Source organism: Pseudomonas sp. MF6396 (assembly GCF_002018915.1).
Classification (GTDB): Bacteria; Pseudomonadota; Gammaproteobacteria; order Pseudomonadales; family Pseudomonadaceae; genus Aquipseudomonas; species Aquipseudomonas palmensis.
In genome coordinates this window covers 1-113,563 of the sequence record NZ_MVOK01000013.1, presented here as the reverse complement: position 1 = coordinate 113,563, position 113,563 = coordinate 1, and the positions used below count along the sequence as shown (strand labels likewise).

General features: G+C 64.2%; 103 protein-coding genes and 1 tRNA gene (1 of these 104 cut by a window edge). 72 read left to right on the top strand and 32 right to left on the bottom strand.

Translation table 11 applies throughout. The features are described 5' to 3' along the window. Nucleotides 1-424, top strand: partial view of a hypothetical protein gene (locus tag MF6396_RS29045; protein WP_238596440.1) — the 3' portion only. Its footprint begins 41 nt before the window's first position; only the last 424 of its 465 coding nucleotides appear in the window; its start codon lies beyond the left edge, outside the window; it ends in the stop codon at nt 422-424. A 90-nt stretch (nt 425-514) separates the two neighbouring features. Here the strand turns inward: MF6396_RS29045 and MF6396_RS15250 are convergent, their stop codons facing one another. Next, a complete protein-coding gene (locus tag MF6396_RS15250; RefSeq protein ID WP_054916126.1) occupies nt 515-697 on the bottom strand; it encodes a hypothetical protein in 183 nt (60 codons plus the stop codon). A 335-nt stretch (nt 698-1,032) separates the two neighbouring features. Between MF6396_RS15250 and MF6396_RS15245 the strand changes: the two genes are divergently transcribed. The 3 genes from MF6396_RS15245 (at nt 1,033) to MF6396_RS15235 (ending at nt 3,671) form a co-directional block, all read left to right on the top strand. After that, nucleotides 1,033-2,016 carry a DUF1852 domain-containing protein gene (locus tag MF6396_RS15245; protein WP_043861041.1) on the top strand — a complete coding sequence of 328 codons (984 nt, stop codon included), beginning with the start codon at nt 1,033-1,035 and terminating at the stop codon, nt 2,014-2,016. Nucleotides 2,017-2,044: 28 nt separating this feature from the next. Next, nucleotides 2,045-3,076, top strand: coding sequence for a methionine synthase (locus tag MF6396_RS15240; protein WP_043861040.1), 1,032 nt, complete (start codon nt 2,045-2,047; stop codon nt 3,074-3,076). An 85-nt stretch (nt 3,077-3,161) separates the two neighbouring features. Then, nucleotides 3,162-3,671, top strand: a complete 510-nt coding sequence (locus tag MF6396_RS15235) for a flavin reductase family protein (protein ID WP_078480783.1) — start codon at nt 3,162-3,164, stop codon at nt 3,669-3,671. 21 nt (nt 3,672-3,692) lie between these two features. Here MF6396_RS15235 and MF6396_RS15230 read toward each other — a convergent pair whose 3' ends face one another. Genes MF6396_RS15230 through MF6396_RS15220 form a run of 3 tightly spaced genes read right to left on the bottom strand, consistent with a single transcriptional unit; the run spans nt 3,693 to nt 7,165 of the window. Then, a complete protein-coding gene (locus MF6396_RS15230) occupies nt 3,693-5,012 on the bottom strand; it encodes an aspartate aminotransferase family protein (RefSeq protein WP_078480781.1) in 1,320 nt (439 codons plus the stop codon). Continuing rightward, nucleotides 5,009-6,076, bottom strand: coding sequence for a phosphotransferase (locus MF6396_RS15225; protein WP_078480780.1), 1,068 nt, complete (start codon nt 6,074-6,076; stop codon nt 5,009-5,011). The genes MF6396_RS15230 and MF6396_RS15225 overlap by 4 nt, the downstream gene beginning before the upstream one ends. 57 nt (nt 6,077-6,133) lie before the next feature. After that, nucleotides 6,134-7,165, bottom strand: a complete 1,032-nt coding sequence (locus MF6396_RS15220) for an ABC transporter substrate-binding protein (RefSeq protein ID WP_078480774.1) — start codon at nt 7,163-7,165, stop codon at nt 6,134-6,136. A 185-nt stretch (nt 7,166-7,350) separates the two neighbouring features. On the opposite strand from MF6396_RS15220, the gene MF6396_RS15215 reads away from it, so the two are divergent. The 4 genes from MF6396_RS15215 (at nt 7,351) to MF6396_RS15195 (ending at nt 9,907) form a co-directional block, all read left to right on the top strand. Continuing rightward, nucleotides 7,351-8,085 (top strand): SDR family NAD(P)-dependent oxidoreductase, encoded by a 735-nt coding sequence (locus tag MF6396_RS15215; protein ID WP_078480772.1) that lies wholly within the window; start codon nt 7,351-7,353, stop codon nt 8,083-8,085. Between the two features lie 67 nt (nt 8,086-8,152). Continuing rightward, entirely contained in the window at nt 8,153-8,821 is a 669-nt protein-coding gene (locus tag MF6396_RS15210; RefSeq protein WP_043861034.1) for a GntR family transcriptional regulator, read from the top strand. 207 nt (nt 8,822-9,028) lie between these two features. Next, complete coding sequence (locus MF6396_RS15205) at nt 9,029-9,307, top strand: hypothetical protein (RefSeq protein WP_153046092.1); 279 nt, start codon at nt 9,029-9,031, stop codon at nt 9,305-9,307. Between the two features lie 300 nt (nt 9,308-9,607). After that, nucleotides 9,608-9,907, top strand: a complete 300-nt coding sequence (locus MF6396_RS15195) for a hypothetical protein (protein WP_043861032.1) — start codon at nt 9,608-9,610, stop codon at nt 9,905-9,907. Between the two features lie 616 nt (nt 9,908-10,523). Here MF6396_RS15195 and MF6396_RS15190 read toward each other — a convergent pair. Beyond that, nucleotides 10,524-10,611: transfer RNA gene (locus MF6396_RS15190), tRNA-Ser, on the bottom strand. A 121-nt stretch (nt 10,612-10,732) separates the two neighbouring features. Between MF6396_RS15190 and MF6396_RS15185 the strand changes: the two genes are divergently transcribed. From MF6396_RS15185 to MF6396_RS15150, 8 genes are all read left to right on the top strand, one after another. Continuing rightward, complete coding sequence (locus tag MF6396_RS15185) at nt 10,733-11,404, top strand: Bax inhibitor-1/YccA family protein (RefSeq protein ID WP_043860836.1); 672 nt, start codon at nt 10,733-10,735, stop codon at nt 11,402-11,404. Between the two features lie 217 nt (nt 11,405-11,621). Continuing rightward, a complete protein-coding gene (locus MF6396_RS15180) occupies nt 11,622-12,992 on the top strand; it encodes a nucleobase:cation symporter-2 family protein (RefSeq protein WP_043860837.1) in 1,371 nt (456 codons plus the stop codon). 93 nt (nt 12,993-13,085) lie between these two features. Then, nucleotides 13,086-13,478, top strand: a complete 393-nt coding sequence (gene tusD, locus MF6396_RS15175; RefSeq protein ID WP_043860838.1) for a sulfurtransferase complex subunit TusD — start codon at nt 13,086-13,088, stop codon at nt 13,476-13,478. Then, nucleotides 13,479-13,838: a sulfurtransferase complex subunit TusC gene (tusC, locus tag MF6396_RS15170; protein WP_078480771.1), complete on the top strand. Its 360-nt coding sequence runs from the start codon at nt 13,479-13,481 to the stop codon at nt 13,836-13,838. Continuing rightward, nucleotides 13,838-14,134, top strand: a complete 297-nt coding sequence (gene tusB / locus MF6396_RS15165) for a sulfurtransferase complex subunit TusB (protein ID WP_058541209.1) — start codon at nt 13,838-13,840, stop codon at nt 14,132-14,134. The genes tusC and tusB overlap by 1 nt, the downstream gene beginning before the upstream one ends. After that, on the top strand, nt 14,131-14,466 hold the full coding sequence (locus MF6396_RS15160) for a TusE/DsrC/DsvC family sulfur relay protein (protein WP_043860841.1): 336 nt from the start codon (nt 14,131-14,133) through the stop codon (nt 14,464-14,466). Before tusB ends, MF6396_RS15160 begins: the two co-directional genes overlap by 4 nt. Beyond that, nucleotides 14,463-15,458: a glycosyl transferase family protein gene (locus MF6396_RS15155; RefSeq protein ID WP_078480769.1), complete on the top strand. Its 996-nt coding sequence runs from the start codon at nt 14,463-14,465 to the stop codon at nt 15,456-15,458. The genes MF6396_RS15160 and MF6396_RS15155 overlap by 4 nt, the downstream gene beginning before the upstream one ends. A gap of 108 nt (nt 15,459-15,566) precedes the next feature. Continuing rightward, nucleotides 15,567-16,535 carry a glutathione S-transferase family protein gene (locus tag MF6396_RS15150; RefSeq protein WP_078480768.1) on the top strand — a complete coding sequence of 323 codons (969 nt, stop codon included), beginning with the start codon at nt 15,567-15,569 and terminating at the stop codon, nt 16,533-16,535. 92 nt (nt 16,536-16,627) lie between these two features. On the opposite strand, the gene cysG is transcribed toward MF6396_RS15150, so the two are convergent. The 6 genes from cysG to ftsK all read right to left on the bottom strand — a co-directional run bounded on the left by cysG (nt 16,628) and on the right by ftsK (nt 24,122). After that, a complete protein-coding gene (cysG, locus tag MF6396_RS15145; protein ID WP_043860844.1) occupies nt 16,628-18,013 on the bottom strand; it encodes a siroheme synthase CysG in 1,386 nt (461 codons plus the stop codon). Next, nucleotides 18,014-19,294: a serine--tRNA ligase gene (gene serS, locus MF6396_RS15140; RefSeq protein WP_043860845.1), complete on the bottom strand. Its 1,281-nt coding sequence runs from the start codon at nt 19,292-19,294 to the stop codon at nt 18,014-18,016. A 17-nt stretch (nt 19,295-19,311) separates the two neighbouring features. After that, nucleotides 19,312-19,686, bottom strand: coding sequence for a fluoride efflux transporter CrcB (crcB, locus tag MF6396_RS15135; protein ID WP_043860846.1), 375 nt, complete (start codon nt 19,684-19,686; stop codon nt 19,312-19,314). Continuing rightward, nucleotides 19,683-21,008: a replication-associated recombination protein A gene (locus tag MF6396_RS15130; RefSeq protein WP_043860847.1), complete on the bottom strand. Its 1,326-nt coding sequence runs from the start codon at nt 21,006-21,008 to the stop codon at nt 19,683-19,685. Before MF6396_RS15130 ends, crcB begins: the two co-directional genes overlap by 4 nt. 19 nt (nt 21,009-21,027) lie before the next feature. Further along, nucleotides 21,028-21,651: an outer membrane lipoprotein chaperone LolA gene (gene lolA / locus MF6396_RS15125; RefSeq protein ID WP_043860848.1), complete on the bottom strand. Its 624-nt coding sequence runs from the start codon at nt 21,649-21,651 to the stop codon at nt 21,028-21,030. 65 nt (nt 21,652-21,716) lie between these two features. Beyond that, complete coding sequence (gene ftsK, locus MF6396_RS15120) at nt 21,717-24,122, bottom strand: DNA translocase FtsK (RefSeq protein ID WP_078480766.1); 2,406 nt, start codon at nt 24,120-24,122, stop codon at nt 21,717-21,719. Nucleotides 24,123-24,463: 341 nt separating this feature from the next. Here ftsK and aat point away from each other — a divergent pair, with 341 nt between their 5' ends. From aat to infA, 3 genes are all read left to right on the top strand, one after another. After that, on the top strand, nt 24,464-25,141 hold the full coding sequence (gene aat / locus MF6396_RS15115) for a leucyl/phenylalanyl-tRNA--protein transferase (RefSeq protein ID WP_043860850.1): 678 nt from the start codon (nt 24,464-24,466) through the stop codon (nt 25,139-25,141). A gap of 75 nt (nt 25,142-25,216) precedes the next feature. Further along, a complete protein-coding gene (locus MF6396_RS15110) occupies nt 25,217-25,924 on the top strand; it encodes an arginyltransferase (protein ID WP_043860851.1) in 708 nt (235 codons plus the stop codon). A 101-nt stretch (nt 25,925-26,025) separates the two neighbouring features. Next, nucleotides 26,026-26,244, top strand: coding sequence for a translation initiation factor IF-1 (gene infA / locus MF6396_RS15105; protein ID WP_002553999.1), 219 nt, complete (start codon nt 26,026-26,028; stop codon nt 26,242-26,244). A gap of 130 nt (nt 26,245-26,374) precedes the next feature. Here infA and clpA read toward each other — a convergent pair whose 3' ends face one another. Both clpA and clpS read right to left on the bottom strand, forming a co-directional pair. Continuing rightward, the gene (clpA, locus tag MF6396_RS15100; RefSeq protein ID WP_043860852.1) at nt 26,375-28,645 is read right to left on the bottom strand and encodes an ATP-dependent Clp protease ATP-binding subunit ClpA; all 2,271 of its coding nucleotides are present in this window, start codon (nt 28,643-28,645) and stop codon (nt 26,375-26,377) included. Nucleotides 28,646-28,675: 30 nt separating this feature from the next. Continuing rightward, nucleotides 28,676-29,038, bottom strand: coding sequence for an ATP-dependent Clp protease adapter ClpS (gene clpS, locus MF6396_RS15095; protein ID WP_043860853.1), 363 nt, complete (start codon nt 29,036-29,038; stop codon nt 28,676-28,678). Between the two features lie 228 nt (nt 29,039-29,266). Here clpS and cspD point away from each other — a divergent pair, with 228 nt between their 5' ends. After that, a complete protein-coding gene (gene cspD, locus MF6396_RS15090) occupies nt 29,267-29,521 on the top strand; it encodes a cold shock domain-containing protein CspD (RefSeq protein WP_058541364.1) in 255 nt (84 codons plus the stop codon). A gap of 61 nt (nt 29,522-29,582) precedes the next feature. Here the strand turns inward: cspD and icd are convergent, their stop codons facing one another. Further along, nucleotides 29,583-30,839: an NADP-dependent isocitrate dehydrogenase gene (gene icd / locus MF6396_RS15085; protein ID WP_043860855.1), complete on the bottom strand. Its 1,257-nt coding sequence runs from the start codon at nt 30,837-30,839 to the stop codon at nt 29,583-29,585. 418 nt (nt 30,840-31,257) lie between these two features. Here icd and MF6396_RS15080 point away from each other — a divergent pair, with 418 nt between their 5' ends. From MF6396_RS15080 to MF6396_RS14965, 23 genes are all read left to right on the top strand, one after another. Then, nucleotides 31,258-33,483: an NADP-dependent isocitrate dehydrogenase gene (locus MF6396_RS15080; protein WP_078480765.1), complete on the top strand. Its 2,226-nt coding sequence runs from the start codon at nt 31,258-31,260 to the stop codon at nt 33,481-33,483. 162 nt (nt 33,484-33,645) lie between these two features. After that, nucleotides 33,646-34,086 carry an NUDIX hydrolase gene (locus tag MF6396_RS15075; RefSeq protein WP_078480764.1) on the top strand — a complete coding sequence of 147 codons (441 nt, stop codon included), beginning with the start codon at nt 33,646-33,648 and terminating at the stop codon, nt 34,084-34,086. A gap of 73 nt (nt 34,087-34,159) precedes the next feature. Continuing rightward, nucleotides 34,160-35,281, top strand: a complete 1,122-nt coding sequence (mnmA, locus tag MF6396_RS15070; protein WP_058541215.1) for a tRNA 2-thiouridine(34) synthase MnmA — start codon at nt 34,160-34,162, stop codon at nt 35,279-35,281. Then, the gene (hflD, locus tag MF6396_RS15065) at nt 35,281-35,901 is read left to right on the top strand and encodes a high frequency lysogenization protein HflD (protein WP_043860859.1); all 621 of its coding nucleotides are present in this window, start codon (nt 35,281-35,283) and stop codon (nt 35,899-35,901) included. Before mnmA ends, hflD begins: the two co-directional genes overlap by 1 nt. Before the next feature lie 135 nt (nt 35,902-36,036). After that, the gene (gene purB, locus MF6396_RS15060; protein WP_043860860.1) at nt 36,037-37,407 is read left to right on the top strand and encodes an adenylosuccinate lyase; all 1,371 of its coding nucleotides are present in this window, start codon (nt 36,037-36,039) and stop codon (nt 37,405-37,407) included. Nucleotides 37,408-37,487: 80 nt separating this feature from the next. Continuing rightward, the gene (locus tag MF6396_RS15055; protein ID WP_078480763.1) at nt 37,488-38,654 is read left to right on the top strand and encodes a ribosomal protein uL16 3-hydroxylase; all 1,167 of its coding nucleotides are present in this window, start codon (nt 37,488-37,490) and stop codon (nt 38,652-38,654) included. After that, the gene (locus MF6396_RS15050; protein ID WP_043860862.1) at nt 38,647-39,072 is read left to right on the top strand and encodes a GNAT family N-acetyltransferase; all 426 of its coding nucleotides are present in this window, start codon (nt 38,647-38,649) and stop codon (nt 39,070-39,072) included. The genes MF6396_RS15055 and MF6396_RS15050 overlap by 8 nt, the downstream gene beginning before the upstream one ends. A 125-nt stretch (nt 39,073-39,197) precedes the next feature. Beyond that, a complete protein-coding gene (locus MF6396_RS15045; RefSeq protein WP_231390883.1) occupies nt 39,198-39,932 on the top strand; it encodes a secretin N-terminal domain-containing protein in 735 nt (244 codons plus the stop codon). A 522-nt stretch (nt 39,933-40,454) separates the two neighbouring features. Beyond that, on the top strand, nt 40,455-41,780 hold the full coding sequence (gene aceA / locus MF6396_RS15040; protein WP_043860864.1) for an isocitrate lyase: 1,326 nt from the start codon (nt 40,455-40,457) through the stop codon (nt 41,778-41,780). A gap of 627 nt (nt 41,781-42,407) precedes the next feature. Next, entirely contained in the window at nt 42,408-42,821 is a 414-nt protein-coding gene (locus MF6396_RS15035) for an NADH-quinone oxidoreductase subunit A (RefSeq protein ID WP_010220397.1), read from the top strand. Between the two features lie 10 nt (nt 42,822-42,831). Next, complete coding sequence (locus tag MF6396_RS15030; RefSeq protein ID WP_043860865.1) at nt 42,832-43,509, top strand: NADH-quinone oxidoreductase subunit B; 678 nt, start codon at nt 42,832-42,834, stop codon at nt 43,507-43,509. Between the two features lie 77 nt (nt 43,510-43,586). Then, the gene (gene nuoC, locus MF6396_RS15025; protein WP_043860866.1) at nt 43,587-45,368 is read left to right on the top strand and encodes an NADH-quinone oxidoreductase subunit C/D; all 1,782 of its coding nucleotides are present in this window, start codon (nt 43,587-43,589) and stop codon (nt 45,366-45,368) included. A gap of 2 nt (nt 45,369-45,370) precedes the next feature. Then, on the top strand, nt 45,371-45,868 hold the full coding sequence (gene nuoE, locus MF6396_RS15020) for an NADH-quinone oxidoreductase subunit NuoE (protein ID WP_043860867.1): 498 nt from the start codon (nt 45,371-45,373) through the stop codon (nt 45,866-45,868). Then, a complete protein-coding gene (gene nuoF, locus MF6396_RS15015; protein WP_043860868.1) occupies nt 45,865-47,220 on the top strand; it encodes an NADH-quinone oxidoreductase subunit NuoF in 1,356 nt (451 codons plus the stop codon). The genes nuoE and nuoF overlap by 4 nt, the downstream gene beginning before the upstream one ends. A gap of 128 nt (nt 47,221-47,348) precedes the next feature. Beyond that, nucleotides 47,349-50,063 (top strand): NADH-quinone oxidoreductase subunit NuoG, encoded by a 2,715-nt coding sequence (gene nuoG, locus MF6396_RS15010; RefSeq protein ID WP_078480761.1) that lies wholly within the window; start codon nt 47,349-47,351, stop codon nt 50,061-50,063. After that, on the top strand, nt 50,060-51,067 hold the full coding sequence (gene nuoH / locus MF6396_RS15005) for an NADH-quinone oxidoreductase subunit NuoH (protein ID WP_054915105.1): 1,008 nt from the start codon (nt 50,060-50,062) through the stop codon (nt 51,065-51,067). Before nuoG ends, nuoH begins: the two co-directional genes overlap by 4 nt. An 11-nt stretch (nt 51,068-51,078) precedes the next feature. Beyond that, a complete protein-coding gene (gene nuoI / locus MF6396_RS15000) occupies nt 51,079-51,627 on the top strand; it encodes an NADH-quinone oxidoreductase subunit NuoI (protein WP_009400993.1) in 549 nt (182 codons plus the stop codon). Between the two features lie 9 nt (nt 51,628-51,636). Next, nucleotides 51,637-52,137, top strand: coding sequence for an NADH-quinone oxidoreductase subunit J (gene nuoJ / locus MF6396_RS14995; protein WP_043860871.1), 501 nt, complete (start codon nt 51,637-51,639; stop codon nt 52,135-52,137). 3 nt (nt 52,138-52,140) lie between these two features. Next, nucleotides 52,141-52,449, top strand: coding sequence for an NADH-quinone oxidoreductase subunit NuoK (gene nuoK / locus MF6396_RS14990; RefSeq protein ID WP_010220409.1), 309 nt, complete (start codon nt 52,141-52,143; stop codon nt 52,447-52,449). Next, the gene (gene nuoL, locus MF6396_RS14985; protein WP_043860872.1) at nt 52,446-54,299 is read left to right on the top strand and encodes an NADH-quinone oxidoreductase subunit L; all 1,854 of its coding nucleotides are present in this window, start codon (nt 52,446-52,448) and stop codon (nt 54,297-54,299) included. The genes nuoK and nuoL overlap by 4 nt, the downstream gene beginning before the upstream one ends. Before the next feature lie 39 nt (nt 54,300-54,338). Beyond that, nucleotides 54,339-55,871 carry an NADH-quinone oxidoreductase subunit M gene (gene nuoM, locus MF6396_RS14980; RefSeq protein WP_043860873.1) on the top strand — a complete coding sequence of 511 codons (1,533 nt, stop codon included), beginning with the start codon at nt 54,339-54,341 and terminating at the stop codon, nt 55,869-55,871. A gap of 7 nt (nt 55,872-55,878) precedes the next feature. Continuing rightward, nucleotides 55,879-57,348 (top strand): NADH-quinone oxidoreductase subunit NuoN, encoded by a 1,470-nt coding sequence (gene nuoN, locus MF6396_RS14975; RefSeq protein ID WP_043860874.1) that lies wholly within the window; start codon nt 55,879-55,881, stop codon nt 57,346-57,348. Nucleotides 57,349-57,948: 600 nt separating this feature from the next. Further along, entirely contained in the window at nt 57,949-60,042 is a 2,094-nt protein-coding gene (locus MF6396_RS14965) for a TonB-dependent receptor family protein (RefSeq protein ID WP_078480758.1), read from the top strand. A 17-nt stretch (nt 60,043-60,059) separates the two neighbouring features. Here MF6396_RS14965 and MF6396_RS14960 read toward each other — a convergent pair whose 3' ends face one another. Then, nucleotides 60,060-61,121, bottom strand: a complete 1,062-nt coding sequence (locus MF6396_RS14960) for an AI-2E family transporter (protein ID WP_043860876.1) — start codon at nt 61,119-61,121, stop codon at nt 60,060-60,062. A 120-nt stretch (nt 61,122-61,241) separates the two neighbouring features. Here MF6396_RS14960 and trhP point away from each other — a divergent pair, with 120 nt between their 5' ends. Further along, the gene (gene trhP / locus MF6396_RS14955; RefSeq protein WP_043860877.1) at nt 61,242-62,561 is read left to right on the top strand and encodes a prephenate-dependent tRNA uridine(34) hydroxylase TrhP; all 1,320 of its coding nucleotides are present in this window, start codon (nt 61,242-61,244) and stop codon (nt 62,559-62,561) included. 84 nt (nt 62,562-62,645) lie between these two features. Here the strand turns inward: trhP and pvdQ are convergent, their stop codons facing one another. Next, nucleotides 62,646-64,967: a bifunctional acylase PvdQ gene (pvdQ, locus tag MF6396_RS14950; protein ID WP_338013427.1), complete on the bottom strand. Its 2,322-nt coding sequence runs from the start codon at nt 64,965-64,967 to the stop codon at nt 62,646-62,648. Between the two features lie 208 nt (nt 64,968-65,175). Between pvdQ and MF6396_RS14945 the strand changes: the two genes are divergently transcribed. Then, nucleotides 65,176-65,562, top strand: coding sequence for a fe2+ zn2+ uptake regulation protein (locus MF6396_RS14945; protein WP_088515161.1), 387 nt, complete (start codon nt 65,176-65,178; stop codon nt 65,560-65,562). Between the two features lie 40 nt (nt 65,563-65,602). Here MF6396_RS14945 and MF6396_RS14940 read toward each other — a convergent pair whose 3' ends face one another. Next, the gene (locus tag MF6396_RS14940) at nt 65,603-65,791 is read right to left on the bottom strand and encodes a hypothetical protein (protein ID WP_043860879.1); all 189 of its coding nucleotides are present in this window, start codon (nt 65,789-65,791) and stop codon (nt 65,603-65,605) included. A 455-nt stretch (nt 65,792-66,246) separates the two neighbouring features. Between MF6396_RS14940 and MF6396_RS14935 the strand changes: the two genes are divergently transcribed. Further along, the gene (locus MF6396_RS14935; protein ID WP_043860880.1) at nt 66,247-66,627 is read left to right on the top strand and encodes a Mor transcription activator family protein; all 381 of its coding nucleotides are present in this window, start codon (nt 66,247-66,249) and stop codon (nt 66,625-66,627) included. A gap of 79 nt (nt 66,628-66,706) precedes the next feature. Here the strand turns inward: MF6396_RS14935 and MF6396_RS14930 are convergent, their stop codons facing one another. The 3 genes from MF6396_RS14930 to MF6396_RS14920 form a co-directional block, all read right to left on the bottom strand. Further along, a complete protein-coding gene (locus MF6396_RS14930; RefSeq protein ID WP_443217207.1) occupies nt 66,707-70,390 on the bottom strand; it encodes a translocation/assembly module TamB domain-containing protein in 3,684 nt (1,227 codons plus the stop codon). Further along, a complete protein-coding gene (locus MF6396_RS14925; RefSeq protein WP_078480755.1) occupies nt 70,387-72,126 on the bottom strand; it encodes an autotransporter assembly complex protein TamA in 1,740 nt (579 codons plus the stop codon). The genes MF6396_RS14930 and MF6396_RS14925 overlap by 4 nt, the downstream gene beginning before the upstream one ends. 66 nt (nt 72,127-72,192) lie before the next feature. Further along, nucleotides 72,193-72,843, bottom strand: a complete 651-nt coding sequence (locus MF6396_RS14920) for a GNAT family N-acetyltransferase (protein WP_043860883.1) — start codon at nt 72,841-72,843, stop codon at nt 72,193-72,195. 148 nt (nt 72,844-72,991) lie between these two features. Between MF6396_RS14920 and xthA the strand changes: the two genes are divergently transcribed. The 3 genes from xthA to MF6396_RS14905 all read left to right on the top strand — a co-directional run bounded on the left by xthA (nt 72,992) and on the right by MF6396_RS14905 (nt 76,359). Further along, nucleotides 72,992-73,804 (top strand): exodeoxyribonuclease III, encoded by an 813-nt coding sequence (gene xthA, locus MF6396_RS14915; protein ID WP_043860884.1) that lies wholly within the window; start codon nt 72,992-72,994, stop codon nt 73,802-73,804. Nucleotides 73,805-73,889: 85 nt separating this feature from the next. After that, nucleotides 73,890-75,200 (top strand): substrate-binding domain-containing protein, encoded by a 1,311-nt coding sequence (locus MF6396_RS14910; protein WP_078480754.1) that lies wholly within the window; start codon nt 73,890-73,892, stop codon nt 75,198-75,200. Nucleotides 75,201-75,360: 160 nt separating this feature from the next. Next, nucleotides 75,361-76,359: a TerC family protein gene (locus MF6396_RS14905; RefSeq protein ID WP_078480753.1), complete on the top strand. Its 999-nt coding sequence runs from the start codon at nt 75,361-75,363 to the stop codon at nt 76,357-76,359. An 84-nt stretch (nt 76,360-76,443) separates the two neighbouring features. On the opposite strand, the gene MF6396_RS14900 is transcribed toward MF6396_RS14905, so the two are convergent. After that, nucleotides 76,444-77,673 carry an acyl-CoA dehydrogenase gene (locus tag MF6396_RS14900; protein WP_043860887.1) on the bottom strand — a complete coding sequence of 410 codons (1,230 nt, stop codon included), beginning with the start codon at nt 77,671-77,673 and terminating at the stop codon, nt 76,444-76,446. 150 nt (nt 77,674-77,823) lie between these two features. Here MF6396_RS14900 and MF6396_RS14895 point away from each other — a divergent pair, with 150 nt between their 5' ends. The 3 genes from MF6396_RS14895 (at nt 77,824) to MF6396_RS14885 (ending at nt 80,238) form a co-directional block, all read left to right on the top strand. After that, nucleotides 77,824-78,750 carry a LysR family transcriptional regulator gene (locus tag MF6396_RS14895; protein WP_058541227.1) on the top strand — a complete coding sequence of 309 codons (927 nt, stop codon included), beginning with the start codon at nt 77,824-77,826 and terminating at the stop codon, nt 78,748-78,750. Nucleotides 78,751-78,916: 166 nt separating this feature from the next. Next, nucleotides 78,917-79,318: a MerR family transcriptional regulator gene (locus MF6396_RS14890; RefSeq protein WP_043860889.1), complete on the top strand. Its 402-nt coding sequence runs from the start codon at nt 78,917-78,919 to the stop codon at nt 79,316-79,318. A 20-nt stretch (nt 79,319-79,338) separates the two neighbouring features. Further along, nucleotides 79,339-80,238, top strand: a complete 900-nt coding sequence (locus MF6396_RS14885) for a hydroxymethylglutaryl-CoA lyase (protein ID WP_043860890.1) — start codon at nt 79,339-79,341, stop codon at nt 80,236-80,238. Nucleotides 80,239-80,789: 551 nt separating this feature from the next. Here the strand turns inward: MF6396_RS14885 and MF6396_RS14875 are convergent. Continuing rightward, on the bottom strand, nt 80,790-81,308 hold the full coding sequence (locus tag MF6396_RS14875) for an MgtC/SapB family protein (protein WP_043860891.1): 519 nt from the start codon (nt 81,306-81,308) through the stop codon (nt 80,790-80,792). A gap of 140 nt (nt 81,309-81,448) precedes the next feature. Here MF6396_RS14875 and MF6396_RS14870 point away from each other — a divergent pair, with 140 nt between their 5' ends. The 4 genes from MF6396_RS14870 (at nt 81,449) to MF6396_RS14855 (ending at nt 85,671) form a co-directional block, all read left to right on the top strand. Further along, nucleotides 81,449-81,688 (top strand): DUF3203 family protein, encoded by a 240-nt coding sequence (locus MF6396_RS14870; RefSeq protein WP_078480752.1) that lies wholly within the window; start codon nt 81,449-81,451, stop codon nt 81,686-81,688. A 121-nt stretch (nt 81,689-81,809) separates the two neighbouring features. Next, entirely contained in the window at nt 81,810-83,222 is a 1,413-nt protein-coding gene (gene ccoG, locus MF6396_RS14865) for a cytochrome c oxidase accessory protein CcoG (RefSeq protein ID WP_043860893.1), read from the top strand. Nucleotides 83,223-83,261: 39 nt separating this feature from the next. After that, nucleotides 83,262-84,671, top strand: a complete 1,410-nt coding sequence (gene mapR / locus MF6396_RS14860; protein WP_043860894.1) for a GntR family transcriptional regulator MpaR — start codon at nt 83,262-83,264, stop codon at nt 84,669-84,671. Between the two features lie 169 nt (nt 84,672-84,840). Beyond that, nucleotides 84,841-85,671 (top strand): hypothetical protein, encoded by an 831-nt coding sequence (locus MF6396_RS14855; RefSeq protein WP_078480751.1) that lies wholly within the window; start codon nt 84,841-84,843, stop codon nt 85,669-85,671. Between the two features lie 13 nt (nt 85,672-85,684). On the opposite strand, the gene MF6396_RS14850 is transcribed toward MF6396_RS14855, so the two are convergent. The 4 genes from MF6396_RS14850 to MF6396_RS14835 form a co-directional block, all read right to left on the bottom strand. Next, nucleotides 85,685-86,305, bottom strand: a complete 621-nt coding sequence (locus MF6396_RS14850) for a cell wall hydrolase (protein WP_058541232.1) — start codon at nt 86,303-86,305, stop codon at nt 85,685-85,687. A gap of 64 nt (nt 86,306-86,369) precedes the next feature. Continuing rightward, on the bottom strand, nt 86,370-87,674 hold the full coding sequence (locus MF6396_RS14845) for an NAD(P)/FAD-dependent oxidoreductase (RefSeq protein WP_078480749.1): 1,305 nt from the start codon (nt 87,672-87,674) through the stop codon (nt 86,370-86,372). Continuing rightward, entirely contained in the window at nt 87,671-88,759 is a 1,089-nt protein-coding gene (locus tag MF6396_RS14840) for a polyamine ABC transporter substrate-binding protein (RefSeq protein WP_078480748.1), read from the bottom strand. Before MF6396_RS14840 ends, MF6396_RS14845 begins: the two co-directional genes overlap by 4 nt. A gap of 48 nt (nt 88,760-88,807) precedes the next feature. After that, complete coding sequence (locus tag MF6396_RS14835; RefSeq protein ID WP_043860899.1) at nt 88,808-90,166, bottom strand: glutamine synthetase family protein; 1,359 nt, start codon at nt 90,164-90,166, stop codon at nt 88,808-88,810. A gap of 173 nt (nt 90,167-90,339) precedes the next feature. Here MF6396_RS14835 and MF6396_RS14830 point away from each other — a divergent pair, with 173 nt between their 5' ends. The 6 genes from MF6396_RS14830 to MF6396_RS14805 all read left to right on the top strand — a co-directional run bounded on the left by MF6396_RS14830 (nt 90,340) and on the right by MF6396_RS14805 (nt 96,133). Beyond that, a complete protein-coding gene (locus tag MF6396_RS14830) occupies nt 90,340-91,254 on the top strand; it encodes a helix-turn-helix domain-containing protein (protein WP_078480746.1) in 915 nt (304 codons plus the stop codon). Continuing rightward, nucleotides 91,244-91,453 (top strand): DUF6434 domain-containing protein, encoded by a 210-nt coding sequence (locus MF6396_RS14825; RefSeq protein WP_043860901.1) that lies wholly within the window; start codon nt 91,244-91,246, stop codon nt 91,451-91,453. The genes MF6396_RS14830 and MF6396_RS14825 overlap by 11 nt, the downstream gene beginning before the upstream one ends. 91 nt (nt 91,454-91,544) lie before the next feature. Next, the gene (locus MF6396_RS14820; protein WP_054915124.1) at nt 91,545-91,982 is read left to right on the top strand and encodes a hypothetical protein; all 438 of its coding nucleotides are present in this window, start codon (nt 91,545-91,547) and stop codon (nt 91,980-91,982) included. Nucleotides 91,983-92,129: 147 nt separating this feature from the next. Beyond that, nucleotides 92,130-92,633, top strand: a complete 504-nt coding sequence (locus MF6396_RS14815) for a sigma-70 family RNA polymerase sigma factor (RefSeq protein WP_043860903.1) — start codon at nt 92,130-92,132, stop codon at nt 92,631-92,633. Continuing rightward, nucleotides 92,630-93,601, top strand: coding sequence for a FecR domain-containing protein (locus MF6396_RS14810; RefSeq protein ID WP_054915125.1), 972 nt, complete (start codon nt 92,630-92,632; stop codon nt 93,599-93,601). The genes MF6396_RS14815 and MF6396_RS14810 overlap by 4 nt, the downstream gene beginning before the upstream one ends. Nucleotides 93,602-93,709: 108 nt before the next feature. Next, on the top strand, nt 93,710-96,133 hold the full coding sequence (locus MF6396_RS14805) for a TonB-dependent siderophore receptor (RefSeq protein ID WP_078480745.1): 2,424 nt from the start codon (nt 93,710-93,712) through the stop codon (nt 96,131-96,133). Between the two features lie 79 nt (nt 96,134-96,212). On the opposite strand, the gene MF6396_RS14800 is transcribed toward MF6396_RS14805, so the two are convergent. After that, nucleotides 96,213-96,671: a GNAT family N-acetyltransferase gene (locus tag MF6396_RS14800; RefSeq protein ID WP_078480822.1), complete on the bottom strand. Its 459-nt coding sequence runs from the start codon at nt 96,669-96,671 to the stop codon at nt 96,213-96,215. 78 nt (nt 96,672-96,749) lie between these two features. On the opposite strand from MF6396_RS14800, the gene MF6396_RS14795 reads away from it, so the two are divergent. Both MF6396_RS14795 and fauA read left to right on the top strand, forming a co-directional pair. Continuing rightward, the gene (locus MF6396_RS14795; RefSeq protein ID WP_078480743.1) at nt 96,750-97,688 is read left to right on the top strand and encodes a helix-turn-helix transcriptional regulator; all 939 of its coding nucleotides are present in this window, start codon (nt 96,750-96,752) and stop codon (nt 97,686-97,688) included. Between the two features lie 124 nt (nt 97,689-97,812). Then, nucleotides 97,813-100,005 (top strand): TonB-dependent alcaligin siderophore receptor FauA, encoded by a 2,193-nt coding sequence (gene fauA / locus MF6396_RS14790; RefSeq protein WP_078480741.1) that lies wholly within the window; start codon nt 97,813-97,815, stop codon nt 100,003-100,005. A gap of 113 nt (nt 100,006-100,118) precedes the next feature. Here the strand turns inward: fauA and MF6396_RS14785 are convergent, their stop codons facing one another. Next, complete coding sequence (locus tag MF6396_RS14785; RefSeq protein ID WP_078480739.1) at nt 100,119-100,682, bottom strand: GNAT family N-acetyltransferase; 564 nt, start codon at nt 100,680-100,682, stop codon at nt 100,119-100,121. A 159-nt stretch (nt 100,683-100,841) separates the two neighbouring features. On the opposite strand from MF6396_RS14785, the gene MF6396_RS14780 reads away from it, so the two are divergent. Further along, nucleotides 100,842-103,256, top strand: coding sequence for a membrane-bound PQQ-dependent dehydrogenase, glucose/quinate/shikimate family (locus tag MF6396_RS14780; protein ID WP_078480738.1), 2,415 nt, complete (start codon nt 100,842-100,844; stop codon nt 103,254-103,256). 5 nt (nt 103,257-103,261) lie between these two features. After that, entirely contained in the window at nt 103,262-103,897 is a 636-nt protein-coding gene (locus tag MF6396_RS29040; protein WP_043860909.1) for a TetR/AcrR family transcriptional regulator, read from the top strand. An 87-nt stretch (nt 103,898-103,984) separates the two neighbouring features. Here MF6396_RS29040 and ppnN read toward each other — a convergent pair whose 3' ends face one another. Continuing rightward, the gene (ppnN, locus tag MF6396_RS14770; protein ID WP_043860910.1) at nt 103,985-105,358 is read right to left on the bottom strand and encodes a nucleotide 5'-monophosphate nucleosidase PpnN; all 1,374 of its coding nucleotides are present in this window, start codon (nt 105,356-105,358) and stop codon (nt 103,985-103,987) included. Between the two features lie 149 nt (nt 105,359-105,507). Next, nucleotides 105,508-106,350 carry an SDR family NAD(P)-dependent oxidoreductase gene (locus MF6396_RS14765; RefSeq protein ID WP_078480736.1) on the bottom strand — a complete coding sequence of 281 codons (843 nt, stop codon included), beginning with the start codon at nt 106,348-106,350 and terminating at the stop codon, nt 105,508-105,510. A 113-nt stretch (nt 106,351-106,463) separates the two neighbouring features. Here MF6396_RS14765 and MF6396_RS14760 point away from each other — a divergent pair, with 113 nt between their 5' ends. After that, nucleotides 106,464-107,402, top strand: coding sequence for a LysR substrate-binding domain-containing protein (locus tag MF6396_RS14760; protein WP_043860912.1), 939 nt, complete (start codon nt 106,464-106,466; stop codon nt 107,400-107,402). On the opposite strand, the gene MF6396_RS14755 is transcribed toward MF6396_RS14760, so the two are convergent. Further along, nucleotides 107,341-108,093 (bottom strand): anti-sigma factor family protein, encoded by a 753-nt coding sequence (locus tag MF6396_RS14755; protein ID WP_054915133.1) that lies wholly within the window; start codon nt 108,091-108,093, stop codon nt 107,341-107,343. The two genes, MF6396_RS14760 and MF6396_RS14755, sit on opposite strands and share 62 nt — an antisense overlap. Beyond that, the gene (locus MF6396_RS14750) at nt 108,090-108,599 is read right to left on the bottom strand and encodes a sigma-70 family RNA polymerase sigma factor (protein WP_078480735.1); all 510 of its coding nucleotides are present in this window, start codon (nt 108,597-108,599) and stop codon (nt 108,090-108,092) included. The genes MF6396_RS14755 and MF6396_RS14750 overlap by 4 nt, the downstream gene beginning before the upstream one ends. A gap of 131 nt (nt 108,600-108,730) precedes the next feature. Between MF6396_RS14750 and MF6396_RS14745 the strand changes: the two genes are divergently transcribed. The 5 genes from MF6396_RS14745 (at nt 108,731) to MF6396_RS14725 (ending at nt 113,400) form a co-directional block, all read left to right on the top strand. Then, a complete protein-coding gene (locus MF6396_RS14745; protein ID WP_054915135.1) occupies nt 108,731-109,774 on the top strand; it encodes a catalase family peroxidase in 1,044 nt (347 codons plus the stop codon). Next, nucleotides 109,771-110,298 carry a cytochrome b gene (locus tag MF6396_RS14740; RefSeq protein WP_078480733.1) on the top strand — a complete coding sequence of 176 codons (528 nt, stop codon included), beginning with the start codon at nt 109,771-109,773 and terminating at the stop codon, nt 110,296-110,298. The genes MF6396_RS14745 and MF6396_RS14740 overlap by 4 nt, the downstream gene beginning before the upstream one ends. 172 nt (nt 110,299-110,470) lie before the next feature. Continuing rightward, on the top strand, nt 110,471-111,727 hold the full coding sequence (locus tag MF6396_RS14735) for an OprD family porin (protein ID WP_078480732.1): 1,257 nt from the start codon (nt 110,471-110,473) through the stop codon (nt 111,725-111,727). A 195-nt stretch (nt 111,728-111,922) separates the two neighbouring features. Next, the gene (locus MF6396_RS14730) at nt 111,923-112,453 is read left to right on the top strand and encodes a sigma-70 family RNA polymerase sigma factor (RefSeq protein WP_054915138.1); all 531 of its coding nucleotides are present in this window, start codon (nt 111,923-111,925) and stop codon (nt 112,451-112,453) included. Then, on the top strand, nt 112,450-113,400 hold the full coding sequence (locus MF6396_RS14725; RefSeq protein ID WP_078480730.1) for a FecR domain-containing protein: 951 nt from the start codon (nt 112,450-112,452) through the stop codon (nt 113,398-113,400). Before MF6396_RS14730 ends, MF6396_RS14725 begins: the two co-directional genes overlap by 4 nt. The last annotated feature ends 163 nt before the right edge of the window (nt 113,401-113,563 follow it).

Genomic DNA, 113,563 nt, shown 5'->3' with positions numbered 1-113,563 from the left:
CCAGGGCTTCTACTCGACATTCGCCATCGATGGCGTGCCGCTGGAAGTCTGGCTGCCAATACGAGACCCCGCTGCACAGCTTCATCTGGTGGCAGCGCATGCCGGCCTCTACGGCGAAGACGATAATGAACTGGTGTGGGACCGCAGCTACTCCACTGCCCCTGGGTGGACCACCCTGGTGCCGCTGCTGGTGTGCTCCGATGACCTGGACCTGAGCTGCACGGTCATCGTCGTGGAGCAACACGCCCATGAGGATCACATCCACTGGCGGCGCTTCGGCCTGCTGCACGAGGTGATCACCCTGGAGCAGCCCCGCGTCAGCTGGTTCGAGGCCGCTTGCACCGCCACCTTCGAACGCGCCGAATTCCACCGCACACTGGATGAATTTCGCCGGCTGGAAGGCGTGGTGATGGCCTGGGACTAGGGTCTGTATGAAAAGTCTTGAGACGAAGGTCAGGCTGTTTTCAACGCAGCATCACCGAGTATCAAGGCTTTTCGTACAGAGCCTAGGCCGTTATCGAAGCCTGGACTGTTCGCATGCAGCCTTGAGGCGCTGCATGGCATCGGGCGCCATGGGCGCAGTCATCATGGCGTGATAGTTCATGCATTCCCGGGTTTGCTGCTCAGCCGTGGGAGCGCCGCTGGAGGTACAGCCGGCGAGGATGAACAGCGCAAGGGCCGTGATCAGTGGTTTCATTTATATATCCGCAACAAGTGACGCCATGGCCTCCAGCGCCTTGAGGCCTCAATGGTCACCATGGCCTGCGCGCATCTTGAAAAAGCGAACCTGCCGCTTATTGGCCAAGGCGGAAAATAATAATCAAAAGCCCTGCAGATGAGCATCATGAGGGTGGCTAACGTTCCCATGAAATCAATTCAATTTAACTCGTTCGATGCCCGGACATAAAATACGCCCCAATTAAGGAACACTTCAAGACGACCGAGCAAAAAAACCTACAACGAATCAAACTTGCCGAAGAGGGCAAATGTAGATTCGGTTTTTATCTCGGACCATCAGGGCACCCGATTAAAATGAGCACAGCATTTACATTCTCGATCAAGCGTATTCGTTTCGACGAACATTATCGCCCCGCTGAAAACACCCGCACGACCACCAACTTCGCAAACCTGGCGAGGGGGCAGCGTCGCCAGGAGAACCTGCGCAACACCCTGACGATGATCGACAATCGTTTCAACGCCCTGGCGCACTGGGACAACCCGAAAGGCGACCGCTACAACGTCGAACTTGAAATCATTTCCGTGGAAATGAACATGGATGCCGAGCACAGGGACACCGCCCTGCCGCTGATTGAAATATTGCAGACCACCATTGTGGATCGCAAAACAAGCGAACGCATCGAGGGTATCGTAGGCAACAACTTCTCCTCGTACGTGCGCGATTATGACTTCAGCGTGCTGTTGCTGGGGCACAACAAGAACCAGCAGGGGTTCAGCACGCCGGAGGATTTCGGCGAGCTGCACGGCAAGCTGTTCAAGCATTTCGTGAACTCGAGCACTTATAAAGAACACTTCAAAAAACCACCGGTCATCTGCCTGAGTGTTTCCAGCAGCAAGACTTATCAGCGCACCGAAAACCAGCACCCGGTATTGGGCACCGAATACCAGCAGGACGAATATTCCCTGACCGATGAGTACTTCCGGAAGATGGGCCTGAAGGTTCGCTACTTCATGCCTGCCAACAGCGTGGCACCGCTGGCGTTCTACTTTGCTGGGGACCTGCTTGGGGATTACACCAACCTTGAACTGATCAGCACCATCAGCACGATGGATACTTTCCAGAAGATCTATCGCCCTGAAATCTACAACGCGAATTCAGCAGCAGGTCGATCCTATCAGCCGAGCTTGAATCACCAGGATTACTCGTTGACCCGCATTGTCTACGATCGAGAAGAGCGCAGTCAGTTGGCCATCGAACAGGGCAGGTTTGTCGAAGAGCACTTCATCAAGCCCTACCAGACCGTGCTTGAGCAGTGGTCCGCCCAATACGCGCTTTGATCATTCAGAACATACAAGGTCATCTATCGTGAAAAAACTGCTACCCACCTCCACTGCTGGCAGCCTGCCCAAACCGTCCTGGCTTGCACAACCCGAGACGCTCTGGTCGCCCTGGAAGCTGCACGGCGAGGAGCTGCTCGAAGGCAAGCAGGACGCCTTGCGCCTGGCCCTGCAGGAACAGCAACACGCAGGCATTGATATCGTCAGCGACGGCGAACAGACCCGCCAGCATTTCGTTACCACCTTTATCGAGCACCTGAGCGGAGTGGATTTCGAAAAGCGCGAAACCGTCAGAATTCGTGACCGCTATGACGCAAGCGTGCCGACCGTTGTGGGTGCTGTTGCCAGGCAAAAACCGGTGTTTGTCGAAGATGCCAGGTTTCTGCGCCAGCAGACCAGCCAGCCCATCAAATGGGCCCTGCCCGGCCCCATGACCATGATCGATACGCTGTATGACAGCCACTACAAAAGCCGGGAAAAGCTGGCTTGGGAATTTGCCAAGATCCTCAATCAGGAAGCCCGAGAGCTGGAGGCGGCGGGCGTGGACATCATCCAGTTCGACGAGCCTGCCTTCAACGTGTTCTTCGACGAGGTGAATGACTGGGGCGTGGCCACTCTGGAACGGGCGATCGAAGGGCTCAAATGTGAAACGGCCGTGCATATTTGCTACGGCTACGGCATCAAGGCCAATACCGACTGGAAAAAGACGCTGGGCTCGGAGTGGCGCCAATATGAGGAAGCCTTCCCCAAGCTGCAGAAATCCGGCATCGATATCATCTCGCTGGAGTGCCACAACTCCCATGTCCCGATGGACCTGATCGAGCTGATTCGCGGCAAGAAAGTGATGGTGGGGGCCATCGATGTGGCGAACCACGCCATCGAAACCCCCGAGGAAGTGGCCAACACCCTGCGCAAAGCGCTGCAGTTCGTGGACGCCGACAAGCTCTACCCGTGCACCAACTGCGGCATGGCCCCTCTGCCCCGCGAGGTGGCGCGCGGCAAGCTGAACGCCTTGAGCGCCGGCGCGGACATCGTGCGCAGAGAGCTCTTGAACCGATAAGGGTGCAGGAGGGGTTGCAGCGCTGATCGAGCGGCATGACCCCTCCCCGCCGCCTTTGGATCCGCCCCTTCAGCCAGGACCTACCATGTCACGTTACAGTACTGCCATCGAGCCATTGCGCTTTCGCGAAGCGCTCGGGCACTACGCATCGGGTATCACCGTGATCACGTCGCAGATCGAGGAGGAGCCGGTCGGCTTTACCTGCCAGTCGTTCTATAGCGTGTCGATGAGCCCGCCGCTGGTGTCGTTCAGCGTGATGGCCGGTTCGGCCAGCTACCCCAGGATCCGCCAGGCAGGCCGCTTCGCAGTCAACATCCTGTCCGGTGAACAGGTCGGGATCTCCAACCAGTTCGCCCGACGAGGTACCGACAAGTGGCAGGGCGTGCAATGGCAGGCATCGCCACTGGGCAACCCGATCATTGCCGGCAGCCTGCACTGGCTCGATTGCGAGATCCACGCCGAACACGTCGCCGGTGATCACCTGATCGTGATTGGCGAAGTGAAGGCGCTGAACCTGCAGCAAACTGCCGCCACACAGCCCTTGCTGTACTTCAAGGGGCAATACTGCAACCTCGCCGCCCACGGCGCAGGCTGAGGAACCAGGGGCCTGGCCTTCTCAACAAGCCCCTTGCATCGCGGTATCGACCGCTTCCACAAGCATCTGCGCATGCTCTTGGGTAAACGCCAGCAGCGGACGGATTTTGAGCACGTTCTGGTGCGGACCGGCGGCGCTGATCAGCACGCCCTGCTCGCGCATCGCGTTGACCACCTGGCGGGCCTGCCTGGCTGCGGGTGCCCTGGTTGCGCGGTCGGTGACCAGCTCAACCCCAAGGAACATGCCGGCCCCCCTGACGTCGCCGATCATTTGATGGCGCTGGGCAAGCCGTGTCAGGCCGTCCAGCAGGTAGCTGCCAATGTGATGGGCCCTCTGCTGCAGGTGTTCTTCGCGGATGACGTCCAGCACCGCCTGACCTGCCGCGCACGAGACCGGGTTGCCGCCAAAGGTATTGAAGTAGCGCATGCTCCTGCCGAAGTGATCGACCACCTGGGAGCGCCCGACGATGCCGGCAATGGGCTGGCCATTGCCCATGGGCTTGCCGAGGGTGACGAGGTCCGGGCGCACGTTGTGCCTGGTAAACCCCCACATGTTAAGGCCGGTACGCGCAAAACCCGGCTGTACCTCATCGGCGATGTACAGCAGGCCTTCGGCCTGGGCCAGCGCCACACCCTCGGCGATACAGCCCGCCGGCCCGGGCAGCACGCCGTCGCTGGAGAAGATGCCATCCAGCAGGATTGCCGCCGGGCGGATGCCGTGCGCCTTGAGGTCATCGATTGCGGCGCGCACGTCTGCGGCGAACATCGACGCCACGTTTTCGGCCCCCAGACGGTAAGCGTCAGGTGCGCGAACGGTGCGCACATGCGCCGGGAGCACCATGGCGCTGCCAAGCGATGGTGAAAGCTCGGCGATGTCTGCGGTGACGCCGTGGTAGGCGAACCGGGTGATGATGACGCCGGTGCCACCGGTGCAGTGCTTGGCGATGCGCAGCGCCAGATCATTCGCCTCGCTCCCGGAGCAGGTGAACATGACGCGATCCAGGTCATCGGTGAAGGTACCGAGCAACTGCTCGGCATAGTCGAGAATGCCCTCCTGCAGGTAACGGGTGTGCGTGTTCAGCACCTGCGACTGCCGATGCATCGCCTCGACCACCCGGGGATGGCAGTGACCGATGGAGGCAACGTTGTTGTAGGCGTCCAGGTAGCGACGGCCCTGCTCGTCGAAGAGCCATACGCCCTCCCCTCGAACAGTGTGCAGCGGTCGCTCGTAGAACAGACGGTATGCCGGGCCCAGTAGCCGCTCGCGGCGCTCGATCAGGCGTCGCTGCGATGCCGAAAGCCGGGTGGCGTCGGCTGACGTGAAGCCGTTGATCATGCTCATGCTCGATTTGCTCGCAGGCAGGCCGAAGCAATTCGGTCTTCTGTTTCAGCGCGAGACAGCGCCGACAGTGCCTTCAGGTTTGCCCAGGCACGCTGAGTGTTTCGAAGGATGTACTGGCGATTGTCCGGATGCAGTTCGGCGCGCCAGGAGTTGATGCACAGGGCCAACGCCAGGCGCGTGGCCAGCAGCTCGGGCAGCAGCGCCAGCTCCTGCTGGTTCAGGGGGTTGCACTGGTGGTAGCCGACAATCACATCCAGGGCCGGCTCCAGTACATCGCCTACCTGCCCAAGGTGGTAGGAAGCGGCAACCGCGACCTCGTTGACCAGGGGCGCATGCACCATGTCACCGAAATCGAGGATGCTGCGCAGCACATCGGGGTTGTGGGCATCCACGATGATGTTGTGCGGGTTGGTGTCGTTGTGAATGACCTGCTTGCGCAACCCGGGGATGCTTGGCACCACCACCGACGCATACTGCTCGAGGCTGCGCTGCACCAGGCTTCGTCCGGGGCCGGGTTCGATGTGCACCAGCAGCGGTCGAAGGTGCGCGGCGTGCTGCATGTCCCACAGCAGCGCATGCCCGGCGGCGGGGTGGGCAAACCCTTGCAGCGCCACGTCAAGCCGGGCGATGGACTGCCCGATGACCCGGCGAAACGTCGGTGTGGGGTGACTCACGCAGTGAAGGGGCATGCCGTCTTCGAAGGACAGCAGCCGCGCCAGCATGCGCTGCCCGTCGATCTCGACGAAGGTGGCGTACTGGCCCTCAAGCGAGGGGTGCACGCGCTGAACCGCAAGCCCGGGATCGCGAAGCTCGATTCTTCGCATCGCCTGATTGTGGAAGTCGACCACATCGGGGTTTTCAAGCGGGTGGGAGAGCTTGAACAACCGGGATGAGCCGTCTTGAAGCATCACGCGGAAATTGAGGTCGCGCTCGCCGCCCAGTTTTTCGAGCGTGCCGCTCAAACCGAATTGCTGGCGCAGCACTGCACACGCCTGCGCATCGGTGACCCGTGCCGGAGCAGCTTCGAGCAGGCTGTCATCGACAGCCAGATTTTCAAGGGGCATGACTCGCATCCTTATACGGCCTTTGAATGGCGCCCCCGGTTTCAGGGGCGCCATGCATCACTTGTTGACCCAGGCGTTGAAGCGTTCCTCCAGGTCCTCACCGTGGTCGATCCAGAACTCGGCGTCGGTGGCACGGGCGTTTTTCAGGTTTTGCGGGGCGGTGGGCAGTTTTTCGCCCACGCGCTTGTCCAGCAGGTCCATCGCGCCGGTGTTGCTGGGCCCGTAGGGGATGGCCTCGACGAAGTTCTTCTGTTGCATGGGCTCGCTGGCGAACGCGATGAAGCGCTCGGCCAACTCCTTTTTCGGCGCCCCTTTCACGATGGCCCAGTGATCGAGATCGTAGAGGCTGCCATTCCATTGCATCGCAAACGACTGGCCTTCCTCCTGGGCAGAGGTGACACGGCCGTTGTAGGCGGAGGTCATGACCACGTCACCGGCGATCAGCCATTGCAGCGGCTGCGCGCCGGAGTCCCACCACTGGATGCTGGACTTGATTTCATCGAGCTTCTTGAACGCACGTTTGACACCCTCTTCAGTACCCAGCAGCGTGTAGAGGTCCTTGTTGTCTACCCCATCGGCCAGCAGCGCGAACTCCAGCGTGAACTTCGCGCCGCGGCGCAGGCCGCGCTTGCCGGGGTACTTCTTCAGGTCCCAGAAGTCGGCCCAGCCTTGCGGGCTGGAGGCGAGCTTCTTGGGGTCGTAGGTCAGCACGGTGGACCAGATGAAGATGCCGACACCACAGTCGCTGACGGCCGCAGGAATGAAGTCTTCCCTGTTGCCTATCCGGCTCCAGTCCAGCGGTTCGAACACCCCTTCGCTGCAACCACGGATGAGCTCGGGCGATTCGACCTCCACCACATCCCAGCTGGTTTTGCCGGTGTCGGCCATCACCTTGATCTTGGCCATTTCGCCGTTGTAGTCGTCGGCGGTGATGGCCACGCCGGTCTGGGCGGTGAAGGGTTTGTAGAACGCCTTCTCCTGCGCCTGGCGGTTGTTGCCGCCGAAGGACACCACGGTCAGCTTTTCAGCGGCATACAGCGGGCTTGCGATGGTTGCGAGCAAAAGTACAGCTGCGATTTTCTTATTCATGCGTCTCTCCAGGTCAGCTACGGGTCGTGGGCAGCTTTAAAGGGATGGCAGTTTTCTTGTAGTGGCAGCAATCGATCGAACGTGACGCTTCCCCGGTGGGGACGGGACGCATTAAAACACATAATAAATATGATGCATCATATTTTACGCTACACTTGCCCTCACCAATGAACAGGGAACCCGCCATGACCGATCAACGTACGCTGCTTCTCACCGGTGCCAGCCGGGGCATCGGCCACGCCACCGTGAAACATTTCAGTGCTGCGGGTTGGCGCGTGTTTACCGCCTCGAGGCAGGACCTGGGCGAAGGCTGCCCCTGGGCCGAAGGCATCGCCAACCACATTCACCTCGACCTGGGGAGCGTGGAGGACATACAGCGCAGGCTTCCGGAAATCCGGGAAAAACTCGGGGGGCGGCTGGATGCGTTGGTCAACAACGCCGGCGTTTCACCCAAAGGCCCGGATGGTGGGCGACTGGGGGTGCTGGAGTCCGACTACTCGACCTGGCTGAATGTGTTCAACGTGAACATCTTCTCGACGGCCCTGCTGGCGCGGGGGTTGTTCGAGGAGCTCAAGGCGGCAAAGGGCTCGGTGATCAACGTCACCTCCATTGCCGGTTCGCGGGTGCACCCGTTCGCAGGGGTGGCGTATGCCTGCTCCAAAGCGGCGCTGTCGGCGCTGACTCGCGAGATGGCGCATGACTTCGGGCCCTATGGGGTTCGTGTGAACGCGATCGCCCCGGGGGAGATCGACACCTCCATTCTGTCCGCTGGCACCGAGCTGATCGTGGAGCGATCGATCCCGATGAAACGCATGGGCAAGCCCGAGGAAGTCGCGGCGTTGGTGCATTTTCTCTGCACGCAGGGCGCTTCGTACGTCAATGGCGCAGAAATCCATGTAAACGGTGGGCAACATGTTTGAGTTACTCGATAATCGCTGCCGGTAGCCTCCCCTCTCCCGCCGGGCCTGTGCCGCACACGAGTACGCGATGAATTATCCGATTGAGCACCTGAAACACTCCTACCTTGGCAGCGGTATCTATGGCCTGCTGCGCGAAGCCCTAATTACAGGGCGCTTCCAGCCTAACGACCGGCTGCGCATACGCGACCTTGCCGAACAGCTGGGTACGAGTGTCACGCCTGTGCGGGACGCGATTCTTCAACTGGCAAAGGAGCAGGCGCTGGTTCTAAAGACACCGCGGGACATTCGTGTGCCGGTACTGACTTCCAAGCAGTACCTGGAGATCAGGAGCATCCGGCTCTCGCTCGAGGGGTTGGCGGCCGAAACAGCTGCATCGCTGGCGACCGAGGAGCAAGTGGCGCGGCTGCAAACCTGCATTCAGAACAACCTGGTGGCGATCAAGGACAATGACTTGAGGTCCGCGCTGACCTTCAACCACGAGTTTCACTTCAGGTTGGCGGAAATCGCCGATATGCCGGTGCTGGTCAGCCTGCTGGATGGGTTGTGGATGCGTACCGGGCCGCTGATTGCCCGGGCCTACGGCGGGTTCAACGAGCGCATGGCGATTGATCATCACTGGGATGTGCTGGAGGCGTTGAAGCAGCGCGATGGTGCGGCGGCTCGCCTGGCGATCTGCAGTGACATTCTGGATGGGAGCCAGAAGATGCTGGAGTATGTTCAGATGGAGCATGACTGAAGGGGCGTGGTGCTGGCGATAACTCGGCATGCGACAGGCCGCATGCTGCAAGTGGCGCCGCTGGCGTTCTGAAACCGATTCTCACCCCTGTTCCGGCGTCCTGCCGACCGAAAAAACCCCCCTCCCCGTGCAATTCGTCGCCTCGGCTCGCCGTGCTCACCCGACTGGATTACTGTATATGCAAACAGTATCCATATGGTGGCGGAAATGACCCAAGACATTGAAGACTTTGACGGCTTCGGAGCGCCCACTGAGCTGGAGATGTGGAAGCACCAGGTGGTGCTCATTACGAATGAGGCCGAATACCTGACCCGAGAGCTGGGCAAGGCGCGCAGGAACATTGCCAAGCTTGTGGCGATGAACCAGGGGCTGACGAAGGACCTGCACGACCTGCAACTGAAATCGACAGGGCGGGTGTTCCCCACGAGCTGCGCACTCAGTGGCAGCCCGGCACAGGAAATCGCGGAACTTCATAAAAACTCATAAGGCGTGTCGTCACCGTAAAACTTAGTGGGAAAGGCAGGAAACTTACACGGTGCACGACCCCATTAAAGTGAGAGCGAAACTTTTTTTGAACAAGAAATAAATTGTAACAATGACCTGTTGAAATATTTTAAATACCAGGAACCCAACCTTTATTGACCAAAAAATGTGAAGCCGTGCGTTTTTATAGCTGGATGGAAACCCAGTTCAATAAAACCTCACCCGATGGTAACGTATGCTTTCGCATTGCTCAGAATAATAAAAAACACGAGCAAACTTGTTGGTTGAATAAAGGATTAACGAATGACTATCGAGCGAGAGATTTTCTCGGCCCTTATCGCGCAGAACGCATTCCAAGGTGAAAAGCCGAGCGTACAAAGCTACGCCCAGCTAGCCGTAGACAAGGGGTTCAGAGCGCTTACGTCAAGGCAGCAGGCGGTGGTGAGCCCCTTCCTGAAGAAACAATGCGAGGGGATGAGAAAACCAAACGAAAAACACAACAACTGCCAAAACACGATAGCCGGTCGTGATCTGGTTGCAGCGCTTGAAAAAGCCGAAAGTTACAAGGGATGGCGCTGCGAAAGCTGCCGGAGTGCATCTTAAAAACCAGAAAGCACCGCAAAAAGAGTAGCCCTCCAGAAAAGCTGTAAAGTAAAAAACACTATTGCACTCGCTACTCCTGACTGTTACTGCAGCAGGCCGCCATGGCCTGCTCGCAAGTTTTTCTTTTTAGGCCCTGATCAGCCCACCCTCCAATCGTCATTCACTCGTCACGCACCTGAGCGCCTTGAAAAAATAGTGCACGAAACAGCCCGATTCTTTTGCGCGGCTAACTTTTCCAGAGAGAAAAATAGTGCCTATCTACCAGGTTGCACTACTGGTTGTTTGGTTTCGCCACACTTTGGTTGGGCTACGGCTGCTGGTTCGACGATGAGGTCTCTGCGTAGATCGAAAACAGCTTGCCTGCTTCTCGACGAGTGCAACGGTTCCTGCATTGCCCAGGCTGGTGGTGCTGGGGGGACCGGGCACGTCGTCGCCATCGGCGGGGCCACGGTGACATACGAGCGCGTGCTGCGAAGAATTGGGGCGTTGGCGAAACCGCCAAATGAGGAAGTATCAGAAACGCTTTGGGTTCAAACCATTCCCAAGGGCGGTTCCTGGGGTCGTTTTTGCATGCTCCAAAAACGCAAAAAGCCCTGACTAATCAGGGCTTTGAAGATGGCGGAAGCGTAGAGATTCGAACTCTAGGATAGTTGCCCATCGACGGTTTTCAAGACCGTTGCCTTAAACCACTCGGCCACGCTTCCTCGTATTGCGGGCGCCATAATACCGAAATGAAACAAGCTGTCAAACTCTCTAGGTGGCTGGTCTGCGCGCCTCTGTTATGATCTTTGCATCTGAACGTTTCAAACCCACAGGAGTGTCGCCATGCGCGAACAGGATTACGCCGTCAACCACGGCCTGCAGGTCGAACAGCAAGAGGTCAGCCGCGTCCTGCGCAACACCTATGGCCTGCTGGCCATAACCCTCGCTTTCAGTGGTGTCATGGCCTATGTGGCCCAACAGATGCGCGTCGGCTACCCGAACATTTTCGTGGTGCTGATCGGCTTCTACGGCCTGTTCTTCCTCACCAACAAGCTGCGTGATTCGGTATGGGGCCTGGTGTCCACCTTCGCGCTGACCGGTTTCATGGGCTTCCTGCTCGGCCCTATCCTCAACCGCTACCTGGGCATGGCCGGCGGCGCTGAAGTGGTCAGCTCGGCATTCGCCATGACCGCACTGGTGTTCGGTGGTCTGTCGGCCTACGTGCTGATCACCCGCAAGGACATGAGCTTCCTGGGCGGCTTCATCACCGCAGGCTTCTTCGTGCTGCTGGGCGCTGTGCTGGCAAGCTTCTTCTTCCAGATCAGCGGCCTGCAACTGGCGATCAGCGCAGGTTTCGTGCTGTTCTCGTCGGTGTGCATCCTGTTCCAGACCAGCGCAATCATCCACGGCGGTGAGCGTAACTACATCATGGCGACCATCAGCCTGTATGTATCGATCTACAACCTGTTCGTCAGCCTGCTGCAACTGTTCGGGCTGATGGGTCGGGATGACTGATCCGAGCTTGGTTGGTTGAGTGTTGAAAAAGCCCGCTTCGGCGGGCTTTTTTGTGGGTGGCGTTTGAGGGGCGCTGGCTTCGCGCTCGTTCGCTGGCAAGGCCGACCCCTACGCCCCGCGGGCTGTAGCGCCAGATAATGCTGGCAAACTGGACTACCCCAATCCCCGCGCGCGCCGTAGAATGCGCTCCTTTTTTCTGCCCGGGGCAGCAACACCCATGAGCTCACTCGAACAAGCGCCCGAACAGGCCAATGAACTGGTTCTAGGCCTGGAAGACCGGCCCCGGCCGCTGATCGCCCTGCTCGCTGCCCTGCAGCACCTGCTAGCGATCATCGTGCCTATCGTTACCCCCGGCCTGCTGATCTGCCAGGCACTCGGCGTATCGGCCCGCGATACCAACCTGATCGTGTCGATGTCGCTGGTGATCTCCGGGATCGCCACCTTCGTGCAATGCCGACGCTTCGGGCCCTTCGGCGCCGGGCTGTTGATCGTGCAAGGCACCAGCTTCAACTTCGTTGGCCCGCTGATCGCCGGCGGCGCGCTGATGGTCAAGCAAGGTACGCCCGTAGAAGGCGTAATGGCGGCGATCTTTGGTGTGGTGATTGCCGGCTCGTTCGTTGAGATGGGCATTTCGCGCATTCTGCCGTTCGTGAAACGCCTGATCACCCCCCTGGTCACCGGCATAGTAGTGCTGATGATCGGCCTCACGCTGATCAAGGTGGGCCTGATCAGCATGGGCGGCGGCTTCGGCGCCATGGCCAACGGCACCTTCGCCAACGGCGAAAACCTGCTGCTGTCCGGCGTGGTGCTGGCCATCATCGTGGTACTCAACCGCATCCCGGTGGTGTGGATGCGCAGTTGCGCGATCGTGATCGCGCTGGCCGTCGGCTACGCACTGGCCGGCTACCTGGGCCGCCTGGACTTCACCGGCATGCATGAAGCCGCCGTATTCCAGGTGCCGGTGCCATTGCACTTCGGCCTGAGTTTCTCCTGGGCGCTGTTCATTCCGATGCTGGTGATCTACCTGGTGACTTCGCTGGAAGCCATCGGCGACGTTACCGCCACCAGCAAGGTGTCGCGTCAGCCGGTCGAAGGCCCGCTGTGGATGCAACGCATCAAGGGCGGCGTGCTGGTCAACGGCGCCAACTCGCTGCTGGCCGGTGTATTCAACACCTTCCCCAGCTCGGTGTTCGCGCAGAACAACGGCGTGATCCAGCTGACCGGTATTGCCAGCCGCCATATCGGTATCTGGATTGCCGCAATGCTGGTGATTCTGGGGCTGTTCCCAAGCGTGGCCGGGGTGATCCAGGCGGTGCCGGAGCCGGTGCTGGGTGGCGCTGCGATGGTGATGTTCGGTGCCGTAGCGGCCTCGGGTATCAATATTCTGGCCAGCATCAGCCTGGACCGTCGCGCCCTGCTGATCATCGCGGTGTCCCTGGCGTTGGGCCTGGGCGTGGCGCAGGTGCCGGAATTCCTGGCGCACATGCCATCGGCACTGCGCAATGTGCTGGAGTCTGGCGTGGCAACCGGCGGCATCTGTGCGCTGGTGCTGAACTGGTTCCTGCCCGAGTCCAAAGCGCAGAACTGAGGCCGCTTGCCAAGCTGCCCCAACCAGGCCCGCGCCCACAAGGCGCGGGCTTTTTGCTTTATCATGGGCGCAGTTTTGCTGACAGAGCCTGCCATGAAGTTCGCCCTCGCGGTATTTTCCCCCGGCCATGCGCCCTCCTCGCGCCGTGCACTGCTGTTCGCCCAGGCTGCCCTGGCCAGCGGGCACGAGATCGTGCGGCTGTTTTTCTATCAGGATGGCGTGCACAGCGCCTCGGCCAACGTGGTCGCGCCGCAGGATGAGCTGGACGTGCCGGCGCAATGGCGTGCCTTCGTCACCGAGCACCAGCTCGATGCGGTGGTGTGCATCGCCGCCGCCCTGCGCCGTGGCGTGTTGAACGCCGAAGAAGCCCAGCGTTATCAGCGCCCTGCCGTGAACCTGCCCGCGCCGTGGGAACTGTCGGGCCTGGGTCAGTTGCACGAGGCTGCACAAACCGCCGACCGCCTGGTCTGCTTTGGAGGCGATTGAATGGCCAAGTCATTGCTGATTATCAGCCGCCAGGCCCCCTGGGCCGGCCCGTCGGCCCGCGAGGCACTGGATATCGCCCTGGCCGGCGGCGCCTTCGACTTGCCGCTGGGCATGCTGTTTCTGGATGACGGCGTGTTTCAGCTGGCACCTGCACAGCAACCGGCACAGCTGCAACAGAAGAACCTGGCGGCCAACCTCCAGGCGCTGCCGATGTTCGGCGTGGAGGCCCTGTTCGCCGACGCCCGCAGCCTGCTCGAGCGCGGCCTGGACGCTGAACACCTGACACTGGACGTCGAGGTACTCGACGACGCTGCACTGGCAGCCCTGATCAACCGTTTTGACCAGGTGGTAACCCTCTGATGAGCACCCTGCACGTCATTTCCCACTCGCCCTTCGGCGATAATCGCCTGAGCAGTTGTCTGCGCCTGCTGGGCAGCAACGACGGCCTGCTGCTGTGCGGCGACGCAGTGTATGCGCTGCAGCCCGGCAGCGAGCCGCTGAAGGCGCTGGAGCACGCCAACCTGGGCGCAAGGCTGTTTGCGCTGGAAGAAGACCTGCAAGCCCGCGGCATCTCCAGCGACGCGGCCCGGGCCATCGACTACCCGGCGTTCGTGCAGCTGTCGCTGGACCACGACAAGGTCAACAGCTGGCTATGAGCACCCTGAGCCTCGACAACCGCGACATCGCCCTGGACAAGGACGGCTTCCTGGTCGACCTGAAGGACTGGTCAAAGCCCGTGGCACAAGCCCTGGCCGAGCGCGAAGGCCTGGAACTGACTCCCGAACACTGGGAGGTACTGGAGCTGCTGCGCCAGTTCTACCAGGAGTTCGAGCTGTCGCCGGCCACGCGCCCGCTGATCAAGTACACCGCCTTGAAGCTGGGCCCGGACAAAGGCAACAGCCTGCACCTGAACCGCCTGTTCAACGGCACCCCCGCCAAACTTGCCGCGAAGCTCGCGGGCCTGCCAAAGCCGACCAACTGCATATGACTGCCCCTACCCCGCTCACCCTCGAAACGCCCGCCGAACACCCCTTCGCCCAGTTCGTGCGCATTTTGGGCAAAGGCAAACGCGGCGCCCGCGGCCTGACCCGGGAAGAAGCCCGCGAGGCCATGGGCATGCTGCTGGACGGCAAGGTCGAGCAGACGCAGCTGGGCGCCTTCCTGATGCTGCTGCGTCACAAGGAGGAGAGCCCCGAGGAGCTGGCCGGCTTCACCGAAGCCGTGCGCCAGCGTGTACAGGCACCGCCCATCGCGGTCGACCTGGACTGGCCGAGCTATGCGGGCAAGAAGCGCCACCTGCCGTGGTTTCTGCTGGCGGCCAAGTGCCTTGCGAAAAACGGCGTGCGCATCCTGCTGCACGGCGGCGGCGCTCACACCGCCGGGCGCCTGTATACCGAGCAGGTGCTGGAACAGGTGCAGATCCCGCTGTGCCGCGACTGGGCCAGCGTCGCCAGTGCCCTGGACGAGCACTGCATCGCGTTCATCCCCCTGCAGGACTGGGCGCCGCGCCTGCAGCACATGATCGACCTGCGCAACACCCTGGGGCTGCGCTCGCCCATTCACTCCCTGGCACGGGTGCTCAACCCGCTGGGGGCGCGGTGCGGCCTGCAGAGCATCTTCCACCCCGGCTACCAGGCCGTACACCGCGAAGCCAGTCGGCTGCTGGGCGATACGGCGATTGTGGTCAAGGGTGACGGCGGTGAGATCGAGATCAATCCGGATGCCACCAGCCACCTGTACGGCACTGCCCATGGCCAAGACTGGGATGAAGAATGGCCGCAGCTGTCGGCCCAGCGCCATGTGAAGCCAGCCAGCCTCGACCTGCAGCACCTGCTGGCAGTATGGCGCGGCGAGGCCCGCAACAGCTACGGTGAACTGGCTCTTGTATCGAGCATGGCGCTGGCGCTACGCGGCTTGGGGCAAACCCGAGAGGACGCCTTCACGCAGGCGCAGCACTGGTGGGATCAACGCCTGAGCTAGGCGACTGATCGGGGTTTTCGATCAAACAGGCCGATGCTTTGCGCCATTGGTTCGAACTTGAGCCCGTACACTGGGCTCCAAGTTGAACGAATCGCCAAGGAGACCACCATGGGCCTGTTGATCGATGGCCGCTGGCATGACCAGTGGTATGAAAGCAGCAAAGACGGCACCTTCCAGCGCGAGAACGCGCAGCGGCGCAATCAGCTGCCCGCAGCCGACACCGGGCGCTATCACCTGTATGTGTCGCTGGCCTGCCCCTGGGCGCACCGCACGCTGATCTTTCGCACGCTCAAGGGCCTGGACAAGCTGATCGACGTGTCGGTGGTCAGCTGGCTGATGGGCGAGAACGGCTGGACCTTCGACACAGCTCTGGGTTCGACGGGCGACAAGCTCGACCAGCTTGAATTCCTGCATCAGCGCTACACCCGCGACGACCCGCATTACACCGGCCGGGTCACGGTGCCGGTGCTGTGGGACAAGCAGGAACAACGCATCGTCAACAACGAGTCGGCAGAGATCATCCGTATCTTCAACACCGCCTTCGACGGGCTGACCAGCAATCGCCTGGACCTTTACCCCGAGCCGCTGCGCGCGAGCATCGATGCACTGAACGAGCGGATCTACCCTGCCGTGAACAACGGCGTGTACCGCGCAGGCTTTGCGACTACGCAAAAAGCCTACGAGCAGGCGTTCGACGAGCTGTTTGCCGAGCTGGATGCACTGGAAAAGCTACTGAACGACCAGCGCTACCTGGCCGGCGAGTACCTGACCGAAGCTGACTGGCGGCTGTTCACCACGCTGGTTCGGTTCGATGCGGTGTATCAGGGGCACTTCAAGTGCAACCTGCGGCGCATCGCCGATTATCCGAACCTGTCGAACTGGCTGAGAGAGCTGTACCAGTGGCCGGGAGTGGCCGAGACGGTGAACATGGAGCATATCCAGCATCACTATTACATGAGCCACAAAACCATCAACCCGAACGGGATCGTGCCCAAGGGGCCATTGCAGGACTTTGCGGCGCGACACGATCGGGAGCGGCTGGTGGGCCGGGGGATTTGGGACAAGACCAGTTTTTGATCAGGGGTTGAAGGGCCCCTTCGCCAGCAAGGCTGGCTCCTGCAGTGGGTCGCGTGAACCTGCAGGAGCCAGCCTTGCTGGCGAAGCTGTTGTTACTGAGCCCCTTCGAACCACGCCAGCTTCTCGCGAAGCTGCACCACCTCGCCCACGATCACCAGCGTCGGCGCATGCACTTCGTGCTCCGCCACCAGTTGCGGCAGGTCGGCCAGGGTGCCGGTAAACACCCGCTGGTTGGTGGTAGTGCCCTGCTGCACCAGCGCCGCCGGCGTACTAGCCGCACGGCCGTGACGAATCAGCTCGGCACAGATGGTCGGCAAGCCCACCAGCCCCATGTAGAACACCAGGGTCTGCGCAGGCGCCACCAGGTCATTCCACGGCAGGTTGCTGGTACCGTCCTTGAGGTGACCGGTCACGAAGCGCACCGACTGGGCATAATCGCGGTGGGTCAGCGGTATGCCGGCATACGCCGAACAGCCGCTGGCCGCAGTGATGCCCGGCACCACCTGGAAGGGTATGCCATGCTCGGCCAGCTCTTCGATCTCCTCGCCACCCCGGCCGAAGATGAACGGATCGCCGCCCTTGAGGCGCAGCACGCGCTTGCCTTGCTTTGCCAGGGTCACCAGCAGCTGGTTGATCTGGTCCTGCGGTACGCTGTGATCGGCGCGGCGCTTGCCCACGTAGATGCGCTCGGCGTCGCGCCGGCACAACTCGATGATGGCGGGCGCCACCAGGCGGTCGTACAGCACCACATCGGCCTGCTGCATCAGGCGCAGCGCACGGAAGGTCAGCAAGTCCGGATCACCCGGCCCCGCCCCCACCAGGTACACCTCGCCCGAGGTCTGCGGCAGCGCGCCATCCACCTTGGCCTGCAGCAGGCGTTCGGCTTCGGCGCCCTGCCCGGCCAGCTGGCGCTCGGCAATCGGGCCCTGGAACACGTCTTCCCAGAACCCACGACGCTGGTTCACGTCGGGGTACAGTTCCTTGACCCTATGGCGAAAGCGCGCGGCCAGGCCGGCCAGTTCGCCATAGGCGGCAGGAATCCAGGTTTCCAGCTTGGCGCGGATCAGGCGTGCCAGCACCGGCGCATCGCCGCCGCTGGACACTGCCACCACCAGTGGCGAACGGTCGACGATCGCCGGGAAGATCACCGTGCACAAGGCCGGCGCATCCACCACGTTGACCGGCACACAGCGCTGGCGCGCATCGGCCGATACCTGGGCGTTGAGCGCCTGGTCGTCGGTGGCGGCGATGATCAGCTGGCAACCGTCGAGGTCGCTTTCGTGATAGCCGCGGGCCAGGGTCTGGCCGCCACTGGAGCGTGCCAGTTCGGCCAGTTGCCCCTCGATTTCAGGGGCAACCACCCGCAGCACGGCACCTGCATCGGCCAGCAGGCGAGACTTGCGCAGGGCAATCTCGCCTCCACCCACGACCAGCACCTGGCTGCCCCGCAGGTTGTGGAACAGCGGCAGGAACTCCATTTAACCGATGATCTCCAGGCCACCCATGTAAGGCTTGAGCACGTCCGGTACACGGATGCTGCCATCAGCCTGCTGGTAGTTCTCCAGCACTGCCACCAGGGTACGGCCTACAGCCAGGCCCGAGCCGTTGAGGGTGTGCACCAGCTCCGGCTTGCCGGTTTCCGGGTTGCGCCAGCGGGCCTGCATGCGGCGCGCCTGGAAGTCGCCGCAGTTGGAGCACGAGGAAATTTCGCGGTACTTGTCCTGGCTCGGCACCCACACTTCCAGGTCGTAGGTCTTCACGGCACTGAAGCCCATGTCGCCGGTGCACAGCGACAGTACGCGGTAAGGCAGCTCCAGCAGTTGCAGCACACGCTCGGCGTTGGCAGTCAGGCCTTCGAGGGCTTCCATCGACTTGCCCGGCTCGACCACCTGGACCATCTCGACCTTGTCGAACTGGTGCTGGCGGATCATGCCGCGGGTGTCGCGACCCGACGCACCGGCTTCGCTACGAAAGCACGGGGTGTGGGCGACGAACTTGATCGGCAGTTGCTTGGCATCGACGATTTCGCCGGCCACGATGTTGGTCAGCGACACTTCGGCCGTCGGGATCAGGTAGAAGTCGGCCTCGCCTTCGCGGCTGATCTTGAACAGGTCTTCCTCGAACTTGGGCAGCTGGCCGGTGCCTTGCAGCGCCGGGGCCTGTACCAGGTACGGGGTGTAGGCTTCCTCGTAGCCATGCTCGGCGGTGTGCAGGTTGATCATGAACTGCGCCAGGGCACGGTGCAGACGGGCGATCGGGCCGCGCAGCAGGGCAAACCGCGCGCCCGACAGCTTGGCTGCGGTCTCGAAGTCGAGGTAGCCGTTGCGCTCGCCCAGGGCGACGTGGTCCTGGATCGCAAAATCGAAGCTGCGCGGGGTGCCCCAGCGGCGCACTTCGACGTTGTCGTCTTCATCGGCGCCCACCGGTACGCTGGCGTCCGGCAGGTTGGGGATGGTCAGCAGGATAGCGTCCAGCTCTTCGCGGATACCTTCCAGCTCCACCTTGCCGGCAGCCAGTTCGTTGGCCATGCGCTCGACGTCGGCCATCAGCGGGGCAATGTCCTCACCCTTGGCCTTGGCCTGGCCGATGGATTTGGAACGGGCGTTACGCTCGGCCTGCAGCTGTTCGGTGCGGGTCTGCACAGACTTGCGGCGCTCTTCAAGTGCTTCGATGCGCGCGACATCCAGGCTGAAGCCACGGGAAGCCAGGCGATCCGCCACTTCCTGAAGTTGGCCGCGTAACAGTTGGGAATCGAGCATATCGTTTTCTCGCTGGTTCAGAATTTGGTCAAGGACAAACCGGCCCAGGTGGCGAGCAGGCCACCCACTACACTGAGGCTGGCATAGCCGAACGCCAGGGGCGCTTGCCCGCTTTCGAGCAGGCGTACGGTGTCCATGGAAAAGGATGAAAAGGTCGTCAGGCCGCCAAGGAAGCCGACGATCAGGCCTGCGCGCAGCTCGACCGGCACCAGCGGGCGATGCAGAAACAACCCGTAGAGCAAGCCGATCAGCAGGCAGCCAATCAGGTTGACCGCCAGCGTACCGAGATAGAAGTGGCGTGGCCAGTGGGCATTGACCCAATTTCCCGCGGCAAAGCGCAGCAGCGTGCCGGCAATGCCCCCGGCGCTGACTGCGGCCACCAGGGCAATCATGGCTTCCTCCGCTGGCGCGGGCTCAGGCGATCGAGTTCGGCCAGGTGGCGCAGCTTCTCGCCGATCTTCAGTTCCAGGCCGCGAGGCACCGGCTGGTAGTACTGGCGCGGCGCGAGGTCATCGGGAAAGTAGTCTTCGCCCGCCGCATAGGCATCGGGCTCGTCGTGGGCATAACGGTACTCGTCGCCGTAGCCCAGCTGCTTCATCAGCTTGGTGGGTGCGTTGCGCAGGTGCAGCGGCACTTCCAGCGAACCATGCTCGGCGGCTTCGCGCAGGGCGGTCTTGAAGCCCATGTACACCGCGTTGCTCTTGGGCGCACAGGCCAGGTACGTAATGGCCTGGGCCACCGCCAGCTCGCCCTCGGGGCTGCCCAGGCGCTCCTGCACGTCCCACGCGGCCAGACACAGGCTCAGCGCACGCGGGTCGGCGTTGCCGATGTCTTCGCTGGCCATGCGCACCACGCGCCGCGCCAGGTACAACGGGTCGCAGCCGCCATCGAGCATGCGCGCGAACCAGTACAGCGCCCCATCGGGGTTGGAGCCGCGCACCGACTTGTGCAATGCGGAAATCTGGTCGTAGAAGGCCTCGCCGCCCTTGTCGAAACGTCGACGGGTATCACCGAGCAGGCTTTGCAGCAGCTCCACCCCGATCTCGCTGCCGTCTTCGGCCAGGTCCGAGGCATTCTCCAGCAGGTTGAGCAGGCGCCGGCCATCGCCATCGGCGGCAGCCAGCAGCATCTTGAAGGCTTCGTCGCCCAGGCTCAGGTTGCGCTTGCCCAGGCCGCGCTCCTCGGTCAGTGCGCGCTCCACCAGGCGGTGCAACGCGGCTTCGTCCAGGCTCTTGAGCACATACACACGCGCCCGCGACAGCAGGGCGTTGTTGAGTTCGAACGAGGGGTTTTCGGTGGTGGCGCCGATGAAGATCAGCGTGCCGTCTTCCACATACGGCAGAAAGGCGTCCTGCTGCGACTTGTTGAAGCGGTGCACTTCGTCGACGAACAGGATGGTGCGCCGCCCGTACTGGGCGGCCTGCTGCTTGGCGATCTCCACCGCCTGGCGGATCTCCTTGACCCCGGCCAGTACGGCCGAGACGGTCTCGAAGTGCGCCTCGCAGAACTGTGCCAGCAAACGCGCCAGGGTGGTCTTGCCCACCCCGGGCGGGCCCCAGAAGATCATCGAGTGCAGCGCGCCCTGCTCCAGTGCCTCGCGCAGCGGCTTGCCGCGCGCCAGCAGGTGCTGCTGGCCGACGTATTCGTCCAGGTTGGCCGGGCGCAGGCGCGCGGCCAAGGGCTGGGCAACAGGGTCACTTCGAAACAGGTCCATGGACGCGGGCTTGACCTCTTTACTCTTGAATCACGTCGGCGCCTTCAGGCACGACGAACTTGAATTTGCTCGCCGGGATCGGCTCATTGGCCTTGACCCCGCTGAACAGGATATTGGTGCGCTGGCCGACGCTGTCGATCAGTTGCATATCGTTCACCAGCCCCTTGCGGAAGGACAGGCGCAGCGAGTCGAACAGGGTGTCCTTGGTTTTGGGCTTGAGCGTGAAATCGATCACGTCACCCTGTTGCTTGGAGGTGATATCGAAGCTCTGGCTGATTTTCGAGATATCACCCGACAACAGCAAGGCCGGCGTTTCGGTCAGACGCTCGTCGAGCTTCTTGATGGTCGCCTGCTCCAGGTCCGGGTCCCACAGGGTCACCTTCTTGCCGTCCGACACCACCACCTGCTCGGCAGGCGCATCGGTGTGCCAGTAGAACAGGCCAGGGCGCTGTACCGCCATCTGACCGGTGGTTTCCTGCAACTGGGTGCCGCTGCCATCGAGGGTCAGTTGCGAGAAACCGGCAGAAATGGTCTTGGACGTCTCCAGCAATTGGGTCAGGCTTTTGACGTCCGCCTCTGCGGCGAAAACCGAAGCGCTGGACAGGGCCATGGCGGAAACCAACAGCATGCGAATCAGGCGCATGGAAATCCTCGTTGCAGTAGGGGTGGGCCGGCGTCCGTCAATGGCCGCCGGCAGATAAGGAATCATCAGTCGCGCATCGGTCCGGGCGCAATCACTTCACGCGAACCGTTGGTGTTCATGGCAGTGACCACACCGGCCATTTCCATCGCCTCGATCATGCGGGCGGCGCGGTTGTAGCCGATCTTGAGCTTGCGCTGTACCGCGGAAATGGAGGCACGACGGCTTTCGAGCACGAACTGCACGGCCTCGTCGTACAGCGCGTCGGTTTCGGCGTCATCGTCACCGCCACCACCACCGCCCCCATCGAAGCCGCTGCCGGCCTCTTCGACACCACTGAGGATGTCGTCGTTGTAGTCAGGGGCGCCGCGCAGCTTCCAGGCCTCGACCACGCGGTGAACCTCTTCGTCGGACACGAAGGCGCCGTGCACGCGAATCGGCAGGCTGGTGCCCGGCGGCATGTACAGCATGTCGCCATGGCCCAGCAGCTGTTCGGCGCCGCCCTGGTCGATGATGGTACGCGAGTCGATCTTGCTCGATACCTGGAACGCCATGCGCGTCGGGATGTTGGCCTTGATCAGGCCGGTGATCACGTCCACCGACGGACGCTGGGTGGCCAGGATCAGGTGGATACCGGCAGCCCGCGCCTTCTGTGCGATACGGGCGATCAGTTCTTCGACCTTCTTGCCGACGATCATCATCATGTCGGCGAATTCGTCCACCACCACCACGATGGTCGGCAGGGTCTTGAGCAGCGGCGGCACGTCATCCATGCTTTCGCGCTTGAACATCGGGTCGTAGATCGGCTCGCCCGCTTCTTCGGCGTCCTTGATCTTGCGGTTGAAGCCGGCCAGGTTGCGCACGCCCATGGCCGCCATCAGCTTGTAGCGGCGCTCCATCTCGGCCACGCTCCAGCGCAGGGCATTGGCGGCGTCCTTCATGTCGGTGACCACCGGGCACAGCAGGTGCGGGATGCCTTCGTAGATCGACAGCTCGAGCATCTTCGGGTCGATCATGATCAATTTGGCGTCTTCGGGGCCGGACTTGAACAGGATCGACAGGATCATCGCGTTCACGCCCACCGATTTACCGGAACCTGTGGTACCGGCCACCAGCAGGTGCGGCATCTTGGCCAGGTCGGTGATCACCGGCTTGCCGCCGATATCGTGCCCCAGGGCCATGGTCACAGGCGACTTGGCCTCGTCATACTGCGGCGACGACAGCACCTCGGAGAAGCGCACGATCTGGCGGTCTTCGTTGGGGATCTCGATACCCACCGTGGTCTTGCCCGGGATCACTTCGACCACGCGCACGCTGGTTACCGCCAGCGAGCGCGCCAGGTCCTTGGCCAGGTTGGCGATGCGGCTGACCTTGACCCCGGCGGCCGGCTGGATTTCGTAGCGGGTGATCACCGGGCCGGGGTGGATCGAGTCCACCGACACTTCAACCCCGAACTCCTTGAGCTTGATTTCCAGCAGATGGCCCACGCCCGCCAGGGACTCTGGCGAATAGTTGACCTTCTTCTTCTCGGCCGGGTCGAGAATCGAAATCGGTGGCAGCGTGCCTTCGATGGCGCTGTCGACGAACAACGGCGCCTGCTTTTCCTTCTGCACGCGCTTGCTCGGCTCTGGCGCCTTGGCCGGCGCCGGCATGATCACCGGTGGCACATGCTGCTCGCGCTCGGCCACATGCTTGCTCAGCGTGGTATCGCGCTCGATGATGCGTTCCTTGGCCTTGAGCTGCTCGCGGCGGTCGGGCACCACAGGCGCCACCACGTCGTGCACCTGCTCGTCGACTTCACGCAGTTGGGCAACCAGGCGCTTGCGCTCGTTGCGCCCGGCCCACCAGCGGTTGGCCGCCCCCTGGAACAGTTCGAACAGGTCGAGGGTGATCTTGCCGGTGATGTCCATCACCTTGAACCACGACAGGTCGGTGAACACGGTCAGGCCGAACAGGAACAGCGCGATGAACATCAGGGTGCTGCCCTGCACGTTCAGCGCGTTCTTGGCCAGGTCACCCAGACTTTCGCCCAGCGCGCCGCCCGCCGAGGCCGGCAGGCTCGGGGCCGAATGGAAATGGATATGCGCCAGCGCGGCGCCCGACAGCACCAGGAACACCAGGCCGATCAAACGCCAGGAGAACAGCCAGCCGCTCCACTGCCAGGGCTGATGACGTTCGCGGAAGATCTGCCAGGTCTTGATCGCCAGCAGCAACGGGAAGATATAGGCGAAATAGCCCAGCACCATGAACAACACGTCGGCAAAGAACGCCCCGGCGCGACCGGCGGCGTTCTGCACCTGCTCGACATTGCTGGTATGGCTGAAGCCCGGGTCGGCCTGGTCGTAGGTGAGCAGGGCCATCCACAGGTACAGGCACAGCGCGCCCATGGCGATCAGCGCACCTTCCTTGAGCCGGTAGTGCAGCTGCTGGCGCCAGATCGGCTCGGGGTTGGGTGTTGCGGTGGATTTCTTCAAAACGCGTCTATTCCTGCGCTCAATGCGCGTCCAACAGGGGTTGACCGGGCGACCGGGTCAACAAACCACTACTTTTAACATTACTGCCCGCCTGCCGCCATGACGGCACGCCGGAACGAGGCGTAAACGGGGGCCAATTTCCTATACGGCAATTTGAGCACGCATTCTCTTTTGTGACAAAGGCTTATGCGGGGTTTTTGCGTAGTTGGGACAGCATAGTGCAGGTTAAGTTGCGCCGCCCGCCAACGCCGGCGGGGCAACGGCAGGCGCCGGCCTTGCCGACGAAGCCTTTTGCGGCGATCCTTCCCCTCCCCTCCTCCACCGCACGGCGACCCACCTCAATGCTGACCTGGCTGAGCCGCAACAACCTGGACTTCCCGCCCCTGGAAAAGGCCCTGCACGAACCCAACGGCCTGCTCGCCGCCGGCGGCGACCTGAGTGCCGAGCGCCTGGTGCAGGCCTATCGCCATGGCTGCTTCCCCTGGTACCAGGACGGCCAGCCGATCCTGTGGTGGTCGCCCGACCCGCGCACCGTGTTGTTCCCGGACGAGCTGCACGTGTCGCGCTCGCTGCGCAAGGTCATCCGCCAGGGCCGCTATCAGGTCAGCTTCGACCAGGACTTTGCCAGCGTGATCAGTGCCTGTGCGGCGCCTCGCGACTATGCCGACGGCACCTGGATCACCGCCCCCATGCAAGCTGCCTACCTCACGCTGCACCAGCAGGGCTTCGCCCACTCGGTGGAAGTGCGCGAAAACGGCGAGCTGGTGGGCGGGCTCTACGGCCTGGCCATGGGCCGCCTGTTCTTTGGCGAATCGATGTTCAGCCGCGCCGACAACGCCTCCAAGGTGGGCTTCGTGCACCTGGTCGAACACCTCAAGGCGGCCGGCTTCGTGCTCATCGACTGCCAGATGCCCACGAACCACCTGCACAGCCTCGGCGCCCGCGCCATCGCCCGCAGCGCCTTTGCCGAGTACCTGCGCAACTACCTCGACCAGCCGGCCAACGTCAGCTGGGCCTGACGTCCTGGCGTTTGCTAGGCGAGTTTTCACAGCTGGCTTACACTTAATCCAAACGCACCTCCCGAGGGGTTGATCATGACAGAGCTGGCGCGGTTGAAGTTTTATGCCACTCAACCCCATGCCTGCAGCTACCTGCCAGACGAGCAAGCCACCACGCTGTTTCTCGACCCGAGCCAGCCAATGGACGCCAACGTCTACGCAGACCTGTCGGAAATGGGCTTTCGTCGTAGCGGCGACCACCTGTACCGCCCGCATTGCCAGAACTGCAATGCGTGCGTACCTGCGCGCATCCCGGCGGCTCGCTTTACGCCCAATCGCCAGCAGAAGCGCATCATCAAGCGCAACGCCGACCTGGTGGTGACCCCCGCACGCCCTCGGTTCAACGAAGAATACTTCGAGCTGTACCGCCGCTACATCGAGCAGCGCCATGCCGACGGCGACATGTACCCGCCCAGCCGCGACCAGTTCTCCACCTTCCTGGTCCGCGACCTGCCGTTTTCACGCTTCTACGAGTTTCGCCTGGACGGCAAGCTGCTGGCGGTGGCGGTCACCGACCTGCTGCCCAACGGCGTATCGGCGGTGTACACCTTCTACGAACCCCAGGAAGAACGGCGCAGCCTGGGACGTTTCGCGATCCTCTGGCAGATCAGCGAAACCCTGCGCCTGGGGCTTGAAGCGGTCTATCTCGGGTACTGGATCAAGAACTGCAAAAAGATGAATTACAAGACCCAGTACCGCCCCATCGAGCTGCTGATCAATCAACGATGGGTCACGCTTAACTGAAACCCTTGGCTTGAACCCCATTTTTCGGGCACAATGCACGCCACTTTTTAGCCTGGCGCAGTTGCACCGGGCCGGCAACTGGACACCGAGGGCTTTACTGCATGTCGAAAGAAGACAGCTTCGAAATGGAAGGCACTGTCGTCGACACCCTGCCCAACACCATGTTCCGCGTGGAGTTGGAAAATGGGCACGTCGTTACCGCGCATATCTCCGGCAAGATGCGCAAGAACTACATCCGTATTCTCACCGGCGACAAGGTCCGCGTCGAACTGACGCCTTATGACCTGAGCAAAGGGCGCATCACCTACCGCGCCCGCTAAACGCTACACACAAGAACGCCCGGCCAGTGCCGGGCGTTTTTGCGTGCCTGCCTGAAAAGCCTGGCCGGCAAGGCCGACTCCTACCAGGGCAGCATCACCCCGCAGGAGCCGGTCGTGCCGGCGAACGCGATCAGGCCATCTCGGCCGTGGTCTCGAAGTCGAACACCAGCTCGCCATCGCGCAGGTCGATGTGCACCACGCCGCCATGCTCGGCCAGCTCGCCAAACAGGATCTCTTCGGCCAGCGGCCGCTTGATCTTGTCCTGGATAAGCCGCGCCATGGGCCGCGCACCCATCTGCGCATCGTAGCCACCGGCTGCCAGGTAGCTGCGAGCAGCATCCGACACCTCCAGCAGTACGCGCTTGTCTTCCAGCTGGGCCTGCAGTTCGGTGAGGAACTTGTCGACCACGCTCTTGATCACTTCGTGGCTCAGGCGACCAAACTGGATGATGGTGTCCAGGCGGTTGCGGAACTCCGGCGTGAAGCTCTTCTTGATCACTTCCATCGCGTCGGACGAGTGGTCCTGATGGGTAAACCCGATCGAGGCCCGTGCCGCAGTCTCGGCGCCGGCGTTGGTGGTCATGATCACGATGACGTTGCGAAAGTCCGCCTTGCGCCCGTTGTTGTCGGTCAGGGTACCGTGGTCCATCACCTGCAGCAGCAGGTTGAAGACTTCCGGGTGAGCCTTCTCGATTTCATCGAGCAGCAGCACGCAATGTGGCTGCTTGGTGATGGCTTCGGTCAACAGGCCGCCCTGGTCGAAACCGACATAGCCCGGAGGCGCACCGATCAGGCGCGACACGGTGTGACGCTCCATGTACTCGGACATGTCGAAACGCACCAGCTCGACCCCCAGCGCCTTGGCCAGCTGACGCGCCGCCTCGGTCTTGCCGACCCCGGTAGGGCCTGCAAACAGGAACGAGCCCACCGGCTTGTCCGGCGCCTTCAGGCCCGCACGCGACAGCTTGATGGCGGTGGCCAGCGAATCGATCGCAGCATCCTGGCCAAACACGGTCAGCTTCAGGTCGCGCTCCAGGTTGCGCAGCAGCTCCTTGTCGGAACTGGTGACGTGCTTTGGCGGAATGCGCGCAATCTTGGCGACGATGTCTTCCACCTGCTGCACATCGATGCGCTTGACGCGCTTCTCTACCGGCTGCAGGCGCTGGTACGCCCCCGCCTCGTCGATCACGTCGATGGCCTTGTCTGGCATGTGACGGTCATTGATGTAGCGCGCTGCAAGCTCCGCTGCGGCACGCAGCGACTCATCGCTGTACTCGATGCTGTGATGGGATTCGAAACGCCCCTTGAGGCCGCGCAGGATGCCGATGGTGTCTTCCACCGACGGCTCGCTGACATCCACCTTCTGGAAGCGCCGCGCCAGGGCCCGGTCCTTCTCGAAGATGCCGCGGAACTCCTGGAACGTAGTCGAGCCGATGCAACGGATATCGCCCGAAGACAGCAGCGGCTTGAGCAGGTTGGACGCATCCATCACCCCGCCCGATGCCGCACCGGCGCCGATGATGGTGTGGATTTCGTCGATGAACAGGATCGCCTGCGGACGCTTGCGCAGTTCGCCGAGCAGCGCCTTGAAGCGCTTCTCGAAGTCGCCACGGTACTTGGTACCGGCCAGCAAGGCGCCCAGGTCCAGCGAATAGACCACGCTCTGGGCCAGCAGGTCAGGCACCTGACCGTCGACGATACGCTTGGCCAGGCCTTCGGCGATGGCGGTCTTGCCCACCCCGGCCTCGCCCACCAGCAGCGGGTTGTTCTTGCGCCGACGCGCAAGGATCTGCGCCACGCGCTCGACCTCGGTCTCGCGCCCCACCAGCGGGTCGATACGCCCCTGGCGTGCCAGTTCGTTGAGGTTGCTGGCATAGGCATCCAGCGGATTGCTCGAGGACGAGGCTTCGCCGCCGTCTTCGTCCTGCATGTCCTGCTCGCCGTCCTGGTGTTCGCCATGGCCCGGCACCTTGGAGATACCGTGAGCGATGTAGTTGACCACGTCGATTCGCGCGACACTTTGCTGTTTGAGCAGGAACACCGCCTGGCTTTCCTGCTCGCTGAAGATCGCCACCAGCACATTGGCGCCGGTGACTTCACGTTTACCCGAGCTCTGTACATGGAACACGGCACGCTGAAGCACCCGCTGGAAGCCCAGGGTTGGCTGGGTCTCGCGGTCTTCATCATGCACGGGGATCAGTGGCGTGGTGGAGTCGATGAACTCCTGCAGGTCGTGCTTGAGCTTGTCGAGGTTGGCTCCACAGGCACGCAAAACGGTTGCGGCGGCCTCATTATCCAAAAGCGCCAGCAGAAGGTGTTCGACGGTCATGAACTCATGACGCTTCGAACGGGCCTCCTTGAAGGCCAGATTGAGGGTGACTTCGAGCTCGCGGTTTAACATAGCTTCACCTCATACCCAAGTGGTCGGCGATTAACCGTCCTTCTCGATTTCACAGAGTAGCGGATGCTGGCTTTCCCGGGCGTATTGGTTGACCTGCATGGCCTTGGTCTCGGCGATGTCGCGGGTAAACAATCCGCACACTGCCCGCCCTTCTGTATGGACGGCCAGCATGACCTTGGTCGCCAGCTCGCGATTCAGGTTAAAAAACACCTCGAGCACTTCGACGACGAAATCCATCGGTGTGTAGTCATCGTTGAACAAAACCACCTTGTACATCGGTGGTGCCTGCAGCGCGGGCTTGGCTTCCTGTACCGCCAGACCAGAGCCATCGTCCTCATCCTGCTGCGGGCGATCCTGATTGAATGTTAGTCGAATCTGGCTATGTGCATGCATGGAAAGAAATTCATCATTTCGACAGGTTAAGGTTGAATGTGGACCGCCTGGCCACACGCCGGAACGGCCGTCGCCTGACCTTGACTATCGGCAAATCGGTGTTACAACCAATAAGAGCCCACCGTGGTCGATAAAGATCCGCGCAGTCAACCAGAATTTTCGCAGGTTCATAGGCGGATGGAGTGGATGATACTCCAGTGATGGAGTCCTTTGCAGAGGGATATGAGGATGGCAACCGGCAAAGTCAAGTGGTTCAACAATGCCAAGGGATTCGGATTCATCAACGAGGATGGCAAGGATGAGGACCTGTTTGCCCACTTCTCTGCCATTAACATGGAAGGTTACAAGACCCTGAAGGCCGGACAAGTCGTCACATTCGATATCATTCAGGCACCCAAGGGGTTTCATGCGCAGAACATAAGACCCGTCGTCACCAGCGCCCAGAGCGAGCCCGCCGGCAGCGCGACCACGATCGACGCCTGAACACCCCAGGAACACCAGGGCCGGCCTGCCCTCTCGGACAGGCCGGCCTTTTGCTGCCCGCTTACATGTGCTTGATCAGCGCCTCACCGAAGCCCGAGCTCGACACCAGCGTCGCACCTTCCATCAGGCGTTCGAAGTCGTAGGTCACGGTCTTGGCCTTGATAGCCCCGTTGGTGCCCTTGATGATCAGGTCCGCCGCCTCTGTCCAGCCCAGGTGACGCAGCATCATCTCGGCCGACAGGATCACCGAACCAGGGTTGACCTGATCCTTGCCGGCGTACTTGGGCGCCGTGCCGTGGGTGGCCTCGAACATGGCCACGGTGTCCGACAGGTTGGCACCCGGCGCGATACCGATACCGCCCACCTCCGCCGCCAGGGCGTCGGACAGGTAGTCACCGTTCAAGTTGAGGGTGGCGATCACGTCGTACTCGGCCGGACGCAGCAGGATCTGCTGGAGCATGGCGTCGGCAATGGCGTCCTTGACGATCACTTCACGCCCGGTCTTGGGGTTCTTGAATTTCATCCACGGGCCGCCATCGAGCAGCTCGGCGCCGAATTCGTTCTTGGCCACCTCGTAGCCCCAGTCCTTGAAGGCCCCCTCGGTGAACTTCATGATGTTGCCCTTGTGCACGATGGTCAGCGACTCGCGGTCGTTATCCACCACGTACTGCAGGGCCTTGCGCACCAGGCGCTGGGTGCCTTCCTTGGAAACCGGCTTGATGCCGATGCCGCAATCCTGGTCGAAGCGGATCTTGGTGACACCCATTTCCTCCTTGAGGAACTTGATGACCTTGTTCGCCTCGGGCGAACCGGCCTTCCACTCGATGCCGGCATAGATGTCCTCGGAGTTCTCGCGAAAGATCACCATGTCGACGTCACCAGGTTTTTTCACCGGGCTGGGCACACCCTCGAACCACACCACCGGACGCAGGCACACGTACAGGTCCAGTTGCTGGCGCAGGGCGACGTTCAGCGAACGGATGCCACCGCCGACCGGGGTGGTCAGCGGGCCCTTGATCGACACCACGTAGTCTTTCACCGCATCCAGGGTTTCCTGGGGCAGCCAGGTGTCCTGGTCGTAGACCTGGGTGGCCTTCTCGCCGGCGTATACCTCCATCCAGGAGATCTTGCGCTTGCCGCCATAGGCCTTTTCGACTGCAGCATCGACCACCTTGATCATCACCGGGCTGACATCGACGCCAATACCGTCACCTTCAATGAAGGGGATGATCGGATTGTCGGGAACATTGAGAGAATGGTCTGCGTTGACGGTGATTTTGTCACCGACTGCCGGAACCTTGATTTTCTGGTATCCCATGCTGCACTCCGCTTTTTTCTGGTTGATAGGACTTCATGCAATCCCCAGAGCCTAACCCAGTTGAACGCAGACGCAAACCTCGCCGAAAAAACCGTCATACCAGCGCAAAACGCTCTACGTCTTTGGTCTAAAAGTGGCCATCCGACATGTTGACCTTGATGATTACGACCAAGGGTTTGATATACTCCGCCGGTGACCAAAGGGTCACTGGGGGCGACCGGTCCGAATAGAGACGTCCGGCCCCGACAAGACTGGGCTGTTACCGCAGTTCAGCCGTTTGACACTCGACTGATGCAACCCACCATCACAGCCCGGAATCCTCGACTTTCTGCTCATGGATCCGCTTGAGCGAAGCGCCTATCCTGCGCACCCCTCGAGATTCCGCGCACGCTCAGCAAAACAGAGAGTTAACCCGAATATGCCCACCCGATCCAAGATCATCTACACCTTCACCGACGAAGCCCCCGCCCTCGCCACCTACTCACTGCTGCCCATCGTCGAAGCGTTCACCGCCACTGCCGACATCGCCGTCGAAACCCGTGACATCTCGCTCGCTGGCCGTATCCTCTCTGCCTTCCCTGAACAGCTCGGCGCCGACAAGCAAGTGGCCGACCACCTGGCAGAACTGGGCCAACTGGCAACCACGCCTGAAGCCAACATCATCAAGCTGCCGAACATCAGCGCCTCGGTACCGCAGCTGAAGGCCGCGATCAAGGAACTGCAAGCCAAGGGCTTCAACATCCCGGACTACCCGGACACCGTCAGCACCGACGCGGAAAAAGAAGCCCGCGCCCGCTACGACCGCATCAAGGGCAGCGCCGTGAACCCGGTACTGCGCGAAGGCAACTCCGACCGCCGCGCACCGCTGTCGGTCAAGAACTACGCCCGCAAGCACCCGCACAAGATGGGCGCCTGGGCAGCCGACTCCAAGTCGCACGTCGCACACATGGACAACGGCGACTTCTACGGCAGCGAAAAAGCCGCGCTGATCGAAGCCGATGACAGCCTGCGCATCGAACTGCTGGCCAAGGACGGTTCGACCACCGTCCTGAAAGAGAAAACCGCGGTCAAGGCCGGCGAAATCGTCGACTGCGCCGTGCTCAGCACCAAGGCCCTGCGCAGCTTCATCGCTGCCCAGATCGAAGAAGCCAAGGCCCAGGGCGTACTGCTGTCGGTTCACCTGAAAGCCACCATGATGAAGGTCTCCGACCCGATCATGTTCGGCCAGATCGTCGCCGAGTACTACAAGGACGCGCTGACCAAGCACGCCGCCGTACTGGAGCAGGTCGGCTTCAACCTGAACAACGGCATCGGCGACCTGTACGCCCGCATCAAGGACCTGCCAGCCGAACAGCAGGCCCAGATCGAAGCCGACGTGCAGGCCGTGTATGCCGTGCGCCCGGCGCTGGCCATGGTCAACTCCGACAAGGGCATCACCAACCTGCACGTGCCGAGCGACGTCATCGTCGACGCCTCGATGCCGGCGATGATCCGCGACTCGGGCAAGATGTGGAACACCGAAGGCCAGCTGCAGGACACCAAGGCAGTGATCCCGGATCGCTGCTACGCCACCATCTACCAGGCGGCGATCGAAGACTGCAAGCAACACGGCGCCTTCGACCCTACCACCATGGGCAGCGTGCCGAACGTCGGCCTGATGGCACAGAAGGCCGAAGAGTACGGCTCCCACGACAAGACCTTCCAGGCCAAGGCTGATGGCGTGATCCGCGTCGTCGACGGCAAGGGCAACCTGCTGCTGTCCCAGGACGTCGAAGCCGGCGACATCTTCCGCATGTGCCAGACCAAGGACGCGCCGATCCAGGACTGGGTCAAGCTGGCCGTCAACCGTGCCCGCGCCAGCGCCACCCCGGCGATCTTCTGGCTCGACCCGCAACGCGCCCACGACGGCGTGCTGATCGAGAAGGTCCAGAAGTACCTGAAAGACCACGACACCACCGGCCTGGACATCCGTGTCCTGTCGCCTGTCGAGGCCATGAAGGTTTCGCTGCAGCGCATCCGTGCCGGCGAAGACACCATCTCGGTCACCGGCAACGTGCTGCGTGACTACCTGACCGACCTGTTCCCGATCATGGAACTGGGCACCAGCGCCAAGATGCTGTCGATCGTGCCGCTGATGAACAACGGCGGCCTGTTCGAAACCGGCGCCGGCGGTTCGGCACCCAAGCACGTGCAACAGCTGGTGGAAGAAAACTTCCTGCGCTGGGATTCGCTGGGCGAGTTCCTGGCGCTGGCAGCTTCGCTCGAGCACCTGAGCACCGCCTACGCCAACCCCAAGGCCAAGGTACTGGCTGCCACCCTGGACCAGGCCACCGGCCAGTTCCTGGACAACAACAAGTCCCCTGCACGCAAGGTTGGCAGCATCGACAACCGTGGCAGCCACTTCTACCTGACCCTGTACTGGGCCCAGGCACTGGCTGCACAGACCGATGACGCGGCGCTGCAAGCACGCTTCGCACCGCTGGCCAAGGCACTGACCGAGAACGAAGCGACCATCGTCGCCGAGCTCAACGCAGTCCAGGGCAAGCCGGTTGAAATCGGTGGTTACTACTACCCCGATGCCGAGCTGACCGCCAAGGCAATGCGCCCGAGCCAGACCTTCAACAACGCGGTTGCTGCGCTGTAAGGTTGGCTTGAGCTGACACACAGACCCCGGCCACGCACCGGGGTTTGTGCTTTCTGGACATCGGCGGCGCCCTCTTCGCCGGCAAGGCCGGCTCCTACAGCCCTTTGTAGGAGCCGGCCTTGCCGGCGAAGAGGCACGCCACCCCACTACGAAGGCACCCGCATGACCTGGCAACCCCACATCACCGTCGCCACCATCGTCGAAGACAACGGCCGCTTCCTGCTGGTCGAGGAATTCAAGGCCGGCCGGCACGTCTTCAACCAGCCCGCCGGCCACCTCGAAGCCAACGAAACCCTGCTCGAAGCCGCCCTGCGCGAGACCCTCGAAGAAACCGCCTGGGACGTCGAGCTTACCGGCATCGTCGGCATCTACCTCTATACCGCCCCCAGCAACGGCGTGACCTACCAGCGCATCTGCTTCGCTGCCCGCCCGCTTCGTCACCACCCCGAACGCGCCCTGGACACCGACATCGTGCGCGCCACCTGGCTCACCCGCGACGAACTGCTGGCCGCCCCCGAGCGCTGGCGCAGCGAGCTGGTGCCGCAATGCATCGATGACTACCTGGCCGGCCCGCTGCACAGCCTGAGCCTGATCCGCAATTGAAGCCGCGGCTTTCGCCTTGCGCGGCGCAGCCTGATAGAATCGACGTCTTTTTCCAGATACACAGCCGGTACCTATGACCAGTCCAGCACTCTACGAACCCGAAAAGACACGCGTCATCGTCGGCATGTCCGGCGGCGTGGACTCTTCCGTCTCCGCCCTCCTGCTGATCGAGCAGGGCTACCAGGTGGAAGGCCTGTTCATGAAGAACTGGGAAGAGGACGACGGCACCGAATACTGCACCGCCCGCGAAGACCTGGCCGATGCCCAGGCCGTGTGCGACCGCATCGGCATCAAGCTGCACACTGCCAACTTTGCCGCCGAGTACTGGGACCACGTGTTCGAGCACTTCCTGGAAGAGTACAAGGCCGGGCGCACGCCGAACCCGGACATCCTGTGCAACCGCGAAATCAAGTTCAAGGCGTTCCTCGACTACGCCCTGATGCTCGGTGCCGACCTGATCGCCACCGGCCACTATGTGCGCCGCCGCGACATCGACGGGCGTACCGAGCTGCTCAAGGGCCTGGACCCGAACAAGGACCAGAGCTACTTCCTGCACGCCGTCGGCGGCGAGCAGATCGCCCGCACGCTGTTCCCGGTGGGCGAACTGGAAAAGCCCGAGGTGCGCGCCATCGCCGAAAAACACGGCCTGGCCACGGCCAAGAAGAAGGACTCCACCGGTATCTGCTTTATCGGCGAGCGCCGTTTCAGCGATTTTCTCAAGCAGTACCTGCCGGCGCAGCCCGGTGAAATCCAGACCACCGAGGGTGAAGTCATCGGCCAGCACCACGGCCTGATGTACCACACCATCGGCCAGCGTCAGGGCCTTGGCATCGGCGGCCTCAAGGATGCCAGCGACGAGCCGTGGTACGTGCTGGAGAAAGACCTCAGCCGCAACGTGCTGGTGGTCGGCCAGGGCAACGAGCACCCGTGGCTGTTCTCCCGCGCCCTGCTCGCCTCGGAGATCTTCTGGGTCAACCCCGTCGACCTCTCCAGCCCGCGCCAGCTGACGGCCAAGGTGCGCTACCGCCAGAGCGACCAGGCGTGCACCCTGGAACGCACCGCAAGCGGCTACCGCGCCGTTTTCGACGAGCCGCAGCGCGCCGTGACGCCGGGCCAGTCGGTGGTGTTCTATGACGGTGAGGTATGCCTGGGGGGCGGTGTGATCGAAGTGGCCGAGCCCTGGAGCAGCCGCTGATGAACCAGATGCAAGAACAACTGGTCGCTCTGGGCGGGGTATTCCAGGCCGCCGTGCTGGTCGACCGAATCGCCCGCACGGGCCAGGCCAGCGAGGCCGACCTGGGCTGCATGCTCGGCAGCCTGCTGGTACGCGACCCCAAGGACACCCTGGAGGTGTTCGGCGGTGACGACCTGAACCTCAAGGATGGCTACCGCGCCCTGGCCAGCGCGCTGGAGCGCGACCCTGCCAGCCTGCAGCGCGAGCCGCTGCGCTACGCCTTGTCGATGCTGGGCCTGGAGCGCCAGCTGGCCAAGCGTGGCGACATGCTCGACACCATCGGCAAGCGCCTGCCGCAGATCCAGTCCCAGGCCGATCATTTCGGCCTGGTGCATGAAAACGTGATCGCTTCGTGCGGCGCCCTCTACCAGGACACCCTGAGCACCCTGCGCCAGCGTATCCAGGTGCATGGCGACATGCGCAACCTGCAGCAGCCCAACAATGCCTCGAAGATCCGCGCCCTGCTGCTGGCCGGCATCCGTGCTGCGCGCCTGTGGCGCCAGCTGGGCGGGCACCGCTGGCAGCTGGTGATCAGCCGGCGCAAGCTGCTCAAGGAGCTGTACCCGATGCTGCGCGGCTGACCCTGACCGCGTCGCGGCCTTCGCTGGCTTGCCAGCGAAAAGGCCCGAAAGACCTTTTGTCACCCTCAAAACCCGGGCGCGTTTTTCATGTATGATATGCGCCCTTTTCGTTGCCCGACTGTCCGAGAACACCCCATGCAGCTTTCCTCGCTCACTGCGGTTTCCCCTGTTGACGGCCGCTACGCCGGCAAAACCCAGGCCCTGCGCCCCATCTTCAGCGAATACGGCCTGATCCGTTTCCGCGCCCTGGTCGAGGTCCGCTGGCTCCAGCGCCTGGCCGCCCACCCGCAAATCGCTGAAGTACCAGCGTTTTCCGCCGAAGCCAACGCCGTGCTCAACGCCCTGGCCGACGACTTCGCCCTCGAGCACGCCGAGCGCGTCAAAGAGATCGAGCGCACCACCAACCACGACGTCAAGGCCATCGAGTACCTGCTCAAGGAGCAGGCCGCCCAGCTGCCGGAACTGGCCAAGGTCAGCGAGTTCATCCACTTCGCCTGCACCAGCGAGGACATCAACAACCTGTCCCACGGCCTGATGCTGCGCGAAGGCCGCGACAGCGTGCTGCTGCCGCTGATGCGCCAGATCGCCGAGTCGATCCGCGAACTGGCCCACCGCTTCGCCGACGTACCGATGCTGTCGCGCACCCACGGCCAGCCGGCTTCGCCGACTACCCTGGGCAAAGAGCTGGCCAACGTGGTGTACCGCCTGGAGCGCCAGATCGCCCAGGTTGCCGCCGTGCCGCTGCTGGGCAAGATCAACGGCGCCGTGGGCAACTACAACGCCCACCTGTCGGCCTACCCGCAGATCGACTGGGAAGCCAACGCCCGCGCCTTCATCGAAGACGAGCTGGGCCTGGTGTTCAACCCCTACACCACCCAGATCGAACCGCATGACTACATTGCCGAGCTGTTCGACGCGATCGCCCGCTTCAATACCATCCTGATCGACTTCGATCGCGATATCTGGGGCTACATCTCGCTGGGCTACTTCAAGCAGCGCACCATTGCCGGCGAAATCGGTTCCTCGACCATGCCGCACAAGGTCAACCCGATCGACTTCGAGAACTCCGAAGGCAACCTGGGCATCGCCAACGCGCTGTTCCAGCACCTGGCCAGCAAGCTGCCGATCTCGCGCTGGCAGCGCGACCTGACCGACTCCACCGTGCTGCGCAACCTGGGCGTCGGTTTCGCCCACAGCGTGATCGCCTACGAGGCCAGCCTCAAGGGCATCAGCAAGCTGGAAATCAACGAAGCCCGCATCGCCGAAGACCTGGACGCCTGCTGGGAAGTCCTGGCCGAGCCGATCCAGACCGTGATGCGCCGCTACGACATCGAAAACCCGTACGAGAAGCTCAAAGAGCTGACCCGCGGCAAAGGTATCAGCCCTGAAGCGCTGTTAACCTTCATCGATGGCCTGGACATGCCGGCCGAAGCCCGCGCCGAGCTGAAGAAGCTGACCCCGGCCAACTACATCGGTAATGCCGCGGCACAAGCCAAACGCATCTGATTGCCCCCGCGTTTTGACGCCCGGCTTGGCCGGGCGTTTTTATTGCTGAAAGAAAATTACTTTTTTTCAATAGGTTACACATGAATCCTGATACCCCACTTCAGCTGCTGGGCGGCCTGACTGCCCGCGAATTCCTGCGCGACTACTGGCAGAAGAAGCCCCTGCTGGTTCGCCAGGCCTTCCCTGATTTCGAAAGCCCGATCGATGCCGATGAACTGGCCGGCCTGGCACTGGAAGAGGAAGTCGAATCGCGCCTGGTCATCGAACATGGCGAGCGCCCGTGGGAACTGCGCCGCGGCCCGTTCGACGACGATACCTTCAGCACCCTGCCTGAGCGCGACTGGACCCTGCTGGTACAAGCCGTCGACCAGTTCGTGCCGGAAGTGGGCGAGCTGCTGGAGAGCTTTCGCTTTCTGCCAAGCTGGCGCATCGACGACGTGATGATCAGCTTCGCCGCCCCGGGTGGCAGCGTGGGCCCGCACTTCGACAACTACGACGTGTTCCTGCTGCAAGGCCAGGGCAAGCGCAACTGGAAGATCGGCCAGATGTGCGACAGCGACAGCCCGCTGATCGAGCACGCCGACCTGCGCATCCTGGCCGACTTCGAGCAGACCGATGAGTGGACCCTGGAACCGGGCGACATGCTCTACCTGCCACCGCGCCTGGCCCACTACGGTGTGGCCGAAGACGACTGCCTGACCTATTCGGTCGGCTTCCGCGCGCCGAGCGCCGCCGAAGTGCTGACCCACTTCACCGACTTCCTCAGCCAGTTCCTGCCTGACGAAGAGCGCTACACCGACGCCGACGCCCAGCCAGTGAGCGACCCGCACCAGATCCAGCGCGACGCCCTGGACCGCCTCAAGGGCCTGCTGGCCGAGCACATGAGCGACGAGCGCCTGCTGCTGACCTGGTTCGGCCAGTTCATGACCGAACCACGCTACCCGGAACTGGTGGCTGGCGAGGCACTGAGCGAAGAAGACCTGATCGACAGCCTGGAACAGGGTGCGATCCTGATCCGCAACCCGAGCGCGCGCCTGGCCTGGTCGGAAGTCGACGACAACGTGCTGCTGTTCGCCAGCGGCCAGAACCGCCTGCTGCCGGGCGAACTGCGCGACCTGCTCAAGCTGATCTGCGCCGCCGACGCCCTGCACGTGGAAAACCTCGCGCCATGGCTTGGCGACGAAAATGGCCTTACCCTGATCTGCGAACTGGTCAAGCAAGGAAGCCTGGGATTTGCCAATGAATAAGATCGAAGTACGCCTGGCCGATTGGCAGAAAGACAACGCCGACATCCGCCGTATCCGCGAATCGGTGTTCATTGCCGAGCAGAACGTGCCGCCAGAGTTGGAGTGGGATGCCGACGACAACATCGCCGTGCACTTCCTGGCCTTTGAGGGTGACTACGCCATCGGCACCGCCCGCCTGTTGCAGGATGGCCAGATCGGGCGCGTGTCGGTGCTCAAGGACTGGCGCGGGCTCAAGGTGGGTGACGCACTGATGCAGGCCGCCATCGCCGAGGCGCAGAACCGCGATCTGCGCCAGCAGAAGCTCACCGCACAAGTGCATGCCACTGCGTTCTACGAGCGCCTGGGCTTCAAGGTTGTCAGCGAGGAGTTCCTCGAGGCCGGCCTGCCGCACGTGGACATGGTGCGCGACTCGCAGTAAGCGCCAGCCCTGTCGCCGGCAAGACCAGCTCCCATACCCGCGGGAGCCGGCCTTGCCGGCGAACAGGCCAGCACAACCGCTACAAATTTGCCATCATGTCCACTCCACCCGCGGAGACCATGGACATGCCGCTACGCCCCCTGCTCGCCACCCTGCTTCTGTCGTTCAGCCTCAGTGCGCTGGCCGCCACCGAAGTCCTGCCGCTGAACCACCGCACCAGCGCCGAACTGCTCCCCGCCGCGCAAGCCTTCATCGGCAAGGACGGCAGTGTCAGCACCTTCGAAAACAAGCTGATCGTCAATGCCGAGCCCGGCAAGATCGACGAACTTCGCACCCTGCTGCAACAACTGGACACCGCCCCCAAGCGCCTGCTGATCAGCGTCGACAACACCGACAGCAACGTCCAGGACAACCGCGGCAACGCCCGCGTGATCCGCTACGGCACCGCCAACCGCGAGGGTGGGCTGCAACAGGTGCAGGCCAGCGAGGGCACTCCAGCGCTGATCCAGGTTGGCCAGAGCATTCCCATTACCAGCACCCAGACCGACAGCTACGGACGCGTTCAGAGCAACACCGAGTACCGCAACGTCACCCAGGGTTTCTACGTCACCGCCAGCGTCACCGGCGAAACCGTGCACCTTGCCATCAGCACCAACAATGACCGAATGAGCCAGGAACGTCCCGATGTAGTGAAGGTGCAAAGTACCGACACGAAGGTCACCGGCAAGCTTGGCGAGTGGATCAGCCTGGCAGGTGTCAACGCTCAAAGTCAGGCCGATCGCAGCGCTTCGACCCTCAGTTACTCCACCCAGCGCGGTGAGAACATGACTTTGCGGGTAAAAGTCGAGGCACTGGACTGACCCCGCGCCGTTCAAGGCCTCGACCAAAGGCCTCGAAACTGACTGACGAGTCGTATTAGACCAAAGATGTAGTGGATGAAAAAAAGCACTACAAAACATTTGACGCCCCCGAATCGCAGAGGCATGATGGCCCCGCTCCCGCTAATCAGAGGCCCTGGCAAGGGCCTTCGAGTTGCGCTCTGACCTACCCGACCTGAGCCGATTCGTGTCTGTACAGCCCACAAGGCGGTTTGACGAGATTGCGACTGGAACGAAGTTGTCCCGAGGGACGGAAGCGCATCAAACGGTAGACGGCACACCCTGATCGACGCAGCACGGCAACCACGAGCCAACCTGCCCGACAGCCACGCCAAGGACCTGCTCACTTCCCCCTTCGAGCCCCATCGTTCAACGTCGCCATTTCGCCCACACCACTGGCTGCCAGTGCTTCTGACCAGCGAGCAATCGGAGCTGCCCCTGTACGCACAGCGCAGCCGACAGAGCGAACATTTTTTACCGACCTATGCGACGAGGTTTACTTTCATGGCACTGACACGCGAACAGCAAATTGCAGCCCTCGAAAAAGATTGGGCCGAGAACCCACGCTGGAAAGGCGTGACCCGTACCTACTCTGCCGCTGATGTCGTTCGTCTGCGTGGCTCGGTTCAACCTGAGCACACCCTGGCCCGCATGGGTGCCGAGAAGCTGTGGAACCTGGTAACCAAAGGCGCCCACCCTTCGTTCCGCCCTGAAAAAGATTTCGTCAACTGCATGGGCGCCCTGACCGGCGGCCAGGCTGTTCAACAGGTCAAGGCCGGTATCCAGGCTATCTACCTGTCCGGCTGGCAAGTGGCTGCCGACAACAACTCGGCCGAGTCCATGTACCCAGACCAGTCGCTGTACCCGGTGGACTCCGTGCCAACCGTGGTCAAGCGCATCAACAACTCGTTCCGTCGCGCCGACCAGATCCAGTGGAAAGCCGGCAAGAACCCGGGCGACGACGGCTACATCGACTACTTCGCACCGATCGTGGCTGACGCTGAAGCCGGTTTCGGCGGCGTACTCAACGCCTACGAGCTGATGAAGAACATGATCGAGGCAGGCGCCGCCGGCGTTCACTTCGAAGACCAGCTGGCCTCGGTTAAAAAATGCGGCCACATGGGCGGCAAGGTACTGGTTCCGACCCAGGAAGCCGTACAGAAGCTCAGCGCTGCCCGCCTGGCGGCCGACGTTGCCGGTGTACCGACCATCATCCTGGCCCGTACCGACGCCAACGCCGCCGACCTGCTGACCAGCGACTGCGACCCGTACGACCAGCCATTCGTGGTGGGTGAGCGTACCCAGGAAGGTTTCTACAAGGTACGTGCCGGTCTGGACCAGGCGATTGCCCGCGGCCTGGCCTACGCACCGTATGCCGACCTGATCTGGTGCGAAACCGCCAAGCCGGACCTGGACGAAGCACGCCGCTTTGCCGAAGCCATCAAGAAGGAATACCCGGACCAGATCCTGTCCTACAACTGCTCGCCTTCCTTCAACTGGAAGAAGAACCTGGACGACGCGACCATCGCCAAGTTCCAGCGCGAGCTGTCGGCCATGGGCTACAAGCACCAGTTCATCACCCTGGCTGGCATCCACAACATGTGGCACGGCATGTTCAACCTGGCGCACGACTACGCCCGCAACGACATGACTGCCTACGTGAAGCTGCAGGAGCAGGAATTCGCCGACGCGTCCAAAGGCTACACCTTCGTGGCGCACCAGCAGGAAGTGGGCACTGGCTACTTCGACGACATGACCACCGTGATCCAGGGTGGCAAGTCTTCGGTTACCGCCCTGACCGGCTCGACCGAAGAAGAGCAGTTCCACTGATCGGCTGATCGATTGGTGACATTCGGGTAACACGCAAGACCCGGGGCCTGTGATGGGGCTCCGGGTCTTGTGCCATTCATACCCCGCGCAGGCGCCAGCCTTGCCGGCGAAAAGGCCAGCCGCCCGGCACAAGGCTTCCTTATTACCCCCGATTGGCTATGCTAGTGCACACCGGCGTCAGCGGACGGCCGTGGCAGCGCAGATACCGACGCGCCACCCCCGCGCACAATCCTGAGCCAGAGCCCAGCGCCAGCACGCAGACACTGCCCGAAACAGGGGCGCACAAACTTGCCGGCCACACCCTTGAACAACAACTTTTAGTTGACGCAGGAGGTAGGAATAACAGGAGCTCTTCAAATGATATTAATTATCATTTCGAAACTTGCATTTCGTTACGCCATACAAGAAACATAATTAACAAAAGCACGCGCAATCCACGGAATACGTGGCCTGCAGCGAGTTACGAAAGATTTTTGTTCTTAATGCTACGAATAAATTTGCTGCAGAAATTTTACTTGCTACGGGTTTACCCATAAAATCAGCGCGATAGATTTCGCTGCGACATATCGTCACTGCTCTACTTCTTTTCAAGCTCAGAGACCAAGCGCTCTGTTAAGGATTTTCAGCATGCCCGATTCGACAGGACTCATCGCCCACAACTGGGGCTTTGCCATCTTCCTTTTGGGTGTCGTCGGCCTGTGTGCCTTCATGCTCGGCCTGTCCGCACTGCTGGGCAGCAAGGCCTGGGGCCGCAGCAAGAACGAACCGTTCGAGTCCGGCATGCTGCCAACAGGCGGTGCCCGCCTGCGTCTTTCCGCCAAATTCTATCTGGTCGCGATGCTGTTCGTGATCTTCGATATCGAAGCCCTCTTTCTCTTTGCATGGTCTGTGTCCGTCCGCGAAAGCGGCTGGACCGGATTCGTCGAAGCACTCGTTTTCATAGCAATTCTGTTGGCAGGTCTTGTCTACCTATGGCGCGTCGGGGCCCTCGATTGGGCTCCCGAAGGTCGTCGCAAGCGGCAAGCGAAGCTGAAACAATGAGGCTTTGGCAATGCAATACAATCTCACCAGGATCGACCCCGATGCGCCCAACGAGCAGTATCCAATCGGTGAACGGGAAACCGTCTCCGATTCGCTGCTAGAGGACCAGGTCCACAAGAACATCTTCATGGGCAAGCTCGAAGATGTGCTCAGTGGAGCCGTCAACTGGGGGCGCAAGAATTCCCTGTGGCCGTACAACTTCGGCCTCTCCTGCTGCTACGTGGAAATGACCACGGCCTTCACGGCGCCCCACGACATCGCCCGCTTCGGCGCCGAGGTCATCCGGGCATCGCCGCGTCAGGCCGACTTCATGGTCATCGCCGGCACCTGCTTCATCAAGATGGCGCCGATCATCCAGCGCCTGTACGAGCAGATGCTCGAACCCAAGTGGGTCATCTCCATGGGTTCGTGCGCCAACTCCGGTGGCATGTACGACATCTACTCGGTCGTTCAGGGGGTCGACAAGTTCCTCCCCGTGGATGTCTACGTGCCTGGCTGCCCGCCTCGCCCCGAAGCGTTCCTGCAAGGCCTGATGCTGCTGCAGGAATCGATCGGCAAGGAGCGGCGCCCTCTTTCATGGGTCGTCGGCGATCAAGGCGTGTACCGCGCCGAGATGCCGTCGCAGAAAGAGCAGCGTCGTGAACAGCGTATCCAGGTTACCCACCTGCGCAGCCCCGACGAAGTCTGATCCAGCGACCTGCCGCCTGTTCATTCGAGCAGGCGGCCTGGCTTCATTCTCTACGTTGACCGAAAGCGATCGAGACCATGACAGCGGACACCGCTATTTACATCCCGCCTTACAAGGCTGACGACCAGGATGTGGTCGTCGAATTGAACAATCGTTTTGGCCCCGAGGCGTTCACCGCCCAGGACACCCGCACCGGCATGCCGGTGCTTTGGGTTGCCCGCGCCAAGCTGATCGAAGTGCTGACCTTCCTGCGCAACGTGGCCAAGCCGTACAGCATGCTGTACGACCTGCACGGCGTGGACGAGCGCCTGCGCACCCAGCGTCGCGGCCTGCCGGGCGCCGACTTCACCGTGTTCTACCACCTGCTGTCCGTCGAGCGTAACAGCGACGTGATGATCAAGGTGGCACTGAACGAAGGTGACCTGAACCTGCCCACCGTCACCGGTATCTGGCCCAACGCCAACTGGTACGAGCGCGAAGTCTGGGACATGTTCGGCATCGACTTTGCCGGCCACCCGCACCTGACCCGCATCATGATGCCGCCCACCTGGGAAGGCCATCCGCTGCGCAAGGACTTCCCGGCGCGCGCCACCGAGTTCGACCCCTACAGCCTGAACCTGGCCAAGCAGCAGCTCGAGGAAGAAGCCGCACGCTTCAACCCCGAAGCCTGGGGCATGAAGCGTTCCGGTGCCAACGAGGACTACATGTTCCTCAACCTTGGCCCCAACCACCCTTCGGCTCACGGTGCGTTCCGTATCGTGCTGCAGCTGGACGGTGAAGAGATCGTCGACTGCGTCCCGGACATCGGCTACCACCACCGTGGTGCCGAGAAGATGGCCGAGCGCCAGTCCTGGCACAGCTTCATCCCCTACACCGACCGCATCGACTACCTGGGCGGGGTGATGAACAACCTGCCCTACGTGCTCGCGGTCGAGAAGCTGGCCGGCATCAAGGTGCCGCAGAAGGTCGACACCATCCGCATCATGATGGCCGAGTTCTTCCGCATCACCAGCCACCTGCTGTTCCTGGGTACCTACATCCAGGACGTCGGCGCCATGACCCCGGTGTTCTTCACCTTCACCGACCGTCAGCGCGCCTACACCGTGATCGAAGCCATCACCGGTTTCCGTCTGCACCCGGCCTGGTACCGTATCGGTGGCGTGGCCCACGACCTGCCGCGCGGCTGGGAAAAACTGGTCAAGGACTTCGTCGACTGGCTGCCCAAGCGCCTCGACGAGTACACCAAGGCCGCCCTGCAGAACAGCATCCTCAAGGGCCGTACCATCGGCGTGGCTGCCTACAACACCAAGGAAGCCCTGGAATGGGGCGTCACCGGTGCCGGCCTGCGTTCGACCGGTTGCGACTTCGACCTGCGCAAGGCACGCCCGTACTCGGGCTACGAGAACTTCGAGTTCGAAGTGCCGCTGGCCAGCAATGGCGATGCCTATGACCGCTGCATGGTGCGCGTGGAAGAAATGCGCCAGAGCATCAAGATCATCGACCAGTGCATGCGCAACATGCCGGAAGGCCCGTACAAGGCGGATCACCCGCTGACCACGCCGCCGCCAAAAGAGCGCACCCTGCAGCACATCGAGACCCTGATCACGCACTTCCTGCAGGTTTCGTGGGGCCCGGTCATGCCGGCCAACGAGTCCTTCCAGATGATCGAAGCGACCAAGGGCATCAACAGTTACTACCTGACGAGCGACGGCGGCACCATGAGCTACCGCACCCGGATCCGCACTCCGAGCTACCCGCACCTGCAGCAGATCCCTTCGGTGATCCGCGGCAGCATGGTCGCGGACCTGATTGCGTACCTGGGCAGTATCGACTTCGTTATGGCTGACGTGGACCGCTAAGCATGAATAACACGCTTATCCAAACCGACCGTTTCGCCCTGAGCGAAACCGAGCGCTCGGCCATCGAGCACGAGATGCACCACTACGAGGACCCGCGCGCGGCGTCCATCGAAGCCCTGAAGATCGTTCAGAAGGAACGCGGCTGGGTGCCGGACGGCGCCGTGTACGCCATCGGCGAAGTGCTGGGCATCCCTGCCAGCGACGTCGAAGGCGTGGCCACCTTCTACAGCCAGATCTTCCGCCAGCCGGTCGGCCGCCACATCATCCGTGTGTGCGACAGCATGGTCTGCTACATCGGCGGCCACGAGTCGGTGGTCAGCCAGATCCAGAGCGAGCTGGGCATCGGCCTGGGCCAGACCACCGCAGACGGGCGTTTCACCCTGCTGCCGGTGTGCTGCCTGGGCAACTGCGACAAGGCCCCGGCCCTGATGATCGACGACGACACCTTTGGCGACGTGCAACCTGCCGGCGTTTCCAAACTGCTGGAGGGTTACGTATGACCATCACTTCCTTCGGCCCGGCCAACCGCATCGCGCGCGCCGCCGAAACCCATCCGCTGACCTGGCGCCTGCGCGACGACGGCGAGCCACTGTGGCTCGACGAGTACCAGGCCAAGGACGGCTACACCGCTGCCCGCAAGGCACTGGCGCAGATGTCGCAGGACGACATCGTGCAGACCGTCAAGGACTCCGGCCTCAAGGGCCGTGGCGGTGCGGGCTTCCCGACGGGCGTCAAATGGGGCCTGATGCCCAAAGACGAATCCATGAACATCCGCTACCTGCTGTGCAACGCGGACGAAATGGAGCCCAACACCTGGAAGGACCGCATGCTGATGGAGCAACAGCCCCATCTGCTGATCGAAGGCATGCTGATCAGTGCCCGCGCGCTCAAGGCCTACCGCGGCTACATCTTCCTGCGTGGCGAATACACCACCGCCGCGCGCAACCTCACCCGTGCGGTCGAGGAAGCCAAGGCTGCCGGCCTGCTGGGCAAGAACATCCTGGGCAGCGGTTTCGATTTCGAACTGTTCGTGCACACCGGCGCCGGGCGTTACATCTGCGGTGAAGAAACCGCACTGATCAACTCCCTCGAAGGCCGCCGCGCCAACCCGCGTTCCAAGCCGCCCTTCCCTGCCGCCGTGGGCGTGTGGGGCAAGCCGACCTGCGTGAACAACGTCGAGACCCTGTGCAACGTGCCGGCCATCGTCGGCAACGGCATCGACTGGTACAAGTCTCTGGCCCGCGAAGGCAGCGAAGACCACGGCACCAAGCTGATGGGCTTCTCCGGCAAGGTGAAGAACCCTGGCCTGTGGGAACTGCCCTTCGGTGTCACCGCCCGCGAGCTGTTCGAAGACTACGCCGGCGGCATGCGCGACGGCTTCAAGCTCAAGTGCTGGCAGCCAGGCGGCGCCGGTACCGGCTTTTTGCTGCCCGAGCACCTCGACGCCCAGATGTACGCCGGCGGCATCGCCAAGGTCGGTACCCGGATGGGTACGGGCCTGGCCATGGCCGTTGACGACAGCGTCAACATGGTCTCGCTGCTGCGCAACATGGAAGAGTTCTTTGCCCGCGAATCGTGCGGCTTCTGCACCCCGTGCCGCGACGGCCTGCCGTGGAGCGTCAAGCTGCTGCGCGCCATCGAGAAAGGCCAGGGTCAGCCAGGCGACATCGAGACGCTGCTGGGGCTGGTCGGTTTCCTCGGCCCAGGCAAGACCTTCTGCGCTCACGCACCCGGTGCGGTCGAGCCGCTGGGCAGTGCCATCAAATACTTCCGCCCCGAGTTCGAAGCCGGCATCGCAGCCACTGCTGCACCGCGCCCGGACTTGGCCAAACCCGTTGTGGTTGGCGCATAACGAACAAGAAGACGGGCGGTCCGTGCCGCCCGTTGCCCGCGATGCTCGCCCGGATGACGGCGAACCGCAGGCATACAGCTTTCCATTAGCCACGCCCGCAGACGCGGGCCAACGAAGAACTTTGAACCATGGCCACTATCCACGTAGACGGCAAAGAGCTCGAAGTCAACGGTGCAGACAACCTGTTACAGGCGTGTCTGTCGCTAGGCCTCGACATCCCCTATTTCTGCTGGCACCCGGCGCTCGGTAGCGTCGGTGCCTGCCGCCAGTGTGCGGTCAAGCAGTACACCGACGAGAACGACACCCGTGGTCGCATCGTCATGTCCTGCATGACCCCTGCCACCGATGGCAGCTGGATTTCCATCGAAGACGAAGAAGCCCGCGTGTTCCGCGCCAGCGTCGTCGAATGGCTGATGACCAACCACCCGCACGACTGCCCGGTGTGCGAGGAAGGCGGTCACTGCCACCTGCAAGACATGACGGTGATGACCGGCCACAACGAGCGCCGCTACCGTTTCACCAAGCGTACCCACCAGAACCAGGAGCTCGGCCCGTTCATCTCCCACGAGATGAACCGCTGCATCGCCTGCTACCGCTGCGTGCGCTACTACAAGGACTACGCCGGCGGTACCGACCTGGGCGTGTTCGGTGCGCACGACAACGTGTATTTCGGCCGCGTCGAGGACGGTGCCCTGGAGAGCGAGTTCTCCGGCAACCTGACCGAGGTCTGCCCGACCGGTGTGTTCACCGACAAGACCCACTCCGAGCGCTACAACCGCAAGTGGGACATGCAGTTCGCCCCGAGCATCTGCCATGGCTGCTCCAGCGGCTGCAACATCAGCCCGGGCGAGCGCTACGGTGAACTGCGCCGCATCGAGAACCGTTTCAACGGCTCGGTGAACCAGTACTTCCTGTGCGACCGTGGCCGCTTCGGCTACGGCTACGTCAACCGTACCGACCGCCCACGCCAGCCACTGCTCCAAGACGGCCAGAAACTGGGCCTGGACGCCGCGCTGGACAAGGCCGCCGACATGCTGCGCGGGCGCAACATCGTGGGTATCGGTTCGCCCCGTGCAAGCCTGGAGAGCAACTACGGCCTGCGCGAGCTGGTGGGTGCCGAACACTTCTATGCAGGCATGGAAGCCGGTGAGCTGGAGCGCGTGCACCTGGCTTTGCAGGTGCTCAACGACAGCCCGCTGCCGGTGCCGACCCTGCGCGACATGGAAGACCATGACGCGGTATTCGTGCTTGGCGAAGACCTGACCCAGACCGCTGCCCGCGTGGCCCTGGCCCTGCGTCAGTCGGTCAAGGGCAAGGCCGAGGCGATGGCCGATGCCATGCGCGTTCAGCCGTGGCTCGATGCCGCGGTGAAGAACATCGGCCAGCACGCCATGTACCCACTGTTCATTGCCAGCCTGAGCGAGACCAAGCTCGACGACGTGGCGCAGGAGTGCGTGCACGCCGCGCCGGACGACCTGGCCCGCATCGGTTTCGCCGTGGCCCACGCCATCGACCCGAGCGCCCCAGCCGTCGAAGGCCTGGACGCCGAAGCCCTGGACCTGGCCAAGCGCATCGCCGACGCCCTGGTCGCGGCCAACCGCCCACTGGTGGTTGCCGGTACTTCGCTGGCCTCCAGGGCTCTGATCGAAGCTGCCGCCAACATCGCCAAGGCACTCAAGCTGCGCGAGAAGAACGGCTCGCTGAGCCTGGTGGTGCCCGAGGCCAACAGCCTGGGCCTGGCCATGCTCGGTGGCGAGTCGATCGATGCGGCGCTGGACGCCGTGATCGCCGGCAAGGCCGATGCCATCGTGGTACTGGAAAACGACCTGTACAGCCGCGTACCGGCTGCCAAGGTCGACGCTGCCCTGGCCGCGGCCAAGGTGGTGATCGTTGCCGACCACCAGAAAACCCCGACCACCGACCGCGCGCACCTGGTGCTGCCGGCCGCCACCTTCGCCGAGGGCGACGGTACCCTGGTCAGCCAGGAAGGCCGCGCCCAGCGCTTCTTCCAGGTGTTCGACCCGCAGTACCTGGACAGCAGCATCCTGGTGCACGAAGGCTGGCGCTGGATGCACGCACTGCGTGCCACCCTGCTCAACAAGCCGGTCGACTGGACCCAGCTGGACCACGTGACCCACGCCGTGGCTGGCGTGGTGCCGCAACTGGCCGGCATCGTCAACGCCGCGCCATCGGCCGCGTTCCGCATCAAGGGCATGAAACTGGCCCGCGAGCCGCTGCGCTACTCGGGCCGTACCGCCATGCGCGCCAACATCAGCGTGCACGAACCACGTACCCCGCAAGACCCGGACACCGCGTTCGCCTTCTCCATGGAAGGCTACTCGGGCTCCGCCGAACCGCGCCAGCAGGTGCCGTTCGCCTGGTCGCCGGGCTGGAACTCGCCGCAGGCCTGGAACAAGTTCCAGGACGAGGTCGGTGGTCACCTGCGTGCAGGCGACCCGGGCACCCGCCTGATCGAGACCCAGGGCGACAGGCTGAACTGGTTCGCCAGCGTTCCGGCGGCGTTCTCGCCGGCCCGTGGCACCTGGCAGGCCGTGCCGTTCTACCACCTGTTCGGCAGTGAAGAGAACTCTTCGCGCGCCGCCCCGGTGCAGGAGCGCATCCCGCAGGCCTACGTGGCACTGGCCAAGTCCGAAGCCGACCGCCTGGGCGTCAACGACGGCGCACTGCTGAGCCTGAACGTGGCCGGCCAGACCCTGCGTCTGCCGCTGCGCATCAATGAGGAACTGGGCGCAGGCCTGGTTGCATTGCCCAAAGGCCTGGCCGGCATCCCGCCTGCCATCTTCGGTGCATCCGTCGAAGGCTTGCAGGAGGCAGCACAATGACCTGGTTCACCCCTGAAGTGATCGATGTGATCCTCACTGTCATCAAGGCCATCGTGGTGTTGCTGGCGGTGGTGGTCTGCGGTGCGCTGCTCAGCTTCGTCGAGCGTCGCCTGCTGGGCTGGTGGCAGGACCGTTACGGTCCTAACCGCGTCGGCCCGTTCGGCATGTTCCAGATTGCCGCCGACATGCTGAAGATGTTCTTCAAGGAAGACTGGAACCCGCCCTTCGTCGACAAGGTGATCTTCACCCTGGCGCCGGTGGTGGCCATGAGCGCCTTGCTGATCGCCTTCGCGATCATCCCGATCACCCCGACCTGGGGTGTCGCGGACCTGAACATCGGCCTGCTGTTCTTCTTCGCCATGGCCGGCCTGTCGGTGTACGCCGTCCTGTTCGCCGGCTGGTCGTCGAACAACAAGTACGCCCTGCTCGGCAGCCTGCGGGCCTCGGCCCAGACCGTGTCGTACGAAGTGTTCATGGGCCTGGCGCTGATGGGCATCGTGGCCCAGGTCGGCTCGTTCAACATGCGCGACATCGTCGAATACCAGGCGCAGAACCTGTGGTTCATCATTCCGCAGTTCTTCGGCTTCTGTACCTTCTTCATCGCTGGCGTGGCCGTGACTCACCGTCACCCCTTCGACCAGCCGGAAGCGGAACAGGAACTGGCCGACGGCTACCACATCGAATATGCCGGCATGAAATGGGGCATGTTCTTCGTGGGCGAGTACATCGGCATCATCCTGATCTCGGCGCTGCTGGTAACCCTGTTCTTCGGTGGCTGGCACGGGCCGTTCGGCATCCTGCCGCAACTGTCGTTCGTGTGGTTCGCCCTGAAGACCGCGTTCTTCATCATGCTGTTCATCCTGCTGCGCGCCTCGATCCCGCGCCCGCGCTATGACCAGGTGATGGACTTCAGCTGGAAGTTCTGCCTGCCGCTGACCCTGATCAATTTGCTGGTGACCGCTGCGCTCGTGTTGCTCAACACGCCAGCTGTTGCGGCCCAGTGAGGATTTGACCCATGTTCAAGTATATTGGCGACATCGTTAAGGGCACTGGCACCCAGCTGCGCAGCCTGGTGATGGTGTTCTCCCACGGGTTCCGCAAACGCGACACCCTGCAATACCCCGAAGAGCCGGTCTACCTGCCGCCGCGCTACCGCGGCCGCATCGTGCTGACCCGCGACCCCGACGGCGAGGAGCGCTGCGTGGCCTGCAACCTGTGCGCCGTGGCCTGCCCGGTGGGTTGCATCTCGCTGCAGAAGGCCGAGACCGAAGACGGTCGCTGGTACCCCGAGTTCTTCCGCATCAACTTCTCGCGCTGCATTTTCTGCGGCCTCTGCGAGGAAGCCTGCCCGACCACCGCGATCCAGCTCACCCCGGATTTCGAAATGGCCGAGTTCAAACGTCAGGACCTGGTGTACGAGAAAGAAGATCTGCTGATCTCCGGCCCCGGCAAGAACCCTGATTACAACTTCTACCGTGTTGCAGGTATGGCCGTTGCCGGCAAGCCGAAGGGCGCCGCGCAGAACGAAGCCGAGCCGATCAACGTGAAGAGCTTGCTCCCTTAAGGAAGAAAGATGGAATTCGCTTTCTATTTCGCATCCGGTGTCGCCGTGGTGTCCACCCTGCGGGTGATCACCAACACCAACCCGGTGCATGCCCTGCTCTACCTGATCATTTCGCTGATCTCCGTGGCGATGACCTTCTTCGCCCTCGGCGCGCCGTTTGCCGGCGTGCTCGAAGTGATCGCCTACGCTGGCGCCATCATGGTGCTGTTCGTGTTCGTGGTGATGATGCTCAACCTGGGGCCGGCCTCGGTCGCCCAGGAGCGCGGCTGGCTCAAGCCCGGCATCTGGGGCGGGCCGGTGTTCCTCGCCGTCCTGCTGCTGGCCGAACTGCTGTACGTGCTGTTCGTGCAGCCGAGCGGCGCCGCCATCGGTCATACCACCGTTGACGCCAAGGCCGTGGGCATCAGCCTGTTCGGCCCTTACCTGCTGGTGGTGGAACTGGCCTCGATGCTGCTGCTGGCTGCAGCAGTGACGGCGTTCCACCTCGGCCGCAACGAGGCGAAGGAGTAAATCATGTCAGCAATTCCTCTCGAACACGGCCTGGCCGTCGCCGGCATCCTGTTCTGCCTCGGCCTGGTCGGGCTGATGGTGCGCCGCAACATTCTGTTCGTACTGATGAGCCTGGAAATCATGATGAACGCCTCGGCACTGGCATTCATCGTGGCGGGCAGCCGCTGGGCGCAACCGGACGGGCAGATCATGTTCATCCTGGTGATCAGCCTGGCCGCCGCCGAGGCCAGTATCGGCCTGGCGATCCTGCTGCAGCTGTATCGCCGCTTCCACACTCTCGATATCGATGCTGCCAGTGAGATGCGCGGATGAACCTACTCTTTCTGACCTTCGTCTTCCCCCTGATCGGCTTTGTGCTGCTGTCGTTCTCGCGTGGGCGGTTCTCGGAGAACCTGTCGGCGCTGATCGGTGTCGGTTCGATCGGCCTCTCGGCCATCGTGGCCGCCTACGTGATCTGGCAGTTCAACGTCGCCCCGCCTGAAGGCGGCGCGTACAGCCAGCTGCTGTGGCAGTGGATGCAGGTGGGCGACTTCAAGCCCAACTTCACCCTGTACCTGGACGGCCTGTCGGTGACCATGCTCGGCGTGGTGGTCGGCGTGGGCTTCCTGATCCACCTGTTCGCCTCGTGGTACATGCGTGGTGAAGCCGGCTACTCGCGCTTCTTCGCCTACACCAACCTGTTCATTGCCAGCATGCTGTTCCTGATCCTGGGCGACGACCTGCTGTTCATCTACTTCGGTTGGGAAGGCGTGGGCCTGTGCTCGTACCTGTTGATCGGTTTCTACTACAGCAACCGCAACAACGGCAACGCAGCGCTCAAGGCCTTCATCGTCACCCGTATCGGCGACGTGTTCATGGCCATCGGCCTGTTCATCCTGTTCCAGCAACTGGGCACCCTGAACATCCAGCAACTGCTGGTGCTGGCGCCGCAGAAGTTCCAGGCCGGTGATTTCTGGATCGTGCTGGCAACCCTGATGCTGCTGGGCGGCGCTGTGGGCAAATCGGCCCAACTGCCGCTGCAGACCTGGCTTGCAGACGCGATGGCCGGCCCTACCCCGGTATCGGCACTGATCCACGCCGCCACCATGGTGACCGCCGGTGTCTACCTGATCGCACGTACCCACGGCCTGTTCGCCCTGGCACCCGACGTGCTGCACCTGGTGGGTGTGGTCGGCGGCGTGACCCTGGTGCTGGCCGGCTTTGCCGCGCTGGTACAGACCGACATCAAGCGTATCCTGGCCTACTCGACCATGAGCCAGATCGGCTACATGTTCCTGGCCCTGGGCGTGGGCGCCTTCGACGGCGCGATCTTCCACCTGATGACCCACGCCTTCTTCAAGGCCCTGCTGTTCCTTGCCTCCGGTGCGGTGATCGTTGCCTGCCACCACGAGCAGAACATCTTCAAGATGGGCGGCCTGTGGAAGAAACTGCCACTGGCCTACGCCAGCTTCATCGTCGGTGGTGCCGCCCTGGCTGCCCTGCCGCTGCTGACCGCCGGCTTCTACTCCAAGGACGAGATCCTCTGGGAAGCCTTCGCCAGCGGCAACAGCGGCTTGCTGTACGCCGGCCTGGTGGGTGCGTTCATGACCTCGCTGTACACCTTCCGCCTGATCTTCATCGCCTTCCACGGCGAAGCCAAGACCGAAGCCCACGCTGGCCACGGCATCTCGCACTGGCTGCCGCTGGGCGTGCTGATCGTGCTGTCGACCTTCGTCGGCGCCTGGATCCACCCACCGCTGGCCGGCGTGCTGCCGCAGAGCGTCGGGCATGCCGGTGGCGAAGCCAAGCACAGCCTGGAAATCGCCTCGGGTGCCATCGCCATCGCCGGCATCCTGCTGGCCGCCATGCTGTTCCTGGGCAAGCGTCGCCTGGTTACCGCGATCGCCAACAGCGGTATCGGTCGTGTGCTGTCGGCCTGGTGGTTCGCCGCCTGGGGCTTCGACTGGATCTACGACAAGCTGTTCGTCAAACCTTACCTGCTGATCAGCCACATCCTGCGCAAGGATCCGGTTGACCGCAGCATCGGCCTGATTCCGCGTTTGGCCAAGGGCGGTCATGCCGCCATGAGCAAAACCGAAACCGGTCAGCTGCGCTGGTACACCGCCTCGATCGCCATTGGTGCCGTGCTTGTGCTCGGTGCCGTTGTTGTGGCTGCGGTCTGATATGAACCTTGCGACTTTGCGAAAGGAATTGAGCCCGTCATGATTTTGCCTTGGCTGATCCTGATCCCCTTTATCGGCGGCCTGCTGTGCTGGCTGGGTGAGCGCTTCGGCGCCACCCTGCCGCGCTACATCGCGCTGCTGACCATGTCCCTGCTGCTTGGTATCGGCCTCTGGCTGTGGGCCAACGGCGACTACACCCTGGCGCCTGCGCCGGGTGCCGCGCCACAGTGGGCCTACGAGTTCAAAGTGCTGTGGATCGAGCGCTTCGGCATCAGCCTGCACCTGGCCCTGGACGGCCTGTCGCTGCTGATGATCCTGCTCACCGGCCTGCTCGGTGTGCTCTCGGTACTGTGTTCCTGGAAAGAGATCCAGCGCCACGTCGGCTTCTTCCACCTCAACCTGATGTGGATCCTGGGCGGCGTGGTCGGTGTGTTCCTGGCCCTGGACCTGTTCCTGTTCTTCTTCTTCTGGGAAATGATGCTGGTGCCGATGTATTTCCTCATCGCGCTCTGGGGTCACAGCTCCTCGGACGGCAAGAAGACCCGGATCTACGCAGCCACCAAGTTCTTCATCTTCACCCAGGCCAGCGGCCTGATCATGCTGGTGGCGATCCTGGGCCTGGTACTGGTCAACTACGGCAACACCGGTGTGATCACCTTCGACTACACCCAGTTGCTCAAGGCCGACCTGCCGGCGGGTACCGAATACCTGCTGATGCTGGGCTTCTTCATCGCCTTCGCGGTCAAGCTGCCGGTGGTACCGTTCCACTCCTGGCTGCCTGATGCCCACGCCCAGGCGCCGACTGCCGGTTCCGTCGACCTGGCCGGTATCCTGCTGAAGACCGCGGCCTACGGCCTGCTGCGTTTTGCCCTGCCGCTGTTCCCGAATGCCTCGGCCGAGTTCGCGCCGATCGCCATGACCCTGGGTCTGATCGGGATCTTCTACGGTGCATTCCTGGCCTTCGCGCAAACCGACATCAAGCGCCTGATCGCGTTCTCCAGCGTCTCGCACATGGGCTTCGTGCTGATCGGCATCTACTCCGGCAGCCAGCAGGCCCTGCAGGGCGCGGTGATCCAGATGCTGGCCCACGGCCTGTCGGCAGCGGCACTGTTCATCCTCAGCGGCCAGCTGTACGAGCGTCTGCACACCCGTGACATGCGTCAGATGGGTGGCCTGTGGTCGCGCATCGCCTACCTGCCGGCCATCAGCCTGTTCTTCGCCGCGGCCTCGCTGGGCTTGCCGGGTACCGGCAACTTCGTCGGCGAGTTCCTGATCCTGATCGGCAGCTTCGTCAGTGCCCCGTGGGTCACCGCGATTGCCACCTCCGGCCTGGTGTTCGGCTCGGTGTACTCGCTGATCATGATCCACCGCGCCTACTTCGGCCCGGCCAAGTCCGACGAAGTACTGGCCGGCATGGACAACCGCGAACTGATCATGGTGCTGGGCCTGGCGGTACTGCTGATTGTGCTGGGCGTTTACCCGCAGCCGTTCCTGGATACCTCCGCCGCCACCATGAGTGGTGTGCAGCAGTGGCTCGGCTCCGCTTTCACTCAACTCGCTTCGGCCCGGTAAGAGCGCTATGGACCTGACGATTCAACACTTTATTGCGCTTGCGCCACTGCTGATCACCAGTATCACCATCGTCGTGGTGATGCTGGCCATCGCCTGGCGCCGCAATCACTCGCAAACCTTCCTGCTGTCGACCGTGGGGCTGAACCTGGCCCTGCTGTCGATCATCCCGACCCTCAAGGTGGCCCCGCTGGCGGTCACCCCATTGCTGACCGTCGACAGCTTCGCGTGCCTGTACATGGCGTTGATCCTGGTCGCCACCCTGGCCTGCGTGACCCTGGCGCATGCCTACCTGGGTGACGGCGGCAAGGGCTACCCGGGCAACCGCGAAGAGCTCTACCTGCTGATCCTGATGGCGGCCCTGGGCGGCCTGGTGCTGGTCTGCGCGCAACACCTGGCCGGCCTGTTCATCGGCCTGGAGCTGCTCTCGGTACCGGTGTATGGCCTGGTGGCGTATGCATTCTTCAACAAGCGTTCGCTGGAAGCCGGCATCAAGTACATGGTGTTGTCGGCAGCCGGTTCCGCGTTCCTGCTGTTCGGCATGGCGCTGCTGTATGCCGACGCCGGCAGCCTGAGCTTCGACGGCATCGGCAAGGCCCTGGCCACCACCAGCCTGCCAAGCCTGATTGCCCAGCTGGGCCTGGGCATGATGCTGGTCGGCCTGGCGTTCAAGCTGTCGCTGGTACCGTTCCACCTGTGGACCCCGGACGTATACGAAGGTGCTCCGGCGCCGGTCGCCGCGTTCCTGGCCACCGCGAGCAAGGTGGCTGTATTCGCCGTTGTGGTACGCCTGTTCATGCTCTCCCCTGCTGCCAGCAGCGGCGTGCTGACCACCGTGCTGTCGGTGATTGCAGTGGCCTCGATTCTGGTCGGCAACCTGCTGGCGCTGACCCAGAGCAACCTCAAGCGTCTGCTGGGTTACTCCTCGATCGCCCACTTCGGTTACCTGCTGATTGCGCTGGTGGCGAGCAAGGGCATGGCGGTGGAAGCCATTGGCGTGTACCTGGTGACCTACGTGATCACCAGCCTGGGCGCGTTTGGCGTCATCACCCTGATGTCCTCGCCTTACAAGGGCCGTGATGCCGATGCCCTGTACGAGTACCGCGGCCTGTTCTGGCGTCGTCCGTACCTGACGGCGGTACTGACCGTGATGATGCTGTCGCTGGCAGGTATTCCGCTGACTGCGGGCTTCATCGGCAAGTTCTACATCATTGCTACCGGCGTCGAGTCGCAGCTGTGGTGGCTGGTGGGTGCGTTGGTGATCGGTAGTGCGATTGGGGTGTTCTACTACCTGCGCGTGATGGTCACCCTGTACCTGATCGAGCCGAACCTGCGTCGTCACGATGCGCCGTTGAACTGGGAGCAGCGTACCGGTGGTGTGATGCTGCTGGCGATTGCGATTCTGGCGTTCGTGCTGGGTGTTTATCCGCAGCCGTTGCTGGACCTGGTGCAGCATGCAGGTTTGCAGTTGCTTGGTTGAGTGCTGATGCATTGACAGGACACCCCGCTTCGGCGGGGTGTTTTGTTTTTGGCGATTGAACAACCCATCCCCAGCACCGCCGTTGCTCTTGCTCTTGCTCTTGCTCTTGCTCTTGCTCTTGCTCTTGCTCTTGCTCTTGCTCTTGCTCTTGCTCTTGCTCTTGCTCTTGCTCTTGCTCTTGCTCTTGCTCTTGATTGTCCGGCCTGTCAGGAGGCCGAGTGGAGGTGTCGTGCAGGGGGCGGGGCGCAGCCCCTTCGGCGTTAGCCGAAGCGAGCGACTGTTAGAGTTGCGCAGCAACTCGGGTCGCGTGCCCCCTGGACGGCGCCGGAGGGAGGGAACCCGGAGCGAAGCGTAGGGCCGTATGTTTGGCCGGGGACCTTTTGGTTACTTTTGCGTCCTTGCAAAAGTGACCCGCTGTAAGAGCGGAAGGCGTCATTCGCAGCGCTATCCATGCCGGATAAACACACCGCTCGATAAAATCGACGACCGTGAACATATCCAGAGCAGATCAAAAACATGACTGCACTACAGATCACCCACTGTGCTTCGTCTGATACTTGCAACGTCAGATAGCCGCCCAACCGTCCCGGAACCCCTTCGATGCACCCCACCCTGCCCCGCTCGTCCCTCGCCGTATTGATCGCCTGCACCGCCACCGCCCAAGCCAACCCAGGCATCGAACTCGGCCAGGTACTGATCCAGGACCAGGAACACAACGAGCTTCAGGACGCCCGTGAGCGCCTGCAGCAAATCCCCGGGGCCACCAACCTGATCGACATGCAACAGGTCGAACAAGGCCGCGTCGCCAGCAACCAGGACGTTCTCGCCTACCAGCCCGGCGTGTTCGCCCAATCCGCCGGCAACGACGGCATCAAACTGTCGATTCGCGGCTCGGGCCTCAACCGTGCCCCCGGCGCCCACGGCTCCGGCGTATACACCCTGTTCGACGGCCTGCCCCTGACCGGCCCCGGCGGCACGCCCTATGAATTGTTCGAGCCCCTGTGGCTAAGCCGCGCCGAGGTACTGCGCGGCGCCAATGGTTTCGACCGCGGCGCCCTGGCCCTGGGCGGCGCCATCAACTACGTGACCCACACCGGCTACGACGCCGCGCCCCTGCAGGTACGGGTCGAGGCCGGCAGCCGTGGCTACGGCAAACGCCAGGTCAGCTCCGGCCAGGTACTGGGTGACCTGGACTACTACGTCGCCCTCACCGACTCGGAATACGACGGCTACCAGGACCACAGCAGCGGCAGCAGCAAGGGCATCGCCGCCAACGTCGGCTACCGCTTCAACCCCAACCTGGAAACCCGCTTCTACCTGCGTTACCGCGAAACCGAAAACGAACTGGCCGGGCGCCTGACCAAGGACCAGATCAAGCACCACCCGCGCGCTGCCAACCCGCTGTACCTGAGCCGCGACGCCAGCCGCCCGCAACCGGGCAGCACCTGGCTGGGCAACAAGACCACCTTCTACCTCGATGACGACTCGCAGCTGGAAGCCGGCCTGGTCTACCACGACTACCCCATGGACCTGCGTGAAGGCACCAAGCGCCTCAAGGTGGCGTACACCGACGTCAGCGGCACGCTCAACTACCTGCGCCGCGACACCCTGTTCGGCCACGAGAGCAAGACCACCCTGGGCTGGCGCACCACCAAGCACCTGCCCAACACCGGGGCCTCGGAGTTCGTGCGGGTCGAGACCGACCCCACTCAGCCCATAGGCACCAAGACCCGCGACTTCACCTACCAGGGCTCGGACAGCGTCCTCCACTTCAGCAACGAACTGGAACTGGTGCCAGACCTGTGGCTGACCAGCGGCCTGGCGATGATCTATACCCGCCGCGAAAGCGCCGTCACCTATCCGGCCAGCGGCGGCAAGGTCAGCCAGCATGACTGGGACTACGCCCCGCGCCTGGGGCTGCGCTACGACTTCAGCCCCGCGCTGCAGCTGTACGGCAACCTGAGCCGCTCGGTGGAGCCTGCACACCCCTGGGCGCTGATCTGGAGCTCGCCAGCGATCAACGGCCTGCAGACCCAACCCATCGAGCTGCGCAACCAGACCGCCACCACCCTGGAGCTCGGCGCACGCGGCGACTCGCGGCTGGGGCGCTGGGACCTGGCCTGGTACTACTCGGCCGTGCGCCACGAACTGCTGACAGTGGAAACCGTGGCCGCCAGCAGCACCACCAACGCCATCGTCGGCGAGGTGAATGCCAGCCCTACCGTGCACCAGGGGGTGGAAGCCAGCCTCGACAGCCTGCTGTGGGAACACAGCGGAGTTGGCCGGGTGTCGCTGCGCCAGGCCTACACCTTCAGCGACTTCCACTACCGCGATGACGCGGCGTTCGGCGACAACCGCCTGCCCGGCATGCCGATGCACTACTACCAGGCGCAGGTGCGCCTGGACCATCCCAGCGGCTTCTATGCCGGGCTCAACACGCAGATGGCCTCAAAGGTGCAGGTCGACTACGCCAACTCCTACCAGGCCGATGCGTATGCCCTGCTGGGCGCAACCTTCGGCTACGCCTCCCCCCGACAGGACTGGGCCACCTGGCTCGACCTGCGCAACCTCACCAACAAGCGCTATGCCGCAACCGTGACGCCCGGCTACGACGACAAGGGTCTCGATGCCGCACGCTCCACCCCCGGCGAAGGCTTCGCAGCCTACGTGGGCATGTCCTATAGCTGGAAGTGACGCTCGCCAGCGGCGCCTCAGGGCAGTTGCACCTGAGGCTTGGTCGCCACGAAAATCCCCCAGCTGGACATGAACAGCGCCGCGATCAACGGCCCGATGACGAAGCCGTTGAGGCCGAACACCGCCAGCCCGCCCAGGGTCGAGATCAGGATCAGGTAGTCGGGCATGCGGGTGTCCTTGCCCACCAGGATCGGGCGCAGCACGTTGTCCACCAGACCGATCACGAACACCCCGAAGGCGGCAAGCACCACACCCTGCCAGATCGAACCACTGAGCAGGAAGTACGCGGCCACCGGGCCCCACACGATGCCGGCACCCACCGCCGGCAGCAGCGACAGAAACGCCATCAGCACCGCCCACACCAGCGCACTGGGGATATCCAGCACCCAGAAGATGAACCCGCCGAGCGCGCCCTGGGTCACCGCCACCAGCAGGTTGCCCTTGACCGTGGCACGCACCACGCGATTGAACTTCAGTTGCAGGCGACGCTTCTGGTGTTCGGCCAGGGGCACCGCCGTGCGGATCTTGCGCACCAGCTCGGCGCCATCGCGCAGGAAGAAGTACAGCAGGTACAGCATGATGCCGAAGCTCACCAGAAACTCGAACGTGCCCTGCCCGAAGCTGAACGCCTGGGTGGCGAAGAACTGGCTGCCCTGCATCGCGCCCTTGGCGATCTTGTCGCGCAAGCCCTCCAGATCCCCCATGCCCAGGCGTTCCAGGCCATGCTGGGCCACAGCGGGCAGCATGTCCTTGAAGCGCTCGATGTAGCCGGCGATATCCAGTTGGCCGCTCTCGATGTTCTTGTACAGCGTGGCGCCTTCCTGAACCAGCAACGTGCTGATGACGATCACCGGCAGAATCGCGATCAGCAGGCACACCAGCAGCGTGATACCCGCCGCCAGGTTGCGCCGCCAGCCCAGGCGCAACAGCAACCGGCGCTGCAACGGCGCAAACACGATGCCCAGGATCACCGCCCAGAACACCGCGCCGTAGTAGGGCAATAGAATCCAGATGAAGGCCAGGGTCACCAGGACCAGCAACCACATCAGGGCTTTTTGCTGCAATACCGATTCGTTCATGTCCGCTCCTTTGCGCTCTGATGATTAGTGCGCGGCGCACTGCAGAAAGTGCCGTTGCCGTGGATCAATAAAATCGGTGGTGCAGGCGCGTAGCATCCGCGCTTTTGTCGCGACCTTGCCATGACCCACCTCGCCCGACCCGAACTGCTCGCCCCTGCCGGCACCCTGAAGAACATGCGCTATGCCTTCGCCTATGGCGCCGATGCGGTCTACGCCGGCCAGCCGCGCTACAGCCTGCGTGTGCGCAACAACGAATTCGACCATGCCAACCTGGCGCTGGGCATCCAGGAAGCCCAGGCCCAGGGCAAGCGGTTCTACGTGGTGGTCAACATCGCCCCGCACAATGCCAAGCTCAAGACCTTCCTCAAGGACCTGGAACCTGTGATCGCCATGGGCCCGGACGCGCTGATCATGTCCGACCCTGGGCTGATCATGCTGGTGCGCCAGCACTTCCCGGCCATGCCGATCCACCTGTCAGTACAGGCCAATACGGTGAACTGGGCCAGTGTCGCGTTCTGGCAATCCCAGGGCCTGAGCCGGGTGATCCTGTCCCGGGAGCTGTCGCTGGAAGAAATCGAAGAGATCCGCCAGCAGGTGCCGGCGATGGAGCTGGAAGTGTTCGTGCACGGCGCCCTGTGCATGGCGTATTCGGGGCGCTGCCTGCTGTCGGGCTACCTGAACCGGCGCGATGCCAACCAGGGCAGCTGCACCAACGCCTGTCGCTGGCAGTACAGCGCCACCCCGGCCCAGGAAAACGAGGTGGGTGACATCGTGCGCGAAGTCCAGCCGACCCTGGGCGTCGGCGCCCCCACCAACCAGGTGTTCGTGCTGCAGGAAGCCAACCGGCCCGGCGAAGACATGCCGGCATTCGAGGACGAGCACGGCACCTACATCATGAACGCCAAGGACCTGCGTGCCGTGCAGCACGTCGGGCGCCTGACCCGCATGGGGGTGCACTCGCTGAAGATCGAGGGGCGTACCAAGTCGCACTTCTACTGTGCCCGCACCACCCAGGCGTACCGGCAGGCCATCGACGATGCGCTGGCGGGGCGTGAATTCGACCGTTCGCTGATGCTCGACCTGGAGTCATTGGCGCAACGCGGCTACACCGAAGGCTTCTTGCGCCGCCACGTGCACGACGAGTACCAGAACTACGAGCGGGGCAACTCGGTGTCCGAGCGCCAGCAATTCGTGGGCGAGCTGACCGGGGAACGGGTCGACGGGCTGGCCGAGGTCAAGGTCAAGAACCGTTTCGGGCTGGGCGATCACCTGGAGCTGATGACGCCGCGGGGCAACTACCATTTCGACCTGCACCAGCTGCGGGATCGCGCGGGCAATCCGCTGGAGGTGGCGCCGGGGGATGGGCACACGGTGTACCTGCCGATTCCCGAACAGGTGGAGCTGGGCTTCGGGCTGTTGTTGCGGGATCTGAATACGTAGCCACGCTATCGCGGGTCAAGCCCGCCCCCACAGGTAGTGCGCAATCCTGGTGGGAGCGGGCTTGACCCGCGATGCAGCCGACGCTCAACGTGGGCTGCTGGCTACAGCTGCAGTATCCGTCTCACGTATCACCTGCACCTGATACTGCGGGTCCGCCTTGATCTGCGCCTCGGTGAATGGAATGGTGTGCCAGTGCCCGGCCGAGAACGCACGGGTCTGGTCACTGGCATGCACCGACCCCGCCTCGCTGGACTGGGAAAACGCCAGCAGCCCCTGCGCGTGCGGCCCCTTGTCATCGAAACTGACCACCTGCAGGTAACTGGTGCCGCTGATCACGGTGCGCTTGCCCCCCTCGCCCGGCACGCTCTGCATGGCGTTGTACACCCCAAGGCTCGACGGCCCGCCATGCATCGGCGTGCCGTCGCCCGCCTGCTGGATCTGCCCCCACTGCACATTCGCACTCAGCCCGGCCTCGGCCACCTGCGCCTGCGACGCCAATGCCGCCGCACGCACGGCCCTGGCCACCTCGGCACGCTCCAGCGCAAGGCCGCGTGGGGTGTGCTGGGGGTCGGCCGGATCGAATGCCACGCGCCAGAACTCACCGTGCTCCTGCAACGCCTGCAGGATGTTCTGGAAGTGCACCAGGCCGATGCCACTGGCCAGGCCGGCCTTGCCATCCCACGCCTCCAGGCTGTCGCAAACGGCCTTGAGCTGCGGATCGGCCGTCGCGCCCTTGCACCACTGCAGCAGGTCGGGCAGCGCCAGCTCGGCCAGGTACACCTTGTCGTCCATGACCATGTGGTGCAGGTCCTGCGCGCTGATCTTGCCGGGGCGGTTCAACCGCTGCAGGGCAAAGCGGCTGCGCGGGCCCAGGGGCACGTCTTCGCGGCTGATGATCGGCGAGTAGCCGCGCAGCGGCTGCGCCGGGTTGACCATCCAGGCCGAATCGTTGGAGTGCTGTACGAAATCGCCACGCAGCAGGCTGGGCTGCAGTTGCGCGGGGAAGATACCGGGCTGCGCCGCTCGCGCATCGACCTTCCAGTTGCAGGCGCTGCGCGAACCGTCGAGCACGATCAGTTCCAGGCCCGCCGCCGGGTCGCTGCACTGCGCCAGCAGCGGCGCATCCACATAGGGCACCACCGACTGGTTCAGGTACAACGCCTGCCCGCTGGCATCCACTGCCAGGGTGTTGACCCAGGGTATGCCCTGCAGGCGCTGCACCGACTGCTGCAGGGCCTGCAGGCTGTCGGCCTGGTTCATGCTGTACCACTGCTGCAGCACGCGGGTGTTGCCCAGGTTGGCATCACGCAGGCTGAAGGCCACCTGCCCGGTCCAGTCCAGCCGCCCGGGCCACTGTACCAGCGGGCCATAGATCGTGCCGTACAGCTCGCGGGTGACCACCTGCTGCTGGCCGTCCTCAGCCTTGACCGACACGCTCACCGGCTGGCGGGTCATGGGGGTGGACACGCCGTCGAGCAGGTAGCGGGTCGAGTCTTTCGGGTCCAGTTGCAAGCGGTGCAAGGTGAAGTGCCGGGAGGTGTCGACGGTGTGCGTCCAGGCCAGATGCCGGTTGAAACCGATATTGATCAGCGGCAGGCCGGGCAACGCGGCGCCCATCACGTTCAGCTTGCCGGGGATGCTCAACTGCATCTGGTAGAAGCGCATGCCACCCACCCACGGGAAATGCGGGTTGGCCAGCAACAGGCCACGGCCATTGGCCGAACGCTCGTGCCCTATCGCCACCGCGTTGCTGCCGCGCTCAAGCGCAAAGTTGGCCTGGCGCGCCTGGGCCACACTGAAGGCCGCAGCCGGCAACCCCGCCGCTGCACCGGGGGGCACGGCACCGGCCACGGCTTCGACGAACTGCCCGGCCCCACCCTCGACCAGCAGGCGACGGGTCAGCTTGACCAGGTCCAGGGCGGTGATGGGGCGCAGCCACTCGGCCTGCTGGCACTGGGCAGGCAGGCCCTGGGCAGTGCGCTCGGCCAGCGCGCGGTTGTAGCCCAGCGCGTAGCCTTCGAGCAATGAACGGATCGGCGCCGGTTGCGCCTGCCAGTACGCAGACACCGCCGCCGGCGTGTTCAGCCAGGTGAAAAACACGTCGCTGGCCAGGTTTTCACGCTGCTCCAGGGTCAGCGCCTGCGGCCCGAAGAACCGCGAGCGCTCACCGTTGACGGTCACCACTTCGTTGGCCAGCAGGCACAGGTTGTCCTGCGCGTAGGCATACCCGATGCCATAGCCCAGGCCACGCTCATCGCGGGCCACGATGTGCGGCACACCGAAGCTGGTGCGGCGGATCTCGGCCCGGGCCTCGCCCGGCGGCGCCTCGCGGGCGTGGGCTGAACAACTCAGAGCAACCAGCAGGGCCGTCAGGCAGAACGAGGGGATCGAGCGATTGGCAGACACGCGGACTCCGGCAGCATCAGGGTGAACGAACATCCTGACTAGACGAATTTCATCATGAAAATTTACCGCTTTTGCGCCGCTCGTTCGTCTCTCTCTACATAAAGGCAATATTTTTTGCCTTGCCGATGCAGATTTGCCGCGCTCGTTCGTCTTATAGAGTGAGAGCACCACACGCAAACTGGACAGGCTCGGGAAAGGGAGTTTTCACATGTACAACCAGCAACAGCCAATCACACCGCTGCGTTTCAGACGCAAAGCCCACGCGCCGCTGCCGGAAAAGCCCGAAGCGGCTGAACCGGACCGCGCCGGCAACGAACATATCCGCGAACTGCTCAAGGCATTCGGCCTGCGCACCAGCCTGATCCGGCTGAAGGTCATCGATGCGCTGCACGCGGCCGCCAGAGAGGGGCGCAGTATCGGGGTGCGCGGGGTGCACAGCCAGCTCGAGCAGCTGGATATTCCGCTGTCGTTCCTGAGCGTTCGCGAAGTGCTCAAGCGCCTGTGCGTCGAAGGTGTGATCAGCCTGGGCAGCGACAAGTGCTACAGCCTCAACCCCGAGGCTCGCGCGGTGCTGGAACAGCCGGTTTCACGCTAGGCCAACGGCCGGGTGACGCCGGCCGCAGCCTCGCAAGCGGTCAGAACTTGACCTTGCGCCGCATGATGCCGTTCACGATCACGGCCAATACGGCTACGCCGATGGCAATGTACTGGAACACCTTTTCGCTGATCACGCCGGCGTTCTGCAGGTACGAGCCGCCCAGCATGATTGCCAGCACCACCAGGGCAACCAGGATCGAGTATTTCAGGCGTTGAGCTTGAGTCATTGAAAAATCCTTACGACAACGGGTTTGAGGGCCCTACTGCGGCCGGCGGCCATGATACAACGCCACGTCACGCAGGAGGATGTTTCCCGGTTTTTCCCGACGCGACAACCTGAAATCATCCGCCAGGTGTGCCCGTGCCCTGCGTTCAGGGTTGAGCAACCTGAACCACAGCACTGGAGCAGGCTCGCCGCAGACACGCGGCCACGCCCTCCCTGGCGCCGCTGGTTCCTACAACAGACCACCGACTTCCTCACGCAATGTGTACGGAAAGACTACCTCCCCTGACCCGCTTGCTGCCTAGATCTCCCCTTGGCGGTTGACCGAGAATTCCTTCAGGCCACTTGGCAGTTCAACGCTGTCGACGTGGGGCGCGCCGCACCTGGCAAGGATGCTCAGGCACGGACGGCACCCGATGAAGTGGCCCCTTCGCTCATACCGCCAACAAGGAAGTCATCATGGAACTGTGTGACCTGAACAAGATCGACATCGAACAACTGCCCCAGTCACTGCAGATGCTCATCGAATGCATCGGGCTGGAGCATGCCTACCGCCTGACCACCATCTACGGCGGCCGCCCCAAGTACATTCCCAAGCACCGCGAGCGCACCACGCTGGCCGAGATCCTGCCAACCGAAGCGCTGGATGCATTGATCAAGCGCTACGCCGGCATGGCGCTGGAGATTCCCAAGGCCGACCACTTCAATCGCCAGCTGCGCAACCAGCAGATCCAGCAGGAAAGCTCCAATGGCCAGTCACGCAGCGTGCTGGCCGACAAGTACGGGTTGAGCCTGCGCCAGATCGGCAACATCCGGCGCCAGGAAGCGCACACGCGCTAGACACACCCTGCACACAACAACGCCAGGCGCGAGCGGTCGCGCCTGGCGTTGTTGTGTACGCAGCCCTTGACGGGCCGTATCAGAAGTCGCGCTTGTAGAAGATATCCAGCGAGCTGGCGATACCGCTGGCAGCCTCCAGGTAGACCTTCTTGCTGAGCAGGTAGCGCAAGGCGATGGTGTTGGCCGGCTCGAACACCCCTACGCCGTAGCGCAGGCTCAGGCGCTCGGTCAGCTTGCCGCTGGCCACCACGCTGGTGTTGTCGCCGCTGCCCTGGGTGTCGAGCTGGAAGTCCTCGATGCCCAGGCTCGATGCCAGGCTGCCGGTAATCCCCGCGCTGCCCGCCAGGCCCAGGCCCAGGGCCGCCTCCGCCAGCATGTTGTTGTCTTCGCCGGTATTGCCCAGCGGACGCCCCAGCACCAGGTACGACAAGGCCTGCTCCTGGCTCATCGCCGGCTCGGAAAACACCTGGGTGGTGGGCTGTTCGGCGCTGCCGCTGAGGCGGATGCCGGCAATCACGTCGTCGGTCTGGCGAATGGCCTCGATGTCCAGGTAGGGCTGGTCGATCGGCCCGGCAAACAGCAGCCGCGCACGGCGGATGGTCAGGCGCTGGCCATAGGCGCGGTAGCGCCCATCGGCCAGGCTGAGCTCGCCACGGGTATCGAGGTTGTCGCCAATGTGCACGCGCCCCAGCAGGTTGGCGGTCAGGCCGAAGCCGCTGAATGCCAGCTTGTCCTGCCCCACCTCCACGTCGATGTCCATGGCCACGGCCATCGGCGCCTTGCCCTGCTCGGTCTGGTGGCCGATGATGACCGTGTCATCCGACACCTTGACGGTCGAAGGCGGCAGTTCGCGCACGGTGATCTTGCCCTTGGGCACCAGCACCTTGCCGGTGACCGCGAGCTTTTCGCCGATCATGTGGATCTTCAGGTCCGGAGCCACCTCCAGGTTGGCGTAGGGTTCGACGGTGACCGGCAGGCGCTGCCCCTGCAGTTGCAACTCCACCGCCAGGCCCTGGGCCCAGCCGATCTGGCCACTCAGGCGGCCCTGGCCGACCGGGCCGCTCTTCCACTCGCCGCCCAGTTGCACCTGCTCGCCTGCGATCTGTGCCCGCAGGCTGAGGTCGCTGAGGCTGATGGGCAACTCGGCACCCGACACTTCGCCATTGCTCAGCGTCAGGTTGCCGTTGACCTGGGGCGCCAGCAGCGTACCGGTGATCTGTCCGCTGCCGTTGAGCTGGCCAGCCAGGCGCTCGACCATCGGCGCGAACGGCCGGCCCACCGACAGGTCCAGCCCGCTCAGGCGGAAGTCTCCGCTCAGCGGCTTGTTGCGCGCCAGTGGGTCGATACGCGCCGACAGGGTCAGCTCGCCCAGGCGCCCGCCCACGAACTCCAGGCGCGTGTCCACGCGGCGCGGGCCCAGGGTGCTGTTCAGGCGCAGCGCCTGGTACGGGAAGTCCAGCCATCGATCCTTTTCCCGCACCCGCAAGGTGCCGCCACTGGCGTCTACCACGATCGACCCCTTGGGCCCGCTGGCCGGCAGGTCGAGGTTGATGTCGGCATTGAGCATGCCCTGCCAGGCGAAGTCCTTGGGCAACCACTGTGCCAGGCTTTGCAGCGGGAATTGCTTGAGGTGGTAGCGCAGGCGCGGGTCGGGCATCAGGCGCTGGTCTTCACCACACAGGCTGGCCTGCCCGGAGCGCCAGCAATGGGCGCCGAAATCCACCTGCCCATTGGCCAGGCGCTGCAACCTGGCCGGTGCCTGCAGCTGCCAGTCCTGCCCGCCCGCCTGCACCTGGCCGCTGGCCAGGCGTCCGCGCCAGTTGCCCTTGTCGAGCTGACCGTCCAGGCCCAGGTCGAGCTTGAGTTGCGGCCCATCGAGGGCCAGTTGCAATTGCTGCTTGCCAATGTCGCCCTGGCCTTTGGCGGTCAGGGTGCCCAGGTTGGTTTCGCCCAGGCGGATCGACCCGGCCTGCAGGTCGATCAGGGCACGCGGGGCGCTGTCCAGCCGGGCGTCCAGCTCAAGGCGTTGCACGCGGTTTTCGGCCTGGCCCAGTTGCTGGCCCTGCAAGGTCAGTTGCCCCTGCGGCGCCTTGAGCGTACCGGCCACATCAAGCCGGCCCTTGAGCTGGCCTTGCAGTTGCGGCCACAGCTGGCCCAGGCGCGGCAGGTTGAGGTCAAGCTGACCCGCCAGGCGTTGCTGCACACTGGCGCTGCCGTTGATCTTGTTGTCCCCCAGCTGGATCAGCAAGGTGCCCAGGGTCCAGTTCTCGCCTGCACCGTCGGCCTTGGCCTGCAGCACGGCGGGCTGGCCGCGCAATCGCCCCTTGAGGTCCAGGTCGGCATTCAGGCGCAGCGTGTCGCCCTTGAGTTCGCCCTTGCTGCGCAGCGGGCCCGCCAGGGTGCCCGGCAGCTCGGCCAGCCAGTACGCCGGGTTGAGCGCCGACAATTCCAGTGCCGCGTCCCACGCCACGCCCTCGGCAAACTGCACGGCGACGCTGCCGGCCACCTTGCCCTGGCCGGCTTCAAGGGCCAGCTGTGGCAGGCTGACCTGGCCCAGGTCGCCCTTGAACGGGCTGCTGACCTTGAAGGCACCTGCCGGCCCGTCCAGGTCGCCACTGAAATCGCCCTGGTAGTTGCCGTCGCGGTAGTTGACCTTGGCGTTCAGGCGCCGCAGCGTGACCTGCGGAGCCTCGTCCAGCGGGTACAGGCGCAGCCACGGGAAGTCCAGCCAGTCGATGCTGGCATCGGCAACCAGACCGCTCTGCCAGTCGGCAGTGGCGCTGAGCGTGACACGCTGCTGCGCGGCGGCGCTCAGGTCCAGGGCGGCGATCTGGGCGCCCTTGGCATCCACCCGGCCACGCAGGCTCAGGCTGATCGGCCCCTGCTCGGCCGGCAGGCGACCGGCGCCCACCAGTTGGTAACCTTTTGCCAGGTCGCCATAGGCACTGAGTTCCAGCTGTTCGAACTGCAGGGTGTCCGGCAATCCGGCCGATGGCTTGAAGCCGGTGGCGCTCAGGCGTACCTGGGCCGGCAGGTGCTCGGCCAGGGGCTGCAATTGACCCGCCAGGCGCCCTTGCAGGTAGCCGCTGCTGTCGGCCTGCAGGTCGAGGCTTTTCTGCAGCTCGCCTTTTACATGCACCGCCAGTTGCCAGGGCTGGTCGTCGATGGCCGGCAGTTGCACCTGACCCTGCAGCTGCAACGGCCAGTCACCCACCGGTTGCAGCAGGCCGCTGAGGTTCAGGCTGAGGTCTTCGCGTTGCAGGTTCAGGCTGTCGATCTGCAGGCCCTGGGCGGTCCAGTGCGCAGCCAGTTGCAACTGGCTCAACTGCTCGCTGCCGTCCAGATGCAACTGGCCGACCTGTACTTCGCCCAGTTCGATCGCCACTGGCAACTGGAGGCTGGGCAACTGCAGCGGGCCGCTGTCGGGCGCTGCCTCGCTGGGGGCGAAGTCCAGGTTGACCTGCCCGGCGCGCAGCTGGTCGATGCACAAGGTCATGCGCAACAGGCAGCCGGGCGACCAGGCAAACACCGGTGCAAGCACTTCGACCCGGTCCTCGCCCTGCTGCCAGATCAGCCGATCGGCCTGCCATTGCCCGCCAAGGCGGCCCTGAAAATTGTCCAGCTGCAAGCCCGGCACCAGGCTCAAGGCCCAGCGGCTGCCGGCCTGGGTACCCAGCAGGATACCCACGGCCAGCACCAGCACGACCAGCAGCGCCAGCAGGGCCAGCAGGGCCAGCCCGCCGCGTTTCAACACCTTGCTCACAACTCGGGCCCCATGGAAAAGTGCAAACGTATGCCGCCGTCATCGTCCAGCGCCTTGGCCAGGTCGAGCCGCAGCGGGCCGACCGGCGACACCCAGCGTACACCGAAGCCGACGCCGGTCTTGCGGCTGGGAAGCTCCAGGCTGTTGAACGAGTTGCCCTGGTCGACGAAGGTCGCCAGGCGCCACTTCTCGGCGATCGAGTACTGGTACTCGGCACTGGCGGCCACCAGGTAGCGCCCGCCGATACGGTCGCCATCGGCGTTCTTGGGTGAAAGGGTCTGGTAGTCGTAGCCACGCACGCTCTGGTCGCCACCGGCAAAGAAGCGCAGCGAGGGGGGCACCGACTTGTAGCCGTTGGTGGCGCTGCCGCCGAACTGCACCCGGCCCAGGAAGCGGTGGTTCTGCGCCACGGTGGTCAGGCCCTTGAGCAGCACGTTGCCATGCAGCAGGTTGGTGTCGGACAGCAGCCCTTCCTTGGCCACCTGCGCGTCGAACTGCAAGCGGTAGCCGTTGTGCGGGTCGATGCGGTTGTCGCTGCGCAGGTAGCTGTAGCTCACACCCGGCATCAGCAGGGTGCTCAAACCCGAATCATCACCCAGACGGTACTCTTCGCGCTGCCACTTGAGCGATACCACGCGCTGCCAGCCGCTGGGCAGCTTGCTGTGCCATTCCGGGCCCACGGTGAGCAGTTTGCTGAGGCTGTCGGTGCCGGCGATCTCTTCGTTCTGGTAGCCGCCGGCAAAGCGCAGCTTGTCGGTCAACGGCGGGTCGAGCGGTATGTCGTACCACAGGCCGACGTTCTGGCGCGGCGCCGAAAGCTCGGTTTCCAGGCCATAGCTGTGGCCTTGCGGGTTGACCCAGTGGCGGGTCCAGTTGGCCTTGCCGCGCGGCCCGACGTCGGTCGAAAAGCCCAGGCCCAGGCCCATGGTGCGGGGCTTGCGGGTTTGCAGTTGCACCTCTACCGGGATGCTCTGCGCCACGGCGGCAGTGGGCGCAGCGTCGACCCGCACGCCTTCGAAGTAGCCGCTCGATTGCAGCGCGTTGTTCAGTTCGGCGATCAGTTCGGAGTCGTAGGGGGTGCCTTGCTTGAAGGGCACCATGCGTTGCAGCAGGCTCTCGTCGAACGGCGCGTCGCCTTCGAAGCGGACCTTGCCCAGCTGGTAACGCGGGCCGCTGTCGTACACCAGCTCGATATCCGCCACACCCGCCGCCGGGTCGACCGCCAGGCGCTGGCGCAGGAAATGCCCGCTGAAGAAACCGTAGCGCGAGGCCTGGTTCTGGATCAGCCGCTTGGCGTCCTCGTAGTTGCCATGGTTGAGCACTGCCCCAGGCCGCAGCGCCTTGCTCGAAGGAACCCGGAAGGCCGTCATCTCGCTGGCCGGGCCCTCGACGCGCACGGTCACCTCGCGCAGGCGCACCGGCTCGCCCGGCTCGATGCTGAGCACCAGTTGCGGGCCCTTGTCGGCCTTGGGCGAAGGTTTGACCTGGCTGTCGATCTGCGCCTGGTAGTAGCCCAGAGCCTGGGCGGCTTTTCTGGCCTGCTCCACGGCGCCGCGGCTGAAGCGCAGCAGCGCTTCTTCATCGCGGGTGCCAAGGCTGCCGATATAGCCTTCGACGTTGGCCTTGAGCTCGTTGTTGGCGGGCTTGATGCGTACTACCAGCTCGCTCTGTGCGTACACCGCGCAGCTGGCAACCCATAAAATCAACCCGCAGGTGAATCGTCCTGAATACGTCATAGGCGCGGATGCTACCAGAGCTTGGCGGTTGCCCGCAGCTCGCCGACGGTCTGATACACCACCCCTTCAGGCCTGTGCCTGGCGCAAACGCTGGGGATTGGGATGAAAAAACACATGCTCGCGGATTGGTCCTACAGCAATTTCACCGATTTCCAGGTAGCCCTGTCGCTTGTAGAACTCGAGGTAGTGGTCATTGCCGGTATTCAGTACCACCCCTTCGGACTGTTCGTCCTCGGCGCACCAGTCATGCAGCGCCAGCAGCAACTGTTCGCCATAGTGATGTCCCTGGAACTGCGGGTGAATGCCCAGGAGCGGCAGCACATGCACCGCGTCGCCCGGCACACAGGCCATGACCGCGGCCTGGTAGTCCAGGTAGCGCCGGGTACAGCGCAGGCCGGCGCTCAGCAGCATGCGCAGGCGCCACGCCCAGCTCTCGGTGATGCCCAGGCGCCGCTGCGGCGGGGCGATCAGGGCGATGCCGATCAGCCGGTCCTGCACCAGCAGGCCCAGCGCCGGCAGGTCCTGAAAGAAATGCTGACGCACCAGCTCGCGTACCGTGGCGCGCACGCGATGGTCGTAGCCGGGGCGATCGGCCTCGAACAGGTAGCGGAAGGTCGGCTCATGCCGGTAGGCCTGGTACAGCAGCGAGCGCGCCTCACGGCTGTAGCCGCTGTCGAGCTGACGAACTTCGGCCGGTACGGCAGGGGTATCGGACATGGTGACTCTCCTGGTGGGCTTCAATGCCTCTTTCTGAGTAGTGCGCGCTGGCCAACGTTCCCTTTGACTATAGGCCAGGACGCCACGCGTGCTGACACGCCGGGCGCCATCGGCTAGCATTCCCGATTTGCTCAGGATTGCGCCCCCCATGAAGATCGTCTCGTTCAACATCAATGGCCTGCGCGCCCGCCCCCATCAACTGGCCGCGCTGATCGAAAAGCACCAGCCGGACGTGATCGGCCTGCAGGAAACCAAGGTGTCCGACGAGCAGTTCCCGCTGGCCGAGGTGCAGGCGCTGGGCTACCACGTGCACTTTCACGGGCAGAAGGGCCACTACGGTGTCGCCCTGCTGTCGCGCCAGGCGCCGCTGAGCCTGGTCAAGGGCTTCAGCACCGATGAAGAGGACGCGCAGCGGCGTTTCATCTGGGGCACCTTCGCCGACGAGCACGGCAACCCCATCACCATCATGAACGGCTACTTCCCCCAGGGCGAAAGCCGTGACCACCCCACCAAGTTCCCGGCCAAGCAGCGCTTCTACGAAGACCTGCAGGCCCTGCTCGAATCCCGATTCCAGAACGACCAGCCACTGGTGGTGATGGGCGATGTGAACATCTCGCCCGAGGACTGCGACATCGGCATCGGCCCCGACAATGCCAAGCGCTGGCTGAAGACCGGCAAGTGCAGCTTCCTGCCCGAAGAGCGCGAGTGGATGGCGCGCCTGAAGAACTGGGGCCTGACCGACAGCTTCCGCCATCTGCACCCGGAAGTGGCCGACCGCTTCAGCTGGTTCGACTACCGCAGCCGCGGCTTCGAGGACGAGCCCAAGCGCGGGCTGCGCATCGACCTGATCCTGACCTCCCAGGCACTGCTGCCGCGCATCAAGGCCGCCGGGGTCGACTACGAGTTGCGCGCCATGGAGAAACCCTCCGACCATGCGCCGATCTGGCTGGAACTGAACTGAGTCATGCGCTCGATGGCAGTCATTGGACTGTCATCGATCTGTCTTAATCTGCGCTCACCATCTTGAGTGCAGAGCACCCCCGGCAATGTTGCGATCTTTCTGTCTGCTGCTTGGCCTGCTGCCGGCGCTGTGCTGCGCCGAGCCGGCCAGCCTGCGCCTGCAAGGCTCCAATACCGTGGGCAGCGTGCTCGGCCCCGCGCTGGTACGCGGCCTGCTGCAGGCCCAGGGCGCCCGGTCGATCCAGACCCTGCCCGGGGCACGGCCCAACGAGGTGTGGGTGCAGGGGGTTTCGCCACAGGGCCAGACACTGCGCGTGAGCATTGCCGCCCATGGCTCGAGCACCGGCTTTGCCGCGCTCAAAAGCGGCGACGCCGACCTGGCGGCCACCTCACGCCCGATCAACGACAGCGAGCAGCAGGCGCTGCACGCGCTGGGCGACCTGAAAAGTGCCGACGCCGAACAGGTCATCGCCCTCGATGGCGTGGCCGTCATCGTGCACCCGGACAACCCGCTGCCCCAGCTGAGCACCACGCAACTGGCGCAGATCTTCGCCGGCCGCATCACCACCTGGGATGAACTGGGCGCCGGCAGCGGGCCGATCCACCTCTACGCCCGCGATGACCGCTCGGGCACCTTCGACACCTTCAAGGCCCTGGTGCTGGACGCCCAGCAGTATTCGCTGGCCAGCCAAGCCAGGCGTTTCGAGTCCGGCGAGCAGTTGGCCGACGAGGTCAGTGCCGACCGCCAGGCCATCGGTTTCAGCAGCCTGGCGTCGGTGCACGGGGCCAAGGTGCTGGCCATCGTCGACGGCACCTCCCAGGCCATGCTGCCGACCCCCGCCCTGGTGGCCAGCGAAGACTACCCGCTGTCGCGGCGACTGTACCTGTACCTGCCGCCCGCCCAGCGCAACCCGCTGGCCAATGCCCTGGTGGAGTTCGCCCAGAGCGCAGCGGGCCAGGCCATCGTGGCCAGCAGCGGGTTCGTCGCACAGCAGGTGCGGCCGGTCCAGGTACAGGCCTTGCCGGGCATGCCGGCGCAGTACCGCCAGTTGATCGCCAACGCCAGGCGCCTGAATGTCAATTTCCGCTTCCAGGAAGGCAGCGCCAGCCTCGACAACAAGGCGCTGCGCGATGTGCAGCGCGTGCTGGCGTACCTGCGCGAACACCAGAAGCTGCAGCACAGCGTGGTGCTGGTGGGGTTCGGCGACGCCAAGGACGACCCCGACCGCGCCGCCCTGCTCTCGCGGCTGCGAGCCATGGCGGTACGCCGCGAACTGGTGCGCGAAGGGGTGAACCTGCGCGAAGTGACGGGCCTGGGCGGTCAGATGCCAGTGGCGACCAATGCCGCCGAAGAAGGCCGAATCCGCAATCGCCGCGTGGAAGTCTGGGTCTACTGACCCACCCACCCGGGAAACCATTTGTAACAGCCTCCCCCCTCACCCTTTCCAGAGGCGAGCTAGGCTTTGGCTCAGTGACACCGGGCCCCTCTGACGGCTGATCGCCGCCATGTCGGAGTCACAGTTGTTTTCATACAACTACGACGACAAGGAGGGGCTCATGAGCGCTCTGCCGTTATTTCTCTTCGACGACTTCCTGGGCACGGCCGTGTGGCTGTGGCTGGTGTTCATCACCCTGGTGGTGGCTCTGCTGGTCCTGGACCTTGGCGTGCTGCACCGTCGCCCGCACGACATCGAAATGCGCGAAAGCCTGCTGCTGTACTCGGCCTACTTCAGCGTGGGGCTGCTGTTCGGTGGCTGGGTGTGGCTGGAGCTGGGTGCGCAGAGCGCGCTGGAGTTCTACACCGGGCTGCTGGTGGAGCAGTCGCTGTCGATGGACAACGTGTTCGTCATGGCGATGATCTTCGGCTTTTTCGGCATCCCGCGCCGCTACCAGCATCGCGTGCTGTTCTGGGGCATTCTGGGCGTGGTGGTGCTGCGCGCCCTGATGATCGGCCTGGGCAGTGCGCTGGTGCAGGAATTCGACTGGATACTGTACCTGTTCGGCGCATTCTTGCTGTTTACCGGCCTCAAGATGCTGTTCACCCGCCACGAAACGCACCCGGACCTGGCACACAACCCGGTGATCAGGTTCGTGCGCCGGCACATGCGCGTGACCGATGACCTGCATGGGGCGCGCTTCTTCGTGCGCCTCAAGCCGGCTGGCCAGCCCAGGGCACTGCTGTACGCCACGCCGCTGTTCCTGGCCCTGGTGCTGATCGAGCTGGCCGACCTGGTGTTCGCGGTAGACAGCGTGCCGGCCATCCTGGCGATCACCCAGGACCCCTTCATCGTGTACACCTCCAACATCTTCGCCATCCTGGGCCTGCGTGCGCTGTACTTCGCCCTGGCGGCGCTGGTGCACCGCTTCGTTTACCTCAAGTACGCCCTGGCGCTGGTGCTGATATTCATAGGCGGCAAGATCTTCGCCCACGGCCTGATCGGCAAGGTGCCGCCGCTGCTGTCGCTGTGCGTGACGTTCGGGCTGCTGGCCGGTGGCGTGCTGCTGTCGCTGTTCAAGACACGAACGGCGGCCGAGGAGGTGAAACGGGTGGAGTAGCCTCGGGCAGCGTGTCGAATACCCTCGCGGATCATGCCCGCCCCACCCGGTCAGCAGGCGATCCGCGAGGGCATCGACGCGGGCTCAGTGCCCGCTGCGCAGCATCTCCCGGGGCACGTACTTGCCGATCTCGTACTTGCCGATCGCCGCGCGGTGCACTTCATCCGGCCCGTCGGCCAGGCGCAGGGTGCGTTGCATCGCGTACATGTAGGCCAGCGGGAAGTCGGCACTGACCCCTGCCCCGCCGTGAATCTGGATGGCCCGGTCGATCACCTTCAGCGCCACGTTCGGTGCCACCACCTTGATCTGCGCGATCTCGCTGCGGGCCACCTTGTTGCCGACGGTGTCCATCATGTAGGCCGCCTTGAGGGTCAGCAGCCGGGCCATGTCGATCTCCATGCGCGAGTCGGCGATCTTGTCGATGTTGCCACCCAGGCGCGCCAGCGGCTTGCCGAATGCGGTGCGCTCGGCCGAACGCTTGCACATCAGCTCAAGGGCACGCTCGGCCATGCCGATCGAACGCATGCAGTGATGGATGCGCCCCGGCCCGAGACGGCCCTGGGCGATCTCGAAGCCGCGCCCTTCGCCCAGCAGCACGTTGTCATACGGTACGCGCACGTTCTCGAACAGCACCTCGGCGTGGCCGTGGGGCGCATCGTCGTAGCCGAACACCGGCAGCGGGCGAACGATCTTCACCCCCGGTGCATCGGTAGGCACCAGGATCATCGAGTGCTGCTGGTGACGCGGCCCGTCCGGGTTGCTCAGGCCCATGAAGATCATGATCTTGCAACGCGGATCGCAAGCGCCGGAGGTCCACCACTTGCGGCCGTTGATCACCCACTCGTCACCGTCGCGCACCGCCCGTGCGGCCATGTTGGTGGCATCGGACGAGGCCACGTCGGGCTCGGTCATGGCGAACGCCGAACGGATCTCACCGCGCAGCAGCGGCTCCAGCCACTGGCGTTTCTGCGCCTCGCTGCCGTAGCGCACCAGGACCTCCATGTTGCCGGTGTCCGGGGCCGAGCAGTTGAACGGTTCCGGCCCCAGCAGCGAGCGGCCCATGATTTCGGCCAGCGGCGCGTACTCCAGGTTGGTCAGGCCGGCGCCCAGCTGCGACTCGGGCAGGAACAGGTTCCACAGGCCCTCGGCCTTGGCCTTGTCCTTGAGTTCTTCCATGATCGCGGTCGGCTGCCAGCGATCACCTTCGGCAACCTGGCGTTCGAACACCGCCTCGGCGGGATATACATAGGCGTCCATGAACGCGGTGACGCGTTCGCGCAGTGCCTGGACCTTGGGTGAATAGGCGAAATCCATGAGCGGTACCTGCTGGGAAAGGCGAGTGATTTAAGAGATCTGGCTTGGATGCTAGATCACCGGGCAAAATCCACCTAGCCTATTCTCGGCGTGTATAAACATTCATAACCGATATATGATCGGGCCATAACTCCAACAAGAGCGGCATCCATGAACCTCAGCAAGGTCGATCTGAACCTGTTCATCGTCTTCGATGCGATCTACACCGAAGCCAACCTGACCCGTGCCGGGCAGATCGTCGGCATCACCCAGCCTGCGGTGTCCAATGCGCTGGCGCGGCTGCGCGAGACCTTCAACGACCCGCTGTTCGTGCGCACGGCCCAGGGCATGGTGCCCACGCCCATGGCCCAGAACATCATCGGCCCGGTGCGCAATGCCTTGTCGCTGCTGCGGGTGTCGGTGCAGGAGAGCCGCATCTTCAACCCCTTGCAGGCCAACAAGACCTTCCGCATCAGCATGACCGACCTTACCGAGGCGGTGGTGCTGCCATCGCTGTTCCAGCGCCTGCGCCGGCTGGCGCCGAACGTGGTGATCGAGAGCTTTCTGTGCAAGCGCCGCGAGACCACCAAGGAGCTGGCCGCCGGACGCCTGGACTTTGCCGTGGATGCACCGCTGAACACCGACCCGCAGGTGCGTCACGTCAAGCTGATGCAGGACCCGTTCGTGTGCGCGATGCGCCAGGGCCACCCGCTGGCCAGGGACAGCATCAGCCTGGAGGATTACCTGAGCCTGACCCACATCCAGATCTCCAGCCGGCGCAACGGCCTGGGTTACGTGGACCTGGCGCTCGGCAAGCAGGGGCTCAAGCGCAAGATCGCGCTGCGCTCGCAGCATTACCTGATGGCCTCGCAGGTGCTGCAGCAGACCGACATGGTGATGACCGTGCCGGAGCGCTTCGCGCGGCGCCATCAACTGAGCTACGTGAGCCTGCCGGTGGGCGACGTGCCGCCTTTGGAAACCCACCTGTACTGGCATGAAAGCACCGACCAGGACCCGGCCAACCGCTGGATGCGCGAGCAGATGATCGAGTTGTGCCAGGCGGTGGTGGCGCAGGACGAGCGGGAGGCACGCGCATAAGCTGCGGGCTGCGTTGAAGCTATCGCGGGTCGAGCCCGCTCCCACCCGACCTGCGCTGAAGCTGTGGGAGCGGGCGTGACCCGCGACAGGCATCCCGAATGCCTGCTTGACGTATACGTCAACCAGCCAGTAGCTTAGCCGCATGCCCCCTTCCCCGAGCCATGCAATGAGCAGCCAGACCTACAGCATCTCCGACCTTTCCCGCGAACTCGACATCACCACCCGGGCCATCCGCTTCTATGAGGAGCAGGGCTTGCTCAGCCCCGAACGTCGTGGCCTGGAGCGTGTGTATTCGGCCCGCGACAAGGTCAGCCTCAAGCTCATCCTGCGCGGCAAGCGCATCGGTTTCTCGCTGGCCGAGTGCCGCGAGCTGATCGAACTCTACGACCCCACCAGCGGCAATCAGAAACAGCTGCACAGCATGCTGGCGAAGATCGCCGAGCGCCGCGCCCAGCTCGAACAGCAACTGCTCGACATCCAGCAGATGCAGCTGGAACTCGACACCGCCGAGGAGCGCTGCCAGCAGGCGCTGGCCACCACCCTGAACAATCAGAAAAACGGCCATTGAGGCCCACAGGAACCCTAGCCATGTCATTGCCTACCCATGTGCGTCTGGTAGAAGTCGGCCCCCGCGACGGCCTGCAGAACGAAGCCCAACCCATCAGCGTGGCGGACAAGGTCCGCCTGGTGGATGACCTGACCGACGCCGGTGTGTCCTATATCGAGGTGGGCAGCTTCGTCTCGCCCAAGTGGGTACCGCAGATGGCCGGTTCGGCCGACGTGTTCGCCAGCATCCGCCAGCAGCCCGGCATCACCTATGCGGCGCTGGCCCCCAACCTGCGCGGTTTCGAAGACGCACTGGCCGCAGGCGTCAAGGAGGTGGCCGTGTTCGCCGCCGCGTCCGAGGCGTTTTCGCAGCGCAACATCAACTGCTCGATCAGCGAAAGCCTGCAGCGCTTCGCGCCAATCATGCAGGCGGCGCGCGAACACGGGGTGAAGGTACGCGGCTATATCTCGTGCGTGCTGGGCTGCCCCTATCAAGGCCAGGTAGATGCCGAGCAGGTCGCCCCCATCGCCCGCGAGCTGCGCGACATGGGCTGCTATGAAGTGTCGCTGGGCGACACCATCGGCACCGGCACCCCGGGCGCCACCCGCCGCCTGTTCGAAGTGGTCGGCGCGCAGGTGCCACGTGCCGAGCTGGCCGGGCACTTCCACGATACCTACGGCCAGGCGCTGGCCAACGTGTACGCCAGCCTGCTGGAGGGAATCAACGTGTTCGACAGTTCGGTCGCCGGCCTGGGCGGCTGCCCGTATGCCAAGGGCGCCAGTGGCAACGTGGCCAGTGAAGATCTGCTGTACCTGCTGCAGGGCCTGGGCATCGAGACCGGCATCGACCTGGACAAGCTGATCGACGCCGGCCAGCGCATCAGTGCCGTGCTGGGCCGCGCCAGCGGGTCGCGTGTGGCCAGGGCACGCGCTGCCCGGTAACGGTGCGCAGCAACAGGGCCAATGGGGGGGTGAGTGTTACCGCCCCCACACCCGACAGGGAAAATCCGGGTAACACGGAAACAAATCAGCACAATTTCCCGTGGCGATTTTTCCACCAAACCAGCAAACCATTGATTTTATTGGGTTTTAAAAAGTTGGCACGGCACCTGCTATATCTTTCGTACAACAACAATAAAAAATGCGACAACCCAATAAAAATAAGACGTACCGGCTCTGACATAACAAGAACAACACGGCAGAGGCGCAGCTAACAGATTTTTTTGAAGTGGATGGCTTTTCGGGGGCGTGCCCCGCGACCTGACAGAGAACAATAAAACTACCCCAAGGTAGCGCCCGTCTCGGTTGGATCAGCAATGATAAAGGTCGATCAGCGCTCAAAAAAATACGTTTGCTCTTGATCCCGGATGGGGATCGCAACGCAACAAGAGGCAAGGGTCGCCAAAAACAACAATAGACCACCCTCCAATAATAAAAAGAGCACACGCAACAAAATTTGAGGGGAGCCCAGGCTCCCCTCAGTGCTTGCTGCCCTACTCGTTCTGCTGGTCATCCTCTGGCTTGCGCTTCTCCAGGCGGTCGACCACCCACGGCATCACCCCCAGCACCAGCAACGCCAGCACCGTGCTCACCAGTGCAGTGGCTTCGCGCCCCATGCCTGCGGCCACGCCGATGGCGGCGGTCATCCACAGGCCCGCAGCAGTGGTCAGGCCCTTCACATGACCCGCATCGTCCTCCTTGCCCTTGAGTATGGTGCCCGCCCCCAGAAAGCCGATGCCGGCGACGATCCCCTGCACCACCCGACTCAACGCTGCGTCGTCCGCCCCGGCCATGCGCGGCACCAGCACGAACAGCGCCGCACCGATGGCCACCAGCATGTGCGTGCGTACTCCCGCCGCCTTGCCCTTGAGCTCGCGCTCGAAGCCCAGCACCGCCCCCAGCAGCGCAGCCATCAACAGGCGCACCGTCACCTGCGTCAGTTGCTTGGCATCGGTGATATCGGCGAATTCGGCAATCAGTGTCGACCAGACTTGGTGCCACCAGGCGTCCATGAGCAGCGTCCATCAGCAAGGGGATACTGGATGGACAACAGCCTGGCGCGCGAGTGCTGTCGACCGCTGATCGGCCACGCTCAGCAACCCGGCCGGCAACGGGGTCACAGCTGTAAGCCCCCCCGTTCGAGGACACCGCCATGCCCATTGAAATCAACGAAACCACCAAGCGCTGCACCCTGATAGCCGACGACCTCAACATCGAAGGTGAAGCGGCAGAGGTGCAGATCATCACCGATGCCGTCCTGCGCATGTCGATCGCGACCCTGGCCGGGCAACGGGTGCCGATCACCGAGGCAGAGGCTGACGCGCTCACCGTGGCAGGTGCGGTGGATAGTCGCAGGCATTTGAAGACCTCCGAGGAGGGCTCGATCATATAAGGGCTGCAGGGTTTCAAGGGATAATCTGATACGGTTTTTATCCAGATACCTGCACCTGTTATGCAAACAGATGGGACGCCATAGTGCTCTGGCCTGATCGAGGCCTGATGAGCGACGAACCATGAGCGAACGAATTCCCGTCCAGATCGTTGAAATTGCCGAGCCCTCCACGTTCAAGAAGAAGGCCGCCAGCAGCGACAGACACATCCACACCCGTAGCTTCACCGGCTTTTTCCGAAACCTGCGCCTGGGTGGCGCGGGTTTTCTGTTTCTGCTGTTTTTCGGCACCGTCTGGCTGAACTGGGACGGGCGCCAGGCGGTCCTCTGGGACCTGGCCGACAGCAAGTTCCACATCTTCGGCGCCACCTTCTGGCCGCAGGACTTCATCCTGCTGTCGGCGCTGCTGATCATCTGCGCCTTCGGCCTGTTCGCCATCACCGTGTTCGCCGGGCGCGTCTGGTGCGGCTACACCTGCCCGCAAAGCACCTGGACCTGGGTGTTCATGTGGTGCGAAAAGGTCACCGAGGGCGAACGCAACCAGCGCATCAAGCTCGATGCGGCGCCCTGGGGCCCCAACAAGCTGGCGCGCCGCGCAGCCAAGCACACCCTGTGGCTGGGCGTCAGCCTGCTGACCGCACTGACCTTCGTCGGCTACTTCACCCCCATCCGGCCACTGACCCAGGAGCTGTTCACCCTGCAGCTGGGTGGCGTCAGCCTGTTCTGGATCCTGTTCTTCACCGGTGCCACCTACATCAACGCCGGCTGGCTGCGCGAGGCGGTGTGCATGCACATGTGCCCGTATGCCCGGTTCCAGAGCGTGATGTTCGACAGGGACACCCTCACCATCGCCTATGACCCGCAGCGCGGCGAGTCGCGCGGGCCGCGCAAGAAGGACGCCAACCACAAGGCCCAGGGCCTGGGCGACTGCATCGACTGCCACATGTGCGTGCAGGTATGCCCCACCGGCATCGACATCCGCGACGGCCTGCAGATGGAGTGCATCGGCTGCGCCGCCTGCATCGACGCCTGCGACAGCATCATGGACAAGATGAGCTACCCACGCGGGCTGATCGGCTACAAGTCCGAGCACACCCTGCAAGGCGGCACCACCCAGTGGATGCGTCCGCGCCTGCTGGGCTACGTGACCGTGCTGGTGGTGATGATCGGCGCCCTGGTGATCGCCCTGCAGCAACGCCCGATGGTGTCGATGGACGTGATCAAGGACCGCGGCCTGTTCCGCGAGAACGCCCTGGGGCAGATCGAGAACATCTACACCCTCAAGGTCATCAACAAGACCCAGCAGCCGCAGACCTACCGCCTGCGCCTGGTGGACGCCGAGGGCTTCGAACTGCATGGCAAGACCGAGTTCACCCTGGCGGCCAGCGAGATGAGCGATATACCGGTCTCGGTGGCGATGCTGGCCGACCGTGCGCCCAGCAGCTCCCAGGAGATCAGCTTCGAACTCATCGACACCGACCAGCCGAACGTGCGCAGCCTTGCGCGCAGCCGTTTTGTCGCGCCTTTGAACCGCTGATCACATACACTCCGCTGAGTCAGACCGCCCAGAGCCATGATGAAACGCTACGAGAAATTCGCCGACGACATTGCCGAACTGATTCGCTCCGGGGTACTCGGCCCCGGCCAGCGCGTGCCGTCGGTGCGTTACGCCAGCCAGACCCACGGGGTCAGCCCGTCCACGGTGTTCCAGGCCTACTACCTGCTGGAGCGTCGCGGGCTGATCCGGGCCCGGCCGCGCTCGGGCTACTTCGTCAACACCCACGCCCCGCGCCAGTTCAACGAGCCGCAGATCATCGAGCAGGCCAGCGAATCGACCGAGGTGGACGTCAGCGAGCTGGTGTTCTCGATCCTCGACTCGATCAAGGACCCGCAGACGGTGGCCTTCGGTTCGGCGTTCCCCAGCCCCAACCTGTTCCCGCTGCCGCGCCTGGCGCGCTCGCTGGCCAGCGCCAGCCGCGAGATGGACCCGCGCATGGTGGTCACCGACCTGTCGCCGGGCAACCCGCAACTGCGCCGCCAGATCGCCCTGCGCTACATGGTCGGCGGCTTGATGCTGCCGATGGAAGAACTGCTGATCACCAACGGTGCGCTGGAGGCATTGAACCTGTGCCTGCAGGCGGTAACCGAGCCGGGTGACCTGGTGGCCATCGAGGCACCGGCGTTCTATGCCTGCCTGCAGATTCTGGAGCGGCTCAAGCTCAAGGCGGTGGAGATTCCGGTGCACCCGCGCGAAGGCATCGACCTGGGGGTGCTGGCGCAGACGCTGGAGCGGCATCCGGTCAAGGCCGTGTGGTGCATGACCAACTTCCAGAACCCGGTGGGCGCGAGCATGCCGGAAGACAAGAAGAAGCAGCTGGTCGAGCTGCTGAGCGTGCACCAGGTGCCGCTGATCGAAGACGACGTGTATGCCGAGCTGTACTACGCGCAGCAGGCGCCCAAGCCGGCCAAGGCATTCGACACCGAAGGGCTGGTGATGCATTGCGGCTCGTTCTCCAAGAGCCTGGCGCCGGGCTACCGGATCGGCTGGGTGGCGGCCGGGCGCTATGCGCAGAAGATCGAGCGGCTCAAGCTGATGACCTCGCTGTGTGCATCGATGCCGGCGCAGGCGGCGATTGCCGACTACCTGCAGCATGGTGGCTACGACCGCCACCTGCGGCGCCTGCGCTATGCGCTGGAAGAGCAGCAGAACGCCATGCTGGCGGCGATTGCCCGGCACTTCCCGGCGCAGACGCGGGTCAGCCACCCCAGCGGCGGGTACTTCCTGTGGCTGGAGCTGCCGGAGCAGATGGACTCGCTGAAGCTGTTCCAGATGGCATTGGCCCAGGGCATCAGCATTGCGCCGGGGCCGATCTTTTCGCCGACGCGGCGGTTTCGCAACTGCATCCGCCTCAATTACGGCAGCCCCTGGACCGAGCAGTCGGAGCAGGCGATGGAGACGCTGGGGCGGATCGTGCGGTCGTTCTGAGGGGCTGGCATGACGGTCAACGCCCCATCGCGGGTCAAGCCCGCTCCCACATGACTGCGGTGATCCTGTGGGAGCGGGCCTGACCCGCGATTGGGTCGGTGCAGCCCCTTGCCCACACCCGCACAATCGCGCACCATCCCCTCCCGCACTTGCCCACGGATGGCCCCGGATGAAACCGCTGTACCTGCTACTGGCCCTGCCCCTGCTGCCCGCCTGCAGCCTGATCGGTTTCGTCGCCAAGGAAAGCGTCGTGGGCGCCACCAGCCACTACGGCTTGAGCAGCACCACGCTGATCGCCGAACTCCCGCCCAACCACGGCGTCACCTATAACGCCAGCTACGCCCCGCTCGACCCGTACCGCTGCACCGTGGCTTCCCCCGCCACCGGCGGCATGCGCTCGCGCCCCAACCAGTACCGCACCGACCAGGCCGATGCGCACCCCGACGCGCGCACCGTCACGTTCAGGATCCCGCTGACCTACACCATCGGCAGTTGCACCCAGCAACTGGACAACATCACAGTGAGCATCAAGTCCCCCAGCGGGCGGTACAGCCTGGCGGGGGTCAAGGTATTGCCGGCACTGCCCGACGGCACTGGGCCGGTGCGCGACGCAGACCCCGAGCTGGTTGTGCGCCGCCTGTGCGGCACGGCCTACCACATCGTGCCCGGGCATGAGCGCCACGTGCTGGCCAGGGACATCGACTGCCTCGCCGCCGACAGCCAGTGGCAACCCCTGGAGCGGACCTCCAGGCACCCCGGCCCGGTCGCCAACGTCGCCTACACCCAGCTGAACAAGACCGACCTGCGCTTCGTGTACCGCCTCATCGACAAGGAGTGGCCGCTTTATCCCGAGAACTGGTCACCGGTCGGCAATGGCATGAAGCCCTGCGCTTCACAATGGAAGTGGGTTGGCGAAGCCTCCTGCAGCTACCGCCAGCAGACCTTCAGCACCTTCGAGATGGACGGGCGCCAATGCACCACCTACCCGGGCCGCTCGTAACCGCGTCGCCCCTTCAACGGGCCTCCCCCGCACGCGGCTTGTAGAACAGGAACCTGGGGGTTTCGGCGGTCTTCAAGTACGTCCTGGCCCACGCGGGATGCACATGGCGGTCATGAAAGTACATCGCACCATCGGTGCTGTCGGTCAGTTGCTGATTCAGCGCCTTGCGCGCGATTTCCTTGGCCACGGTGTACTGCACCGGCTCTTCCACATCGTCCGAGCGCCCGTCGCACCACCACGAGAACTGGCATGTACGCTCCTTGATGCCCTGCTTGACCACCTCGCACACGGTGCCCGGAAACCCTTCGTGCCCCAGCCGGTTCATCACCACGCTGGCCACACCCTGCATGTCCGCCGCCTCACCGCCCTTGGCCTCCCAGTAGAGGGTGCGCGCCAGGCAGGTGATCGCGTCATCCAGCGCGGCCTCGCCCTTGGGGTCGACCGCCTGCACTTCGCTGCGGGTGATGGCCTGGTCGCTGGGTACGCTGGCCTCGCGCCCCTGTTCGGCAGCCTTCTGCTCCAGCACCTGGGCCTTGTCTTCGGCTACCGCCGCAGGCGGCGCCGCGGCGGCAGAGCCCGGCAGAACAGCGATCAACCACACGGCAAGACAGCAAACTGCAGCGAATGAGCGCATGACCGAGCCTTCTTGTGAGCCTCTGATAGATGCACAGTAGCTGCAACCGGCGATTTGCGCCGCCCTACCCCAGCAGCTCGCGCAGGCGGTACCACAACATGCCCAGCGCCAGCAGTGGCGAGCGCAGGGCCGGGCCGCCGGGGAAGGTCATGTGCGGCACCTTGCTGAAGATATCCAGGCCCTGGCTATGCCCGGCGTGGATCGCCTCGGCCAGCAACTTCGCCGTCCAGTGGGTGACGTTCACCCCGTGCCCCGAATAGCCCTGGGCGTAGAACACGTTGGGGTGCTGCTGCAGGCGTCCCACCTGCGGGAAGCGATTGGCGGTAATGCCGATCTTGCCGCCCCACTGAAAGTCGATGCGCACATCCGCCAGCTGCGGGAACACCTTGAGCAGCTTGGGCAGCATGTAGCCGGCGATATCCGCCGGGTCGCGCCCGGAATAATGGCAGGCCCCGCCGAACAGCAGGCGCCGGTCGGCAGTAAGGCGGTAGTAGTCCAGGCCGACCTTCTGGTCGCACAGCGCCAGGTTCTGCGGGATCAGCCCGGCGGCGCGCGGTGCCGACAGCGGCTCGGTGGTGATGATGTAGCTGCCGGCCGGCAGCACCTTGCCGCTCAGGCGTGGCTCCAGGTCGTCCAGGTGCGCATTGCACGCCAGCACCAGGCTGCCGGCCCGCACGCTGCCGCGCGCGCAGCGCACCTGCACGGTGGGGCCATGCACCAGTTCGAGCACCGTGCTGTGCTCGAACACCTGCACCCCCAGCGACGCCGCCAGGCGCGCCTCGCCCTGCACCAGGTCGAGCGGGTGCAGGTGGCCGGAGCCCATGTCCAGCAGCCCGCCGGCATACACCTTCGACGCCACCACCTCGTGCATCTGCTGCGGCCCGTAGAGTCGGGTCTGGTGCCGATAGCCCAGCGCCTCCAGGCTCTGCTGTTCAGCCTGGAACGCTGCGTACTGCGCCGGGGTATTGGCCAGCTCGCAGAAGCCCCAGCGCAGGTCGCAGTCGATGCCGTCCTCCTGCACCCGGCGGCCCACCACCTCCACCGACTCGATGCCGGCGCGTTGCAGGTAGGCCACCCCTTCCTGCCCCACGTAGCGGGCAAACCCCGACACCTCGTGGCCGATGCCGCGAATCAGTTGCCCGCCGTTGCGCCCGCTGGCACCCCAGCCGATGCGCCGCCCCTCCAGCAACACCACCGAAAGCCCGCGGCGAGCCAGTTCGATGGCGGTGTTGACCCCCGTGAAGCCACCGCCGATCACGCACACATCGGCGATCAGGTCCTGCTCCAGCGTGGGGTAGTCGGCCTGGCGCCTGGCCGTCGCTGCGTAGTACGAACGGGCGTGTTGCGCATTGCCATTCACGTTGTTCATTTGCTCGATTTCACTTTGCTCCACGAGCGGGTCATCAAGCGCATGATGGCCGGCGTGGGGGTGCTGGAGATGTACAGTTTGTCGAGCACCGCCTGGGGCGGATACACCTCGGGGTTGTCGACCAGGTCGGCGGCCATGTACTGGCGCGAAGCCGGCGTCGGGTTGGCGTAGCCCACCAGGGTGCTGACCTTGGCGATCACCTGCGGGTCCATCAGGTAGTTGATGAAGGCGTGCGCCTCCTTGGGGTTGGTGGCATCGGCCGGGATCGCCAGCAGGTCGAACCACAGGTTGCTGCCCTCCTTGGGAATCGAATAGGCGATGTTCACGCCGTTGTGGGCTTCCCTGGCGCGGTTGGCCGCCTGGAACACGTCGCCGGAGTAACCGAAGGCGATGCAGATGTCGCCGTTGGCCAGGTCCGTGACGTACTTGGAGGAATGGAAGTAGGTGATGTACGGGCGCAGCGCCAGCAGCTTGGCCTCGGCCTTCTTGTAGTCCTGCGGGTTTTCGCTGCGCGGGTCCAGGCCCATGTAGTTGAGCACTGCCGGGAACAGCTCGTCGGCAGAATCCATGAACGACACGCCGCACTGGCTGAGTTTTTTCAGGTTCTCGGGCTCGAACAGCACCGCCCACGAATCGATATGGTCGATGCCCAGCACCTGCTTGACCTTGTCGACGTTGTAGCCGATGCCATTGGTGCCCCACAGGTAGGGCACCGAGTGGCGGTTGCCGGGGTCGTTGTCCTCCAGTTTCCTGAGCAGCACCGGGTCGAGGTTCTTCCAGTTGGGCGGTTGCGAGCGGTCCAGCTCCAGAAGCGCCCCGGCCTTGATCTGGCGCGCCAGGAAGTGGTTGGACGGCACCACCACGTCGTAGCCGGTGCGCCCCGCCAGCAGCTTGCCCTCCAGGGTTTCGTTGGAGTCGAACACGTCGTAGATCACCTTGATCCCGGTCGCCCCCTGAAAGTCGGCCAGGGTGGTGGGGCCGATGTAATCGGTCCAGTTGTACACGCTGACGCTCGGCTGGGCCTGTGCGGCGGCCCCCCACAGCAACCCCAGGGCCACCGGCAACACGGATTTCAACAGACGCATATCGACACCTCTTCTGATTGTTTTATCGATGATCGGCAGGTCAGCGCATCACACGCTCAGCAGCAGGAACTCGCGCTCCCACGAACTGATCACGCGCTTGAAGTTCTCGTGCTCGGCGCGCTTGACCGCCACGTAGCCACGCACGAACTTGCTGCCCAGGTAGCGTTCGATGGTCGGGCAGTCTTCCATGTGCGCCAGCGCGTCCTCGATGGTGATCGGCAGGCGCAGGTTGCGCCGTTCATACGCACGCCCCTGCACCGGGGCGCTGGGCGCGATGCCCTCGACCATGCCCAGGTAGCCACACAGCAGGCTGGCGGCAATCGCCAGGTACGGGTTGGCATCGGCGCCGGGCAGGCGGTTCTCAACGCGCATCGACTCGGGGCTGGAGGTGGGCACGCGCAGGCCCACGGTGCGGTTCTCTTCGCCCCACTCCACGTTCACCGGTGCCGAGGTGTCGGGCAGAAAGCGGCGGAACGAGTTGACGTTGGGCGCGAACATCGGCAACACCTTGGGGATGTACTTCTGCAGGCCGCCGATGTGCTGCAGGAACAGCTCGCTCATGCTGCCGTCGTCATTGACGAAGATCGGCTTGCCGGTGGCGCTGTCGACCACGCTCTGGTGCAGGTGCATGGCGCTGCCCGGCTCGTCGCCCACCGGCTTGGCCATGAAGGTGGCGGTGACGTTGTGCTTGAGTGCGGCCTCGCGCATGGTGCGTTTGAACACGGTGATCTGGTCGGCCAGGTCCAGGGCGTCGCCGTGGCGGAAGTTGATTTCCATCTGCGCCGGGCCGTCTTCGTGAATCAGCGTGTCCAGGTCCAGGCCCTGGGCCTCGCACCAGTCGTAGACGTCCTCGAACAGCGGGTCGAACTCGTTGGCGGCATCGATGGAGAACGACTGGCGGCCACTTTCGGCGCGGCCCGAACGGCCCAGTGGCGCCTGCAACGGCAGGTCCGGGTCTTCGCAGCGCTGGGTCAGGTAGAACTCCATCTCCGGTGCCACGATCGGTTGCCAGCCCTTGTCGGCGTACAGCTTGAGGACTTTCTTGAGCACGTTGCGCGGCGACAGCTCGATGGGGTTGCCCTGCTTGTCGAAGGTGTCGTGGATCACGATCGCGGTGGGCTCCAGCGCCCAGGGTACCGGGTAGATGGCCGTCGAGTCGGGGCGGCAGAGCATGTCGATGTCGGCCGGGTCGAGCAGGTCGTAGTAGATCTCGTCCTCGACGAAGTCGCCGGTCACGGTCTGCAGCAGCACACTTTCCGGCAGGCGCATGCCTCGCTCATGCAGGAACTTGTTGGTGGGGGCGATCTTGCCGCGGGCGATACCGGTCAGGTCGGTGACCACGCATTCCACTTCAGTGATCTTGTGTTCTTTCAGCCAGGTGGACAGCTGATCGAAGGGGGTATTCATGAGAACCTCGTTGTCGTGATGCAGGGCATGCGCAAGGGTGTGTGTGGCGCGGGCGGGCAAGGCCTGGCTTCCCCTGCGCCGCGTTGAGGTCTATCTTGGTGCCGCAGCTGCGGCTGCATCTATCCACTTTGAGCAGAAGAAAATGCACCAAAGCAGTGCATTCAGAGGTTCTCATGACAACCCCGTCGCCCTTGCGGGTACAGGCCTTCACCAGTGCCGATGTGGCCGAACAGGTACGCGCGACGCCAGGCTGGGCACAGCACTACCAGCAGATGTCACCCGGGCACTTTGCCGGCATGGTGCGCTGCCTCGACCTGCAGGGCGTGGAGGTGTACGAAGAGCGCATGAACACCCGGGTGGAGCAGAGCTTCAGCGCCCCCGGCGGTTCGCTGTCGTTCTGCTTCGACCGCAGTGACAACAGCCTGTACGTGCTCAATGGCGAAAGCCGCAACATCTGGATCACCCCCGAGAACTACCAGGAAGTGGCCGTCGTGTTCGGCCCTGCGTTCGTGCGTGAGCACGGCGTGGACGTTGCGGCGCTCGAAGGTCTGTTCATGGCACCGCTCAATTCCCAGCGCAATGCCTTGTTCAGCGGCTGGCTGAGCAGTACCCTGACGCGCCTCTCGCAGAGCGAGGACGCGCCGTGCCAGCAGGTGCTGGCCAGGCAGTTGCTGGACGATTGTCTGTACATTCTCGACACCGCCTCGGTGTGCCTGGACCGCGGCGAGCTGTGGCGGCGCACCGAGGAGCGCATCATCATGCGCAAGGTCAGCGAATGGGCGGCAGATTCGCCGGAGGAGTCATTGAACCTGCTGCAACTGGCGCAGGTGGCCGGCAGCTCGGTGCGTCAGTTGCAGCATGCGTTCAAGGCGTACACCGGCATCACGCCCAGCCACTGGCTGCGCCTGCGCCGCCTCAATGGCGCGCACCGCGAGCTGCTGACCGCGTGCGGCCACACCGTGGCGGAAGTGGCAATGCGCTGGTCGTTCTGGCACCTGGGGCGGTTTTCCAGCAGTTATCAGGCGCTGTTCAAGGAGTTGCCCAGTGAAACCCTCAAACGACGCAAGGAGACACGGTATGGCTTTTGACTGGCATGGCGGAGTGATTACCCGGGATACACCGGTGGGCGAGGATTACCGCAACACGCAGAACGTGCGGCGGTTCATGCGTGAGCAGTGTGGCGAGGATTTCAGGTTCGACCGGCCGTTGATGGCGTGGATAGTCGATGGTACGGCGCGGACGATGGGGGATGTGGTGGATGAGTGGGCCAGACGTCGTAGTGCTTAGCTGAACCCGCGACATCTCTGCGCAAGTACCCACTGGCAGCCCAGGCTGGTATTGTGCCGCCCTGCAAACCCAACTGGATGACTGTGAGGAAATGACGTTGAACGCTGATGCGAACATGACCGGGGACCTGTTCGAAGTCGACAAGCGCCTGGGCCTCAAACCCGTGGTGGACTTCAACACCTACCTGCGCGCCGCATTCGCCGACGGCGCCTGCGCATGCAGCCGCTGCCTGGAAAACAAGGGCGACGAGAGCGGCTACGCCTTCGCCCATACCTTCGACTTCCAGGGCCAGGTCACCCATCGCCGCTTCGCCACCACCACCGCCAGCGATGTGCTGATGGTCCTGAAAAAAGCCTGGCTGTCCTACACCAAGGCCGAACTGGATGTCAGCGGCAACCTGGACCTGGACGCCATCAAGGCCTTCGTCGAGCCACAACTGCACAAACGCCTGGTGCCACTGTTCGTCGCCAGCGGGCTGGTTGTCGAGGTCGACGGGCAACTGGTGCTGCAAGCCCAGGCCGCCGCCTGACGGCCATGCCTGGGGCGCGCTGCCGGCAGAGCCGGCAACGCGCCCTGGCGCAACCCGCGCGCGATTGCACCCGCGCCCAGGCTACACACAGGCATTGCGACACTGTAGTATTGAGAACTATTCACATTCACTGTCGAGTCGTTCCCGGTGCACACGCCTTCCTCCAAGCTCGGCTTCTTCTTCAGCGACCACCACCGCTGGCTGCTGCAACACATCCAGAAGCGCCTGCGCAACCGCGCCGACGCCGAAGACACGGCTGCCGAGGCGTTCTGCCAATTGCTGGTGGCGCGGGTTGATCCGGACAGCATCCAGCAACCGCGGGCCTTTCTGTCGACCATCGCGCGCCGGCTGATCTTCGACCGCCACCGCCGCCGCCAACTCGAAAATGCCTACCTGGAACGCCTGTCGAGCCTGCCCGAGCAGGTAGCGCCCTCCCCGGAGGAACAACTGCTGCTGGTCGAAGCGCTGGTGGCCATCGACCGAGCGCTCACCGGCCTGCCCGCGGTGGTCAAGGCAGCCTTCCTCTACAGCCAGCTCGATGGCCTGAGCTATGTGGAGATCGGGCGCAAGCTCGCGCTGTCGGAACGCACCGTCAGCCGCTACATGAAACAGGCCCTGCGCCAGTGCTACCTGGCCGAGATGGCACCATGAGCAAGGCCCGCCTCGACCCGGCCGCGGAGCAGGCCATCGACTGGATGGTGCGCCTGAGCGCCGACCGCAACGACACCCGCCTGCACGCCCGTTTCGATACCTGGCTCAACAGCGACCCGGCCCATGCCCAGGCCTGGGGCCGGCTGCAGGAGCGCCTGGGTGGCGCGTTCGGCACCGTGCGGGCGCTGGACCAGCGCCTGCCCGGCCAGGCCGGCGAAGCCCGGCGCGTGCTGATGCAGCCCGGCACCTCCCGGCGCGATGTGCTGCGCGCCATCGGCGGGCTGGGCCTGCTGGGCGGCGGGTTGTGGCTGGCGGCGCGCAGCGAGGTCGGCACCACGCTGATGGCCGACCTGCACACCGGTACCGGCGAGCGGCGCACCCTGGAACTGGAAGACGGCAGCCAGCTGAGCCTGAACGCTAGCACTGCCGTCGACCTTCAATTCGATGCCCACCAGCGCCTGGTACTGCTGCGCCAGGGCGAACTGGTGATTGAAGTGGCACCCGACCCGCAGCGCCCCCTGCGCGTGCGCACCGCCCAGGGCGAAATCCGCGCGCTGGGCACGCGCTTTCTGGTCAGCCAGCAGCCCGACGCCACCCGCGTGGTGGTGCTGCAGCATGCGGTGCGCGCACGCCTGCACGATGGCAGCGAACTGGACCTGCAGGAAGGCCAGGCCGCCCTGCTGCACGCCCAGCGCATCGAGCGTCTGGGCCGTGACGAGCGTCACCGCGCCGACTGGCTGAACGGGCACCTGAATGTACTGGATGACCCGCTGGATGCAGTGGTCGACGCGCTGCGCCCCTACACCCGCGGCTTCGTGCGGGTCGCGCCGCAGGTGCGCAACCTGCGCGTGCAAGGGGTGTTCCCGCTCAACGATCCGCAGCGCAGCTTCGGTGCGCTGGCCGAAACACTGCCGATCGAGGTACGACACTACGGCCCGTGGTTGACCCTGATCGGCCCGAAAAGCTGAGCCCGAGAACCCTCTGAAAAGTTTTTATGAAAAACAATCGCATTTGTGTCCGGTTTTCATTTCTCATCCCACCTATCTCCTGACTGCACACACAATCAGGAGAATTCCGTGCTCAACCCTTGGTCCCGCGCCCTCCCCGTCGCCGTTGCCCTGGCCACCCTGAGCTGCGCCGTGTCTGCCCAGCAGCAGGCACTTGCGTTCAACCTGCCGGCCGGCCCGCTCGCCGCCACGCTCAATGCCATCGCCAGCCAGAGCGGCCAGATCATCTCCCTCGACCCGGCCCTGGTGCAGGGCAGACAGGCCCCGGCCGTCCGTGGGCAGATGAGCGCCGAGCAGGCCCTGCAGGCCGCACTCGCCGGCAGCGGGCTGCAACTGCTGGTGACCGGCAGCGGCCACTTCAGCGTGGTGCAAGGTGTGAGTGCCGACGGCGCACTGGAGCTGGGCGCCACCAGCATCACCGAGGTGCGCAACCTGGCCACCACCGAAGGCTCGAACTCCTACGCAGCGCGGGTCACCACCATCGGCAAGGGCGAACACACGCTCAAGGAAATCCCCCAGTCGGTCAGCGTCATGACCCGCAAGCAGATGGACGACCAGGGCCTGACCAACCTCAAGGACGCCGCCAACCAGACCACCGGCCTGGTCGGCCAGCAAGGCGTGGGCAAGGGCATGATCCTGATGTCGCGCGGCTTTCAGATCGACGACTGGCAGTACGACGGCGTACCGATTCCGCGCAACACCTACTCGCTGGGCAACTGGGCGACCCAGGACCTGATCTTCTTCGACCGCATCGAGTTCCTGCGCGGTGCCTCGGGCCTGCTGCAGGGCACCGGCAGCCCGGGCGGCGCGATCAACCTGGTGCGCAAGCGCGGGCAGGACAAACCCACCGTGACCGTCACCGGCAAGGCCGGCTCCTGGGACCACTACGGCCTGCAACTGGACGCTGGCGGCCCGCTGAACCAGCAGGGCACGATCCGCGGGCGCTTCGTCGCCGACGAAGACCAGAGCCAGTCGTTCATCGACTACGAGTGGAGCAAGACCCACTCGCTGTACGGCGCGCTGGATTTCGACCTGAGCCCGGACACCACCCTGGGTGTGGGCGTGAGCTACTCGGACAACACCTCGCGGCCCATGCTGCGTGGCCTGCCGCGCTATGCCGACGGACGCCCTGTGGACGTGCCGCGCTCGACCTATACCGGCGCGCGCTGGAACCACTCCGAAATCGACGTGACCACGGTGTTTGCCGACCTCGACCACCGCTTCAACGACGACTGGAAGGTGCATGCCGCCGCCGTGTACATGAGCGAGAGCAACGACTCGCTGCACCAGCGGGTGCAAACCACCGGCCAAGGGCTGAATCCTGACGGCAGCGGTGTCCAGTATGCCAACTGGTACACCGACTTCGACTCGACCAAGGTGGGGCTGGACGCCTACGTCAACGGCCATTTCGAGACGCTGGGGCTGCAACAGGAACTCATCCTGGGTGGCAACTATTCCCAGCTCAAGACCGACGATGTGTTCGCGCGCACCTTCATCAACGGCGGCAATATCTTCGATATCGACCACGACCGCCCCAAACCCAGCTACGACAGCCTGATGCGTGACGGCGGCCGAGCCACCGCAAGCGAATATGACGTGCGCCAGAAAGGCCTGTACGGCAGTTGGCGGGTCAAGCTGGCCGAGCCGTTGACCGTAGTGCTTGGCTCGCGCGTGAGCTGGTACGACTTCCGCTACTCCTCAGTCATCACACAGGGCAACACGGTGACGGTCGCTGACCCCAGCGTCATGACCGAAACCGGTGTGGTTACCCCCTATGCCGGCATCATCTATGACCTGACCCAGGAATGGGCGGCCTACGCCAGCTACACCGACGTGTTCCAGCCGCAGAGCGAACTCGATGCCGCACAATCGGTACTGAAGCCGATTGTCGGCAGCAACTACGAAGTGGGCCTCAAGGGCGAACTGATGGATGGCCGGGTCAACACCTCGTTCGCCGTGTTCCGCTACGACCAGAACAACCGAGCGATCACCGACGCCTCTGCGCAATGCGGCTCCGGCGATTGTTCGAAAGCGTCCGGCAAGGTGCGCAGCCAGGGTTTCGAAGCCGAAATCAGTGGCGAAGTGATGCCCGACCTGCAGCTGTTCGCCGGGTACACCTACACCACCACCACGTACATCAAGGACCCGGAGAACGAAGGCAAGGTCTTCAACCAGTGGACCCCCAAGCACATGCTGCGGGTATGGAGCGACTACCGTTTGCCGGGCGACTGGAGCCGCGTAAGCGCGGGCCTGGGCTTTAGCAGCCAGAGCCACACACTGGGTTACGAGAGCACGTTTGATGTGCCCGGTTACACGGTGTGGAATGCACGCCTGGCCTATCAGCTGACGCCAGAGGTGAGCGTGGCAGTCAACGCCAACAACCTGTTCGACAAACACTACATTGCCTCGGGCTACAACCAGCTCGGCGGCAACAACAACTACGGCGAGCCGCGCAACATGATGTTCAGCGTCAAGTACACGCCGCAGTTCTGAGGCGCCTGCTTCGCCGGCAAGGCCGGCTCCTGCACGGCCTGTAGGAGCCTGCCTTGCCGGCGAATGCCCCGACGCGGTGTCACCTGCCCAGCGCCCTGGCCATCACGATGGTGCGCTCTTCCCCCTCCACCACCTCGCGTACCACCGCATACCCCAACCGCGCATAGAACGCCTGCGCCGTCAGCGAGGACGGTACCCGCAGCGCCTGCACCCCCGACGCACCGGCCAGCTCTTCAACATGCAGCATCAAGGCCCGACCGATGCCCAGCCCCTGCCGGTCCGGCGCCACGAACACCGTGCGCACCACGTCCCCCTCCAGGCTCGCGGTACCCACCACCTGCCCGCCCAACTGCGCCACCACCTGCCGGCGCGCCATCAACCCCAGCAGCGCCTCGGGGGAAAAACTCTGCTCCACCCGCGCAATCACCGCCGGCGAATAATCCTGGCTGTTGCTCGTGCGCAAGGCCTGGACAATCACCCGGCTGATCGCCGGCGCATCCGTTTCCAGTGCTTGGCGCACCTGACATGTTTCGCTCATCACCGCCCCACTCCAGCCACCCTGCATTTGAGAATGAATGCTATTATCGCCTTCCTTTTTCGACACCCGAGCCCTGTCTTGTCCGCGCCCACCCGCTACCTGCTGAGCGACTTCCATGCCCTGGGCCAGCGCTACGACGTGCACTATAGCCTGCCCGAAGGCGACGGCGGCGAGGACGATCCGTGCCTGATGCAGGGCCATATCAGCGAACATCGCCTGGCCCCCGGCTTCAGCCTGGTGAACTCCGACGTACAGGCCTTCCACACCTACCGCGCCGATTCGCTGGACATGCCCGACCTGACCCTCGCGCTGGTACTTCAGGGTCAGGCCTCGATCACCTACACCCGCACCCAGCCCCTGCAACCAGGCGCCTGCATCACCGCGCTGTGCGGCGATGGCCGGCCGATGTCGGCACTGCACCGCGGTGGCCCGCACCTGCGCGGGCTCAACCTGTCGCTGCGCCGCCCGCAGGATGTGGGCGAAGAGGCCTTCGCCGAGCTGATCGAGGCCCGCCTGCGCGGCCACGGCTCGGCCCTGAGTTGCTGGGCCCTGCCCGCACACTTGCTGGCGGGCATCGAAGACATGTTGTCCGGTCGCTGGCAAGGCACCCTGCAGCACCTGTTGTGCCAGGGCCTGAGCCTGCAACTGCTCAGCCACGGCCTGGCCAGTTTCGACAGCCTGCCGGCCCCTTCGCCGGGCCTGTGCCCACGCGACCGTCTGATGCTCGAACGGGTGCGCGAGCACCTGCACCAACAGCCCGGCGACGAGCACGACCTCAACGAACTGGCGCGCCTGGCCTGCATGAGCAGCAGCTCGCTGCGCAGCAAGTTCCGCGCGCTGTACGGCGAAACGGTGTTCGGCTACCTGCGCAACCGGCGCCTCGACCAGGCCCGCCAGTTGCTCGAACAGGGCTGGCAGATCCAGCAGGCCGCGCACCATGTCGGCTACCGCCACGCCAGCAATTTCGCCACCGCGTTTCGCCAGCGCTTTGGCCACGCCCCCCGCGAAACCGCCTGAAGTTCCCCACCCGACGCACGCTTTGGCAGCGCCCATAAGCAGTCTGGCATCTGCCAAACGTGGCCCCGCGAGCAACTGTGAATAATACGCAGACGATAACGATACTCTGCAGAGAACGATTCCCATGCAGCGCCGCCTTGCCCCCTCTACCCGACCGATCAGCAGCGTGCGTATCGCCCTGCTGGGCGGGGCCTTTGTCTCCCTGATGGCCAGTGCCGAGGAGTCCGCCGAAAAGCCGGTGCTGACACTGCAGGCCACCGACGTACAGGGCGAGGCGTACCGGCCGCAGACCACCGAAGGCAGCGCCAACTACACCACCGGCGCGATGTCCACCGCCATCGGCTTGCCGATGTCGATCCGCGAAACCCCGCAGTCGGTCAGCGTGGTGACCCGCCAGCAGATCGAGGACGAGGGCCTGAGCAACACCGCGCAGATTCTCGACAGCGCGCCGGGCATTTCCCATGTGCGCAACGACAGCAATCGCCTGTCGTTCTCGGCGCGTGGTTTCACCATCGACAACTTCCAGTTCGACGGCCTGGCCTCGCCGATCAACGGCTTCTGGAACTTCGGCGCCACCGAGATGGACTCGGCCATCTATGATCGCGTCGAGATCGTGCGCGGCTCCACCGGCCTGCTGACCGGCGCCGGCAGCCCGTCGGCGGCGGTCAACTTCGTGCGCAAGCGCCCGCTGCCCGAGTTCGCCGCCAGCGGCTCGGCGGGCATCGGGCGCTGGGACGAGCGACGGGGTGATGTGGACGTGTCGGCCCCGCTGACCGAGGACGGGCGCATCGCCGCGCGGGTGGTGGCCGCCTATTCGCAGAAGGACAGCCACGTCAGCTACCTGGACTACGGCTCGCGCACCTTGTACGGCGTGGTCAGCAGCGAACTGGGCCCGCGCACCCGGCTGACCACCAGCCTGGAGTACCAGAAGAACGAAACCGACGGCATGGGCAGCGGCTTTCCGCTGTTCTACAAGGACGGCGGGCGTACCGACTTCGGCCGATCGGCGGCCAACAACACCAAGTGGGGCTACTTCGGCACCGAGTCCACCACCGCCTTCGTCGACCTCGAGCACCAGCTGGAAAACGACTGGAAGCTGCGCGCCGCCTACAGCCGCTTCGAAGGCAACTACCGCATGCGCTACCTGTACCGCGGCGGCTACCCGGACCGCGAAACCGGGCGCGGCATGTCGGCCAGCTTCCTCAAGTACGAGGGCGCACGCACCCGTGACGACTGGCACCTGACCGCCAGCGGGCCGTTCCAGCTGCTGGGCCGCAGCCACGAGCTGGCGTTCGGTGCGATGAGCATCGACGACGACCTGACCATCGACCAGTTCAGGCCGCTGGGCACGGTACCGGATACCGGCAACTTCATGGACTGGAACAGCAACCACATTGCCGAGCCCGCCTGGTCCAACGTGCGTGCCTCGGGCGATGCCACCCACACCCGCCAGAACGGCGGCTACGCGGTAACGCGCCTGTCGCTGGCCGACCCGCTGCACCTGATACTCGGCGCACGGGTCAGCAACTGGGAAATCGACCAGGACTACTACGGCAGCCTGCGCCAGTACCGCTACCGCAACGAAGTGACGCCCTACGCGGGGTTGGTGTATGACCTGAACTCGACCTACAGCCTGTACACCAGCTACACCAGCATCTTCAACCAGCAGAACGCGCGCGGGCCGGACGGCAGCATCCTCGACCCGGTGACCGGTGACAGCTACGAGGCCGGCATCAAGGCCGGCTACCTGGACGGTCGCCTGAACGCAGCGCTGGCGGTGTACCGCACCCAGCAGGAGGGTTTGGCCGAAGCGATCCCGGGGGTGAACGTGGAGGGGCGCCCCAATGAGCAGGCGTACAAGGCCGGCACCGGGGCGCGGGTCGACGGCTTCGACCTGGAGCTGGCCGGACAGCTCACCGAGCAGTGGAACCTGTCGGCCAGCTACACCCACTTCATTGCCCGCAATGCCGACGACAAGGCGATCAACACCAACCACCCGCGCACCCAGGCCAAGCTGTTCAGCACCTACCGCCTGGGCGGTGTGCTGGACAAACTGACCGTGGGCGGTGGCGCGACGTGGCGCAGTGGCGTGTCACGCAGCGACGTGGCGATGCCGGGCGGTTTCACCGACCTGGAGCAAGGCGGCTACACGCTGGTCAGCCTGATGAGCCGTTACGCCCTCAACGACCACCTGAGTGTGAGTGCGCATGTCGACAACCTGTTCGACAAGCGTTACTACGAGCAGATCGGCTTCTACAGCCAGGGCTGGTACGGCGAGCCGCGCAACCTGCGCCTGAGCGTGCGCGCCACCTTCTGACCGCATCGCGGGTCAAGCCCGCTCCCACAAGTACTGCGCCGGCCCCAGGAACATCGCAATACCTGTGGGAGCGGGCTTGACCCGCGATGGGCTGCAAGGCAGCCCCGCCTCAATCATCCCTCAACCCTGCGCTCGAATATCCAGGTGTCATGCACCCCATGCCACGGTGTATCGCGCACACCCTCCACCACCCGCACCACCTCGAACCCAAGCGCCCTGGCCAGCCCATGGCTGGCGCCGTTCACCGACGCCGCGGTCAGGCGCAAGGTGCCGAAATCCTGCGCCGCCAGCAGCGCGCCGATGCCTTCGCTCATCAACCCCTGCCCGCTGTACCCGACGTTGGCCCAGTACCCCAGCACATGCGCATGCTCGCCCGCAGGGTCCGGATACAGGCCGGCACAGCCAATCACCGCGGTCTGATCGGCCGTGAGAATGAAGTAACGTTTCTCGGCCGCCACCCGCGCGTGGTCCAGCAACGCCTGGCGCAGGTTGTTGCGCGTGTCCTGCAACGCCGGTGCGGCCTTGGCCCACGGCAAAAACGGCTGGTGCAGCACAAAGCTGTCGATCAACGCCTGATTCACCCACGGCGCCAACGCCGCATCCGGCATCACCACCACCGTCCTGGGCGTACTCGCCACCACCTGCAACACCATGCCTGCACTCCCCTTGCTGTTCATCCTGATCCCGAGGATTGTCACAAAAAATTTCACCGGTGCGACATTTTGTCTTTCATTGCCGCCTGAACAGGTTCAAAATAAAACTGTACCGTACAGTACTAAACATGAATCCACGCCCCCATGCCCGCGCAGCTGGGGTCGTGTCATGGACAAACAGGAATGAAAAACACAGATAACCCGGGGGCCCCTGCCCCTGCTTCAACTCGCCTTGCCTTTTATATCTTCGGTACCCTGCTCGGCCTCAGTGGCCTGGCCCTGGCGGTCGGCGGTGTGCGCCTGGCCACCCTCGGCGGCTCGTGGTACTACCTGCTGGCCGGCCTGGGCATGCTGCTGGCCGGTGTGCTCTATGCCCGGCGCAAGCCGCTGGGCGCCGGCCTGATGGCGCTGGTGTTCGGCGCCACCGTCATCTGGTCGCTGTGGGAAGTCGGCCTGCGCTTCTGGCCATTGGTGCCGCGCCTGGCGCCGTTCCTGGTGATCGGCCTGGTGGCGGCGGTGTTGCATCCGTACCTGGCCGGCGGCCGTCAGCGTGGCCTCAGCCATGCCTGCGCCGCCCTGTTCGGGCTGGCCCTGGTGGCCGGCGGCGCCTCGACCTTCGTGCCGCACGGGGTCATGCACGCCACCACCGAACCGGTGCTCGACACCCCGGCCAGCACGGCCGGCGCCCCCCAGGACTGGCAGCACTACAGCAACGGCCCGCAGGGCACGCGCTTCACGCCGCTGGACCAGATCAACAAGGGCAACATCGACAAGCTCCAGGTGGCCTGGACCTACCGCACCGGCGAGATCGCCGAAGGCGCCTCCGAGTCGCAGAACACGCCGATCCAGATCGCCGACACGGTGTACACCTGCACCCCGTTGAGCAAGGTCATCGCGCTGGATGCCGACACCGGCAAGGAGCGCTGGACCTTCGACTCCAAGCCCGCCAACGACAAGACCTGGAACCGCTGCCGCGGCCTTGGCTACTACGAGCCGGCCAAGGTCCAGAAGCCGTTCCAGTTCGCTGACCTGGCACCCGCCCCACGCGCCACGGGTGGTGTGTGCGCCAAGCGCATCGTGCAGGTCACCATGGATGCACGGCTGATCGAGATCGACGCCGACACCGGCAAGCCGTGCGAAGACTTCGGCGACAAGGGCTCGGTCGACCTGACCCAGGGCCTGGGCCTGGTGGATGAAGGCGTGCCGTACTACGCCTACACCTCCGCGCCCACCGTGGCACGCAACCTGATCATCCTCGGCGGCTGGGTCTTCGATGGCCGCTCCACCGACGAACCGTCAGGCGTGGTGCGTGCCTTCAGCGCCGATACCGGCGAACTGGTATGGGCGTGGGACCTGGGCAACCCGGCCATCACCAAGCTGCCACCGGAGGGCGAAACCTATACCCGCAGCACGCCGAACATGTGGTCTACCCCGGCGTTCGATGACGAACTGGGCCTGGTCTACCTGCCTACCGGCAACCAGCAGCCCGATTTCTGGGGTGGCGATCGCCCGGCGCTGACCGAGAAATACTCGTCTGCCGTGGTTGCCCTGGACATGGCCACCGGCCGCGAGCGCTGGACCTTCCAGACCGTGCACCACGACATCTGGGACTACGACGTGGCTGCCCAGCCGGCGCTGTACGACGTGCCGGACGGCAAGGGCGGCAAGATCCCCGCGCTGATCCAGCTGACCAAGCGCGGGCAGATCTTCCTGCTCGACCGTCGCACCGGCAAGCCGATTGCCGACGTGGTCGAAAAACCCGTGCCCCAGGCCCATGCCGAAGGCGACTGGGTAGCCAAGACCCAACCCTACTCGGTAGGCATGCCGGCGCTGGGCGCCGAACCGCTGACCGAACAGGACATGTGGGGCGCGACCTTCTTCGACCAGCTGATGTGCCGCATCAACTTCCGCGAGCTCAACTACGAGGGTGAGTTCACCGCACCGAGTACCCGCGACACCCTGATCTACCCGGGTTACTACGGTGGCTTCAACTGGGGCGGCGCGGCCATCGACGAGCGCAACGGCTACCTGTTCCTCAACGACATCCGCATCCCGCAGGTGGTCAAGCTGGTCAAGCGTGAAAACGTCGACCTGTCGCACCTCAAGTCCGGGCACGGCGTGGGCAGTACCTACCCGATGGACGGCACGCCGTTCGTGATCGACCACAAGGCCTTCAACTCGCCACTGGGCATCCCCTGCCAGAGCCCACCATGGGGCGTGTTCGCCGCCATCGACCTGAAAACCCGCAAGCAGGTCTGGGAACGTCCGGCCGGTACGGTGCAGGACGCGGTGATCAATGGCGTGCGTGCCAACCTGCCGATCCCGCTGGGCATGCCCACCCTGGGCGGCGGCGTGAGCACCGGTGCCGGGCTGGTGTTCTATGCCGGTACCCAGGACTACTACCTGCGGGCACTGGACATCGCCACGGGCGAGGAAGTGTGGAAGGGTCGCCTGCCGGTCGGCGGCCAGGCCACGCCGATGAGCTACGTGTCGCCGCGCTCGGGCCGTCAGTACGTGGTGGTGGTGGCCGGCGGTGCGCGCCAGTCTCCAGATCGCGGGGATTACGTGATAGCGTACGCGCTCCCTGACAAAGAGTAGCGCCCATGACCCCGTTGCACCGTGCCCCGACTTCCCCTACGAGCCGAAGTGTGGAGCGCAGGCGCAACCTGCTGGTGACCGCCAGCGAGCTGTTTCTGGAGCACGGCTACGATGGCGTCAGCATGGACGCCATCGTCGCCGCGGCAGGCGGTTCCAAGGCCACCATCTACCGCTACTTCGGCAGCAAGAACGAGCTGCTGGTGGCGGTGGTGGAGTACCTGTGCGACGACTTCATCATCGACCTGCGCCAGCTGGACACCAGCACCGTGGGGCTGGCCGAGGGGCTGCGGCTGATCCTCGACCAGTTGGTGGCGGTGGTCACCAGCCCGCGGCACGTGGCGTTCTACCGCCTGGTGGTCAATGGCACGGCGCATGTGCCCGAAGTGGGCCAGACCTGGTACGAGCATGGCCCGCAGGTGTGGCATTCGCTGATTCTGCGCTTGCTCGAAGGCCAGCGCGGGCAAGGGGCAGTGGCCGCGGATGCATCGCTGTCGGAACTGCCGCACGTGCTGTTCGATGCGCTGTTCTCGCACCTCACCACACGCACCGTGATGCTCGGGCAGCACTGCACGGCCGAAGCGTTCCGGCCGATGATCGATGAGCTGACCGGGTTGGTGCTCAGGCGCTTGCAGCAGAATTGAACACCGCGTCGCCGGCGATCGCGGGTCAAGCCCGCTCCCACAGGATCATCTGCCACCTGTGGGAGCGGGCTTGACCCGCGATAGGCCTTAACTCACCACGCGGTAGCACGGCTCATACGCCGCCCCACCCGGCAGCTTCATCCGATGCTGCTCCACGAACGCCTGCAACAGCTTGTCCAGTGGCTGCATGATCGCGGTATCGCCATGGATCTCGTATGGCCCATGCTCCTCGATCAGGCGAATGCCCTTGTCCTTCACGTTGCCCGCCACGATCCCGGAGAACGCCCGGCGCAGGTTCGCCGCCAGCTCGTGTGCCGGCAAGTCGCGGCTCAGCTGCAGGCTGGCCATGTTGGCGTGGGTCGGGTCGAACGGGCGCTGGAAGCCCTCTTCGATCTTCAGCATCCAGTTGAAGTGGAACGCATCGTTGCGCTCGCGGCGGAACTGCTTGACCTGCCTGAGCCCCTCGGTCATCTGCCGCGCCACCTGGGCCGGGTCGTCGATGATGATCTCGTACAGCGCATGGGCCGCCTCGCCCAGGGTGGCGCCGACAAAATCATGCAGCTGCTGCAGGTACGCCTCGGCGCTGCGCGGGCCGGTGAGGATCACCGGGAACGGCAGGTCGCGGTTTTCCGGGTGCATCAGGATGCCCAGCAGGTACAGGAACTCCTCGGCCGTGCCTGCGCCACCAGGGAAGATGATGATGCCGTGGCCCACGCGCACGAAGGCTTCCAGGCGCTTTTCGATGTCCGGCAGAATCACCAGCTCGTTGACGATCGGGTTCGGCGCCTCGGCGGCGATGATGCCCGGCTCGGTCAGGCCCAGGTAGCGGCCGATGCTCATACGCTGCTTGGCGTGGGCGATGGTGGCGCCCTTCATCGGCCCCTTCATCACGCCCGGGCCGCAGCCGGTGCAGATGTCCAGCTTGCGCAGGCCCAGCTCGTGGCCGACCTTCTTGGTGTACTGGTATTCCTCGGTGCTGATCGAGTGGCCGCCCCAGCACACCACCATCTTCGGCTCCACGCCCGGGCGCAGGGTGCGCGCGTTGCGCAGCAGCTGGAAGACATAGTCGGTGATGCCCTGGGAGCTTTCCAGGTCGATGCCCATGCGGTCCAGTTCGCTTTCGGTGTAGACGATGTCGCGCAGGGCGCTGAACAGCATTTCGCGGGTGCTGGCGATCATTTCGCCATCGACGAAGGCGTCGGCCGGCGCGTTCAGCAGCTCAAGGCGCACGCCGCGGTCCTGCTGGTGGATACGGACTTCGAAGTCCTTGTAGGCGTCGAGAATGGTCTTGGCGTTGTCGACGTGGGCGCCGGTATTGAGGATGGCCAGGGCGCACTGGCGGAACAGGGTGTAGATGCTGCCGGAACCGGCTTCGCTCAGCTGCTGCACTTCACGTTGGGAGAGTGTCTCCAGGCTGCCTTTAGGGCTGACAGATGCGTTGATTACGTGTCTTGGGGTCATTCTGGATTCCATATGTACGACGCCAGCGAACGGCTGTGGCATCGGGGTATTAACGCCTGACGCAATGCTGCATACAGGTTTTATCAGGTGGCCGGTCGCAATGGCAAACGGTCTGCCTGAAAGAGTAGGCGCGATCCCCCGGCGATGCCTCAGATTCCGTGCGCCGCCCAGCACTGCGCCACCTGCTCGGGCTGCTGCGCCTCGACCCCGCGCAGATCCCTCGGGTAGGTGACCCCCGCCTGCTCCTCGAAGCGCGTGGCCACGAACTGCCCGTTACTGGCGCGCAGCACCTGCCCCGTCACCTGGCATGCGTCCGACACCAGGTACACCACCCCCGGCACCACCCACTCGGGCTTGAGGTCATCCGGCTCGCCCTCCTCGCCCCACATGCGCGTGCGCGCCACCGGCGAAACCGCGTTGACCAGAATGCCGTGTGCGGCGCCCTCTTCGCTCAAGGCATTCATGATGCCCAGCTGCGCCATCTTGCCGGCGGCATAGGCCGCCAGCCCGGTTTGCGCGTAGCACGCATACATCGCCCGGTCGGAGGTCGTCAGTACCACACGCGGCGCGGCGCTGGCCTTCAGGTGCGGCCAGGCGTGCTTGCCCAGCCACAAGGGCGCCTGCACGTTGATCGCCAGGGCGCGCTCGACAAAGCCTGCATCCACCTGCTCGATCGGCTGGTACCCCACCCAGCCGGCGTTGTGGATCACCCCGTCGAGGCCGCCGAACTGCTCCACAGTGCGTGCCACCAGCGCCTCACAGGCCGCTTCATCGGCCAGCTCGGCGCAGTGCCCGAGTACCTGGGGCCCCGCCGCCCGCAGGGCCTGGGCCGCCTGTTCGACCGGGCCGGGGTCGGTGCCGCAGCCGGCGCGGTCGGCGCCGCGGTCGGTAATGACCACCCGCGCGCCGCGCTCGGCCAGGGCCCTGGCGTAGACAAGCCCCAGGCCGCGGGCGGCGCCGGTGACGAGAAAGGTGCGATGGGTGAAGTTCATGGGCGCTCTCCTGTAAAGTCGTCGAGCCTATCGAGCGCGCCGCGCAAAGTTGAATATTATCGAAGGCCGGTTCCGATACCCGTCAGATATCACACCGCGCCAGGGACGCCGCCATGATCGAGACCCGCCTGTTACGCCAGTTCATCGTCGTTGCCGAAGAACTGCACATCCACCGCGCCGCCGAACGCCTGCACATGGCCCAGCCACCGCTGAGCCAGGCGATTGCGCGGCTGGAACAGAAGCTCGGTTGCACGCTGCTGGTACGTCACTCGCGCGGGGTGTGCCTGACCGGCGCCGGCCAGGCCTTCGTCGAGACCGCGCGCGCCACCCTGAGCCTGCTGGACCAGGGCGCCGAACACGCCCGCGAGGTGGCCGACGGGGTCAGCGGGCACCTGCGCATCGGCAGCCTGGCACTGGCCGGCTACCCGCCGCTGCTCGAGGCCCTGCGCCGGTTTCGCGCGCAGTGGCCCAAGGTGCGCCTGAGCCTGCAGCAGCAACCCTCGGCGCAACTGGCCGAGGGCGTGCTGGGTGGTGAACTGGACGTGGCCTTCATGCGCCAGTTGCCGGGGCTGAGCGAGCGCCTGCACAGCCGGCTGATCCTCGACGAGCCGCTGCTGCTGGCGGTGCCTGCCGGGCACCGACTGGCCCACGGTGGCCCGGTGCACCTGGGCGAGGCCGCAGACGAAGACTTCGTGTTCACCCCGCCGGCCCTGGGCAGCGGCTTTCACCAGCAGATGCTGAGCCTGTGCGAACGCGCCGGCTTCACCCCGCGCATCAGCCAGCAGGCGGCGCAGATGCAGACACTGGTCAGCCTGGTGGGCTGCGGGTTCGGCGTGGCCCTGGTGCCGCAGGCTGCGGCGCGGGCCAACCGCCAGGACGGCGTGCACTTCTGTGCCCTGCACGACACCCCGCCGCTGGGCCTGTACATGGTGTGCCCGGGGGAGCAGAGCACCCCGCAGGCACGCCACTTCATGGACCTGTTCGCACCGGCTACAGGGCAATCCCCAGTGCCTGGCGCAACTGCGCGGCACGCGGCTCTGCTGCCGGGCTGACCAGCGCGTAGTTGTAGGCGCCCTGCGACCAGTAGCGGGCCTGCAACTCGCCGTCCACCCGCTCGCCACTGGGCATGCGCGCATAGTGCTCGCCAGGCGAGCGCAGGAACAGGCTGACCCGCTCGCCGCTGGCATCCTGGAACAGCAGCAGCGCCGCCGGCCCCTGCTCGTTGCTGAGCAACCGCGCGCCCACCGGCGTGAAGCCATAGGCCGAGAGGTCCGGCAACTGCCCTGCCTGGGCAAAGTGCTCGCCCAGCCAGGCCTGCAATTGCCCCGGCCGCTGCACGTTCAGGTCCAATGTGCCCGACTGGGCAAACAGGCGGTGCGCCTGCACGGCATCGGCCATCGGTGCAAGGCCCGCCTGCAGGCTCGACTCGCGCGCCTGCCAGCCGCCCAGGCCACCGATGCCCAGTGCCACCAGCAGCATCGCCGCGCTGGCCCATTGGCGGCGATGGCGCTGGCGCACGGCGCGGCGCACGGCTGCCGGGTCGAGCCGCGGGTTGGCGGGCTGCTCGGCCAGCCCGGCCAGGGCGGTGCGCAGCAGGCGTGCATCGGCGCGCCAGCCCTCGACCCGCGCCGCCTGCTCGGGGTGGGCTGCCAGGTACAGTTCCACCTCGCGGCGGCGCGCCGCCTCGAGGCGTTCGTCGACATAGGCGTGCAATTCGTCTTCGGACGGGATCAGCCGGCTCATTTCAACCTCCGCAATGCCGGGGGCGGCGTATTGCCCTCGGCCAGTTCTCGCATTGCCGCACGCGCCCGTGACAGGCGCGACATCACCGTGCCGATGGGCACGTCCAGGGCCTGGGCGGCCTCCTTGTAGCTCAGGCCCTCGACAGTCACCAGCAGCAACAGCGCCCGTTGCTCGGTGGGCAGGCGCGCGAATGCGGCCAGGCCCGACTCGGCGAGCACGATATCCTCGGTGCTGCTGCCCACCGCCTCGTCGCGCCCGAACCACGCCAGCCAGCGGGCATGCCGGCGCTCGCGGCGCTTGGCGTCGATGAACAGCCGGTACAGGATCGCGAACAGCCAGGCGCGCAGGCTGTCATCGCCACGCTGCTGGCTGCGCCGGCTCAGGGCGCGCTCCACCGTGGCCTGCACCAGGTCGTCGGCGCTGCTGGCCTCGCGGGTCAGCCACAAGGCAAAGCGGCGCAGGCGCTGGAGCATGTCGCGCAACTGGTCGTCATCAAGATCGTTCATGGTCGGGGTTCTGGGCGGCTGGCAGTCAGTGTACGAGGCAGACGCTCGCCGCCGAAATTTATTCCCGCCGGCGTGGAATAAAACCTGGTGCGGTGCGTCGTACCGGCTCATTCACTGACCGGATCGCCGCCATGAGCACTCCGTTAAACGGTCGCGCCCGCACCCTGCGCCTGGCCGTCATCGGCCTGGGTATCGCCGCCCTGGGCGCAAGCTTTGCCTACGCTGCCGGCTGGATCGGCCCGCAGCGCCTGACCCCGCAACGCATCATCGACACCTTCGAGGCCCAAGCCGGGCACTACCCCGGCTATCGAAAGAACCACGCCAAGGGCCTGTGCGTGAGCGGCTATTTCGACAGCAGCGGCCAGGCTGCCAGCTGGTCGCGGGCCCGGGTGTTCAGCCAATCCAGAGTGCCGGTGATCGGACGTTTCGCCATCGGCGGCGCCAACCCGTTCAGCGCCGACGCCAGTGTCGCCACCCGCAGCCTGGCGCTGCAGTTCAGCAGCGACGACGGTCAGCGCTGGCGTACCGGCATGAACACCCCGCCAGTGCTGGCCGTCAGCGATGCCGCAGGGTTCTACGAACAGGTGCTGGCCTCGACGCCCGACCCGGCCACCGGCAAGCCGGACCCGGCGGCCCTGCAGGCGTTTTTCGCCAGGCACCCCGAAAGCGCCGCCTTCCGCCAGTGGGCCAGGGACTACAAGCCCTCCGACAGCTTTGCCAGCTCGGCCTTCAACAGCATCAACGCGTTTCGCCTGGTGGATGCGGCGGGCAAGGTGCAGTACGTGCGCTGGAGCCTGCAGCCGCACAGCGACTTCGCCCCGTTGCCAGCCCAGGTCGACGACAGGAACTTCCTTCAGCACGACCTGCAGCAACGCCTGGCCAAGGGCCCGCTGCGCTGGACCCTGCGCCTGACCCTGGCCGGCGCCGACGACCCGGTGGACGACCCCGCGCGCCCCTGGCCCGTCACCCGCCAGCAGGTCGATGCCGGCACCCTGGTGATCGACCACGTCGATGCGCCCGAGCAGGGCGAATGCCGTGACCTGAACTTCGACCCGCTGATACTGCCCGACGGCATCCAGGCCTCGGCCGACCCGATCCTGGCCGCCCGCTCGGCCGCCTATGCCGAATCCTTCAACCGGCGCAGCCGCGAAACCGCCCTGGGGGCCCACCCATGAACCTGCACCCGTCCACCCGCTTCCACCCGTTGGCGCGCCTGCTGCACTGGCTGATGGCCGTGTTGATCCTGGCGATGCTGTTTGTCGGCGTGAGCATGGTCACCGACCTCTCGCCCCGCCACCCCTGGCTGGTCAGCCTGCACAAGGCCATCGGCCTGGCCCTGCTGGTGCTGGTGGTGCTGCGCATCGCCACACGCCTGCGTTACGCCACCCCGCCCCTGCCCAGCGACCTGCCACGCCTGCAGCAGTGGGCCGCCAAGGCTTCGCACCTGCTGCTGTACGGGTTGATGCTGGGCATGCCGCTGATCGGCTGGGGCATGCAATCGGCCGGTGGCTACCCGCTGCCGTGGCAACTGCCGGCCATCGCGCCCCACGACCTGCGCCTGTACGCCCTGCTGCGCGCCCTGCACGGCTGGCTGGCGTACCTGCTGTTTGTCACCGTGCTGGTGCATATCGCCGCCGCACTGGTGCACGGTTTTGTCCGCCGCGATGGCGTGTTGCGCAGCATGTGGCCGGGGCGCTGAGCGCGCCGGCGCAGCAACAGGCAACCTACCTGGCAACGGGCATAACGTTAACACGTTAACTTTTTTCGCTCACAAGCCTGCAAAGGCTTTCGGGGCAAAAAGATAATATGTTAATTATATGCCCGCACCGCAGCAGCGGCTGCCGCCAGAACAACAACAAAAGGTAGATTGCATGTCGTTTTCCCGCCGTCCCCTGACGGCCAGCGCCGGCCTGTGCGCCGCGCTTGCGCCGTTGCTTGTGCAGGCCGATTTCATCCAGGACAGCAAGGCCAGCCTGGAGGCCCGCAACTTCTATTTCAGCCGCGACTTTCGCCAGCACGCCGCGCCCCAGAGCCAGGCGCGGGAGTGGGCCCAGGGCTTCATCCTGCGCATGGAATCGGGTTACACCGAAGGCACCCTGGGCGTTGGCCTGGATGCGCTGGGCGAGCTGGGCCTGAAGCTCGACTCCAGCAAGGCGCACCGGGGCACCGGCCTGCTGCCGTTCGGCGCCAGCCAGGAGCCGGCGCACGACTACAGCGAACTGGGCCTGACCGCCAAGCTGCGCCTGGGCAAGAGCGTGCTCAAGCTCGGCACCTTGCAGCCCACCTTGCCGGTTGCCTCGATCAACGACGTGCGCCTGCTGCCCTCGACCTACAACGGCAGCCTGCTGAGCTCGCAGGACATCGACGGCCTGACCCTGAACGTGGGCCGCCTGGAAAAACAGAACCTGCGCGACTCCTCGAGCAACGACCAGATGAGCTATGCCGGTGTCCAGAGCAGCCACCTGGACCTGGCAGGCGGCACCTACGCGCTGCGCCCCAACCTGGCGCTGAGCTACTACTACGCGCAGATGCACGACCTCTACCGCCAGCAGTACGCCGGGCTGGTGCATGACCTGTCGCTGGCCGAAGGCGTGAGCCTGCGCAGCGACCTGCGCTACTTCGACACCCGCGAACAAGGCAACGCCAACCTGCGTTCCGCTGCGCGGGTGGACGGCGGGCGCATCGACAACCGCTTCTTCAACGGCATGCTGACCCTGGGCGTGGGCGCGCACAAATTCGGCCTGGGCTACCAGAACCTCTCGGGGGACGGCGACTTCGCCTACCCGGGGCTGGACCCGTACTCGGTCAACCTGGTGACGGTGAATGTCTTCACCAAGGCCGAAACCGATGCGTGGCAGGCGCGCTACGACTACAACTTCGCCGCGCTGGGGCTGTCGGGGCTGAGCTTCATGACCCGTTATGTGAATGGCAGCCATATCCAGACCGCGACGGTGAGCGGCGGCAAGGAATGGGAGCGCGACACCGACATTGCCTATGTGGTGCAGAGCGGGCCGCTGAAGAACGTGAGCGTGCGATTGCGCAATGCGACGTTCCGTTCCAGTGGCGGGTTGACCAGCGATATCGACGAGAACCGCTTGATCGTGGGGTATACGCTGGCGTTGTGGTAATCGTCGAGGGGCCGCGTGGCGGCCCTTTCGCGGGGCAAGCCCGCTCCCACAGCCAAACCGCTGCCTTGCAGGACGGTGCAGACCCCGTGGGAGCGGGCTTGACCCGCGATGCGCCCAGCGCTATTTCACCTGCCCTCTTCCTAACATTCTTGGGAATGCTTATCATCTGCATCCTTTCTCTCGGAAGTCGCCAGGATGAGCGCCCCCACCTCACCCGCCAACGCCGAAGTCGGCCAGCTCTACCAGCACCATCACCTGTGGTTGCAGCACTGGCTGCGCAGGCGCCTGAGCTGCCCGCAGCGCGCCGCCGACCTGATGCAGGACACCTTCGTGCGCATCCTCGCCTCGTCCGAGTCGCTGGAGCTGGTGCGCCTGCTGCGCGAGCCGCGCAGCTACCTGGCGACCGTGGCGCGGCGGGTGATGATCGACCACTTCCGGCGCCAGAAGCTTGAACAGGCCTACCTCGAGGCCCTGGCCGCCCAGCCGGTGTACGAGGAGATCTCGCTGGAAGAGCGCCTGCTGATTCTCGAGACCCTGCGCGAAGTCGACCGCCTGCTGGCCGGGTGCGGCGCCAAGGCGCGCCAGGCGTTCCTGATGGCCAACTGGCTGGGCATGACCTATGGCGAAATCGCCACGGCGCTGGGCGTTTCGCTCAGTTCGGTGAAGAAGTACATGTACAAGACCACCGAGCGCTGCCTGCTGCTCGCCTTCGACGAGCAGCCATGAGCAACGACCGCGAAGCGCAGCGCCAGGCGCTCAAGGAAGCCGCCCGCTGGCATGTGCAGCGCATGGCCGGCGATGCCAGCCCCGGCCTGGAACGGGCCTGGCGGGCATGGTTGGACAGTGCCCCGCAGAACGGCTGGGCCTGGGCCCGGGTCGAGCAGTTGCATGGGCAACTGGCCAGTGTGCCGGGTGGGCTGGCGTTCGATGCCTTCAAGCGTGCCGAAGCCCAGGGCCTGACCCGCCGCGGCGTGGTCAAGGGGCTGCTGCTGGCGACCGGGCTGGGGCTGGGTGGCTGGGCCAGCTACCGCAGTACTCCGGCGCAGGCGTTGCTGGCGGACGTGCACAGTGGCACGGGTGAAATTCGCAGCGTCACCCTGGCCGACGGTAGCCAGCTGGTGCTCGATACGACGTCGGCGGTGAACATTCGCTTCGACAGCCGGCAACGGCTGATTCATCTGGTGCGCGGGCGCATCCTGCTTACCAGTGGCAAGGATGTGCAGCAGCGGCCGTTGCGGGTGCAGACCGCGCAGGGCGTGGTGCAGGCGTTGGGCACGCGCTTCAGCGTGGCGCAGCAGGCCGGGCGCAGCGAGGTCGAGGTGTTCGAGCATGCGGTGCGGGTCAGCCCCTTGCTGGGGGAGGCGCAGCGCCTGGAGAGCGGGCAGGCGTGCGGGTTCAGTGATCAGCGGGTGGATAGCCCGCAGCTGGCGTCGGCGGCCCAGGCGGCGTGGAGCCTGGGGCAACTGGTGGTGGAGAACTGGCGGCTGGGTGATCTGCTCGACGAGCTGGGGCGGTACCGGCCGGGGTTGCTGACCTATGCGCCGCAGCTGGCAGAGCAGCGTGTGTCGGGCAACTTCTCGTTGACCGACAGTGATGCAGCGCTGTCGGCGCTGGCGCGCTCGTTCGATTTGCGAATCGAGCGGCATGGTCGGTACTGGGTGCGGGTGATGTAGGCGCCGGCCTTGTCTGGCCGGCTCTTGACCTGCACAGCGCAGTGTTTGATGCAGCAAAAAAAATTCCTCATCCCGCGGTACTTTTTCTCATTCTCATCCGCCTTGTCTGAAACACCCCCTTTCGCGCATCCCTTCTGCATCCGACGAGGCCCCCATGTCACCC

Excerpts from the sequence above, each read along its gene's own strand:
- MF6396_RS15250 (WP_054916126.1), bottom strand. The coding sequence starts at position 697 with ATGAAACCACTGATCACGGCCCTTGCGCTGTTCATCCTCGCCGGCTGT.
- MF6396_RS15245 (WP_043861041.1), top strand. The coding sequence starts at position 1,033 with ATGAGCACAGCATTTACATTCTCGATCAAGCGTATTCGTTTCGACGAA.
- MF6396_RS15235 (WP_078480783.1), top strand. The coding sequence starts at position 3,162 with ATGTCACGTTACAGTACTGCCATCGAGCCATTGCGCTTTCGCGAAGCG.
- MF6396_RS15230 (WP_078480781.1), bottom strand. The coding sequence starts at position 5,012 with ATGAGCATGATCAACGGCTTCACGTCAGCCGACGCCACCCGGCTTTCG.
- MF6396_RS15225 (WP_078480780.1), bottom strand. The coding sequence starts at position 6,076 with ATGCCCCTTGAAAATCTGGCTGTCGATGACAGCCTGCTCGAAGCTGCT.
- MF6396_RS15220 (WP_078480774.1), bottom strand. The coding sequence starts at position 7,165 with ATGAATAAGAAAATCGCAGCTGTACTTTTGCTCGCAACCATCGCAAGC.
- MF6396_RS15215 (WP_078480772.1), top strand. The coding sequence starts at position 7,351 with ATGACCGATCAACGTACGCTGCTTCTCACCGGTGCCAGCCGGGGCATC.
- MF6396_RS15210 (WP_043861034.1), top strand. The coding sequence starts at position 8,153 with ATGAATTATCCGATTGAGCACCTGAAACACTCCTACCTTGGCAGCGGT.
- MF6396_RS15205 (WP_153046092.1), top strand. The coding sequence starts at position 9,029 with ATGACCCAAGACATTGAAGACTTTGACGGCTTCGGAGCGCCCACTGAG.
- MF6396_RS15195 (WP_043861032.1), top strand. The coding sequence starts at position 9,608 with ATGACTATCGAGCGAGAGATTTTCTCGGCCCTTATCGCGCAGAACGCA.
- MF6396_RS15185 (WP_043860836.1), top strand. The coding sequence starts at position 10,733 with ATGCGCGAACAGGATTACGCCGTCAACCACGGCCTGCAGGTCGAACAG.
- MF6396_RS15180 (WP_043860837.1), top strand. The coding sequence starts at position 11,622 with ATGAGCTCACTCGAACAAGCGCCCGAACAGGCCAATGAACTGGTTCTA.
- tusD (WP_043860838.1), top strand. The coding sequence starts at position 13,086 with ATGAAGTTCGCCCTCGCGGTATTTTCCCCCGGCCATGCGCCCTCCTCG.
- tusC (WP_078480771.1), top strand. The coding sequence starts at position 13,479 with ATGGCCAAGTCATTGCTGATTATCAGCCGCCAGGCCCCCTGGGCCGGC.
- tusB (WP_058541209.1), top strand. The coding sequence starts at position 13,838 with ATGAGCACCCTGCACGTCATTTCCCACTCGCCCTTCGGCGATAATCGC.
- MF6396_RS15160 (WP_043860841.1), top strand. The coding sequence starts at position 14,131 with ATGAGCACCCTGAGCCTCGACAACCGCGACATCGCCCTGGACAAGGAC.
- MF6396_RS15155 (WP_078480769.1), top strand. The coding sequence starts at position 14,463 with ATGACTGCCCCTACCCCGCTCACCCTCGAAACGCCCGCCGAACACCCC.
- MF6396_RS15150 (WP_078480768.1), top strand. The coding sequence starts at position 15,567 with ATGGGCCTGTTGATCGATGGCCGCTGGCATGACCAGTGGTATGAAAGC.
- cysG (WP_043860844.1), bottom strand. The coding sequence starts at position 18,013 with ATGGAGTTCCTGCCGCTGTTCCACAACCTGCGGGGCAGCCAGGTGCTG.
- serS (WP_043860845.1), bottom strand. The coding sequence starts at position 19,294 with ATGCTCGATTCCCAACTGTTACGCGGCCAACTTCAGGAAGTGGCGGAT.
- crcB (WP_043860846.1), bottom strand. The coding sequence starts at position 19,686 with ATGATTGCCCTGGTGGCCGCAGTCAGCGCCGGGGGCATTGCCGGCACG.
- MF6396_RS15130 (WP_043860847.1), bottom strand. The coding sequence starts at position 21,008 with ATGGACCTGTTTCGAAGTGACCCTGTTGCCCAGCCCTTGGCCGCGCGC.
- lolA (WP_043860848.1), bottom strand. The coding sequence starts at position 21,651 with ATGCGCCTGATTCGCATGCTGTTGGTTTCCGCCATGGCCCTGTCCAGC.
- aat (WP_043860850.1), top strand. The coding sequence starts at position 24,464 with ATGCTGACCTGGCTGAGCCGCAACAACCTGGACTTCCCGCCCCTGGAA.
- MF6396_RS15110 (WP_043860851.1), top strand. The coding sequence starts at position 25,217 with ATGACAGAGCTGGCGCGGTTGAAGTTTTATGCCACTCAACCCCATGCC.
- infA (WP_002553999.1), top strand. The coding sequence starts at position 26,026 with ATGTCGAAAGAAGACAGCTTCGAAATGGAAGGCACTGTCGTCGACACC.
- clpA (WP_043860852.1), bottom strand. The coding sequence starts at position 28,645 with ATGTTAAACCGCGAGCTCGAAGTCACCCTCAATCTGGCCTTCAAGGAG.
- clpS (WP_043860853.1), bottom strand. The coding sequence starts at position 29,038 with ATGCATGCACATAGCCAGATTCGACTAACATTCAATCAGGATCGCCCG.
- cspD (WP_058541364.1), top strand. The coding sequence starts at position 29,267 with ATGGCAACCGGCAAAGTCAAGTGGTTCAACAATGCCAAGGGATTCGGA.
- icd (WP_043860855.1), bottom strand. The coding sequence starts at position 30,839 with ATGGGATACCAGAAAATCAAGGTTCCGGCAGTCGGTGACAAAATCACC.
- MF6396_RS15080 (WP_078480765.1), top strand. The coding sequence starts at position 31,258 with ATGCCCACCCGATCCAAGATCATCTACACCTTCACCGACGAAGCCCCC.
- MF6396_RS15075 (WP_078480764.1), top strand. The coding sequence starts at position 33,646 with ATGACCTGGCAACCCCACATCACCGTCGCCACCATCGTCGAAGACAAC.
- mnmA (WP_058541215.1), top strand. The coding sequence starts at position 34,160 with ATGACCAGTCCAGCACTCTACGAACCCGAAAAGACACGCGTCATCGTC.
- hflD (WP_043860859.1), top strand. The coding sequence starts at position 35,281 with ATGAACCAGATGCAAGAACAACTGGTCGCTCTGGGCGGGGTATTCCAG.
- purB (WP_043860860.1), top strand. The coding sequence starts at position 36,037 with ATGCAGCTTTCCTCGCTCACTGCGGTTTCCCCTGTTGACGGCCGCTAC.
- MF6396_RS15055 (WP_078480763.1), top strand. The coding sequence starts at position 37,488 with ATGAATCCTGATACCCCACTTCAGCTGCTGGGCGGCCTGACTGCCCGC.
- MF6396_RS15050 (WP_043860862.1), top strand. The coding sequence starts at position 38,647 with ATGAATAAGATCGAAGTACGCCTGGCCGATTGGCAGAAAGACAACGCC.
- MF6396_RS15045 (WP_231390883.1), top strand. The coding sequence starts at position 39,198 with ATGCCGCTACGCCCCCTGCTCGCCACCCTGCTTCTGTCGTTCAGCCTC.
- aceA (WP_043860864.1), top strand. The coding sequence starts at position 40,455 with ATGGCACTGACACGCGAACAGCAAATTGCAGCCCTCGAAAAAGATTGG.
- MF6396_RS15035 (WP_010220397.1), top strand. The coding sequence starts at position 42,408 with ATGCCCGATTCGACAGGACTCATCGCCCACAACTGGGGCTTTGCCATC.
- MF6396_RS15030 (WP_043860865.1), top strand. The coding sequence starts at position 42,832 with ATGCAATACAATCTCACCAGGATCGACCCCGATGCGCCCAACGAGCAG.
- nuoC (WP_043860866.1), top strand. The coding sequence starts at position 43,587 with ATGACAGCGGACACCGCTATTTACATCCCGCCTTACAAGGCTGACGAC.
- nuoE (WP_043860867.1), top strand. The coding sequence starts at position 45,371 with ATGAATAACACGCTTATCCAAACCGACCGTTTCGCCCTGAGCGAAACC.
- nuoF (WP_043860868.1), top strand. The coding sequence starts at position 45,865 with ATGACCATCACTTCCTTCGGCCCGGCCAACCGCATCGCGCGCGCCGCC.
- nuoG (WP_078480761.1), top strand. The coding sequence starts at position 47,349 with ATGGCCACTATCCACGTAGACGGCAAAGAGCTCGAAGTCAACGGTGCA.
- nuoH (WP_054915105.1), top strand. The coding sequence starts at position 50,060 with ATGACCTGGTTCACCCCTGAAGTGATCGATGTGATCCTCACTGTCATC.
- nuoI (WP_009400993.1), top strand. The coding sequence starts at position 51,079 with ATGTTCAAGTATATTGGCGACATCGTTAAGGGCACTGGCACCCAGCTG.
- nuoJ (WP_043860871.1), top strand. The coding sequence starts at position 51,637 with ATGGAATTCGCTTTCTATTTCGCATCCGGTGTCGCCGTGGTGTCCACC.
- nuoK (WP_010220409.1), top strand. The coding sequence starts at position 52,141 with ATGTCAGCAATTCCTCTCGAACACGGCCTGGCCGTCGCCGGCATCCTG.
- nuoL (WP_043860872.1), top strand. The coding sequence starts at position 52,446 with ATGAACCTACTCTTTCTGACCTTCGTCTTCCCCCTGATCGGCTTTGTG.
- nuoM (WP_043860873.1), top strand. The coding sequence starts at position 54,339 with ATGATTTTGCCTTGGCTGATCCTGATCCCCTTTATCGGCGGCCTGCTG.
- nuoN (WP_043860874.1), top strand. The coding sequence starts at position 55,879 with ATGGACCTGACGATTCAACACTTTATTGCGCTTGCGCCACTGCTGATC.
- MF6396_RS14965 (WP_078480758.1), top strand. The coding sequence starts at position 57,949 with ATGCACCCCACCCTGCCCCGCTCGTCCCTCGCCGTATTGATCGCCTGC.
- MF6396_RS14960 (WP_043860876.1), bottom strand. The coding sequence starts at position 61,121 with ATGAACGAATCGGTATTGCAGCAAAAAGCCCTGATGTGGTTGCTGGTC.
- trhP (WP_043860877.1), top strand. The coding sequence starts at position 61,242 with ATGACCCACCTCGCCCGACCCGAACTGCTCGCCCCTGCCGGCACCCTG.
- MF6396_RS14945 (WP_088515161.1), top strand. The coding sequence starts at position 65,176 with ATGTACAACCAGCAACAGCCAATCACACCGCTGCGTTTCAGACGCAAA.
- MF6396_RS14940 (WP_043860879.1), bottom strand. The coding sequence starts at position 65,791 with ATGACTCAAGCTCAACGCCTGAAATACTCGATCCTGGTTGCCCTGGTG.
- MF6396_RS14935 (WP_043860880.1), top strand. The coding sequence starts at position 66,247 with ATGGAACTGTGTGACCTGAACAAGATCGACATCGAACAACTGCCCCAG.
- MF6396_RS14925 (WP_078480755.1), bottom strand. The coding sequence starts at position 72,126 with ATGACGTATTCAGGACGATTCACCTGCGGGTTGATTTTATGGGTTGCC.
- MF6396_RS14920 (WP_043860883.1), bottom strand. The coding sequence starts at position 72,843 with ATGTCCGATACCCCTGCCGTACCGGCCGAAGTTCGTCAGCTCGACAGC.
- xthA (WP_043860884.1), top strand. The coding sequence starts at position 72,992 with ATGAAGATCGTCTCGTTCAACATCAATGGCCTGCGCGCCCGCCCCCAT.
- MF6396_RS14910 (WP_078480754.1), top strand. The coding sequence starts at position 73,890 with ATGTTGCGATCTTTCTGTCTGCTGCTTGGCCTGCTGCCGGCGCTGTGC.
- MF6396_RS14905 (WP_078480753.1), top strand. The coding sequence starts at position 75,361 with ATGAGCGCTCTGCCGTTATTTCTCTTCGACGACTTCCTGGGCACGGCC.
- MF6396_RS14900 (WP_043860887.1), bottom strand. The coding sequence starts at position 77,673 with ATGGATTTCGCCTATTCACCCAAGGTCCAGGCACTGCGCGAACGCGTC.
- MF6396_RS14895 (WP_058541227.1), top strand. The coding sequence starts at position 77,824 with ATGAACCTCAGCAAGGTCGATCTGAACCTGTTCATCGTCTTCGATGCG.
- MF6396_RS14890 (WP_043860889.1), top strand. The coding sequence starts at position 78,917 with ATGAGCAGCCAGACCTACAGCATCTCCGACCTTTCCCGCGAACTCGAC.
- MF6396_RS14885 (WP_043860890.1), top strand. The coding sequence starts at position 79,339 with ATGTCATTGCCTACCCATGTGCGTCTGGTAGAAGTCGGCCCCCGCGAC.
- MF6396_RS14875 (WP_043860891.1), bottom strand. The coding sequence starts at position 81,308 with ATGGACGCCTGGTGGCACCAAGTCTGGTCGACACTGATTGCCGAATTC.
- MF6396_RS14870 (WP_078480752.1), top strand. The coding sequence starts at position 81,449 with ATGCCCATTGAAATCAACGAAACCACCAAGCGCTGCACCCTGATAGCC.
- ccoG (WP_043860893.1), top strand. The coding sequence starts at position 81,810 with ATGAGCGAACGAATTCCCGTCCAGATCGTTGAAATTGCCGAGCCCTCC.
- mapR (WP_043860894.1), top strand. The coding sequence starts at position 83,262 with ATGAAACGCTACGAGAAATTCGCCGACGACATTGCCGAACTGATTCGC.
- MF6396_RS14855 (WP_078480751.1), top strand. The coding sequence starts at position 84,841 with ATGAAACCGCTGTACCTGCTACTGGCCCTGCCCCTGCTGCCCGCCTGC.
- MF6396_RS14850 (WP_058541232.1), bottom strand. The coding sequence starts at position 86,305 with ATGCGCTCATTCGCTGCAGTTTGCTGTCTTGCCGTGTGGTTGATCGCT.
- MF6396_RS14845 (WP_078480749.1), bottom strand. The coding sequence starts at position 87,674 with ATGAACAACGTGAATGGCAATGCGCAACACGCCCGTTCGTACTACGCA.
- MF6396_RS14840 (WP_078480748.1), bottom strand. The coding sequence starts at position 88,759 with ATGCGTCTGTTGAAATCCGTGTTGCCGGTGGCCCTGGGGTTGCTGTGG.
- MF6396_RS14835 (WP_043860899.1), bottom strand. The coding sequence starts at position 90,166 with ATGAATACCCCCTTCGATCAGCTGTCCACCTGGCTGAAAGAACACAAG.
- MF6396_RS14830 (WP_078480746.1), top strand. The coding sequence starts at position 90,340 with ATGACAACCCCGTCGCCCTTGCGGGTACAGGCCTTCACCAGTGCCGAT.
- MF6396_RS14825 (WP_043860901.1), top strand. The coding sequence starts at position 91,244 with ATGGCTTTTGACTGGCATGGCGGAGTGATTACCCGGGATACACCGGTG.
- MF6396_RS14820 (WP_054915124.1), top strand. The coding sequence starts at position 91,545 with ATGACGTTGAACGCTGATGCGAACATGACCGGGGACCTGTTCGAAGTC.
- MF6396_RS14810 (WP_054915125.1), top strand. The coding sequence starts at position 92,630 with ATGAGCAAGGCCCGCCTCGACCCGGCCGCGGAGCAGGCCATCGACTGG.
- MF6396_RS14800 (WP_078480822.1), bottom strand. The coding sequence starts at position 96,671 with ATGAGCGAAACATGTCAGGTGCGCCAAGCACTGGAAACGGATGCGCCG.
- fauA (WP_078480741.1), top strand. The coding sequence starts at position 97,813 with ATGCAGCGCCGCCTTGCCCCCTCTACCCGACCGATCAGCAGCGTGCGT.
- MF6396_RS14785 (WP_078480739.1), bottom strand. The coding sequence starts at position 100,682 with ATGAACAGCAAGGGGAGTGCAGGCATGGTGTTGCAGGTGGTGGCGAGT.
- MF6396_RS14780 (WP_078480738.1), top strand. The coding sequence starts at position 100,842 with ATGAAAAACACAGATAACCCGGGGGCCCCTGCCCCTGCTTCAACTCGC.
- MF6396_RS29040 (WP_043860909.1), top strand. The coding sequence starts at position 103,262 with ATGACCCCGTTGCACCGTGCCCCGACTTCCCCTACGAGCCGAAGTGTG.
- ppnN (WP_043860910.1), bottom strand. The coding sequence starts at position 105,358 with ATGACCCCAAGACACGTAATCAACGCATCTGTCAGCCCTAAAGGCAGC.
- MF6396_RS14765 (WP_078480736.1), bottom strand. The coding sequence starts at position 106,350 with ATGAACTTCACCCATCGCACCTTTCTCGTCACCGGCGCCGCCCGCGGC.
- MF6396_RS14760 (WP_043860912.1), top strand. The coding sequence starts at position 106,464 with ATGATCGAGACCCGCCTGTTACGCCAGTTCATCGTCGTTGCCGAAGAA.
- MF6396_RS14755 (WP_054915133.1), bottom strand. The coding sequence starts at position 108,093 with ATGAGCCGGCTGATCCCGTCCGAAGACGAATTGCACGCCTATGTCGAC.
- MF6396_RS14750 (WP_078480735.1), bottom strand. The coding sequence starts at position 108,599 with ATGAACGATCTTGATGACGACCAGTTGCGCGACATGCTCCAGCGCCTG.
- MF6396_RS14745 (WP_054915135.1), top strand. The coding sequence starts at position 108,731 with ATGAGCACTCCGTTAAACGGTCGCGCCCGCACCCTGCGCCTGGCCGTC.
- MF6396_RS14740 (WP_078480733.1), top strand. The coding sequence starts at position 109,771 with ATGAACCTGCACCCGTCCACCCGCTTCCACCCGTTGGCGCGCCTGCTG.
- MF6396_RS14735 (WP_078480732.1), top strand. The coding sequence starts at position 110,471 with ATGTCGTTTTCCCGCCGTCCCCTGACGGCCAGCGCCGGCCTGTGCGCC.
- MF6396_RS14730 (WP_054915138.1), top strand. The coding sequence starts at position 111,923 with ATGAGCGCCCCCACCTCACCCGCCAACGCCGAAGTCGGCCAGCTCTAC.
- MF6396_RS14725 (WP_078480730.1), top strand. The coding sequence starts at position 112,450 with ATGAGCAACGACCGCGAAGCGCAGCGCCAGGCGCTCAAGGAAGCCGCC.